Genomic DNA, 109,504 nt, shown 5'->3' on the forward strand with positions numbered 1-109,504 from the left:
CTTCACCGGGACGATTGGGCATTGGCTCAATTTACTGGTCGCGCGCCAGATCGCTGCGCAGGCTGCAAAACTGCCTCATTGAGGCGAGAGAGACGACCGGTGAGGGGCGCTTCGGAAGCTGTCCCATCGCCGGATAACTGGACCCTTGATGGGAACATGGTGCTGGCATGAACGAAGCCGTTGTCTTGACGCCGGAGCGGATCCTCGAAGTCACCGAGGACGTCTTGCGGCGCTACGGACTTGCCAAGGCCACAGTGGTCGACGTTGCCCGTGCGCTCGATGTGAGCCACGGTAGCGTCTATCGCCATTTTCCGAGCAAGGCTTCGCTGCGCGAGGCCGTTGCCAAACGCTGGCTGGACCGCATCGACGCGCCGCTCCTGGCGATTGCCGAGGAGAAGGGCCCTGCGCCCGACAGGCTCGACCGCTGGCTGCGCACGCTGTTCGCGGCCAAGCGTTCGCGCGTGCTTGACGACCCCGAGATGTTCGAGACCTATCTGACGCTGGCGCGTGAGGCGTGCGCGGCGGTCAAGTGTCACAAGGATACCATGATCGACCAGATCGCGGCGATCCTGGCCGACGGCGTCAAGCAGGGCGTGTTCGCCGTGGACAACGTGAAGGTCACCGCGCGGGCGATCTTCGACGGCACCTGCCGCTTTCACCACCCGGCCCATGCCGACGAGTGGAAGGACGCGGAGCTGCCGACGCGGGTCGATGCGACGCTCGCGCTGCTGCTGCGCGGGTTGAAGGCCTGTTAAAGGCGCGGCGCTGTTCGATCCCGGCTGCGCAATCAACCTCTCGCCTTGTGAAGAACAGCGCCATCGTGAGCCGATGGCGAAGACGTACGTGTACGGAACGCGCCGTCTGACGATGGCACCACCGGCGGACTCTCCGGATACACATTTATCGCGATTTCGACGTCGTCCTTTGACCGCTTTCGAAGCCGCTCGAACGCCAGCTCCTGATCGAGCATGGGGCAACGGAAGTGGACGACGGCGGTATCGGGCAGGCGGCAGAGCTCGTCGATGAGCTCTCCTACCGTGATGATCTGCGGATGGGCGACTGTCTTGTGGTGACCCTTGCTCATGACCTTCTACTCCTCACTCTGTCGTCAACCGGAATGGAATAGGCTCCGTTCCAATCGCCTCGGCAGATTGAAGAATTTCATCTCATTCCAGGCCATGCGGCAGTTTTGCTGCTAGATCCTGGTCAGCCCGCAAGCTGCCGCGAGCCGCACCAGCTGCGCATCCGTGCGCGCGCCGGTCTTGGTCTTGATCAGATAATGGTAGTTCTGGACCGTCTTGACGCTGAGATTGAGATGCGTCGCGATCTGCTCGCTGGTGGCCCCACCGGCGAACTGCCGCAAGATCTCGATTTCGCGCTCGCCCAATTGATCCAGCGCTGATCCCGCCGACAGGCTGTCCTCGGCCAGCACGTGCGCGATGTCGTCGCTCATGGCGCGTTCGCCGCGCGCGACGCTGCGGATGGCATTGACGACTGCGGAGGGTGCGCTGCTCTTGGTGACGAAGCCGGAGGCGCCGGCATTGAAGGCGGCTTTCACCAGCACGGCCTCATTGTGCATGGTGAAGACGAGAACGCGCGCCCTTGGATTGCGTGCACGGATGTTGCGGATCGCCTCCAGCCCGCTGGCGCCCGGCATCGAGATGTCCATCACGACCACGTCGGGATCATGCAACTTGAAGGCGGAGTAGGCGTCCGCGGCGTTGTCGGCTTCCGCGACGACGTGGAGATCGCCCTGGCTTTCCAGCACGCGCCGGTAACCCTGGCGGACGATCGGATGATCGTCGACCAGCAGCACCGCAATGCCTGTTGCTGCGACCTCGCTCATGACGGCCTCACGCAGCGAGCGGGATTGTCGCGGCAACGCTGAGGCCGCCCCTTGCGGGCAGGATCGACAGCGAGCCGCCGGCAGCCGTCACCCTCTCGCGGATTCCGGTGAGGCCGAAACCGGCCGACCGTTCCACGCGCGCCGCATCGCCGCCGCCGTCGTCCTCGACGCGGATCAGGAGCGCATCGTCTTCGCCGGCGCGCCGCTCGACACGCAACGAGATTTCGCGCGCTGCCCCATGGCGGACCGCGTTGGTCAGGCATTCCTGGGCGACCCGATAGGCGGTCGTCGCGGCCGGGCCGCTGATATCGGCGAGGTCGCCCTTGAGGTCGAGCTGGATCGTCGGCTGCGTCGCGCTCTGCGAGCGCCAGCTGTCGACGAGATTGACGAGGCTTGCTTCCAGCCCGAGCTCCTCGGGCAGGGGATTGCGCAGGCGCTTCAGCGCATCGCGCAGCGAGGCCATCAGATGGTGCGTGGCCTGCGAGATCATGTGCGCGTCCTGCGCGATGCCGTTATCTTTGGCCTGCTGCGCGCTCGCGGTCTCGATCGTGTTGGCGAAGGCCAGGATGGCGGAAAGATTTTGCCCGAACTCGTCATGCAGCTCGCGGGCGAGCGCGCGCCGCTCGTCGTCGCGGATCTCGATCAGGCGCCGCGTCAACGCCGCGCGCTGTTCGGTCGCTTCTTCGAGCCGGCTGCCGAGCGCATCGACCGCGCCGCCGATCATCGAAAGCTCCATGGAGCGGAAGCGCGGCAGCCTGGTGCGATACTGGCCGCGCGCCATGCGCTGCAGAGCCAGCACGATGGCGCGCGCGGGCGCCAGCGTATGCGCGATCGCGAGCGAAGCCAGCAGCGCGATCGCCGCCGCCATCAGCAGCGCGACGTCGATTACGTTGAGAATGTACTCCCAGGCCAGCGAGATCGAGGCTGCTTCATCCGGTGTCGCCACCACCGTCCCGGCGGCTGCGGCGCGGGGGCTGACGGGCCGCACCACCTCGGCGTGACTGCCGAGAAAGGTCGGCACGACGGACGCGAACCAGCGCGGCGGCGTCCGGCCGATGCCCTGGCTCTGGCCGCACAGCGGCTTTTCAAAGGCTGTTGCCGGTTGGAACTCAACGCAGACGCCGGGCGAAATCAGCTTCATCGTCTCCAGCGTCCGCCATTCCGGAACGGGCACGAGGTGCTCGCGCATTCTGCTGCTGCGCAGCAAGAGTTCGTGCCAGTACAGGCCCTGAAGCGCCTGCGCGACGCGTTGCGCGGATGCCGCCGTCGCCCGGTCGACGCTGCGATAGGCATCGAAGGTGGCCCACATGGTCGCGGCGGCCAGGCACAGCGCCACGATGAGAAGCAGGCGGCCGACAAGCTGAAGCACGAGGCGCATGCGATCACCCCAAAGTTTGGTAAGCTCAGCCTAACAACGCCGCCGCGTCTTGCCAATTGCGGGAGCGGGCCGGATCGCAGCTCGGGCAATTTTCCCAAGCCGGATTGGGCATGGGTCTTTGGACCCCGGACGGCGGCTTTGATCTAATCGGGATGGAATTGTTCGAGGTCAGGAGCGGGGCAGCATGAGTTCGATGACGATTGGACCGATTGCAAACGGCGCGACCGACCCATCCGAGCGCAGCGCACTGCTGTTCTGGATGATCTTCACCGGGCTGTCGATCTTTGCCGTCGTGCTGCTGTGGCGGTTCGGCCTGATCCATCTGATGGTGACCTCGGACCGGACCTACATTTCGAGCGTGATCGCGGTGCTTTATCTCGCCACCTGCGGCCATTGCTTCCTGCGGACGCGGGCGATCGCGCGGGAGGGGGCGGCGGCGCGGCGCTGTCGCGCGGTGCTGGCGGCGCCTGACGGCGGCAAGGTGCTCGAGGCGCGCGCGTCCGCCTTGCCGCGCGGATTGGTGCGGGATCATATCGAGAGCCTCGTGACCAAGGCCGCCGCGCAGGATTATCGCCCGGTCGATCAGACACTGTTGCTGCGGACGCTGGCCGATCGCCTGCGCGGCTCCAACGGGTTTGGTGCCTTCGTCTCGGACACGCTGATGAAGCTCGGTCTGCTCGGCACCATCATCGGATTCATCATCATGCTGGCGCCGATCGCCGGGCTGGATGCCGCCGACAAGGTCGCGATGCGCTCTTCGATGGGGCTGATGAGTGACGGCATGGCGGTCGCGATGTACACGACGTTGGCGGGCCTCGTCGGGTCCATCCTGGTCCGCATCCAGTATTACATGCTCGATGCCGCGACCCAGCGGGTGTTCTCCGATGCCGTGGTCCTGACCGAGACTTATGTGACGCCGGTTCTTGAGCGCCAAGGCGCTGGTATCAAAGGCACCGGAATGCCGTCATGATGGATGATTTCGGTCTCTATCCGCGCGAGGAGCCGTTCGATCCGCTCGGCGTGATGCTGTTCAAGGCGCTCCAGGTGGTCGCCTTCCTGTTCTTTCTTGCGCTGCTCGCGGTCTCGCCAGACGCCAAGGACGGCAAGATCGACTCCAAAGCCGAGTTCATGATCACGCTGGACTGGCCGGACAATCACCCTGACGATCTCGACCTCTTCGTGCAGGATCCCGCCGGCAACATCGCCTGGTACCGCCACCGCGAGGCCGGCTTTCTCACGCTCGACCGCGACGATCGCGGCGGGGCCAACGACTTCATCATGGTTGCCGGCAAGAAGATCGCTTCTCCGATCCGCGAGGAGATCGTGACGCTGCGCGGCATCGTCCCCGGCGAATACACCGTCAACGTCTCGCATTTCGTGGCGACGACCGGCGAGCCTGTGACCGCCAATGTGAAGGTGCAGAAGCTCAACCCGACCGCGCAGGTGGTCTTCGACAACAAATTCACGCTCGATCATACCGGCGACGAGAAGACTGCGGTGCGGTTCCGGCTCGATGCCGAGGGCAAGGTCATCGACGTCAACCAAAGGCCGAAATCGCTGATGGAGACGTTTCGCAGCACCTGGCGGAATGGGGCTGATCTCGACCCGAGCACCGGCGTGAGCAAGAACGCTACGAGGGTCCGCCGTGATTGATTTGCAGACGGTCATCCTCACGCTTTCGGTCGCCTATGCCGTGATCGGCGCGCTGCTGCTGGTCGTGCTGGTCTATGCACGGCTGCACTGGTCGCTGAAGGCGGTCGCGGTGGTCGTCACCAGCGCTTTCTACATCGTCAGCTTCACGGAAATGCGCGGGTTGCTCGGCTGGGCCAGCACCGACCGGCTGCCTAACGCCTTCAAGCTGCTCAAGGCGCGGATCGTCGAGCCGCATTCGCTCGAGGGCGATCCCGGCTCGATTTATCTCTGGGTCGAGGAACTCGACGAGGACCACCGTCCGAGCGGAATCCCGCGCGCCTTCCGCGTCCCCTACAACGACACACTTGCCGAAAAAACCCATGCCGCAGAGAACGAGATCGCGGCCGGCCATCCCCAGGGCGGGCGCGCCGCCGACTTTGGCGGCGGCGAGGGCAGCCTGATCGACATGGTCCGGGAATATGTGACGCCCAAGGCGATCCTCGAGACCAGCGGCGGCGATTCCTCGACCGGGGAGTTCAATGCCCCGCCTGCCGGCGCGCAAGGCGCCGTCTTCACGCCGCTGCCACCGCCCCGGATGCCGCCGAAAGACGAGCAATAGGCTCCATCGCCGTCAGACCGGCGCTGGTCAACTGCCCCGCGCTGGCGCATCTTGTTGACCTCCCTCAAATTGGCTTTATCGGCTTCCAATAAGAATTTGAGGGTGGAGGGTGCGTGCTTCTCGCTGTCTTCTCGGATATTCACGGCAACCGGCAGGCGTTCGAGGCGTGCCTGAAAGTGGCCCGCGCCAGCGCCGCGGAGCGGTTCATTCTGCTCGGTGATTTCGTCGGGTACGGCGCGGACCCGGAATGGGTCGTGGACACCGCCATGGATCTGGTCGCCCATGGCGCCGTCGCCGTGCGCGGCAACCATGACGAAGCGGTCAATACGACCTCCGAGAACATGAATCACGATGCGCAGATCGCGATCGAGTGGACGCGCGGGCGGCTCGATGCGGCTCAGCGGCGGTTCCTGGCCGAGCTGCCGATGCTGGCGGAGGACGGCGATCGTCTGTTCGTGCATGCCGAGGCCTCGAGCCCCAAGCGCTGGAACTACGTTCGTTCGACCACGGATGCCGCCAAGAGCCTGATCGCGACGCCGTCCCATGTCACCTTCTGCGGCCATATCCACCGACCCGCGCTCTATTCGATGTCGGTGACGGCGAAGATGACGAGCTTCGTGCCCAAGACCGACGTGCCGGTGCAGCTCCTGCGCGGGCGGCAATGGCTCGCCGTGCTCGGCTCGGTCGGCCAGCCGCGCGACGGCGATCCCTCCGCATCCTTCGTGCTGTTCGACACGGTCTCGTGCCAGATCACCTATTGCCGCGTGCCCTATGACATCGCAAGCGCTGCGAACAAGATCCGCGAGAACGGCCTGCCGCCCTGGCTCGCCGACCGACTGTCGCAGGGACGCTAGATGCCCAAATCCCTGATCAAATCGGGCGCTGTCATCGACGGCTACACGATCGGCGAATGCGTCCATGCCGGCGGCATGGCGACGCTGTGGACCGTCACCCATCCCGGCATCGACGTGCCGCTGCTGATGAAGGTCCCGCGTGCCTCGGAAGGCGAGGACCCCGCCGCGATCGTCTCGTTCGAGATGGAGATGATGATCCTGCCAAGGCTCGCGGGTCCCCATGTGCCGCGCTGCTACGGCACGGGCGATTTCGCGCGCCAGGCCTATGCCGTGATCGAACGCATTCCCGGCACCACGCTCTACAAGCGGCTGCCCGATCTGCCGCTGCCCTACGAGGAGGCGCGGCTGCTGGTTGCGAAGATCGCGGCCGCACTCGCCGATCTGCACCGGCAGAACGTGATCCATCACGACATCAAGCCGAGCAGCGTCATGTTCCGTGAGAGCGGGGATGCCGTGCTGATCGACTACGGCCTGTCGCATCACGACCATCTGCCCGATTTGTTGCAGGAGGAGTTCCGTCTGCCTTACGGCACCGCGCCTTACATGGCGCCGGAGCGGCTGCTCGGCGTGCGCGACGATCCGCGCAGCGATCTGTTTTCGCTCGGTGTGCTGCTCTATTTCTTCACGACCGGCGAACGTCCCTTCGGCGAGGGCGAGACGCTGCGCGCGATGCGGCGGAGGCTGTGGCGGGATCCGCATCCGCCGCGAAGCTTGCGCGCCGACTATCCGCCCTGGCTCCAGGAAGTGGTGCTGCGCTGCCTGGAGATCGAGCCGGTCTGGCGCTATCCGACCGCGGCCCAGCTCGCCTTCGATCTCGCCCACCCGAACCAGGTCAAGCTGACCGCGCGTTCGGAGCGGCTGAAGCGCGATCCCCTCTCCGTCGCGTGGCGCCGCCGTTTCAATCCGGATGTCAAGCAGCCGCGGACGAAGCCCGACGTGGCGGAGCAGATCGCTTCGAGCCCGATCCTTGCGGTCGCGCTCGACACGGTGGAGGGTACGCCGGAGCTGAACGAGGCGCTGCGCGTCACGACCGAGCGCATCCTGGCGACGCTGCCGTCGGCGCGGCTCGCCTGCGTCAATGTGCTCAAGCTCAACCGCATTGCCATCGACAAGACGTTGGACGAGCAGGGCTCCAACAAGCATATCGACCGGCTGGTCGCGCTTCGGCACTGGGCGACGCCCCTGAAGCTGGACGAGAGCCGGCTGTCGGTTCATGTGCTGGAGGCGGTCGATCCCGCCGCGGCGCTGCTGGAATTCGCCGAGGTCAACCAGGTCGACCATCTCATCGTCGGCGCGCGGCAGAGTTCGTTCAGGCGCACGCTGCTCGGCAGCGTCTCGGCCAAGGTCGCCGCGGAGGCGACCTCCACCGTCACCGTGGTGCGACCGCCGCGAATGGCTGCGGCGAAACCGGGCGCCGGCGTGGTCTGGGGCTAGGAAAGATCAGGCCGCGTGAGCGGTGTGGATCGCGCGCTTGCGGCGGATCGGCCAGGCGAATTGCGGGCCGGTCTCGCCGTGGTCGGCATGGCCGCCGAAATACTGGATGATCTCGCGGCAGGGTTCGCAGGCAAAGAGATTACGCGACGCGGCTGCCTTGGCCATTTCCTTGAGACAATTGGGGCAGTGCGGTTTCATGGTTCAATCCGGAAAAGAGAGTCTCAATGTCCGCGCTGCGAGGCGAACGAATGATCGAGGTTTGAATTGTCGGAGCCGGCATCCTTGTCGAATGCACGATCGGTGCGCTCGAGGCGACCGAAGAAATAATCGAGGTTCGGATGCGGGCGACGCGGGATGCGGCAGCGGCGCTTCGGCAGGCGCTTGACCAGAGCGATTTGCATGGCGTCAGCCCCGGTCGCGGCGGATGAGACGGGCGGAGCGCGCCGGGACTCTTTCCGGTCCGGCCGATGGGCCAAACACGACAAACGCACTGAAACCGATCCACAACGCTACGCCAGTCCAAACCAGGGTCGTCGTCATGATGTGCTCCCGTCAAAAGCAGGCAGGAGCTAGTAGCGGTGATTTGCGCGAATCAGTGAAGTCCGGATGAGTACGGATCGTGAGTGCAATTTTAAGTAATGCGTGCTGCGGCTTCCGTAAAAGTCGCAGGTTTTTCGGGCTCGCGCAGCCCGAAGCAGTTCAAATCGCTTCGCCGCGTGCGCCGAGGGCCGCGTTGCGTATCGCTGCAATATTGTTCTTGTAGGCTTCGAGCGTACCGCCCTTGAAAACGGAGGTGCCGGCCACGAAGGCGTTGGCGCCGGCGGCTGCGAGCGCGCCCGCGACGTCGGGGCCGACGCCGCCGTCAACCTCGATATCGATGGGACGGCCAGCCGTCATCGCGCGGATGTCACGGATCTTGCCGATCGCGGAGGGAATGAAGGCTTGGCCGCCGAAGCCCGGATTGACCGACATCACCAGCACGAGGTCGACCAGATCCAGCACGTATTCGAGCGCGCTGATCGGCGTGCCTGGATTGAGCGAGACGCCGGCCTTCTTGCCGAGCGCGCGGATCGCCTGCAACGAGCGATGCAGATGAGGACCTGCCTCGGCATGCACGGTGATGTGGTCGCACCCGGCTTTGGCGAAGGCTTCGAGATAGGGATCGCAGGGCGAGATCATCAGGTGCGCGTCGAACACCTTCTTGGTGTGCGGGCGCATCGCCTTGATGACCTCGGGGCCGTAGGAGATGTTGGGGACGAAGTGCCCGTCCATCACGTCGAGATGGATCCAGTCGGCACCGGCCGCATCCACCGCACGAACCTCCTCGCCGAGCTTAGAGAAGTCCGATGCCAGGATCGAGGGCGCGATGGCCAGGGGGCGAGGGGTGAAGGCTTGGGTCATGGCGCTGTTTCCGGGGCGGCCGAGGGACTGATGGCTTCGCCTAACATGGGCTTCTCAGCCGGGCAATGCAGGGAGGGCGAGCTTCCTGTGGGCGGAAAATTCTGCCGTCGGCGGCATGAATTGCCGATGTTCCCGCAGCCCGCAAAGAATGGCGGATACGGATTTCATTGAGCTTTTCGCGCTGGCACGACGCTTGCTGATCTTGTGCTTGGAACATTGGCCGCGGCATGCCGCAAGGGTTGGAGTTGTGCAATGTTGTTTGCGCTTGGTGCCGTCTCGACTGCGCTTGATGCCATTCAATCGCTGACGAGCTCGAAATCGTCCTCGAGCCAACAGGCCAATTCGTCGCAGCGGGCATCGACCAATCCCTTCGCGATCGACAGCGACGACGGCACCACAAGCAATGCGACCTCGTCGGTCAATGCGGGAAAATATCCGCAGATCTCGCCGGAGACGATGAACGCGTTGTTCGCGGCGCAGAGCCAGTCGACGGGTTCGACCAGCGCCACCTCATCGAGCGCGACGACATCGACGCCGACCGGCCGCGACGCTGCTTTGAAGGACCTGTTCTCGCAGATCGATGCGGACGGCGACCGCAAGATCACCAAATCCGAGTTCGAGAAAGCGCTGGGCGCCGGCGGCACAAACCTCACGCAGGCCGATGACGTGTTCTCCAAGCTCGATAGCAATTCCGACGGCAGCGTCAGCCTGGACGAGATGTCGAAGGCGCTGAAGTCCGGTCATCACGGCCACCATCACGCGCAAGGGACGAGCGGTTCGGGCGACGTCACCGGCGGTTCGGATTCTTCCACGTCGCAGTCCAGCGGCGGGTCGACCTCGACCACGACGACCGGCGCCGACGGCTCGACCACCACCACCGTCACCTATGCCGACGGCTTCAAGATGTCGACGACCGTGCCCGGCGCCTCCAGCTCGTCCAATGCGAACGGTGGCGGCAATTCCCCCTATGACTGGTTCGGCCAGATGATGCAGCGCCAGGCTCAGACCGCGGGCTCGGCTGCTTCGTCCATGTCGATGAGCGTGTAAGCTGCGGTCGAAGCTAGCCGGCAAGCTCGTGCGTGATGTCACGATAGGCATACCGGTCGCGGATTTCGTGGTTGAAGAACGTGCCTTTTGAGCGGGCATCCCTGAACGCGGCAGCGACCTCGGGCGGAACGTTCTCGTAAACATACAGGCGGCCGCTGACGAAAGTGACCTGCAACTCGCGGGTGTCGGGAACATAGCGAAAGAAGCGGATCACGGAAGACGGCATGACGGTGCACCTGGCCTCGTCGGCTAACGCCGTGTCCGCCGTTTCGCTGCTAGCCGAACCGGTCCTTCCACGCCGGCTGGGCGCCGGGAACCGGCAGCGCGGTCGCGCTGTAGACGCCGCGCGCGATGGCGCGGGCGACCACGTTCGCGGCGACCATGCCGAGCTCGGTCATGCCGACGATCGGATCGATCGGCTTTGCACCCGTCGCGGCGGCGAACAGCACGTCACCGTCGGTCGGAGCATGGACGGGGTAGATTGCGCGGGCGAAGCCGGTGTGCGCGATCATCGCCAGCCGCTTGGCCTGAGGCTTGGTCAGCACCGCATCGGTGACGAGGACGCCGATCGTGGTGTTCTCACGCTCGCTTGCGGCTGGGCCGCCCTTGATGCGCATCCTGAGCATGTCGTCGGTGAATTTGTCAGGCAGTCCGCGCCCGCCGAACTCGCCGTCCACCTCGAACGGCGCCGCCCAGAACCACGGTCCGTCGCCGACGGTGGCGCTTCCGACGGCATTGACCGCGATGATCGCCGCCACCTTGACGCCGTTGGCCGTGACAGCGGATGCCGAGCCGAGTCCGCCCTTGAATGTCGCGGTGGTGGCGCCAAAGCCCGCACCCACGCTGCCGAGCGCAAATTCCGTCCCGGCGGCGACCGCCGCGGCGTAGCCGAGATCGCGATAGGGCGCGAAGCGGCCCCAGGCCTTGTCGCCGCCATTGAGCAGATCGAACAGGATCGCGCCGGGGACGATGGGGATCAGCGCCTCGCGGACGCGGAAGCCGCGCCCCTGTTCGGCGAGCCAGGCCTGGATGCCGCCGCCCGCCTCGATTCCGAAGGCTGAGCCGCCGGACAGCGCGATTGCGTCGACGCGTTCGACCGTGCTGGCGGGATCGAGCAAGGCGTCCTCACGCGTTCCGGGGCCGCCGCCGCGGACGTCGATCGCCGCCACCGCCGGCTGGTCGAACACGATCGCCGTCGCGCCCGAGGCGAGCTTCGCGTCATGGGCATGGCCGACGCGGACGCCGGCGATATCGGTGAGGAGGTTTTTCAAGGGCGACACTCCATGCGCTTCGGGCCTCAGCGATAGCGCACGCCAACGTCCCGCTCAACTCGCCAGCGCCGTCCTGAGCATCTTGGCGAGCTCCGACTTGCGGTAGGGCTTGGCCAGCAGCAGCACGCCGGAATCGAGCCGGCCGTGATGGACGATGGCGTTCTCGGTGTAGCCCGAGGTGAACAGCGTCTTCAGATCCGGGCGCCGCCGCGCCGCCTCGTCGGCGAGCTGGCGGCCGTTCATGCTGCCGGGCATGATGACATCGGTGAAGAGCAGGTCGATGTTCTTGTCGGCATCGATGATGTCGAGGGCTTCGGCGGCGTTGGCCGCCTCGAGCGCGGTGTAGCCGAGGCTCCTGACCTGGGTCACGACATATTGCCGCACCAGGGCGTCATCCTCCACGATCAGGATCTTCTCGTCGCCGCCGGTGATGGGCACGTTCTGCAGCGCCTCGTACTCGGTCTCCTGCACGCCGGTGGACCGCGGCAGGTAGATCTTCACGCTCGTGCCGTGGCCTTCCTCGCTGTAGATCTTGATGTGGCCGCCGGACTGCTTGACGAAACCGAAAACCATGCTGAGGCCGAGGCCCGTGCCTTTGCCGACCTCCTTGGTGGTGAAGAAGGGATCGAACACCCGTTCGAGCAGCTCGGCCGGAATCCCTGAGCCGGTGTCGCTGACCGCAATCATCACGTAATTGCCCGCCACGACATCGGGATTCATGCTGGCATAGCCGTCGTCGAGAAAGATGTTGCGGGTCTCCAGCACCAGGGTGCCGCCATCGGGCATGGCATCGCGCGCGTTCAATGCGAGATTGAGGATCGCGGTCGAGAGCTGGCCCGGATCGATCAGTGCGGGCCAGGCATCCTCGGTGAGCTGCGGCATGATGGTGATCTGCTCGCCGAGCGTCGGGTGCAGCAGCTTGGCGGCTTCGAGCACCAGCGCATTGACGTCGATCTCGCGCGGCTGGAGCGGCTGCTTGCGGGCGAAGGCAAGCAGGTGCTTGGTCAGCTGTGCGCCGCGTTCGGCGGCATCGTCGATCAGCTTGGTGATGGCGGCAAGCTGGGGCCGGTCGGCGACCGCGTCCGATAGGATTCCGATCGTGCCGGTGATGACGGTGAGCACGTTGTTGAAATCGTGGGCGACGCCTCCAGTCAGTTGTCCGATCGAATCCATCTTCTGGACCTGCCGGAGCTGGGCCTCTGCGGCCTGCTTGTCGGTGAGGTCGCGGCCGATGAAATAATGGCGCTTGACGGGCTCCGACCATGTGCCCATCCAGTTCAGCGTCACCTCGTGGCCGTCATAGTGATAATAGCGCGCCTCGAAGCTGCGCTTGACCGCGCCACGTCGCGCTGCGCGCATCTCGCCCCGCGTCTTCTCGAGATCATCAGGATGGATGAACTCGGTCGCGCTATGCCCGATCATGTCCTCCGGGTCGTAGCCGAGGATATCCTTCACGCTCGGGCTGACCTGGATGAACTTGCCGTAACCGTCGGTCACCAGGATCAGGTCTTGCGAGGTCTCGAAGATGCGCTGGCGCTCCTCGATTTCCCGGTGCAGCTTTTCCCGCGACTGCTTCTCCTCGGTGATGTCGTGGGCGATCTTGGAGACGCCGATGATTTCGCCGGTGGCTGATTTCAGCGGAGATATGTTCAGCACGAGATCGATCGGACGTCCGTCCTTCCGCACACGGACGGTCTCGTGCTGGGCGATCGATTCGTTGGTGGTGACGCGGTTGAGGATACTTCTGACTTCGGCCCTGCGATCCTCCGGCACGATCATCTCGATCGATTTGCCGATGGCCTCCGCGGCCGAATAGCCGAACAGGCGCTCGGCGGCCCTGTTCCAGCCCGTGATGATGCCGTCGAGGGATTTCGTGATGATGGCATCGTTGGAGGACTCGACGACGGCGCCGTAGAGCGCCAGGCGTTTGCTGTAGTAGTCGCGTTCCGATGCCGATTGCTCGCGTAGCCGGCCAACAAGTCCCATCGTGCTCGCCTGGAGGCGAACGTTTTCGATCAAGAGCACGGCGAGCACGAAGCTCGCGGCGCAAAGCCCGTAGAGACGGCCGGCGTAGAAGCCGAGGTCGTACCGGGCGACGTTAACGATCGCCGACAGCGCGATATCGAACAGCCAGGCGCAGATCGTGACCATGAGCCAGATGTCGATCACCGTGTGCGGCTTGCGGAGCCACAGCGTGACCAGTGCCGCGAAACTCAACGACCAGACGAACGACACGACGCCGATCATCACGGTGGTGTAGCGACCGTCCCTGAGCAGCACCGGCAGTAGATCATGTTGCGCGGTGACGATCCAGGCGATGACGGCCATCGCCGCCACCACGCCGAGGATGGTCAGGACGATCGCGCGTCCAGTCGGTCCTTCGATCTTGCCGCCGCCGTTGTCATCCTTGAGCCATCCATAGGCCAGCACGAACAGCGGGAACCCGCCGTGCCAGATCATGTAAAGCCAGACTGTGGTCTGTGAGCCGGCGCCCAGCAGCCCGGCCGGTGCGAACAGGCCGGGGAAGGTGAGGCAGTGGGTCACCGCCGCGGCTGCGGTGAACAGATAGCCGGTCGACAGCAGCAGCAGCGCGCGGCTGCGCAGGACGGAGAATTGCGACAGCAGCAGAACTGCGGTGATGATGTCGCTGACGGCGAGCGCGGATTGGTAGCTGGCGACGAAGGCTGGCACCGGGGTCAGCGGGGTCCCTGCGAACGGGACTGCCAGCGCGAACAGGATCGCGGAGATCGCGACGATCGCCAATGCTGCGGTGCGATCACTCTGCGCGGCAGGTAACATCGAAAGGAATGTGCTTCGGTCGTTCTTTGCGTGCACGTTGACCTCGCGCTGGGTCGTCATGAGTAGTCCGCGTGACTTCGTATGGCCGGCTGCCTTGGTCTCCATGGTAGCCGGCTCCGGGCGCGTGTCCCGAGGAGATCCGCCGACGACTCAACCGAGGGTTACAGCTTACTTAACCTGGACAGAGAATCGGAATAGGGAATCGGTAAGATTGGCTTTACTGGAAGTGCCCCATACTGCTGCGGCGCATATGGCTGCCCAATTGAACCAATTAATGATGTGAATCCGGGAGTTGTTCCCATGCCCCGTGTCCTTGTTGTCGATGACCAGAAGGACGTGCGCGCAATGGTTTCGATCGTTCTCCGGGTCAACCGTTATGACGTGGTCGAAGCGGAGAGCGGCGCGGCCGGCCTGAAGGCCTTCAGCGAAGATGTATTCGACGCGGCGATTGTCGACATTTTCCTGACCGATACCAGCGGTATGGACGTCATTGCCGCTATCCGGGAGCGGGCTCCCGAATTTCCGATCGTGGCGGTATCAGGCATGACGGCGCTGGATTTCATTGGCGAGGCGCCCGGTCTTGACGGCGTGATCTGCCTGCAAAAGCCGTTTCGGCCGAACGATTTGCTGCAAGCGCTCCGAAAGGCGCAGGGAGCGGGCGGCGAACTGTCCGCCGCCGTCTGAGGGACCGCAAAGAAAACGCCCCGGCGGACCGGGGCGTTGGCGACGATTTGACGAAAAGGTCAGGAAACCTGTCTCAGGTCCCGTTGCCGCTGACCTCGGCGTAGCCGCCCTTGGCATCCCATTTGTAAACGACGTAGTCGATCTGCTTGATGTCGCCCTTGGCGTCATATTCGATCGGGCCGATCACGGTGTCCCACTTGCCGGCCTTCATCGCCGCCATGACCTTCTTGGCGTCGGTGGTGCCGGCCTTCTTGGCGGCCTGCGACCAGACCTGCATCGCGGCATAGGTGTAGAGCGTGTAGCCCTCGGGATCGATGTTCTTGGCCTTGAAGGCCTCGACGATCTTCTTGGCGGTGGGCTTGTTGCGCGGATCGGGGCCGAAGGTGAACAGCGTGCCTTCGCCGGCGGGGCCGGTGATGGATGCGTATTCCTTGTCGGCGAGCGCGTCGCCGGCCATCAGGATCGTCTTGAGGCCCTGGTCACGCATCTGGCGCAGGATCAGGCCGCTCTCCTGATGGTAGCCGCCGACATAGACGAGATCGATGTTGTCGCGCTTCAGGCGCGAGACGATCGCGTTGAAGTCCTTGTCGCCCTTGTTATAGGACTCGTACATCTTCTCGGTGATGCCGGCCTTGTTGAGCGCTTTCTTGGTCTCGTCGGCAAGACCCTTGCCGTAGGTGGTCTTGTCGTTGAGGATCGCGATGTTCTTGCCTTTGAAGTTCTTGGCGATGTACTGCGCCGCGATCAGGCCCTGCTGATCGTCACGGCCGCAGACGCGCGCCACGTTCCAGAGCTTGCGCTCGGTGAAGAGCGGATTGGTCGAAGCAGGCGTGATCTGGAGCACGTTGCCGTCGGCATAGGCCTCCGACGCCGGGATCGACGATGACGAACAATAGTGCCCCGCCACGAACGGGATCTTCGAACTCGCGATCTTCTCGGCGACCGAGCGCGCCTGCTTCGGATCGCAGGCATCGTCCTCGACGTCGAGGGCGAGCTTCTTGCCGTTGACACCGCCGGCGGCGTTGATGTCAGCGACCGCCATCTCGGCGCCGTTCTTCATCTGGCGGCCGAAGGCGGATTCGCCGCCGGTCATCGGGCCTGCGACTGCGATGGTGACATCCTGCGCGAATGCCGCGCTCGACAACGCGATCGACGCGCCGAATGCCAGACCGATGAGCTTCAGTGATTTCATGAGATACCTCGCGGGTGATCGCCTGTGGAAGTTGCCGGGCTCGCCCGGTTCAAACCGGCGCCATTCTTGAATGAATCTGGCGAGAAGTCACCGGCAAAATACGGGCATTCGCCTAGATATCTCGCCGCATTCCACCGCACCGAACCCGGATCCGGGGCGCCTCAGCCGTGTCGGCCGCCTTCCAGATAGGCGGCGCGAATCTCGGGGCGCTGCAGCAACTCCGCACCTGTTCCGGCCAGCGTGATCAGGCCATTGACCATGACGTAACCGCGATGGGCGAGCTTGAGCGCGTGGTTGGCGTTCTGCTCGACGATCAGGACGGTCAGGCCGTCCTGCCGGTTCAACGTGCGGATCGCATCGAAGATCTGGCGGGCGATCAGCGGCGCGAGCCCGAGCGAGGGTTCGTCGAGCAGGAGCAGGCGCGGGCGGCTCATCAGGGCGCGGCCGATCGCCAGCATCTGCTGCTCGCCGCCGGACAGCGTGCCGCCGCGCTGGACATAGCGCTCCTTCAGGCGCGGAAACAGCGTGAAGACACGCTCCAGCGTTGCCTCGCGTTCCGCATCGGTGCATTCGGTGGCGTCCGCACCCATCTGGAGGTTTTCCGCCACGCTCATGCGGGGGAAGATGCGGCGTCCCTCAGGCGATTGCGCGATGCGCAAATGCGCGATCTCGTGGGTCGGCACGTCGGTGATGTCGTGGCCTTCATACAGGATCTGGCCGGCGCGGGCGCGCGGCTTGCCGAAGATCGTCATCATCAGCGTCGATTTGCCGGCGCCGTTGGCGCCGATCAGGGCGACGATCTCGCCGGCATTGATCTCGATATCGACGCCCTTCAGCGCCTCGATCTTGCCGTAGGCGGCGCGCAGGGACCGAATCGCGAGCAGCGGAGTGGCAGACGTCACGATCCGCTCTCCATCACGGCCGCAGCCTCTTCCTCGTCGGTGCCGAGATAGGCGGCGATCACTTTCGGATCGTCGCGCACCTCCCGTGGCGTGCCTTGCGCGATCTTCACGCCATGGTCCATCACCACGATGTGGTCCGAGATCTCCATCACCACCGACATGTCGTGCTCGATCAGCAGGATCGAGGTGCCAAGCTCGTCGCGGATCGACAGCAACAGCTCGCTGAGCGCAGCGCTTTCCCGCGCATTGAGGCCGGCGGCGGGCTCGTCCAGACACAGAAGCGCGGGCCCGGTGCACATCGCGCGCGCGATCTCGAGCCGGCGCTGATCGCCATAGGCGAGATTGCCGGCGGCGTCGTCGGCGCGGTCGAGCAGGTTGATCCGCTTGAGCCAGTCGGTGGCGAGCGCAATCGCCTGCTTTTCGGCGTCGCGATAGGTGGGGACGCCGATCAGGCCGAGAAACGTGAAGCCCGAAGCGCGCATCAGCGCGTTGTGCTGCGCCACCATCAGGTTCTCGAGCGCGGTCATGCCGGGAAACAGGCGGATGTTCTGGAACGTGCGAGCCACCTTGGCCTGCTTGGCGATGCGGAAATCGTTGAGCCGCTCCAGTGCGATCTGCCGGCCATCGTCATGGGTGAGGCGGATGGCGCCGCCGCTCGGCTTGTAGAAGCCGGTGATGCAGTTGAAGACGGTGGTCTTGCCGGCACCGTTCGGGCCGATCAGCGCGGTGATCTTCTTCCGTTCGGCCGCAAACGACAGGTCCTGAACGGCGACGATGCCGCCGAAACGCATGGTGAGCCGGTCGACGCTGAGCATTGTCTCGCCGCTCATCCGTGCCCCTCCTTGACGAGGTCGGAGGAGATGGCCTGCGCCTTGGTCAGATATACGGTCGGCGCGCGATGGCCGATCAGGCCGCGCGGCCGCCAGATCATGATCAGCACCATGGCGATGCCGAACACCAGCATGCGATAGGTCTCCAGGCTGCGGAACAGCTCGAAGCCGCCGATCATGGCCAGCGCCGCGAGTGCAACGCCGAGCTGCGAGCCCATGCCGCCGAGCACGACGATGGCGAGCACCAGTGCCGATTCCTGGAAGGTGAAGGATTCCGGGCTGATGAAACCCTGGCGCGTCGCGAAGAACGCACCGGCAAAGCCGCCGAACATCGCGCCGGTCGCGAACGCCGTGAGCTTGGTGGTCGTGGTGTTGATGCCGAGCGCACGGCAGGCGACTTCATCCTCACGCAGCGCCTCCCAGGCGCGGCCGATCGGCAGGCGGCGCAGGCGGATCGTGACCCAGTTGGTCAGCAGCGCCAGCGCCAGGATCAGATAGAACAGGAAGACGATGCGCTGCGTCGGGGAATATTCGATGCCGAGTTTTGCCGCGAGCCCGTCGTCGCTGTTGTCGAGCGGGATACCGAAGAAGGAGGGGCGCGGAATGCCCGAGACGCCGTTGGGTCCGCCGGTCAGATCCTGCCAGTTGATGATGACGAGGCGGATGATCTCGCCGAAGGCGAGCGTCACGATGGCGAGATAATCGCCGCGCAGGCGCAGCACGGGGAAGCCCAGCAGCACGCCCCAGAACGCGGCAAGGATGCCGGCCAGCGGCAGGCAGATCCAGAACGACCAGCCGAAATTGGTGGCGAGCAGCCCGTACGAATAGGCGCCGACCGCGTAGAAGGCAACGTAGCCGAGATCGAGCAGGCCGGCCAGGCCGACCACCACGTTGAGGCCCCAGCCCAGCATCACATAGGTGAGCACGAGGATCGCAAGGTCGAGGATGTAGCGTTGGTTATAGAAGATGACGGGCACCAGCAGCGTGAAGATCAGGAGCGCCGGTGCTAGGTAGCGGCCGATGAACGACGTGCCGCTCTGCACCGAAGCCGGCACCAGCTTTTCGGCGCCGGTCGAGCCGATCCATTGCCTGATCAGCTCGATCACGATCGAGCCGCCGAATACTGCGGCGACGAGCGAAGCGAGATCGCCGAAGCGCGTCCAGTAGGTGAGCTGGCCGTCGGACCCCGCCTCGGTCCGGATGCCGACCATCAGCGAGAACAGCACCAGCGCAATCAGTGCGTTGACGAAAGCGGTCTTGAGGAGGAAGGGAATGCCTGTCGCAGGCTTTGTTGTCATTGTCGAGGGAGCTGTCACGCGGCCGGTCCCTCAGACTTTTTCGACTTCGGGACGGCCGAGCAGGCCGGTCGGCATGAAGATCAATACGACGATCAGAATGGAGAAGGCCGCGACGTCTTTGTATTCCACCGAAAAATAGGCCGACCAGAACGTCTCGATCAGGCCGATCGCGAGACCTCCGAGCATGGCGCCCGGAAGCGAGCCGATGCCGCCGAGAACGGCGGCGGTGAACGCCTTGATGCCGGCGACGAAGCCCATGAAGAAATCGACCAGGCCGTAATAGAGCAGGTACATCAGGCCGGCGACGGCAGCGAGCGCAGCACCGATGACGAAGGTCATGGAGATGGTGCGGTCGACGTTGACGCCGAGCAGCGCCGCCATAGTCTGGTCCTGCTCGCAGGCGCGCATGTCGCGTCCGAGCCTTGTGCGCGAGACCAGCCAGGTGAAGATGGCCAGCAGCACGATCGTGGTGACGACCACCATGATCTGGATGTTGGAGAGCTGGATGACGAATCCGTCCGGGCTCTCGTGCAGCGTGTAGCCGCCGGTGATGAAGGGCGGGATCGGCTTGACGCGAGCGCCTTGCGCGACTTGCGAGTAATTGGTCAGCACGAAGGACATGCCGATGGCCGATAGCATCGGGGCGAGGCGGAAGGAATGGCGCAGCGGCCGGTAGGCGATGCGCTCGATGGTCCAGCCATAGAGCGCGGTGATCGCCATCGAGACCAGCAGCACCACGAGCAGAATTACCGGGATTGCCGTCAGGCCGAGCGAGATCAGGATCAGGAAGGTGATGAGGGCGATGAAGCCGCCGATCATGAAGATGTCGCCATGGGCGAAATTGATCATGCCGACGATGCCGTAGACCATCGTATAGCCGATCGCGATCAGACCGTAGATGGAACCGAGCACGAGGCCGTTGATGAGCTGCTGGGCGAAATAATCCATAGGCTGCCGTTACCCAAACCTGACGCGATTTGATGGGAGGTCTTCGAGAGAGAGTGAGTGCTTGCGTTTCTTCTCGGGCCCCGGCAGCCCCTCAGCGTTCTTCGTTTTGTAACAGGAGGGAACTGGCGGCTGCAACTGGGCTGGCCTCGGCATAAAGGATTGTACAGAGGTCATTTTGGTGACGGGTGTCATCTTCCGGTTCCGCGCCTGCGAGGAACAGGGTTCCGCAGGGCAACTAAATCCCCGGCCGTTTGTTCTTCTTCGACTGACGTCCAACAAGGGAGTTCCCCCCGATGACGAAGCAGCAGAACCAGAATCCGGGCCAGCAGAGTCAGAGCCCCGGTCAGCAGCGCCCAAGCCAGCAGCCGGGGCAGCAGCAGCAGGGCGGCGGCCAGAAACCCGGACAGCAGCAGCAGCATGATCCGATGCGCCAGGGCGACAAGCCCGGCCAGCAGCGGGGCGGTCAGCAGGACAACAGATTGGACTGAACGTCCAGGAAGTAGCGTGAAGGGCCCCGCTGGAAGGCGGGGCCCTTTTTCCGTTGTGGAGAACGGTCGGCGGGCAGTTAAGGTAAACAAAGGGTTTAAATTGCCGCCACAGTCTGATGCGAGTTAGCTCCCGCGGAGCCTTCCATCGAAGGCGATGAGACGAAGCGGGAAGCGGCATGTTCAGGAATTGGCGGATCGGCTCGGTCAACGGCGCGCTGCTGGCGGCCTATTTCATTCCGGCCTGGACGCTGGTTGCCTTCAACATCTTCGTGGCGCCGGTGCACGGTCTTTATGAGCGGCCGAGCGTCGCCGTGGCACTCTTTCTCAGCGACCAGCTTCAGATGTCCGGAATGAGCACGGTGCGCGCGGCCTGGCTGCTCGCGCTCGGACGTCTGACCGTGGTGGCGTTCTTTGCAATATATCTGGCGATGCTGGCCATTCCGCGCACCCGCAAGAGCGGAGCGAGCGACGAGGCGCTCGGAATTGCGCTCGCCATCGGCAGCGTGATCTCGTTCGCGAGCATGGTGATGGCCTCGAAGGTCGGCGAGATGGCCGCGCTTCGGCTGCACGCCACCGAGCTGCTGCTGCTGCTCGGTGCTGCAATCGTGCTGGTGATCGAGCGGCCGGCGGCTGCGCCGAAGATCGTCGACGTCGAAGATACCGCGCCGCTAGCCTTTGATGAGGCCGAGCTCCTGCACAATCGCTGAGGCTTCCTTGACGGCGTGGTTCGCGGCCGGAACGCCGCAATAGATCGCCTGCTGCAGCAAGATCTCCTTGATGTCGTCGGGAGTGAAGCCGCCCTCGGCCAGCGCCGCGCGCACGTGCAGGCGGAATTCGTCCCATTGTCCGAGCGCGACCATCGTGCCGATCACCAGCACGCGCCGCGTGCGTTCGTCGAAATGCGGCCGCGTCCAGATCTCGCCCCAGGCGTAGCGGGTGATCATGTCCTGGAAGTCGGTGTTGAACGCGTTGCGATTCGCGATCGATTTGTCGACCCAGGCATTGCCCAGCACTTTTCGGCGCACGGTCATGCCGGCATCGCGGCGCTTCTGGTCGTCCATGCCTGTTTCCTTCCGGTGTTTACGAGATCAGCGTTGCGTCAAGAATCCCACCACCGCATCGGTGAATGCGTGCGGCTGCTCGACATTGGAAATATGGGCGGCGTCGATGATGGTCATGCTGGCGCCGGGAATGTTCGAGCGGATCAACTCGCCGGCCGCGATCGGCGTCGCCACGTCGTGGCGGCCGGCAATCACCAGGGTCGGGCTCTTGATCTTGGGCAGCAGCGCCCGCTGATCGAGCGTCGACAGCGCCTCGCAGCAGGCGAGATAGCCCTCGACCGGGGTCGCGAGCAGCATCGATTTCATCTTCGCCGTGATCTCGGGTGCGCGCTCGCGGAAATCCTGGGTCAGCCAGCCGGCGATCACGCTGTCGGCAACCGCTGCGATGCCGCCCTTCTTCACCGCGTCGATGCGCTCCAGCCATTTGGTCGGCTCGGCGTAGTAGCAGGAGGTGTTGGCGAGGATGAGCTTGCCGAACCGCTCAGGCGCATTGGCGCCTAGCCATTGACCGACCATGCCGCCCATCGACAGGCCGCACCAATGCACCTTCTCGATGTTCAGATCGTCGAGGATCGCCAGCACGTCGCGGCCGAAACGCTCCATCGTGTAGGGGCCGGGCGGGACATTGGACTTGCCGTGGCCGCGGCGGTCGTAGCGGATGACGCGGAACACCTGCGTCAGCGCCTTCATCTGCGGCTCCCACATTTGCAAGGTGCAGCCGAGCGAATTGGAGAGCATCAAGGTCGGCCCGCCGTCGCGGCCCTCGACGGAGACGTTGAGCAGGCAACCGTCGGCATCGATCATGGGCATGCGGCGTCTCCGTTATTCTCGCTCAAGGCTGCTCTATTCGCGATCGAGGCTGTCGAGCAGCCGGTCGATCAAGGCTTGGGAAGCGCCTTGATAGGCCATCGGCTCGAACAATGCCGCAATTTTCTCGGGCGTCAGATGCGCGGTCACTAGCGAATCGACCGACAGCACCTCGCGCAGATGCTTCTTCTCCGCGACCGCGCGCTTGCTCGCGGCCTCGATGAGATGATGCGCATCGCTCTTGCCGATCTTGTCGGCGAGCGCAAAGGTGACCGCTTCCGCCATGATCAGCCCATGCGTCGCATCGAGATTGCTGCGCATGCGCGCGGCATCGACGTCCAGCCCTTCGGCGATGTCGACGATGGCGGCAAGCGCGCCTGACGTGACCAGCATCAGTTGCGGCAATGTCGGCCATTCCGCGTGCCACGGCCCGGCGCTGCGCTCATGGTCCTGCACCTGGGCCGCAAAAATCGTCGCAGCGAGCTGCGGGGCCATCGTCGCGCAGCCGAGCGCGCTTGCGGCGGCGACCGGGTTGCGCTTGTGCGGCATGGTCGAGGAGCCGCCGCGGCCTTCGCCGGCGGGTTCGAACGCTTCGCCGACATCGGTCTGCATCATCAGCGAGACGTCGCGCGCGATCTTGCCGCAGCTTCCGGCGAGAATCGCGAGGGCTGACGCAGCTTCCGCGATGCGGTCGCGATGGGTGTGCCAGGGTGCTTCCGGCAACGGCAAATTCAACTCCTGCGCCAGCCGTTCGGCTACGACGAGACCTTTGTCGCCGAGGGCTGCAAGTGTGCCGGCGGCACCGCCGAATTGCAGCGCGAGCCCTTCGCGGCGGAGCCGCCGCAGGCGGCAGCGCGCGCGGGCGAGGCTCGAGGCGTATTCCGCGGCCTTCAGGCCGAACGGCATCGGCAGCGCGTGCTGAAGCCACGTCCGCGCGACCATTGCGGTGTTGCGATGGGCGCGGGCCAGCGCGGCAAAGCCCTTGATGGCCCGGTTGAGATCGACCTCGAGCGCGTCGTTGGCGGCGCGCAAGCCCAGCATGGTCGCGGTGTCGAGGACGTCCTGGCTGGTCGCGCCCCAATGCACGTAGCGCGCGGCCTCGGGATCGGCCTTGGCCACATTGGCGGTCAGAGCTTTGACCAGGGGAATCGCGAGATTGCCCGATCGGGTCGCGGCCTCCGCCAGAGCAGCCATGTCGAAGACTTCGGCCTTGCAGGCCGCTTCGATCGGGCCCACCGCGGAGGTGGGAATCACGCCCGTCGCGGCTTCGGCCCTTGCCAGGGCTGCCTCGAAATCGAGCATGTTCTGGAGCGTGGACCGGTCGTCGCAGACACTGCGCATGGCTGCGCTCGACAGCATCGGCGCAAGCAGGGGGGAGAGGGCTGTGCTCATGTTGCGCGGGACCTAATCACCATGATCAGGCTCTGCCAATCCCCGACGGGGTCGCGCAAGATTTTTTGCAAGTGCGAATATGCATTGCACGTGACCCGAAGGTACCCTTTCCTTTGCGGCCTTCGTGCGTTACTTGAGCAATATTGTTCTGATGTGATCCCGGGAGGCGCCCCATGGCCATGACGATGAACGGCGAGGTCCAGCTCGCAGCGCCGCGCGAGGCCGTGTGGGAAAAGCTCAATGATCCCGCAGTGCTGAAGGCCTGTATCCCCGGCTGCGAGGAGCTGGAGAAGACCGACGACGGCGGCTTTCGCGCCACGGCCAAGATGAAGGTCGGCCCGGTCTCTGCGCGCTTCAAGGGCAAGGTGACACTGAGCGATCTCGACCCACCGAACGGCTACAAGATCTCGGGCGAGGGCGAGGGCGGCGTCGCCGGTTTTGCCAAGGGTGGCGCGGCCGTGAAGCTCGCCGAGAAGGACGGCGGCACGCTGCTCTCTTACGATGTGGAGGCCCAGATCGGCGGCAAGTTGGCGCAGCTGGGCCAGCGCCTCATCAACGGTGCCGCCAAGAAGCTGGCCGACGAGTTTTTCGCGAACTTTGCCAAGGCGGTACAGGGCTGAAACCTATCGTCTTTCGGCATAGCGGCTTGCGTCCGGGGTGATGTTGCCCCAGGGGACAATGGCCCATATGATGGGTTGGAATAATTATAAAAAAGAACCGCTTCGACGGGACCCGTCGGGGCGCTGACAGAGAGTGCTTATGGCAAAAATCTCCCTCATCGTGAACGGCAATCCTGTTACGGCCAATGTCGATCCGCGTACGCTTCTGGTGCAATTCCTGCGCGAGAATCTGCGCCTGACCGGCACCCATGTCGGCTGCGACACCTCGCAGTGCGGCGCTTGCGTCGTGCACCTCGACGGCAAGGCCGTGAAGTCCTGCACCACACTGGCGGTGATGGCCGACGGCCACGAGGTCAAGACCATCGAGGGCCTGGCGGCCGACGGCGCGCCGCTGCATCCGATGCAGGAAGCCTTTCGTGAGCACCATGGCCTGCAGTGCGGCTTCTGCACGCCCGGCATGATCATGACGGCGATCGACATCGTCCATCGCAAGGGCCACGAGCTCGACGACCATACGATCCGGGAAGAACTGGAAGGCAATCTCTGCCGCTGCACCGGCTACCAGAACATCGTTGCCTCGATCGCCGCCGGCGCCAAGGCGATGGCGAAATCGGATCTCGCGTAACCGCCGCCCTCCCGCGATCAGGACACCCTCATGTACGAATTCAAATACCACCGCCCCGGGACCGTCCGGCAGGCCGCCAATCTCCTGGTGAAGAACGAAGACGCCAAGCTGATCGCCGGCGGTCACACGCTGATTCCGGTCATGAAGCAGCGGCTGGCCAGCCCGCCGCATCTGGTCGACCTCTCCCATATCGAGGGGCTGAACACGATCGAGATGAAGGGCCGCTCGCTGGTGATCGGCGCCACCGCCAAACATGCCGAGGTCGCGACCTCGGCCATCGTCGGCGAGGCGATTCCCGCGCTGGCCGATCTTGCCGGCCAGATCGGCGATCCCGCCGTGCGCCACAAGGGCACGATCGGCGGTTCGCTCGCCAACAACGATCCCACCGCGGACTATCCTGCCGCCGTGCTGGCGCTGGGCGCGACCATCGTCACCAACAAGCGTCGCCTCAAGGCGGAAGAGTATTTCCAGGGCCTGTTCTCGACCGCGCTGGAGGCCGACGAGATCATCACCAAGGTGATGTTCCCGCTGCCCAAGAAGGCCGCCTACATCAAGTTCCGCAACCAGGCCTCGCGCTACGCGCTGGTCGGCGTCTTCGTGGCGCGGCGTCCCTCGGACGTGCGCGTCGCCGTCACCGGAGCCGGTTCGAACGGCGTGTTCCGCGTCGAGGCCTTCGAGGAGGCGCTGAAGAAGCGGTTCTCATCCAAGGTGCTCGACGGCATCGAGGTGCCTGCGGAAGGGCTGAACAGCGACATCCATGGCAGCGCCGAGTACCGTGCCCATCTGATTGGCGTGCTGACGCGCCGCGCCCTCGATGCCGCCAACGCCAAGGAGTGAGTGAACCTCACGCCTCGGCCAAACTTGTCCCGTGAGGGCGTAAGCGAGACTGGCTTTCATGACTTCAGCGACCCTGCCGGCATCGGTCGATGCGATGCTCGAACTCTTGACCTCGCGCGGCTATCTCGCCGAGCGGTCGCTGGCGACGGTGACGTATCTCTCGCTGCGCATGGGCCGCCCGCTGTTCCTGGAAGGCGAGGCCGGCGTCGGCAAGACCGAGATTGCAAAGGTGCTCTCGGCAGCGCTCGGGCGGAAGCTGATCCGCCTGCAATGCTACGAAGGTCTCGACGTCTCCTCCGCCGTCTATGAGTGGAACAGCGCCGCGCAGATGATCGCCATCCGGATGGCCGAAGCCGCCGGCGACACCGATCGCGAGCAGCTGTCGAGCGACATCTTCGCGGACCGATACATGATCAAGCGGCCGCTGCTCCAGGCACTGGAGCCGGACGTTGCCGGCCCTCCGGTGCTGCTGATCGACGAACTCGACCGTGCCGACGAGGCCTTCGAAGCTTATCTTCTGGAGATCCTCAGCGACTTCCAGGTGACGATCCCGGAATTCGGCACCGTGAAGGCGCCGCATCCGCCGATCGTCATCATCACCTCCAACCGCACCCGCGAGATTCACGACGCGCTGAAGCGGCGCTGTCTCTATCACTGGGTCGATTATCCCGCCGCCGAGCGCGAGCTTGCGATCGTCAAGTCGCGCGTGCCCGGCATCTCCGCCAAGCTGTCGCAGCAGGTCGTCCGTTTCGTGCAGGCGCTACGCGATCAGGATTTTTACAAATCGCCAGGGGTCGCCGAGACCATCGACTGGGCCACCGCGCTCTCGGAGCTCGATGCCCGCTCGCTGACCCCGCAAGTGGTCGGCGACACGCTGGGCGCGCTGCTCAAGTACCAGGACGACATCACCCGCATGCAGGGCGACACCTTGCAGAAGGTGCTGAAGGAAGCGACGAGCGAGAATTGACGCGCGGGCGTCATAACGAACTCGTCATTCCGGGGCGCGCGTAGCGCGAGCCCGGAATCCATCGGGCCGCAGGGACAGTGGATGAATGGATTCTCAGATGCGCAATTGCGCATCATAGCTCGCGCCAAAGCGGGCGCGCCCCGGAATGACGGCTGAGAGTGTGGACGCATGGCCATCAACCATCTCGCGCCTGAAAAGACCGAGCAATTCGCCGACAACATTGTCGGCTTCGCCCGTGCGTTGCGCTCTGCGGGCATGCCGGTCGGGCCCGGTGCGGTGATCGATGCCATGAGCGCGCTGCAAGTGATCGACATCGGCAACCGCGCCGACGTATTCACCACGCTGGAGGCGATCTTCGTCAAGCGCCACGAGCACGCACTGATCTTCAAGCAAGCCTTCAATCTGTTCTTCCGCGCCTCGGAGGAATGGAAGCACATGCTGGATTCGGTGCCACTGCCGGAGGAAGCCAGGAAGAAGCCGCAGGCCGGCGCCCGCCGCGTGCAGGAGGCGATGTCGCAGCCGCGGATGACGGAGACGCCGCAGCATCAGGAGCAGGATCTGCGCCTGTCGGTCTCCGACAAGGAAATCCTTCAGAAGAAGGATTTTGCACAGATGAGCGCGGCCGAAATCACCGAAGCGCTGCGGGCCATCGAGAGGATGCACCTGCCGCAGGCGGAGCTTCTGACCCGCCGCTACCTGCCCGATCCGCGCGGGCTGCGGCTCGACCTGCGCCGCACCTTGCGCGCCTCCTTGCGCACCGGCGGCGACATCATCGACATTCATCGTCGCGGGCCGATCCAGAAGCCGGCCCCGATCGTGGCGCTGCTCGACATCTCCGGCTCGATGAGCGAGTACACCCGCCTGTTCCTGCATTTCCTGCATGCCATCGGCGACGCACGCAAGCGCGTCTCGGTATTCCTGTTCGGCACGCGCCTCACCAATGTGACACGCGCGCTGCGCCAGCGCGATCCGGACGAGGCGCTGGCGAGTTGCTCGGCCTCGGTCGAGGACTGGGCCGGGGGCACGCGGATCTCGGCCTCGCTGCACAACTTCAACAAATTGTGGGCGCGGCGCGTGCTGAGCCAGGGCGCCATCGTGCTCTTGATTTCGGACGGGCTGGAACGCGAGGCCGATTCCAAGCTGGCCTTCGAGATGGACCGGCTGCACCGCTCCTGCCGGCGGCTGATCTGGCTGAACCCGCTGCTCAGGTTTGGCGGCTTCGAGGCCAAGGCCCAGGGCATCAAAATGATGCTCCCGCACGTTGACGAATTCCGGCCCGTGCATAATTTGAGTTCGATCCAGGAGCTGATCGCCACGCTCTCCCGGCCGCTGCCGCCGCATCACCGCAGTCTGATCCGCTCCGCAGCTTGAGAGGTCCACCATGCTCGATCGCGACGAGGATATTCTGAAGGCGGCGGAAGACTGGCAGAAGGCCGGCCGGGGCGTCGCGCTGGCGACGGTCGTGGAGACCTGGGGCTCGGCGCCGCGCCCGGCGGGCTCGAGCCTCGTCATCAACGACGAGGGCACGTTTCTGGGCTCGGTCTCGGGCGGCTGCGTCGAGGGCGCCGTCGTTACCGAGGCCATGGATGTGATCGCGAGCGGCAAGCCCAGGATGCTGGAGTTCGGCGTCGCCGACGAGACGGCCTGGAATGTCGGCTTGTCCTGTGGCGGCACCATCCGCGTCTTCGTCGAGAAGGTCGGGTAGCCGTGAAGCTCGCAATCCTGCACGAACTGAATGCCGAGCGCGCCGCGCGCCGGCCGGTAATCTTGGTGACCGACACCGAGAGCGGCGAGCAGCGCCTGGTGAAGGCGGCCGATTTCGCCAAGGATCCGCTGCGCGCCGAGCTGGACAAGCAGCTTCGCATGGGCAAGAGCGCCAATGTCGAGGTCGGCGGCAAGAAGCTCTTCCTCAACGTCTACGCGCCGACCGCAAAGCTCGTCATCGTCGGCGCGGTTCATATCAGCCAGGCGCTGGCGCCGCTGGCGCGCTCGCTCGGCTACGACGTCACGGTGGTCGATCCGCGTACGGCCTTTGCGAGCCCCGAACGGTTCCCCGACATTCCGCTGGTCGCCGAATGGCCCGACACCGCGCTGCCGCCGCTGAACGTCGATGCCTACACCGCCTTCGTCGCGGTGACCCATGATCCGAAGATCGATGATCCCGCGCTGCTCCACGCCTTCGAGCGCAACTGCTTCTATATCGGCGCGCTCGGCTCGCGGAAAACGCATGCCAAACGCGGCGACCGGCTGCGGGCGCAGGGCGCGAAGGAAAGCGACATCGCGCGCATTCACGCGCCGATCGGCCTTGCGATCGGTGCGGTTTCGCCGGCCGAGATCGCGGTGGCGATCATGGCGGAGATCACGGCGGTGCTCCGGCTGCCTCCCAAGGAAAAAGAAGAAGCGGCATGAAGTTCGGACCGGCGAGCCCCAGGGATGCGATCGGCGGGGTGACCGTCCACACCCTGCGCCAGGGTTCGCTGGTGCTGAAGAAGGGCACGACGATCGGTCCCGCCGAGATCGAGCAGCTCGAGCGTGCCGGCATCAAGGACATCGTCGTGGTGCGGATGGAGGCGGGAGACGTCTCCGAGGACGTCGCGGCCGCCAGCATCGCGCTTGCGATCGGCGGCGAGGGCATTCATGTCGAGCGCGCCTTCACCGGCCGCGCCAATCTGTTCGCCGCGCGTCCGGGCGTGTTGGTGATCGACCGCGCCGCGGTCGACCGCATCAACAATATCGACGAGGCCATCACCTTTGCCACGCTCCCGGCGTTCAAGCCGGTGGTCGAAGGCGAGATGGTCGGTACCGTAAAGATCATCCCGTTCGGCGTCGGGGGAGATTTGCGCGACGCGGCGGTGAAAGCTGCCGGCAAGGACGTGCTGACGGTCGCGCCCTACGTCATCAAGCGCGTCGGCGTGGTCTCGACGCTGCTGCCGGGCCTCTCGTCCAAGGTGATCGACAAGACGCTGCGCGTCACCGCCGAGCGGCTGGCGCCGGCTGGCGCCGGCATCATCGCGGAGCGGCGAGTCCAGCATGACGAGCATGCGCTGTCGGCTGCGATCAAGGAATTGCTCGGCCTTGGCGCCGAGCTGGTGATCGTGTTCGGCGCGTCGGCGATCGCCGACCGCCGCGACGTGATCCCCGCGGCCGTCACCGGTATCGGCGGCGAGATCGAGCATTTCGGCATGCCGGTCGATCCCGGCAATCTGCTGCTGATCGCGCGCGCCGGTGGCGTGCCGGTGCTGGGCGCGCCGGGCTGCGCGCGCTCGCCGGTCGAGAACGGCTTCGACTGGGTCCTGATGCGGCTGCTCGCCGGCATCAAGGTGACACGGTCCGAGCTGATGGGTATGGGTGTCGGCGGCCTGTTGATGGAAATCGTGACGCGCCCGCAGCCGCGCGCAAAACCCGAGCCCGAGGGCAACAGCCAGGTCGCCGCCATCGTGCTTGCAGCAGGCCGTTCGACCCGCATGGGCGGGCCGAACAAGCTGCTCGCCGAGTTCGACGGCAAGAAGCTGGTGCGGATCGCGACCGAGCAGGCGCTGGCTTCCAGGGCCTCGGAGGTAATCGTCGTCACCGGCCACCAGAGCGAGCTGGTCGAGCAGGCGCTGCAGGGCCTGAAGGTGCGCTTCGTCAGGAATCCGGATTTTGCCGGCGGCATCGCGAGCTCGGTCAAATCGGGCATCGCGGCCGTGCCCGAGGCTTGCGACGGCGCGGTGGTCTGCCTTGGCGATATGCCGCTGATCGATGCCGGCCTGATCGACCGCCTCATCGACAGTTTCGCGCCGGACCGAGGCAATCTGATCGTCGTGCCAGTCAGCGAAGGCCGCCGCGGCAATCCCGTGCTGTGGTCGCGCCGTTTCTTCAAGGAGCTCATGACGCTCGATGGCGACGTCGGCGCGCGACACCTGATCGCCAAGCACACCGAAGCGGTCGCCGAAGTGCCCGTGGATGGCGAAGGTGCCTTCCTCGACATCGACACGCCGCAGGCGCTGGAAGCGGCGCGACGCGGATGATGCTGCCGTAACTTCGTAGGGTGGGTTAAATCGCGGCTGCGCGAAGCGCAGTCCGCCGGCGTAACCACCACGTCTGTTTCCGCGGTGACACAGTTGGTGGATTACGCTTCGCTAATCCACCCTACGAATCCTCGTTTTCAACCACCCGTTCACCATCTGGAAACGACCGCCGCTTAGAATCCCGGCCACCTGCCTTGGGGGGAGGGGTTTTCCATGACTTCGAACGTCGTCGCGCGCCGTTGCGCGATATTTTTCTTTGCGCTGTCGGTTTGTGTTTCCGGGGCTCGTTACATCACCGAAGCCCATGCGGCCGGTGCATTCGCCGTCGGCAAGTGCGGCGCTTACGGCCAGGCCTATGATTACAACGCCGAGCACGAGGCGCGTGCCGCCGCGCAGAAGCAGTGCAAGGGCGAATGCACGACCGTGACGATGAAGCGCGCTTGCGCCGCGATGTCGGTCGACATGACCAATCCCTGCGGCGCCTATGGCTACGCCGTGAAGCCGAAGATCTCGGCCACGCTCAATGCGGCGACGCGCGAATGCTACAAATATGGTGGCAAGGAATGCGTCATCCGCGCCTGGGCCTGCGACGCCAAAGGTTGATCACCGGCTGATGCGCTCGATCAGGCTTCGGCTCCGACCGACCAGGGTACTTTCGTCTTGACGAATTCCGACCACGCCTTGTTCAGGCGCGGTTCGACGCCGATCATGGCGTGGGCCTGCCAGCCGGCAATTGCGGCCGCGGCGGTGCCGCTACCTGCCTCCGTCCCGATGTCCGCGAGCAGCGAAGCGGTCGTCGCCATGTCGTTGTAGATGCCGAGCTGCTGTTGCAATTCGGCGAGCTTGCCGGAAAAGCGTTTGGCCGATTTTCGTTCGCCGTACAGCGGCAGCAGGAAATCGGCGACGTAGCGCAGTTTCTTCGCGGCAAGCCGGACCCGGTGCCGCTCTTCCGTGCCGCGTGACTTGAAGCGGCGGCCGCGCTTGAGCACCTTGGCATGCTGCGCCGACAGGATGCGCTGCGCGAAATTGGTGGCGGGCTCGGCGAGTTGCGCCAGATGCTCCGGCGCGACGTCGCTGCGCCAGCCGCGTGCCTCGATCCAGCCGCCAAGACCGATCAGGAAAAGCGACGTGCGGCGATCCGCCAGCACCTGGCGCACCGTCTCATAGCTGGCGGTCCGACGCTGCTCGACGGCGACTTGAAGGGCGTCGAAGCCGGCGATCGAAGGGCAGCCATTCGCGACGACGCGCAAGGTGTCTTGCTGAAACACGTCCCAATCGCGCGCAGGCGAGAGATTCTGTGCCAGCCATTTCGCCTCCGACCGCAGCAGGTCGAGCTTGCTGAGCGACACCACCGATCGCATCAGGTCCAGCGCGGATCGCAGGCGACGCAGCGCGACGCGAAGCTGGTGAATGCCCTCGGGATCGCGTCCGTCCTCGGCGGCCGGGATCGACTGGAGCAGATGCAGCAGACAGGCGCGCAGGATCGCGGCGAATGTCTCGTCGAGCGATGAGGATGGGTCGAGCCGAAGCTTGCGCGGCTTCTTGACGACTGGCGAGGTGCCGGCCGCGAGCTCGAACCCGCGCGTCGACTTGCCGCGAATGGAGGGCCTGACCGGCCCATGCTCGGCGAGCCGCAGCGCAAGCTCCCAGATGGCGGACGGGCTGCCTGCCTTGAGCTCGAGCTCGATCTCGCTGACCTGAAGCGACCGATCGCCGGCGGTCAGATGGCCCTGGTCGAAGGCGACCTCGATCGTGCCCGACGGCAGGTCGATGACGCGTTGATGCCTGTGAATGTCGGTGCTGAAGATCGCTTCGAGCGGACGGCGCGCGAGATCCGCACGCAGCTTCTCCGGAAGGAAGGGCAGCGCCAGCGCGAGATCGGGCTCAAAAGAAGGCACGCTCGCCTCCCATTCGCCGCGCCGCAGCGGATCGTTGCCGGATTCGGTCTTCACCGTTTGGGTGAAACGCGAACCGCTCTGACGGACCCGAAAGCTCAGTCCATTCCGTTGAATCACACGCTTGGACGTATCGTAGTAGACGGCCCGGAGGTGCTTGCGTGAGCCCTTGTTGCGCGCGTTGGCGACGATGACAGGCGCGTTGCCGAAATCGGCGAGGCGACCGGCGTCGACCAGCAGCTTGAGCTCGATTTCGGTGGCGTGCGGCGTGGCATCCCGGGAAGGCGTGGTTTCCGGCGCAATCGTCTCCGCGCGAGCTTCGTCGGCGATCCGAGAAGATTCGTTGCGAGAAGATTCGTTGTCAGCGCGTGCGGAACCGGACGTCTCGGCGGGAACTGGAACGCCGAAGCCAGTGAATTTCTTCGTGTCGTCCGGGATCGAATGGCCGTTGGCCTTCGCAAGCCGCTGCAACGGATCGAGGGCTCGTTTGATCGCGCCAGTTTCGGACATCGAAGGTTTATGACAGTTCAGTGACAGAGTGCCGACATATACCCGACTTGGTCAGCGAGGAGAAGCGCGGCCGGTCAAATCACCATTGAAATTTCCGAGCTGTGATCGATAGGGCAACCCGGGTTACATTCGCATCCGCCGTCGGCATGAGAGAAATCTTCGTGTCTTTCCCGGCGGTTGGAAGTGTTGGGAGAATTCATGCAGTTCGACACCAAGATTGCCGTTGTCATTCGCAACGATCTCGAAGCCTGGCAGAAGCTCAATGTCGCATCGTTCCTGACGAGCGGAATTGCCGCTGGCTTTCCGGAGTGCATCGGCGAGGCCTATGAGGATGCCTCGGCGACGAAATACCTTGCTCTGATCGGTCAACCGATCCTGATCTACGGCGCGGATGGTCCGGCCTTGTCGCGCGCGCTCGATCGTGCGCTCACGCGCAACGTCACGCCGGCGATCTATACGGAGGACATGTTCAAGACCACGCATGATGCCGCCAATCGCGAAGCGGTGAGGGCAGTTGCGCGCGCTGATCTCAATCTGGTCGGCATCGCCATGCGCGCCGAACGCAAGGTGACCGACAAGATCGTCGATGGCTTGAGGTTCCATAGTTGACGCCGCACACATCGCGGCGTCGGGATCGCGGTCGCTTGCGCAAACTTTGTGCGGTTTGACCCCAATCAAATGGGGGCTGTGTGGCTTCGCTAGTCTGCTCGCGCAATGCAAAGGAGCAGACAGATGCCGACCATGAAAGCCGCCGTCGTCAGACAATTCGGCAAGCCGCTCGTGATCGAGGACGTGCCGGTGCCGCAGCCCGGTCCGGGCGAGGTGCTGGTCAAGGTGAAGGCCTGCGGCGTCTGTCACACCGATCTGCACGCCGCCTCCGGCGACTGGCCGGTGAAGCCGGTTCCACCCTTCATTCCCGGACATGAAGTCGCCGGCATCGTCGCCGCGCTCGGGCCCGGGGTGAAGAATCTGAAAGTCGGCGATGCCGTGGGCGTGGCCTGGCTGCACGATGCCTGCATGTCCTGCGAATATTGCGAGACCGGCTGGGAGACGTTGTGCGAGCACCAGCACAACACCGGCTACAGCGTGAACGGTGGCTTTGCGGAGTATGTCATCGCCTCCGCTGCGTTCGCGGCAAAGCTGCCGGCGACAGTCGATTTCGCCGCCATTGCGCCGATCCTGTGCGCTGGTGTCACCACCTACAAGGGATTGAAGGAGACGGAGGCAAGGCCCGGCGAGTGGGTCGTGATCTCGGGCGTCGGCGGGCTCGGCCACGTCGCGATCCAGTACGCCAAGGCGATGGGACTCAAGGTCGCAGCCGTCGACATCGCCGAGGACAAGCTCGTGCTTGCGCGTGAGACCGGTGCCGATCTCGCGGTCAATGCGCTGGCAGACGGGGCCGTAGACAAGGTGCTGGCCGCGACCGGCGGCGGGGCGCACGGCGTGCTGGTGACGGCGGTCTCGACCGCTGCCTTTGCCCAGGCGCTGAAGATGGTGCGCCGGAAGGGCACCGTCAGCCTCGTCGGCCTGCCGCCGGGCGAATTCCCGACGCCGATCTTCGACGTCGTACTGAAGCGCATCACCGTGCGCGGCTCCATTGTCGGCACCCGCCGGGATCTCGACGAAGCCATCGCGTTCGCCGCCGACGGCAAGGTCAAGGCGGAGGTGGCGAAGGTGCCGCTCGCTGGGATCAACGAGGTGTTCGACCGGATGAAGGCCGGCAAGATCGACGGCCGCATGGTGCTCGACTTTGGCTAAAGCGTTATCGAGCGAAGTGGATACCGGTTCGCGTCAAGAAAACGCGTCAAAACAAGATTCCTTCGCCTCAGCCCGGCGGCATCGTCTCGAATTTCGTCAAGCCGGAATCGAGATGGTCCCAGTCATGCCCGCGCACGGCGTAGGTGACCACCTGCGGCTTGTAGCGGGCGGGCTCGTCGAGGCTCGCGGCGCGGATGGTGAAGATGTCGGGCATGGCGGCGAAGGTCATGTAGACGGCCAGGCCGCACTCGGGGCAGAAGGCGCGCGTCTTCACATTACCGCTGTCGCCAATCATGTCCCATGTTTTGGCGTCGCCCGTCACGGTGACTCCGGCGCGGGCGAAGGTGGCATAGGAGCCGTGGCCGGTGCCGCTTTCGCGCTGGCAGTCCCGGCACTGGCAGTGATTGCTGAACAGCGGTTCGCCGGCGATCGAATAGCGGATCGCGCCGCAGGCGCAGCCGCCGGTATAGGGCTTGTCCATCGTGCTCGCTCCTTAACCGTTTTCGCCGCTGATCTCGTCGAGCTGCCGGATGACCTTCTTCCAGCCGCCGCTCATGCCGGTGTAGGCGGTCTCGTTCCTCGGCAGCACGAAGCCGGCATGAACCAGCTGGACGCGCGTGCCGGCTTCGACGGGGGCGAGGGACCAGGTCACGACGGTGTCGAGCGGCGCGCCATATCCGGTATTGCGCGCATCGCCGCCTTTCCAGGCGTAAGCGAGTCGCCGGTTCGTAACGACCTCAAGAACGCGGCAATGAATGACGCCATCCCAGTTGCCACCCGGCGTGGTCTGGAACGTGAAGGCCTTGCCTTCGACGGCTTCGAAACCGGTCGGCTTCATCAGCCATCGTGCGATCAGCTGCGCGCTGGTCAGCACTTTCCAGACCGTCTCCGGCGCATGAGGGAGCACCTCGTCGATGACGATGTCCTTGGTCTCGGCTTTCAACGCAGCAGCGCTCACGGATCGATCTCCTTCAAGAGGTCACGCAGATTCTGGAAGCGCTCCCGCCAGAACACGCCGTAATGGTCCATCCAGGTGACCAGCGGTTCGAGTCCTTGCGGGGCGGCGCGGTAATAGACGTTGCGGCCCTCGGCGCGCTCGGCAACCAGGCCTGCCTGCTTCAACGATTTCAAATGTTGCGAGATGGCGCCCTGCGTCACGCCGCTGCCGCGCGTCAGCTCGGCGACACTGATTTCCTTGCTGTCGAACACGCGCTCGAACACGGCGCGGCGGGTCGGGTCGGCGAGGGCGCGCATCACGGAAGTGACGGGATGTGGAGCAGTTTCGATCATGTCGATCAATTAGCAATGGCTAATGCATTAGTCAAGACTAATGGGTGCGATTCCGAAGATTCATTTTGACTATGACTGACTAGTCAGTCATAAAAGAAAAATGACGAAGAAGCCCACCATGGCGACTGCCGCCAGGGCGGCAGGTCAGAAGCCAGCGCTTGGCGGGAAGGCCGCTCCGGTATCAAACCGCGCGATGCGCGCCGCGCAGCGGCGCGCCGCAATCGTGGAGGCGGCGATGGAGGAATTCATCGCACGCGGCTTTGCGGCGACGCGGCTCGACGACATCGCCAAGCGCGCAGGCGTTGCGAAGGGCACGATCTACCTGCACTTCAAGGACAAGGAATCCATGTTCGAGGAGCTGGTGCGCATCGTGATCGTGCCGGTGGTGGCGCGGCTCGACGCGTTGCCGCCGTCGACGGGCTCCGTGCGCGATCTCATCGAAATGTTTGCGGGCAACTTCATCAACGAGGTGATCGGCACACGGCGCGGCGATCTTGTCCGCTTGATCGTGGCTGAGGGGCCGCGCTTTCCGGCGGTGGCCGACTTTTACTACCGCGAGGTTGTCTCACGCGGGATGGCCGGCATGCGCGCGCTGATCGAACTCGGCATTGCCCGCGGCGAGATCCAGCAGAAGAATCTCGCACGCTATCCGCAGATCCTGGTCGCGCCGGCGATCATCGCGGTGATCTGGCAGAGCCTGTTTGCGCGGCATGCGCCGCTCGACGCTAAAGACATGCTGCGCGTCCATCTTGATTTGATTTTTGGCGAACGGAGGACGACATGACGTCGTCGCAAAGGATAGTTGGAATCATCTTGGCCGCCGCGCTTGCTACCGGCCTTGCCGGTTGCAAGGAGAAGCGCGACCCCGGTTTTCAGGGCTGGGTCGAGGCCGACATGATCTTCGTCAGTCCGGACGAAGCCGGCCGGGTCACCAAGCTCAACGTCCGCGAGGGCGACGAAGTCAAGGTCGGCGAAGCGCTCTATTCCGTCGATGACGATCTCCAGCTCGCCGATCTCAACCAGAACAAGGCGACGCTGGCGAATGCACAACAGACCTATGATCGTGCGGCTTCGCTGAGCAAGACGGGCGCCGGCACCCAGGCCAATCTCGATTCCGCTGTCTCGGCCTTGCGTGTTGCCGAAGCGCGGGTGGCGACCTCGGAGACTCGGCTGGCGCGGCGCAAGGGCTTTGCGCCGGTCGCCGGCACCATCCAGCAGATCTATTTCCGCGAAGGCGAGATGGTCGCGGCGCAGCGGCCGGTGCTCTCGATCATGCCGCCCGGCAACATGAAGCTGCGCTTCTTCGTGCCGGAAACGGAGCTCCCGAAACTCTCGATCGGCGACGAGGTGCGGGTCGCCTGCGACAATTGCGCGGCCGATCTCACCGCAAAGATCTATTTCATCGCAACCTCGGCCGAATACACCCCGCCGGTCATCTACAGCCTCGAAGAGCGCAACAAGCTCGTCTATCTCATTCAGGCGCGGCCGTCGCGGCCCGATGCCTTGCGGGTGGGGCAGCCGATCGATGTCTACCTCAATCCAAAGACACCGGTGGCGGACAAGCGATGAACGCCGGCAACGACATCGCCATCGACGTCAAGGGCCTGAGCAAATCGTTCGGCGGCCGCGAGGTCGTGCACGATCTGTCGATGCAGGTGAAGCGCGGCTCGATCTACGGCTTCCTCGGGCCGAACGGCTCGGGCAAGACCACGACCATCCGCATCCTCTGCGGCCTGCTGACGCCCGATAGCGGCGAGGGCACCTGCCTCGGCTACGACATCCTGCGCGACGCCGAAAACATCAAGCGCCAGGTCGGCTACATGACCCAGCGCTTCAGCCTCTATCAGGACCTGTCCGTGCGTGAGAATCTCGAATTCGTCGCGCGGCTCTATGGCCTCGCTGACGCACGCGGTGCCGCACGCGAGATGATCAAGCGGCTCGGGCTGTCGGGCCGTGAGGAGCAGCTCGCCGGCGAGCTCTCCGGCGGGTGGAAGCAGCGGCTGGCACTCGGGGCCTGCACGCTGCCCAATCCGAAACTGTTGCTGCTGGACGAGCCGACCGCCGGCGTCGACCCGAAGGCACGGCGCGATTTCTGGAACGAGATCCATGCGCTCGCCGCCGATGGGCTCACCGTGCTGGTCTCCACCCATTACATGGACGAAGCCGAGCGCTGCCACGAGATCGCTTACATCGCCTATGGCCATCTGCTGGCCCGCGGCACCGTCGACGAGGTGATCGCGAAGTCGGCGCTGACGACCTACACCGTCACTGGCGAACTGGGCGGTCTCGCGGCCGAGCTCGACCATAAGCCAGGCGTCGACATGGTCGCCCCGTTCGGCACCTCGCTGCACGTCTCCGGCCGCGACGCTGCGGCGCTCGAAGCCAGCATCGCGCCGTGGCGCGAGAAGAACGGCTTGCACTGGCAGAAGTCGCATCCGTCGCTGGAAGACGTCTTCATCGAATTGATGAACCGCTCGAAGGATAATTTCCAATGAGCACCATCCGCGCAACCGGTCCCGTATCGGAGATCCGCGACCGCTTTGGCTTCTTGCGCCGCTCCTATGCCATGATGGCGAAGGAATTCATTCAGCTCCGGCGGGACCGGGTCTCGTTCGCGATGATCATTGCGATCCCGGTGATGCAGCTGCTCTTGTTCGGGTATGCCATCAACACCACACCGCACCATCTGCCGAGCGCGGTGCTGCTGCAGGAGGACTCCGATCTCGCCCGCTCGGTCCTGAAGGCCTTGGAGAATACCGCCTATTTCCGCTTCGTCTATGAAGTGCACGACGTCGAGGAATTCGACAATCTGCTGAAGTCCGGCAAGGTGCTGTTCGGCGTCGAGATCCCGCGTGGCTTCGAACGGGCGGTGCGCCGCGGCGACAGACCGGCGCTGCTGGTCGCCGCGGATGCGTCCGATCCGGTCGCCGCCAACTCGGCGCTCGGCTCGCTCGGAATGATCGTGCAGACCGCGCTGCAGCACGATCTCTATATCGGCGAAGCGCCGGCCCCGCCGTTCGAGATCCGGGCGCATGCGCGCTATAATCCGGCGGCGGAATCGCGGCTCAACATCGTGCCGGGCCTGGTCGGCACCATCCTCACCATGACGATGCTGATCTTCACGGCGCTGTCGGTGACGCGTGAGATCGAGCGCGGCACCATGGAGAGCCTGTTGTCGATGCCGATCAAGCCGGTCGAGGTGATGCTCGGCAAGATCGTTCCCTACATCCTGGTCGGCTTCATCCAGGCTTTCCTGATCGTCAATATCGGCGTGTTCCTGTTCGGCGTGCCGGTGCTCGGCAATCTGCTGCTGCTGGCCGCTCTTTCGACCCTTTTCATCGCCGCAAACCTCGCGATCGGCTACACGTTCTCCACCATCGCCCAGAACCAACTGCAGGCGATACAGATGTCGTTCATGTTCTTCCTGCCGAGCCTGCTGTTGTCCGGCTTCATGTTCCCGTTCGCGGGCATGCCGGCCTGGGCGCAATATCTCGGCGAATGCCTGCCGTTGACGCACTATCTGCGCATCGTGCGTGCCATCATGCTGAAGGGCGCGTCCATGCCGAACCTGCGCTTCGATGCCGCTGCCCTTGCCATCCTGATGCTGGTCGCCATGACCGTCGCCGTGACACGCTTCCGCCGCACGCTGGATTGAGGCAGACTGCCCCTGAAACGAGGGGGAGAAATGGTCAGCTTTGCGGACGGGAAAGCCCGGCAGAAGGCCGTCTTGTCGGAGGAGTTCGAGCGCGAGCTGACGCGCGAAGTGCTGCGTACCGAGCTGCTGCGCGTGAAGGCGCTGATCGCCACCGGCCTGGTCATGATCGTCCTGCTCACCGCAACCTTCGTGGTCGATCCTGCCATCGTGAACCGGATCTGGCACGGGACGGAGGGCATGACCCGGGAATACGCCCTCGTGGCAGGTTTCCTGCTGTTCGAGGCGTGGGTTCACGGGCAGATCAAGCGAAACCTCGAGCTCGACCGCGACCTGCCGGTCGTCAGGCGCTATATCGGCGCAACCATTGAAACCTCGCTGCCGACGCTCATCCTGATCCTGCAGATCCGCAGCATGGGCGCTGGGCCCGCGCTCGGCTTCGTGTTGCCGCTGGTCTATTTCATCTTCGTCATTCTTTCGACGCTGCGGCTCGACTTCTGGCTGTCCACCTTCACGGGGTTCGTCGCCGGCGCCGAACTTCTGGCGGTTGCGCTGTACTACAATTCGGCCAGCGACACCGGCGAACCCTTGATCTACTTCCACGCCGTGCGCAGCACCGTCATCCTGGTCTGCGGCGTGCTGGCGGGCTCGGTCGGCGCGCAATTGCGTCGGCAATTTGCCGCGAGCATCGCGGCGGCCACCGCACGCGATCGGGTGACAAATCTGTTCGGCCAGCACGTCTCGCCGCAGGTGGTCGAGCGGCTGATGGCCGAGGGCACCAGCGTTGCCGGCGATCTCCGCCGTGTCGCCGTGATGTTCGTCGATTTCCGCGGCTTCACGGCAGGCGCCCAGACGCGCACGCCGCAGGAGGTAGTGGATAGGCTCGACGGCGCCTTCGCGGTGCTGGTCGACATCCTCGACCGTCATGGCGGCATCGTGAACAAGTTTCTCGGGGACGGCTTCCTGGCGCTGTTCGGCGCGCCGCTCGAAGCCTCCGATGCCGCCCATCGCGCGGTCGCTGCCGGCCGCGACATGCTGACGGCGATGGATCACATCAACGCGCAGACGAGCTGGCCGCTGCGGATCGGCATCGGCGTCCATTTCGGCGAGGTCGTCGCCGGCAATATCGGCTCGCCGCGACGCAAGGAGTACACGGTCATCGGCGACACCGTGAACTTCGCCTCGCGCCTGGAAGCGTTGAACAAGGAGTTCGGCTCCCAGCTCCTCATCTCCGCGTCCGTGCGCGAGGCGCTCGGCGATGACGTTGGGGATGCGGTCGCGCTCGGCGAGGTCACCGTGCGCGGTTACGAGCAGCCGGTTGCCGTGTTTCAACTGGGATGAGGGGACTGCTCGCGTTTCTTTGAAGGCGGGCGCTGAAATATCTCCGCGCGCTCTCCGCTCCTGCATTCAGGACGCCGAACTCCTCGGCTTCCTGATGTCACGCGGAGAAAACCCATGACCCGATTGACCCTTGTTTCGGCCTTGATCGCCGCTTCCGTCTATCAAAGCCAGTCGGCTGCCGCGCGCGACGTTGCGCCTGCGCGCCGCGCTGCAGTTCATACGACCGCGGATTGCGTCAGGGCACCGGCAGAGGGCGCCTATGCCTCGGCGCCCTACAAGGAGCCGCCCTGCATGCCGAAGACCACGAACTGACTCTTGCGATGAGGCGAGGCCGGGCTGGCGGAGACGGTCAGTCCGGCCTCGCTTTCCGTTCGATGGAGGTATTATAGTAGCGCTTGACTCCGGATTCATCCAGTCATCTATATGACTATATGAATTCAGCCTCTCGCGACGACCGCCTGCCACGCTACCAGCGCCTGCGCGACGACCTCGCCGCGCGGATCAATCGCAATGAATGGCGCCCGGGCGAGCCGATCCCCTCGGAAGCCGAGCTCGGCGCCCATTACGGCGTCGCGATCGGCACCGTGCGCAAGGCGATCGACCAGCTCGTTGCCGACGCCGTGCTGGAGCGTCAGCAGGGCCGCGGCACTTTCGTGCGCCGGGCGCGCTTCAATTCGTCACTGTTCCGGTTCTTCCGCTTCCAGTCCGAGAGCGGCGAGCGGCGCGTGCCAAAGAGCCGTATCCTCAGGCGCAAGAGCGTCAGCGCGACGTCGGCCGTGGCCTCGGCGCTGCGCATTCCGGTCGGCGAGCCCGTCATCAGCCTGTCGCGCCTGCGCTTGATCGACGATGTGCCGTTGCTGGCCGAAGAGATCTGGCTGCAGCAATCGCGCTTCGCAAAGATTCTCGAGATCGACACCGCCGAGTTCGGCGACTTGCTGTATCCGCTCTACGAGGAGCGCTGCGGCGAGGTGGTCGTCTCCGCGGAAGAAATCCTGACGGTGGAGACTGCGAACGAGATGCAGGCGCGGCTATTGCGGCTCGAGGCTCATGCACCGCTGATCGTGATCGAGCGCCTTGCGTTCGATCTGGAGCGGCAGCCGATCGAATGGCGCCGCTCGCGCGGGCCGGCGGATCGCTTCCGCTATCACGCCGAGATCAGGTGAGCGCGACTTTCAACGACGTCAAACAATAACGCGTACAGGGGTAGGAAACATGTCGAACTGGTACAGTGAGAGCTCGCCGCTGGAGCGGCGGACGTTCTGGGCAAGCTTTGGCGGCTGGGCGCTGGATGCGCTCGACGTCCAGATGTTCGGTCTTGCCATCCCTGCGCTGATCGCGGCCTTCGGCATCAGCAAGGCCGATGCGGGCCTGCTCGGCTCGGTTACGCTGTTCTTCGGCGCGTTCGGCGGCTGGCTCGGTGGTGCGCTCGGCGACCGCTTTGGCCGCGTCAAGGCGCTCCAGATCACGGTGGCCACATTCGCACTCGCGACTTTCGCCTGCGCATTCGCGATGAGCTACACCCAGCTTCTGGTGCTCAAGGCCATCCAAGGCATCGGCTTCGGCGCCGAATGGGCCTGCGGCGCGGTGCTGATGGCCGAGATCATCCGCCCCCAACATCGCGGCAAGGCGCTCGGCTCGGTGCAGAGCGCCTGGGCGGTCGGCTGGGGCGCCGCGGTGCTGCTGTCGGCGCTGGTGTTCACCTATGCGCCGGCGGATCTCGGCTGGCGGATCCTGTTTGCGATCGGGCTGCTGCCGGCGCTGCTCATCATTTTCATCCGCCGTGGCTTGAAGGAGCCGCCGCGCGCGATTGCTAGGGAAGCCGAGGCGCCGTTCCTCGCCACGCTGTCCGGCATTTTCCATCGCGACGTGCTGCGCTCGACCTTGGTCGGCGGACTCTTCGGCATCGGCGCGCATGGCGGTTATGCCGCGCTGACGACGTTCCTGCCGACCTTCTTGCGGGAGGTGCGGCACCTCTCGGTGCTCGGCTCCAGCTTCTACCTTGCCGTCATCATCGTCGCCTTCTTCTGCGGCTGCGTCGCGAGCGGTTTCATCAGCGACCGGGTCGGGCGCAGGGCCAATGTCGCGTTCTTTGCCGCCGCATGCATCGCCACCGTGCTGGTCTATATCTTCGTACCCCTGACCAATGGCCAGATGCTGGTACTCGGATTTCCGCTCGGCTTCTTCTCGGCCGGAATCCCCGCGAGCATGGCGGCGCTGTTCAGCGAGCTCTATCCGGCCGGCGTGCGCGGCACCGGTGTGGGCTTCTGCTACAATTTCGGCCGCGTCGTCTCCGCCGCATTTCCCTTCCTGGTCGGCTTTCTCAGCGACCGCATCGGCCTCGGGCCCGCGATCGGCATCGATGCGGCGTTTGCCTATTCGCTGGTGCTGATCGCGGTGCTGCTGCTGCCGGAAACCCGCGGCAAGGTGTTCGAGCAGACGGCGGCAACCCACGCCTGACTGTAAATGAGGAACAACGACCATGACACTGCCCCAGCGCGGCCTGACGCGCCGACAATTTGGTGCGGGTCTCGCATCGCTGGTAACTCTGGTCGCGACCACAGCCAGGAGTGAGGCGGCCTTGCCCGAGATCGACACCCATGCCCACGTCTTTCATCGCGGATTGAAACTCGCGCCGGGCCGGCGCTATGCGCCCGATTACGACGCGCCGCTGTCGCTCTATCTCGAGCAGCTCGACCGCAACGGCATGACCAATGGCGTGCTGGTGCAGCCGAGCTTTCTCGGTACCGAGAATTCCTATCTCGTCGACTGCCTGAAACAGACGGGCGGGCGCCTGCGCGGCATTGCGGTCGTCGATCCCGCCGTCTCCGCAGACGAACTGCGTGCGCTCGATCGCGCCGGCGTGGCCGGCATTCGTCTTAATCTCGTCGGCCAGCCGTTGCCGGACCTTGCGGCGAGCGAATGGAAGAGGCTGCTCGCCAATGTGAAGGCGATGGGCTGGCAAGTCGAGATCCAGCGCAACGCCGCTGATCTCGCTGTGCTCGTGCCGCAATTGCTTGATCGCGGCGTCCCGGTCGTGCTCGATCACTACGCGTTGCCGGATCCAAAGCTCGGCGTCACCGATCCCGGATTTCAGTCGGTGCTGAAATTCGGTGCGACGCGGAACGTATGGGTCAAGATCTCGGCGCCTTATCGCAACGGTCCGTCCGCCCAGAGCTTTGCCAGGCAAGCCTATCCGCTCCTGCGCTGTGCCTACGGCCTCGATCGGCTGCTCTGGGGCAGCGACTGGCCGCACACGCAGTTCGAGGCGACGCAGACCTACGCGAAGAACCGGCAATTTCTCGACACGCTCATCGCCGATGCGCGCGAGCGCGCGCAACTGCTGGCCTCGCCGCGGCCACTCTTCCGCTTCTGACGCGCTTTGATGATTGCTCCGATTGCACCGAATTTTGGGGCATGACGGGCGATGTTGCGCACCTGTAGAGTGCTGCGCGAAGCGGCCGGTCGCGGCCGCCATTTGCGTGAGGAAATGCCATGCAGCGCCGCTATGTCACCGTCGACGTGTTCACCGACCGAGCCTTCGGCGGCAACCAGCTCGCCGTGGTGCTCGACGCTGCAGGCCTGTCCACCCAGCAGATGCAGGCGATCGCGACCGAGTTCAACTATTCCGAGACGACCTTCGTGCTGCCGCCGCGCGACAAGGCGAACGACGCCGAGGTGCGCATCTTCACGCCGGTGCTGGAGATCGCCTTTGCCGGCCATCCCAATGTCGGCACCGCCTTCGTGCTGGCCTCGATGATGAAGGAGCCGAAGCCGCGCCTCTCGTTCGAGGAGAAGGCGGGCCTCGTGCCTGTTGATATCGTGCGAGAGCAGGGAAGGGTGATCAGAACCGAGCTCACCGCACCGCAGCCGCTTGCGCGGTATGCTCCGCTGTCACCGGCTGAAGCCGCGAGCTGCATCTCGCTCGATGCAGACGACATCAAGACCGACAACCACGCGCCTCACGTCGTCACCGTCGGAAATGCGTTCCTGGTGATGGAGCTGCATTCGCGCGAGGCGCTGAAGCGCGCGCGGCCCGACGCTGCGGCCTACGGCAAGCTCTTGCCGCGCGACGGTGCCCGCTCCGTGTGGTTCTATACCCGCGACGTGCCCGCGGCGGAAGCGCCGTGCGATCGGCAGGCGCGCATGTTCATGCGCGGTGCTAGCGGCATCAACGAGGATCCCGCAACCGGCAGCGCCACGGTCGCAGCCGCCGCGCTGTTCGCCGATCTGGATCCGATCAGCGACGGCGAATTGAAACTCACAGTCGGCCAGGGCTTCGACATGGGCCGGCCCAGCATCCTCCAGACCCGCGTCGTCAAGCAGGATGGCAAGATCGTCTCCGCGCATGTCGGCGGTGCCAGCGTGCAGATGATGGAGGGGACGTTCAGGCTGGCGGGGCAGGGGTAGATGCTCTTTCCCCGTCATCCTGAGGTGCGAGCCCTTGCGAGCCTCGAAGGATGCACGGCCGAAATGTCGCGGCGTCAGTGTGACGCCGTCGTCCTTCGAGGGCCGCTGAAGAAGCGGCCACTCAGGATGACGGCTACGGATAAAGTCGTCGTCTCGTCTTCTCCCGCGACAACGGCAGCTAGACCTGCCGTCCCGCCAAATTCGTCACCGCCACGCCGTCGCGCTCCTCGATGATCTCCGCGATCATCTGCCGGTGGCAATGGGTGTGGTCGCGCTCGTAGCAGAGCAGGCAGACGGGGCCGGCTTTCTTCACCAGTGCCGAGAGCTCGTCCATCTGTTCGCGCGCTTCAGGCGTCTTCAAATGCTTTGAGAAGACCTTCTCCAGCACATCGTATTGGCCGCTGCGGGCCGCGAGCCGACCTTCCTTGGGAGTGCCGAGGCCAGCGAGATGAACATAGGCGATGCCGCGCTCATCGAGCCCTGCAGCGAGTTGCTTCTTGGAAAAGCCCGGCCGCCGCGAGGACGTCACCGCCCGCACGTCGACCACGAGCTTGACGCCGGCCTGCTCCAGTTCGTCCAGCACGGCCTTGGGCGGCGTCTGCTCATAGCCGATGGTGAAAAGCTTCTTCGCCTTGGCCATCGACTTCCTCAGCTCACCCGCGCGATCAGTTCCATGGCGCCGTGCGGCGCGCGCACCTTGCCCTCGTGAATGACATAGGCGAACACGTCGCGCGGTTCTTTCTTCGGCTTGCTCTTGTCAACTTTCGGCAGGTCGTCGGGTTCGCCGCCCGCGGCCCAGGCCTTGAAACGCTCGGCCCAGGCATCCAGCTGCTTCGGTGGATAGCAGGTCTTGATCTCGTCATTGCCCTTCTGCAAGCGCGCATAGACAAAATCGCCGGCGACATCGGCGATGGCAGGATATTTGCCGTGCTCGGCGAACACCACGGGCGTTTCGAACTCGCGGATCAACGCGACGAAATCAGGCGTGCAGAAGCTGTCGTGCCGCACTTCCACGACATGGCGCAACGCGCGGCCCTCGAGTTTGCGCGGCAGCAGCTCGAGGAACTTGCGGAAATCGGCGCCGTCGAATTTCTTGGTCGGCGCGAACTGCCACAACACGGGCCCGAGATGATCGCCGAGTTCCAGCACGCCGGAATCATAGAACCGCTTGATGGAATCGCCGGCCTCGGCGAGCACGCGGCGGTTGGTGGCAAAGCGCGGTCCCTTCACCGAGAACACAAAACCATCAGGCACTTCGCTTGCCCATTTGCGAAAGCTCTCCGGCTTCTGCGAGCCGTAATAGGTGCCGTTGATCTCGATCGAGGTCAGCTTCGAGGCCGCGTAGGACAGTTCTTTCGCCTGCGTCAGCTTCTCCGGGTAGAACACGCCGCGCCAGGGCTCGAAGGTCCAGCCGCCGATGCCGATGAAGATGTTGCCGGATTTTTTGGACACGGTTTTTGTTTTGGCCACGGGAGGATCTCGCATCGACGGGAAGGGGAAGGCGGCATCCTAGTCAAACCGGATGTGATTGGCCAGTTGCGACGACCCTGAACCATCAATAGCACGCCGACATCAAGCCGAGCTTCGGATAGAGACGGTCAATCGCGGCGATCTCGATTTTCATCTGCGCGATGATCCAGTCGCGGATCTCGGCGGCGACGGGGCGCATCGGCCGGTTGCGCGGCGGCAGGAACTCGCAGATGCGGCGCGTCGTGGCGAGCGTGTCGGAGGCGGGCACCAGCGCCCCGGTCAGGAGCCAATGAGAGGCCACGGTCAGCCAGCCGAGCGCAATGCCTTGGCCGAGCAGCGCGGCCTGCACCACGACGGCATAGTCGGTGAAGCTCAGCGCCTTGGCCGCGCCGCGGCGCCCGGTAAGGAGCGAGGCGTAATCCGCGGCCCAGTCGCCCGGCGTCTCGGCGAGACGAATGATGGTGTTGCCCTCCATGGCCTCGGTCTCGCCGAGATAAGTAGGACTGCACATCGGCAGCATCACTTCCTTCATGACCAGGGTGCCGCCCGAGGACGGCTCGTCGCGGTCGCGGAAGCGCATGCCGAGATCGACGTTCTCCACCGCTCCGCGTAGTGCGCCGGAGATGAGCTGGAAGCGCAAATCGACCTGCGGAAATTGCTTCTGCAGCTTGTCGATGCGCGGCATCAGCCAATGCGTGGTGAAGGCCGAGGAGACCGACAGCGTCACGGTCTCCGTGCCCCTGCGACGGCGCTCGATCTCGGTAAGGCCGGTCTCGATGCTGCGAAAGCCCTCGAGCACGCGTCGATAGAGCAGTTCGCCTTCTTCGGTGAGCACCGCGCGTCCCGCCTTGCGGTCGAACAGGCGCACGCCGAGATGCTCCTCGAACTGCCCGAGCATGCGGCTCACTGCCGGCTGCGTGACATTCAGTTCGGCGGCGGCGGCCGTGAAGCTGCCATTGCGCGCCGCTGCGTCGAAGACGAACAGGGCGTTACTTGAGGGCAGCATCCGGCGCAGCTCGGGCATAACGCCATGTTATGAGCGCAGTGAGAATTTGGCAATTGCCGGATTTTGCCAAGTCTGGTGTCATTGCCATTGCAGCCTGAAGACAGGGCTCGCGAGAGAGAAGATGGTGCGGTGCACGCTTCGACCGCGAGTGTGTCAGCTCCTCTGTCTATAAAGCAGGCTTATGGCGCGCAGTGAGGCACGCCGTCGAGCGACATGGCGAGGGCGATCGTTGGACAAACGAGCGGAAAGCGTCGAGATCAGGTCCGCGAGCAAGGCCTATGGCGCCGTCCGCGCTCTCGACCACGTGTCCCTCAACGTTGCCGCCGGTGAGTTCGTTTCGCTGCTCGGTCCGTCCGGTTCCGGCAAGACCACCCTGCTCGGCATTCTGGGCGGCTTCATCCTGCCGACGTCAGGCACGATCCTGTTCGGTGGCCGCGATGTCACGTACATGCCGCCGCACAAGCGCGACATCGGCGTCGTCTTCCAGAACTACGCGCTGTTTCCGCACATGAGCGTCGGCGAGAATGTCGCCTTTCCCTTGCGCGCACGGCGTTTGCCGAAAGCGAGATGGCCCGACAAGGTGCGCGCGGCGCTGTCGATGGTCGGCCTTGCCGGCTACGAAGAGCGCGGCATCGCCCAGCTCTCCGGCGGCCAGCGCCAGCGCGTGGCGCTGGCGCGCGCCATGATCTTCGAGCCGCGGCTGATCCTGATGGACGAGCCGCTTTCCGCGCTCGACAAACAGCTGCGCGAATCCATGCAGATCGAGCTGCGCGCACTGCACAAGCGCATCCAGGCCACCATCATATACGTCACCCATGATCAGCGCGAGGCGCTGACCATGAGCGACCGCGTCGCGGTGATGAAGGACGGCCGGCTGATCCAGATCGACGAGCCCGAACGACTGCACGATCACCCCGCCGATTCCTTCGTCGCCAGCTTCATCGGGGAAGCGACAATGCTGCCGGTCCGCCGCGTCGATGCGTCCAGCGTGGCGCTCGGCAATGCCTTGCTGCGCAGCGCGCGCGCCATTCCTGACGGTGACGCCCTGATGCTCGCCGTGCACAGCGAGAAGCTGCTTATCGATGATGGCGCGCAGGATGCCGCCTGCAACCGCCTGACCGGCACGGTCACCGACATCGTCTACCAGGGCGAGAGCCTGCGCATCTTCCTGGCGCTGGCCGACGGCATCGCGCTCAGCCTGCGCCAGCCCAGCTATCACCAAGCCTATAGCCGGATTCCGCCTCTCGGCGGCAGTCTCACCGTCACCCTTCACCCCGAGGACACCATCGTCGTGCCCCGGGTGGACTGAAGCCTTGTTGCAACCTGAGAGAAGAAGCCCATGTCGACCCAAGCCGCGTTCAGCAATTTCAAGGTTCTCACCTTCGACGTCGTCGGCACCTTGATCGATTTCGAAACCGGCGTGCTCGAAGCCGTGCGCAAGATCGGGGGCAAGAAGGCGGCCGAGCTCAGCGACGAGCAGATCTTCGAGCCCTACAAGCGCGGCCGCGACAGGCATTACGAGCGCTCCAGCGAAGCGATGTTCCACGTCTATCGCCATCTCGCCAGCGAGCTCGGACTGCCGGCTGACGATGCGTCCTGCGACGTGTTCCAGCTCTCGGTGCTGCGCTGGGGACCGTTCTCCGACTCGGTCGAGGCGCTGAAGCGTCTGCGGACGAAATTCCGTCTCGTGGCGATGACCAACGCGGACCGCGTCGCCTTGTCCTGCTACGCGCATGCGCTCGGCAATCCGTTCGACGACACCGTTTGCGCCGACGAGACTGGCGTGGCGAAGCCCAATCCGGAATTCTTCGCCTACAACAAGGGCCGGCAATCCGCGTTCGGCTACAAGCAGTCCGAGATCCTGCACGTGGCGCAGAGCCAGTATCATGACATCGGGATCGCGCGAAAACTTGGCTACAAGGTGTGCTGGATCGAGCGCCGCCAGGGCATTGCCGGCTTCGGCGGCACTCCCGCCGTGGAGACCCTGACCAAGCCGGACTTCCATTATCCGACGCTGAAGGCGCTTGCCGACGCCGCCATTGGCCCTGCGTCATAAGTTCCGTGAGCGCGGGCATGATACGGGACTGGAACGCGCTGCCATCGGCCAATTCGTTGTGGGAAGCCACGGCGGAGCCGGCCCGCGGATTCCCTGTTCTGTCGGGTGAGTTGCAGGCGGACGTGGTGATCATCGGAGCCGGCTACACGGCGCTCTCCGCGGCACACCACATCGCCAGGAGCGGCCTGTTGCCTATCGTGCTGGAGGCCAATCGCCCGGGCTGGGGCGCGAGCGGGCGCAATGGCGGCGTGATCACCGCAAAATTCCGCCTGTCGTTTCGCGAGATCGACGCCATGCACGGCCGCGCCATGGCAAAGCGCATGTACGAGATCGCGCATGAATCGACCGACATGGTCGAGGAGCTCGTCTCCGAATTCGGCATTGCCAGCGCAAACCTCACCCGCACCGGCCAGGTCAAGGCTGCCCACAACGAGACGACGCTGAAGGCCGCGATCGACGAGGCCAACTGGATGACGCGCGAGATGGGCTCTGCCGAGGTCCGCATCCTCGACAAGCACGGAGTGCGCGAAGAAACCGGCTCCGACGTCTTTGTCGGCGGCGTGCTCAATCCCGGCTCGGGCGGCATCCATCCGCTGAACTATCTGCGGGGACTTGCCGATGGCGTGGCGCGCCGCGGCGTGCCGATCTTCCAGGAGTCGCCGGTCGTCAAGCTCCGGCGCGAGAAGGAGGGTATCGTCGCCGATACGCCACGAGGAGCGGTGCGCGCCAAGCAGGCGATTATCGCTACCAACAGCTATTCGGATCTGACCGGCGCCACCGCACATCTGCAACGCACCCTGATCCCGTTCCGCAGCGCCATGGTCGCCACGGAGAAGCTGCCGCGCAATCTCGCCGGAAAGCTGATGCCGACGGGGCGAACCTATACCGAGACCAAGCGCATGATGCGCTGGTTCCGCATGGTCGACAACCGCGTGATCTTCGGCGGCCGCGGCGCCTTCGGCAAGCAGGACTCGCAATCCGCTTTCGATGCCTTGCGCAGGGCGATGGTCGGCATCTTCCCTGACCTCGCCGACATCCCGCTCGAATACAAATGGTCGGGCCTCGTTGCCATGACGCTGGACTCGGTGCCGCATATCGGCCGGCTCGACGAGCGCACGCTGTTCTCGGTGGGCTACAACGGCGCCGGCGTCGCGATGTCGAGCCTGATGGGCCGCTATCTCGCCGCTTTCGTGCGCGGCGAGACGCCCAATGTCGGCCTGCTGGACGCGCGGCGCATGAAGGCAATTCCGTTCTATCCGCTGCGTGAGCCCGCCGTGCGCATGGTCGCCGGCTGGTATCAGTTTCTCGATGCGATCGGTCGGTAAAGATATCTTTGGAGGAGGCGAGGATGAATATGAGGCGGACTGTTGGACTGGGTTGTGGGCTGGTCGGCGCAATCGGATGGATCGGCGCGGCTGATGCCGCCGAGCAGATCACTTTCGTCTCTCAAGGCGGCGCCTATCAGCAGGCGCAGACGGTGGCGATTCTCGATCCCTCCGCCAAGAAGCTCGGCATCACCATCAACCAGGATTCCATTCCGGACGCCTGGCCGGCGATCAAGACCCAGGTCGGCAGCGGCAAGCCGATCTGGGACGTGGTCGACACGCCCACCGGCTATTGCCTGCGCGGCGGAGAGCAGGGGCTGATCGAGAAGCTCGACTTCTCCAAGATCCCGAACGCCGCGGCCATGCCGGAGGCCTATCGCAGTCCCTATTCGGTCTCCTACGAATTCTATTCCAGCGTTCTGGCCTACAGCCAGAAGACCTTCCCGAAGGACGGGCCGAACAGTTGGGCCGATTTCTGGGACGTCAAGAAATTCCCGGGCCGCCGCGCGCTGCGCAATCATCCGATCGCGACCCTCGAGGCGGCGTTGATGGCCGACGGCGTCGCGCCTGACAAGCTCTACCCGCTCGATGTCGATCGCGCCTTCAAGAAGCTCGAGGAGATCAAGCCGAACATTACGGTGTGGTGGACCTCGGGCGCGCAGTCGGCGCAGCTCCTCAACGACGGCGAGGTCGACATGGAGATGGCCTGGAACGGTCGCGTCAGCGCCGTCGCGAAGGAGGGCGCGAAGGTCACATTCACCTACAACCAGGGCATCTTGCAGAGCACTTCGCTCTGCATCCTCAAGGGCGCGCCGAACCTGGAGACGGCCGTGAAGTTCATCAACGAAGCCGTCGATCCCGTGCACCAGGCCAATCTGCCGCTCAACATCGATTACGGCCCGGGCAACCCCAAGGCGTTCGAGACCAGCGTCATCAAGCCCGAACGGGCCGCGCAATTGCCAAGCGAGCCGGCGAATGCGGCCAAGCAGGCGCTGATGTCCTACGCCTGGTGGTCCTCGCCATCAGGTGAGGCCGCCGAGAAGCGTTGGGCAGCCTTCATGCAGAAATGAGGGAGGTCGCGATGGGCGCAAGTCGAACCAAGGCCGACGCTGCACCTCCGCCGCGAGCGGTGGAGGTGCAGCAACTGACACCGGGGCAGCGTTGACGATGTCCGTGCCGGATCCATCGCAAAAGCATCAGCGCCGCGAGCACGGCCTGATGCTGGCCCTGGTGTCGCCGGCGCTGCTGGTGATCCTGGCGCTGATCGTGCTGCCGGTCGGCTGGCTCGCCTGGCAGTCGATCTACCATGACGGTTTCACGCTGGAGAATTATCGCCGCGTCTTCACCGAAGACATCTACTGGCGCAGCTTTGCGCTGACGTTCGAGATCAGCCTCGCGGTCACCGTCATCGCACTGCTGCTCGGCTATCCCGTCGCCTACCTGGCCAATTCAGTGCCGAAGGGATGGAGCATTCTCATCCTGTCGCTGGTCGTCCTGCCGTTCTGGACATCCGTGCTGGTGCGCGCCTATGCATGGCTGGCGCTGCTCCAGCGCACCGGCGTTATCAACCAGTTCCTGCGCTATCTCGATGTGATCTCCGAACCGCTCGCGCTAGTCCACAACACTCTCGGCACGGTGGTCGCGACCGTGCACATCCTGCTGCCATTCATGGTGCTGCCGCTCTATGCCACCATGCAGAAGATCCCTGGCGATCTGATGCAGGCCGGCGCCAGCCTGGGCGCGAGCCCATCGCTGACTTTCTTTCGCGTATTCCTGCCGCTGTCGCTGCCGGGCGTGCTCGCCGGCTGCACCATGGTCTTCGTGCTCTGTCTTGGTTTCTACATCACGCCGGAGCTGCTCGGCGGCGGGCGCACCGTGATGGTGTCGATGCTGGTGAGCCGCAATGTCGAGCTCTACAACCAGTTCGGCGCCGCCAGCGCGGTCGCCGTGGTGCTGCTCGCCAGCGTACTGGTGATCTTCTTCATCGTCAGCCGTTTCATTTCGCTCGATCGTGTGCTGGGGCAGAAATGATGCGCGTCTCGTCCGCCCGGATTGCTCTCTGCGTGATCAGCGCGCTGGTGCTGGTCTATTTGATCCTGCCCGTGCTGATCATCGCGCCGATCTCGTTTTCCAGCGCGCGCTTCCTGACCTTCCCGCCGCCCTCGCTGTCGCTGCGCTGGTATCAGTCCTATTTCTCCAATCCGGCCTGGATGCAGGCAACGCGGGTGACGCTGACGGTTGCGTTCCTGACCGTGGTGATCGCGACCCCATGCGGCGTGGCTGCGGCTTATGCCATCAGTCAATCGAAACTGCGGATCATGCGGATCATCCACATGGCGCTGCTGTTGCCGCTGGTGGTGCCGATCATCATCACCGCGATCGGCATCTTCTTCGTATATGCCAGGGTCGGCCTGGTCGCGACCATGCCGGGCCTCGTGCTGGCGAACGTGATGCTGGGGCTGCCCTATGTCGTGATCTCGGTGCTGGCGGGCTTGCAAAGCTTCGACGCCGCGCAGGAGATGGTCGCGCGCAGCCTCGGCATGAACCGCCTGCGCAGCTTTTTCGCGGTGACCCTGCCGCAGATCAAATCCAGTGTGGTTGCGGGCGGCATCTTCGCGTTCATCTCGGCGATGGACGAGACCATCGTCGCGCTGTTCATCTCCGGCGGTCAGTATCAGCCCCTGACCAAGCGCATGTTCACGGCGCTCCGCGATGAGATCGACCCCACGATCGCCGCGATCTCAACGCTGATGACGGCGGCTTCCTTCATGCTGGTCCTGCTGGCGAGCGCCCGGCAGCGGAGGAACTCGTGACGCGCCTGACTTGGGTCATACCAGGATCGCGCAGATCGTGCCCTGACGTTTTTCTGTACCTCGTAAGCAGTGCTATTGTCGTTCGAGGAGACTGTCGGCAGCAAAAGAAAAGAAGGAGAACAAGATGCGGATGCTGATGCTCGGAGCGGCGCTTGTCGTGATGACATCTGCTGCCATGACGCATTCTGCCCTGGCGGAAGATGACGACACCAAGGGTGCGCAGAAGCTCGCCATGCAGGGCCGCGACGACTATTGGCATTGCCTGGCGCGGGAATATGCGCGCGACAGCAATCAGGGCCTGTCGGAACAGGATTTCAGCCGCTCGGTTGCCGGAGCCTGCCTCTCGGAGCGGCAATATTACCGGGTGGCGCTGCTCGATTATCTCACCTCACAATATCCGAACATCGATTCCGGGGCCCATCTTGCCACCGCGAACAGGGCGGTGGAGTCGGCGCAGAAGGACATCGTGACGGCCTACGTCAAGCACAGGCCGCCACAGCAATAGGGCTCCACACCGCTGGAGGCCGGCAGCCCTTCCGGCCGTGCAGTCTTCCGTGGTATGATTGGTCTTATCAGGAACGGGGACGGGCTGGCATGGCGTCTGAGTCGGTGGGGGGCATTTTTGGCGCGATCGTCGCGGCGATCGTGCTTGCGGTCGCCGTCGTCTTTGGGCCGATCGGCCAGTACGGCAAGCCCCCCAAGCCGGTCAAGGCCGAGCCGGCGCCCGCCGCCGCGGTGCCTGCAGCCCCTGTGGCACCTGCGCCGAGAGGCCCGGTGATCCGGGAAGTCCCGAACCAGTAACGGCCGGAAAAGGCGGTTTTGGCCCCTTGCAAACCGGCTTCCTCGTTCCCATCTGGTTTCTAACGGCGGCGTTGAGCCAAAAGCTCCGGCGCCGGGACGACCTTGGAATAGTTTGGGCCTGCGCCGGATGTACGCGCGGTCCGCCGTTCCGGGGTCGTTGGCATTTTAGGCCCGCTTCTGGGCCGTTCCCCTGGAAAACCCGGCTCGGCAGCGCAAGAACTTGGCAGCGCAGGACGCGGCGGATATACGCTGCCGTCATGAATGAAGCCATCAGACCGGGCGTCGACAACCAGGCTCAAGAGGGGCCGGAGTTGTCGGTCATCGTCCCGACCTTCAACGAGCGCGACAACGTCACCGTGCTGTACCGGCGGCTGGAGGCGACGCTTGTCAACGTCGCCTGGGAGGTCGTGTTCGTCGACGACAATTCGCCCGATGGCACCTGGGACGTGGTGCGCGCGCTGGCGCTGAAGGACAGCCGCGTGCGCTGCATCCGCCGCATCGGCCGTCGCGGCCTGTCCGGCGCCTGCATCGAGGGCATCCTGGCCTCGAGCGCGCCTTACGCCGCCGTGATCGATGCCGACCTCCAGCATGACGAAACCCAGCTGCCGAAGATGCTGCTCCTGCTCGCAAGCGATCAGGCCGACCTCGTCGTCGGCAGCCGCTACATCGAGGGCTACAAGAGCGAAGGCTTCAACAAGCAGCGCGCCGGGGCCAGTGCGCTGGCGACCGAGGTCGCCAGGAAGATGCTGCGGGTCGAGATCGCCGACCCCATGAGCGGCTTCTTCATGGTCCGCCGCGACCGCTTCGAGCAGTTGGCGCCGAAGCTGTCGGTGCACGGCTTCAAGATCCTGCTCGATCTCGTTGCGACCGCGCATGGCAGTTTGCGCGCCGTCGAAATTCCCTACACGTTCGGCGCCCGCCAGCACGGCGAAAGCAAGCTCGATTCCATGGTGGCGCTGGACTTCCTCGGCCTCGTGCTGGCCAAGCTCACCAACGACGTCGTCTCGCTGCGCTTCATCCTGTTCGCGATGGTGGGCGGCATCGGCCTCGTGGTGCATCTCACCACGTTGTTCGTCGCGCTCGAACTGATCAAGGTGCCGTTCGCCGAGGCACAGGCTGCCGGCGCCATCGTCGCCATGACCAGCAACTTCATCATGAACAACTTCCTCACCTATCGCGATCAGCGGCTGAAGGGCTTTGCGATCCTGCGCGGCCTGATCATGTTCTACATCGTGTGCAGCGTCGGGCTGCTCGCCAATGTCGGCGTCGCCTTCTCGGTCTACGACCAGGAGCCGATCTGGTGGCTGGCCGGCATGGCCGGCGCGCTGATGGGCGTGGTGTGGAATTACGCGATGTCCGGGCTGTTCGTCTGGCGCAAGAAATAGCGCGCCGAGGATTCGGATATGGGCGGGGCTGACGCGCGGATCATCCGCAATACGGCGCTGGTGATCCTAGCGCTGGTCGCCTTGCGGCTGGTCGCGGCCGCCTTCACGCCGATCACCTTCGACGAAGCCTATTACTGGATGTGGTCGAAGAACCTCGCGGGCGGGTATTACGACCACCCGCCGATGGTGGCCTACGTCATTCGCGCCGGCACCATGATCGCCGGCGACACCGAGCTCGGCGTCCGCCTGGTCTCGATCCTGCTCGCGCTGCCGATGAGCTATGCGATCTATCGCACGGCCGCGATCCTGTTCGGCGGCGCCCGCGTGGCCGCGACCAGCGCCATCCTGCTCAATGTCACCATGATGGCCTCGGTCGGCACATTGATCGTCACGCCGGATGCGCCGCTGCTGGTGGCCTCCAGCTTCGTGCTGTTCTTCCTCGCCAAGGTGCTGGAGACCGGCCGCGGCGTCTGGTGGCTCGCGGTCGGCGCCGCCGTCGGCGCGGCGCTGCTGTCGAAATACACCGCGATGTTCTTTGGCGCCGCGATCCTGATCTGGCTCGCTTCCGTGCCGAAGCTGCGGCGCTGGTTCCTCTCGCCCTGGCCCTATCGCGGCGGCCTCGTGGCGCTGGCGCTGTTCTCGCCGGTGATCCTCTGGAATGCCGATCATCACTGGGTGTCGTTCGTCAAGCAGCTCGGCCGCGCGAAGATCGAAGACTTCCGCCCGGTCTACATCGCCGAGCTGATCCCGACGCAGATCGCATTCGCAACGCCGCTGGTGTTCATCCTCGGCGCGATGGGGCTGCATGCGCTGACCTGGCGCAGGGCCGGCGCGCTCGCCTCCCGCGTGCTGATCGAGACGATGTTCTGGACCATCGTCGCCTATTTCGTCTGGCATTCGCTGCACGCCCGCGTCGAGGCCAACTGGTTCGCGCCGGTCTATCCGCCCTTCATCGTCGCCGCTGCGGCCGCGGCCAACCTTGCGCAGTGGAAGCCGCGCGCGCGACGCCTGGTGGACTTTTGCCTGCGCTGGGCGGCCCCGACAGGCATCGTGATGTTTGCCGCGCTGATCCTGCAGGCCAATACGGGTTGGCTGTCCGGCTATCGCCGCGACGCGACCGTGCGCAGCGTCGGGGTAGGTTGGCGCGAGCTTGCCGCCGGCATCGAAGCGGAACGCGCGCGCTATGGCGCGAGCTGCGTGCTCACGCCTGATTACGGCACCACCGGCTGGCTCGCCTTCTATCTGCCCCGCGGCAGCTGCGTGGTGCAGCAGAACCAGCGGATCCGCTGGGTCAACATGCCCGAGCCCGATCCGAACCTGCTTACGGGCAAGCTGCTCTATCTCGACGAGATCAGGCCCGACGGCCATCCGTTCCTGAACGAGCTGTTCGCGAAAGTGACGCGCGTCGGCGAGTTGCAGCGTAAGCGCGGACCACTCGTGGTCGAGACCTACGGCATCGACCTGCTCGAAGGCGCCAAGGGCGACGTGCTGGACCGCTCGCCGCCGCCCGAGCTGGCGCCATAAGCCGCGCCGCTGCGGAGGGCCGGACGCACCAGCCTCGCGCAACGTTCCACCGGTATCATCCGGGGTATTGAAGACCACGAAAATGACTTGGTTGGTGCGTTTAGAGATGCGGTCGGAGAGGTGCGCCAGGCGTGCTGAACCGGCCGGGAATGATGGTTAACAACGTCGCCTAAGTCCGTAGTTCTGCGGACGTTTTTCTCGAAATGGCACAGCGTTAACGACTTGCCCTACAAGTGCCCGAACTTAATCCGCATTTAACTAAAAGTCGCCTTAATGACGCTCCGACCCTCTGCGAGATGCTGTTCCCGGATCGTGACGAGCGGCACTTCGAGGGGGGACTTAGTGACACCGTTCTGGACGCAAGGCGAATGAGTACGAGTATCGCTGCGCAGAGTTACGCGGCCCGGCAGCCCAAGAATCCTTCGAAGAATCCTTCGAAGCATTCCTATCGGAAGTCTTCCCGGAAAATGACCACCCAAAACGTGCTCGGCGCTGCCGTGATCGGCTGCGTCGCGCTGGCCGGCTGGACCGTCTACACCAACATCTTCGCCGCCAGCGTCTATCCGACCGTCGGCAGCTCCGGTTACGACGAGCCCGTGGTCAAGCGCGCGCCCAAGGTCGCGCTGCGCGAGGCCGGCGAGGCCATCCGGGAAACCTTTGCGCTGCTGCCCGACCGGCTGCAGGTGGCCGCACCGATCTCCCGCGAGATGTTCAACGAGCGCTTTGCCGCGGCAGCGACGCAGGGCGTGGAGTCCAATGCGGCCAGCGCGGCGCCTGCGACCAAGGTTGCCGAAGCCCCTGCGAAGCAGACCGTCGTCGCGAAGGTCGCCGAAGTGCTGAAGCCGCTCAATCCGGCCAAGGTGGCCGAGAGGGTCGCCGACAAGGTCGCCGATGTCGCGAAGGGCAAGCACGGCGCCGACGCGCGCGTCCAGCTCGCATCGGCCGATCCGGCCCAGATCGTGCCGGCGCCGGACGCGAAGCCGAAATCCTTTGCCGACCGCGCCAAGGCCGCGGTGATGTCGATCACCGGTCCGCGCCAGTCGATGGTGGAGAAGCTCTGGGGCAAGCGCGAGGCATCGGGCGGTTTGCTGGCCTATGCTTCGGCCGATGCCAGCGTGACCTCGGCGATCGCGCCGAAGGAGCAGAACCCGATGTTCGGCGGCGCGCCGCCCTATGAGCGCGACACCGCGGTCTACGATATCACCGCCAAGACGGTTTACCTGCCTGATGGCACCAAGCTCGAGGCGCATTCCGGCCTCGGCTCCAATCTCGACGATCCGCGCTCCTCGAAAGTCCGCATGCGCGGCGTGACCCCGCCGCACATCTACAATCTGAAGCCGCGCGAGGCGCTGTTCCACGGCGTGCCGGCGCTACGCCTCACTCCGATCGGCGGCGAGAGCGCGATCTACGGCCGCGACGGCCTGCTGGCGCACACCTTCATGCTCGGTCCGAACGGCGATTCCAACGGCTGCGTGTCGTTCAAGGACTATTACGCCTTCCTCGACGCCTATCGCAACAAGGGCATCCGCAAGCTCGCCGTGCTGGCGCGCGTCGAGTAAGCCGCGCGTCAAGCCGCCATCGTCTTGCGGAGCGCCATTTCGGTCGCGATCGCGTCCCGCACGGCGGGACGCGCCTGCATGCGTTCGAGATAGGCCACCAGCGGCGGCCATAGCGCGATGTCGACGCCGGCCGGTCGCAGCAGCAGCAAAGCCCAGGCGAGATGCGCGTCCGCGACGGTGAAGCGTTCACCCACGAGGAATTCGCGCGTCGCCAGATGTGCTGACGGCACCGACAAGGTCTGCGCGATCCGTCCGCGCGGCTTGGCGAGCGAGGCGTCGTCCTGGTACCAGAAGGTCGGAAACAGGAAGGCCTTGTGGATCTCGGCGCCGACGAAGCTCAGCCATTCCTGCAAGCGATAGCGATCGACGTCGCCCGGCTGCGGCGCCAGGCCGCGCTCGGGCTTCAGGTCGGCAATGTATTGCAGCACCGCCGCGCTTTCCGTCAGCCGCTCGCCGTTCTCCAGCACCAGTACGGGCACCGCGCCCTTCGGTGAAACGCCGCGAAAATCCGCTTCGTCCTCCGCGACCTTCTTGGTCCGGAGATGCACCAGATGATAGCGCGCCTCGAGGCCAGCTTCCATCAACGCGATCCGGCTCGAAAGCGAGCAGGCCATCGGCGAGAAATAGAGTTGCAGCATCGCATTGCTCCGTCAGGTCAGCACATCGCCGCGCGCGATGATCGCGAAGCGGTCGGAGAGTTCGGCGAGTGCAACCTCGTGGATGGTGCGGGCGTCCAGCTTGCCGCCGCGCCCGTCGGGAAGATCGCGCGTCGCGCAGGATTCTGCATCGATGGTCGTGCGAAAGCCGAGGTCGAGCGCTGCGCGCGCGGTGGAGCTGACGCACATGTGCGTCATGAAGCCGGCCAGCACGATGTTCTTGCGGTCGGTCGCGGCAAGGCGGGCCTTGAGATCGGTGCCGGCAAAGGAATTGGGCAACTCCTTTTCGATCACCGGTTCGCCGGCATGCGGCATCAGTTCGGCGACGATCGCGCCGCGCTCGGCGCTGCGATCGAACAGGCTGCCCGCCTTGCCGCGATGGGCGATATGGATGATCGGCGCGTTTGCCGCTCGCGCCTTTGCCAGCAGCCTAGCTGCTCGCGCGATTGCGGGCCTGGCGTCGGGCAGAGCCAGGGGGCCCGCGAGGTATTCGTTCTGGATGTCGATCAGCACCAGCGCGGCGTCGGCAAGTCGCGGCGGGGTGAGGTCGGCGCCGGCGAGCTGCAGCAGGGTCTTGGCAGTCGTCATGGATTGGGAATCTCCGTCGAGGTCCAGCAAACATAGCGCCGCCGTAACCTGCCGATATGCAGGGATAATGCAGCGGACGGCTGCGATATTGCAGGCGCCTCGCGGCCCATGTAGCCTCATCCCATGAACTGGGACGATCTGCGCATCATCGCCGCCGTCAGGGACGAGGGCAGCTATGCCGGCGCCAGCGCACGGCTGCGCATCGACGAGACCACGGTCGGACGCAGGTTGTCGCGCATCGAGCGCGCGCTCGGCCTGCGTCTGTTCGAGGCCGCCGACGGCGCCCGCAGGCCGACGCGGCAATGCGAGGCGGTGCTGGCGCATGTCGAGGCGATGGCGGCGCATGCCGCCGAGATCGGTCGCCTCAGCGAGAGCGTGGAGGGTCCGGTGGGACGCCTGCGCATCGCCTCCACCAACACGGTCGCGGAAGAAGTGCTGTCGCCGCGCGCGAGCGATTTCCTGCGCGCCCATCCCGGCTTGACGCTGCAATTCCTCACCGCGAGCGGGAACGTCAGGTTCTCGCGCTGGGAAGCCGATCTCGCCATTCGCCTGCGCAAGCCCGAGAAGGGCGACTTCGCGATCTCGAGGCTGGGCGACATCAAGCTCTACTATTTCGAGCCTGTTGCGACCCAGGGCGAGCCGATGCTCTGTGCCTACCCGGACGAGCTTGGTGCCATCCCCGAGATGCAGTTTCTGCGGACCAAAACGGCCCGTGCGCGCTGCGTTACCGACAACGTTCGTGTCATCCGCAATCTGATCCGCGCGCATCACGCTGCCGGGGTGTTGCCGGAATATGTTTGCGCGGATCTTCTCGCAGATCGCCGCCTGCGCGCCACGCTGCTGCCGAAGCGGCGCGATGCCTGGCTGCTCGTGCAAAACCACCTCAAGCGCGACGCCGCAGCGCGCGTGACGATCGACTGGGTGAGGGCGTGTTTCCAGGAGATGGCGCGGGCGTGATGCTTCTTTGCCGGCAGCCATCAACTCTCGTCAAAATCGCATCCTGCACTGAACGCGTGCCCGCCTCGGCGCGACCAAGTCATCGTATCGGGATTGTGTGAACCGTCGCTTGCGCTAATCTCCGCATACAACCTTGTTGGGCAGGGCAGGCGCATGACAGTTGTTCAGGACACCATCAGGCCGAAGGCCCGATCGCGGGACTGGAAGGCGATCGTCGTCCTGATCCTGCTCGTCCCGGTGCTGTGGTCGCCGGTGATCCTGTTTCGCTTCGTGCTGTTTCAGCCGTTCAACATTCCGTCCAACTCGATGGCCCCGACGCTGATGGTCGGCGACTACGTTTTCGCCGCCAAATATGCCTACGGCTACGGCCGCTACTCGTTTCCGTTCGCGCCGTCGTTTATCTCGGGGCGCTTCCGCGCCGCCGACCCCAATTATGGCGACGTCGTCGTATTCCGGGCGCCGAAGGACAGTTCGACCGATTATGTGAAGCGCGTCGTCGGGCTGCCCGGCGATCGCATCCAGATGCGGCAGGGGCAGCTCTTTCTCAACGAGATCCCGGTAACGCGCATCGCCCTGAAGGAGGTTCCCGCCGGCTCGACTTGCGGCAGCGAGTTCGGTGGAAGGGTCAGGCGCTGGCGCGAGACGATGCCGAACGGGGCGAGCTACGTCACCTACGACTGCACCGACAACGGCTTTCTCGACAACACCAGCGTCTACACCGTGCCGCCGGGCCACTTCTTCGCGCTCGGCGACAACAGAGACAACTCGACCGACAGCCGTATGGCAACGATGGGCTTCATTCCCATGGACAACCTCGTCGGCAAGGTGACGCGGATCTTCTGGTCGCTGGATTCCGGAGGCGGACTGCGTCCGGGCCGGATGGGGAAGGTGGGGTGAGCGGCCGGTCTCTCCCGTCTCGTCATTCCGGGGCGCGCGAAGCGCGAGCCCGGAATCCATAGGTCTGCAAACTCAGCTCGCAATCTGCGGATACAGGTCGGCCCACTGAGCTCTTCAATGAGTCTGATCTTCCATTCCCTCCGCCACTTCTTCAATTCCTTCTCGCGTTCGATTGCAGTTACGGGATGGTCGTAGATCTCAAACCAGACCAGCTTGTTAACGGAGTATCGCTTGCTGAATCCAGCGACGACCTTGCTCTTATGCTCGTACGTGCGCCTGACAATATTGTTCTTCACGCCGAGATAGAGCGTGCCGTATTTCTTGCTGGCGAGCAGGTAGACGTAATAGGCCATGAGCAAGCCGTGGAATGGATTCCGGGCTCGGCGCTTTGCGCCGCCCCGGAATGACGGAACACACGATCGTGCCACCTTTGCGTGTATCCATGAACAAACAAAAAACCCCGGCATCGCTGCCGGGGTTTCGTATTTGTTGAGCGTGATCCCGGATCTGCGGTGCACCGCTTTGCGCTGCACCGCGTCCGGGACGACTTCGTCGCCTTAGAAGTCCATGCCGCCCATGCCGCCGCCCGGGGGCATCGCGGGACCGGCGCCGCCCTTCTTGGGCAGCTCGGCGACCATGGCTTCCGTGGTGATCAGGAGCGCGGCAACCGAAGCTGCGTTCTGGATCGCGGTACGGACCACCTTGGTCGGGTCGATGATGCCCTTCTTGACGAGGTCGGCATATTCGCCGGTCTGGGAGTCGAAGCCGTAATTGTAGGTCTTGTTCTCCAGGATCTTGCCGACGATCACCGAGCCGTCTTCACCGGCGTTGATCGCGATCTGGCGAGCGGGAGCCGACAGCGCCTTGCGCACGATCTCGACGCCGGTCTTCTGGTCGTCGTTCTTGGTGCGCAGGCCCTTGAGCTGCTCGGAGGCACGAAGCAGGGCGACGCCGCCGCCCGGGACGATGCCTTCCTCGACAGCCGCGCGGGTCGCATGCATCGCGTCATCAACGCGATCCTTGCGCTCCTTCACCTCGACCTCGGTCGCGCCGCCGACGCGGATCACCGCGACGCCGCCTGCGAGCTTGGCGAGACGCTCCTGGAGCTTCTCACGGTCGTAGTCCGAGGTGGTTTCCTCGATCTGCGCCTTGATCTGGGCCACGCGCGCCTCGATGTCGGCCTTCTTGCCGGCGCCGTTGACGATCGTGGTGTTCTCCTTGTCGATCATCACCTTCTTGGCGCGACCGAGCATGTTGAGCGTGACGTTCTCGAGCTTGATGCCGAGGTCTTCCGAGATCGCCTGGCCGCCGGTCAGGATCGCGATGTCCTGCAGCATGGCCTTGCGGCGATCGCCGAAGCCCGGAGCCTTGACGGCGGCGACCTTCAGGCCGCCGCGCAGACGGTTCACGACCAGGGTCGCGAGCGCTTCGCCTTCGACGTCTTCAGCAACGATCACGAGGGGCTTGCCGGTCTGCACCACGGCTTCGAGCAGCGGCAGCAGCTCGTTCAGCGAGGAGAGCTTCTTCTCGTTGATGAGGATGTAGGCGTCGTCCATCTCAACGCGCATCTTGTCGGCGTTGGTGACGAAGTAGGGCGAGATGTAGCCGCGGTCGAACTGCATGCCTTCGACGACGTCGAGCTCGGTCTCGAGCGACTTGGCTTCCTCGACGGTGATGACGCCCTCGTTGCCGACCTTCTTCATGGCGTCGGAGAGGAACTTGCCGATCTCCTGGTCGCCGTTCGCCGAGATGGTGCCGACCTGGGCGATCTCGTCGTTCGAGGTGACCTTCTTGGAGTTCTTCTGCAGATCCGCGACCACGGCCTCGACCGCAAGGTCGATACCGCGCTTGAGGTCCATCGGGTTCATGCCGGCGGCAACCGACTTGGCGCCTTCCTTCACGATCGCCTGGGCGAGCACGGTGGCGGTGGTGGTGCCGTCGCCGGCCGCGTCAGCGGACTTGGAGGCGACTTCGCGCACCATCTGGGCGCCCATGTTCTCGAACTTGTCGTCGAGCTCGATCTCCTTGGCGACGGTGACGCCGTCCTTGGTGATGCGGGGAGCGCCGAACGACTTGTCGAGCACGACGTTGCGGCCCTTCGGACCGAGCGTGACCTTCACCGCATTGGCGAGAACGTCGACGCCGCGCAGCATCTTGTCGCGCGCTTCAACCGAGAATTTGACTTCTTTGGCTGCCATCTGAGATTTTCCTTGGATGTTTGACTGGAGGGAGGAGAGGGGCTCTTAAGCCGCCTTCTTCTTGGACTCGCTGACTTCGAGAACGCCCATCACGTCGCTCTCCTTCATGATCAGCAGATCCTGGCCGTCGATCTTGACCTCGGTGCCGGACCACTTGCCGAACAGCACGCGGTCACCAACCTTCAGGTCGATCGGGACCAGCTTGCCGGCCTCGTCGCGGCCACCCGGGCCGACGGCGACGACTTCGCCCTGGGAGGGCTTTTCCTTGGCAGTGTCGGGAATGATGATGCCGCCAGCGGTCTTCTCTTCTGCGTCGATGCGCTTGACCACGACGCGGTCGTGAAGCGGACGGAATTTCATGCAGTCCTCCTAAGCATTTGCACGGATTGAGGATTTCAACATTGTTAGCAATCTACGCTTGCGAGTGCCAGCGCAGGCGAAGGTGAAATAGGACAGGATTTTTGCGGGAGCAAGGGTTTGTAGCAAAAAAATCAGCACTCGGAAGTGCTGTCTGCCAAATTCGCTCTGGGATCGTTAACCGGGCCGGGAGGCCTCCCCGGGGCCCCTTGGGGCCGTATTAGCACGGAGTGTTGTCTGCTGCTAAGGCATTGAATTTCAACAGCTTGTTAAACTTTTGGGCTTGAGATGAATTGTCAGTTTGCGTCACATTTCTTGTCTTATGTGAGCGCATCGTTTCCGGGTGGCTCCCGGGGCACGGACCAAGCCACCCCCCGTATGCGCTCCTGCAAAGGAGGTTTGGCATGGGACTGCGCGTTGGGGGCGTTTCCGAGGATTTCCGGAAACAGATGCTGGGTTACGGACTGACGACGGCCCAAATTCTCTACCGGATGCCGGATCACCCGTCGCTGCTCCAGACCTACGTCTGGCAGAACTACGACATGTTTCCGAAATTCCCGGCGCTGACCGATTTCCTCGCCTTCTGGCAGCAGAAGCTCGACGGTCCGCTGCATTCGGTGACGGTGGCGCACTCCAAGCTGATCAAGCCCGCCGAACTCCGCGCCGTGGACGGCGTGTTCCGGCTGCATTGACGGCACCGCTCGCGTAGGGTGGATTTGCACTGGTAAGGTGGGCAAAGGCGCGCAAGCGCCGTGCCCACGATCTCTCTCCACGATTGCATCCGGCAACGGTGGGCACGCTTCGCTTTGCCTACCCTACGATATCTGTTTCCGTGCTAGCCTCTTCCCATAACAACAACGGGAGGCGGCCCATGGCCAAGACAACAAGCAAGAAAACCAAGTCGCGCAGCGCAGCCCAGACGGCCGTGAAGAAGCGGAGCGGCGCCAAGCCCGCCGCGCGATCCTCGGCCCGCAAGGCGGTGAAGGCGAAGGCGCGCACCACGCCGGCAAAGTCATCAGCGAAGACACCCGCGCGCCCCAGGCAGCGCATCGCCATCAGCCATCACCGCGAGGAAGACTTCAAGGCCGACGGCCTGCGCGCCTACGCAAAGTACCGCGATCTCGGCATTGCCGATGCGACCCACGGCCTCGCGCAAGCGCACGTAATCCGCCTGCAGGGGCCCTGCAATCCGGCCGAGGTCTCGAAGCTGCACTATCACGACGTCGAATTCCAGATGGTCTACGTGCTGAAGGGCTGGGTGAAGACCTACATGGACGGGCAAGGCGAGACGATGATGAGAGAAGGCAGCGCCTGGACCCAGCCGCCGAAGATCAAGCACATGATCCTGGATTATTCTGACGACGTGGAATTGCTGGAGGTGATCCTGCCGGCGGAGTTCAAGACGGTGGAGTTGAAGGCGTAGGTCTCGCAATGACGGGTGGAGAGACCTACGTCAGCACCCCCACCACCGCTCCCATCAAGCACGTCGTCAGCGTCCCCGATACGATCGACTTCAGCCCCAGCGCGTTGATCTCCTCGCGCCGCTCCGGCGCCATCACGCCGAGGCCGCCGATCATGATGCCCAGACTGGCGAAATTGGCAAAGCCGCACATCGCATAAAGCATGATCAGCCGCGAGCGCGCATCGAGCGTATCGGGTGGTAGCTTCGAGAAATCGACATAGGCGACGAGCTCGTTGAGCACGGTTTTCGTGCCCATCAGGCTCCCGGCGGTCACCGCCTGGTCCCAAGGCAGTCCCATCAGCCAGCACACCGGCGCCATCACGAGGCCCAGCAGCCGCTGCAGCGAGATCGCCGCGCCGCCGATGTTCGGCATCAGGCCGAGGATGGCGTTGACGAGATAGACCAGCGCCACCAGCACCAGGAGCATCGCGACGATGTTGAGCAGCAGCTCAAGCCCCGCGCTCGTGCCTTTCACGATCGCATCCATGGTGCCGGCGACGTGCATCTCCGGATCTTCCAGCGCGCCGCCGGTGCGCTTGTCCGAGGTTTCGGGCACCATGATCAGGCTGACGAGGATCGCGGCCGGTGCGCCCAGCACCGAGGCGATGACGAAATGCGCGGCCGCGTCGGGAATCAGCGGCGCAAGCAGCGTCGCATAGAGCACCAGCACGGTACCGGCGATACCGGCCATGCCGCCGGTCATCACCAGAAACAATTCGCTGCGCGACATCTGTGAGAGATAAGGTCGCACGAACAGCGGCGCCTCCACCATGCCGAGGAAAATGTTCGCTGCGGTCGAGAGCCCGACCGCGCCGCCGACGCCAAGCGTTCGCTCGAGCAGCCAGGCCATGCCGCGCACGACCGGCGGCAGCACGCGCCAATAGAACAAGAGTGTCGTCAGCACGCTCATGACCAGCACGATCGGCAGCGCCTGGAAAGCCAGGATGAAATCGGCGCCCGGCACTTTCAGCTCGAAGGGCAGGGCGCCGCCGCCGACATAGCCGAACACGAAGGACGAGCCGGCGCGCGAGGCCGCCGAGATGGCGCCGACCGCGTCGTTGATGGCGCCGAAGCCATGCGCGACCAGGGGCACCTTCAGCAGCACGATCGCGGTGACGAAGGTGACGACAAGGCCGATCAGCGCCTGTCGAAGCGAGACCGCGCGGCGATTCTCCGCGAGTGCGAAGGCGATCAGCAGCAATGCGAAAACGCCGAGTGTCGATTGCAGCCGCAGCATGATGTTCCCAAACCCCCAATGATTATGGCCGCGCTTGCGTTGCAAACGCAATGCCGCAGGCGCCTCGGCGCCGCACGCTGTTGACATCCAGGCCCGGCTCGGCCACGCGGGGCGCGTCGATATCAGGGCCGACCAAAAGAGCGTGACCGAAGCGGCGATGCCAGAACAGCCAATGTCCGTCAGTCCGCCGGTCAGCGCCGGTGAGCTCCTCCGCCATCGCGCCTTCCTGTTCTTCCTGCTCTCGCGCAGCCTGTCGCGCTTCTCCAGCCAGATCGCGGCGGTGGCGATCGGCTGGCAGATCTACGACCTCACCGGCTCGGCTTTCGATCTCGGCATGGTCGGCCTCGTGCAATTCGCGCCGACCGCACTGCTCGTCTTCGTCGCCGGCCACGCCGCCGACCGTTTCGAGCGCAAGCGCGTGGTGCAGCTCTGCCAGCTGGTGGAAGCAGCGACGGCGCTTTACCTCGCCGCGATCACCTGGTTCGGTGCGGTTGGCGAGGTGCATATCTTCGTCGCAACCTTCGTGCTCGGCATTGCCGGCGCCTTTGAGAGCCCGACCACCGCGGCCCTGCTGCCGCTGATCGCGCCGCAGGGTTCGCTCCAGCGTGCCACCGCCGTGTCAAGCGGCGCGGCGCAGGTCGCGACCATCACGGGTCCGGCCCTCGGCGGCTTTGCCTATGCGATCGCGCCGCATCTTGCCTACGCCGTGATGCTGCTGTTCTGGATTCTCGGGATGGTCCTGACCGGCTTCATCCAGCCGCGCCCGCAGGCGGTCGCCAAGGAGGGGACCGACGAGGACAACATCTTCGCCGGCGTCCGCTTCATCCGCCAAAATCCGGCGATCCTCGGCACCATCTCGCTCGACCTGTTCGCCGTGCTGTTCGGCGGCGTTACCGCGCTACTGCCGATCTACGCGCGCGACATCCTCCAGGCCGGCCCGGTCGGGCTCGGCGTGCTCCGCGCCGCGCCCGCGGTCGGCGCGCTCTTGATGACCATGGTGCTGGCGCGCCACGCCATCTCCAGGCATGTGGGCCTGCGCATGTTCCAGGCGGTGATCGTGTTCGGGATCGCCACGATCGTGTTTGCGCTGTCGCATTGGATGTGGCTGTCGGTGCTGTCGCTGGCCGCGCTCGGCGCGGCCGACACGATCAGCGTCGTGATCCGCTTCTCGCTGGTGCAGCTCGCGACGCCCGACGAGATGCGCGGCCGCGTCGGCGCGGTCAACTTCCTCTTCATCAACGCCTCGAACCAGCTCGGCCAGTTCGAGAGCGGCCTGACGGCGGCCCTGTTCGGCGCCATGCCCGCGGCCGTGCTCGGCGGCGTCTGCACGGTCGCGGTGGCGCTGTTGTGGATGAAGCTGTTTCCCAGCCTGCGGCGGGTGGAGAGCCTGGAGTAGGCGTCGCTTGACGCCTACTGTGCATGGGGTTGTTTTCGCCTTTTTGCTTCAGCCCCGCCCGACAAACGGCATCTTCGTCGCCATGACCGTCATCGTCAGCACGTTGGCATCGAGCGGCAGGCCGGCCATGTAGGCGACGGCATCGCCGACCGCCTTCGCATCCATGCGCGGCTCGTGCTTGGTGGTGCCGTCGGGCTGCAGCACGCCGGGGCCGTTGACCATGCGATCGGTCATCGGGGTCGCGGCGTTGCCGATATCGACCTGGCCGACCGCGATGTCGTACATGCGGCCGTCGAGGTTGCTCGCCTTGGTGAGGCCGGTGATGGCGTGCTTGGTCGAGGTATAGGCCGCCGAGAACGGCCGCGGCGCATGCGCCGAGATCGAGCCGTTGTTGATGATGCGGCCGCCGCGCGGGCTCTGGTCCTTCATGATGCGGAAGGCGTGCTGGGTGCACAGGAACGGGCCGGTGAGGTTGGTATTCACCACCGCCTGCCACTGCTCGAGGCTAAGGTCCTCGAAGTTGACGGCGGGCGCGCCCATGCCGGCGTTGTTGAAGAGCACGTCGAGGCGGCCGTAGGTGTCTTTCACTTTCGCGAACAGCGCCGCGATGGAATCGGGCTTGGTCATGTCGGCGGTGACACAGAGGCTCTTGCCGGCGGGGCCGAGCTTGGCCGTCTCCTCCAGCATCTCCATGCGGCGCCCTGCGAGCACCACGGTGAAACCGGTGTTCATCAGCGCCAGCGCGGCGGCGCGTCCGACGCCGGTGCCGGCGCCCGTCACCAGCGCGATCTTTTTCGCTTCACTCATCGTTTCCTGCCTTTTCTTCAGTTGTCAGGTTTTGGGTTCTTTTTCGTTCTTGTAGGGCGGCCGCGGAATGTTCTGATGCGCTGCGCGCAACGCCGCCGACCAGCGCGAGCGCAGGTCGTGGAAATAAGGCTCGCCCGCCTCGATGCGGTGGTTGAGGTCGGCTTCGCAGGCGTCCGCGCGCACCACCAGCACGTCGATCGGCAGGCCGACGCCGAGATTGGAGCGCATGGTCGAATCCATCGAGATCAACCCGGTCTTCAGCGCCTCGTAGAGCTCGACGTCGTAATGCATGGCGCGATCGAGCACCGGCTTGCCGTATTTGTGCTCGCCGATCTGCAGGTAAGGCGTGTCGGTGGTGCACTCGATGAAATTGCCGGCGGTGTAGATCATGAACAGGCGCATGCGCGCGCCCTTGATCTGCCCGCCGAACAGGAACGAGACGTCGAAGGACACGTCCTCGGATTTCAGCGCCGGCCCCTCGGTGGCGTGCACCGCCCGGATCGCCCGACCGATGCGCTGCGCGGCCTGGAACATGGTCGGCGCGTTCATCAGCGTCTCGACCTCGCCCGTGTTGGGATCTTCCAGACCCTCGGTCAAGGTGGAGAGCACCGACTGGCTGATGGCGAGGTTGCCGGCGCTGGCGATCGCCATGATGCGCTCGCCGGGATTCGAGAAGATATGGAGCTTGCGAAATGTCGAGACGTTGTCGAGACCGGCATTGGTGCGGGTGTCGGCGATCATCACCAGACCGTCCCGAACCAGGATTCCGCAGCAATAGGTCATTTCCAGTCCCCGAACGCGTTTGCGCGGAAGTACTAGCCAATTTCGGGGGGCGGTCCAACCCCCGATTGTCGGGGGGAGGCGCTAGCTCTGCCGCTGCGACTGCGATTGCGACTGGCCGCCGCGGCCGGCCTGCTCGACCTTGACCGTAACCGTCAGCGTCTCCGCGCCGCCGCCATAGCGGGTGCCGCGCACCGGCGCCGCGCCGAGATAGTCGAGCCCGATCGCGACGCGCACATGGGCGTCGGTGGTGCAGATGCTGTTGGCGGGATCGAAACCGACCCAGCCTAGATCGGGAACGTATGCCTCGGCCCAGGCGTGCCCCGCGTCCTGATGCACGGTGCCGTCGGAGCGCAGGAAGTGGCCGGAGACGAAGCGCGCCGGCACGCCGCCGGAGCGGGCGCAGGCGATGAAGATGTGCGCGTAGTCCTGGCAGACGCCGCGCTTGAGCGTGAATGCTTCGGCCGCCGAGGTGCCGCTGTTGGTCGGATCCTCGTCGAAGGTCATGTGATCGCTGATCCCGCTCATCAGCGTGTGCAGGAAGCCGAGCGTGTCGCTCTCCGCCTCGCTGCGCAGTTGGCGCGCGACCGCCATCATCGCCGGATTGACAGTCGTGAGGTCGGTCGGACGCAGGAACATGCCGGCCGGGAAACGCTCGTCCGTGCCGCGCAGCACACCGCCGGTATCGTGAGTCTCGATCAGCCCTTCGGCGGTGATCTCGATGTCGCTGACGGGCCCGCAGGACAGCACATGGGTGACGTTGCCGAACGCGTCTTCGTGCATGTCGAGCTTGGTGTCGGTCGAGACGTCGATCTGCCACTCCGCCACATATTGCCCGTCATGGCTGCCCGGCGTCATCCGCAGGATCTGGATTACGCTCGTTGCCGCCGGCTGGTAGCGATAGGTCGTGGTGTGCAGGATTCGCAGGCGCATCGTGTTTTGCTTCCGTCAGTCCGGGCCGGTCCGTCGGGCGTCCCGGAATGACCGCGTTTATCAAATCAAATACTGCTTCGTGATGATTTCGCCCAGCCTGGAATTGTCGGCGATGAATTCCTGAATGAATTCATGCACGCCATGCTGGAAAATGTCGTTCATGTTGCTGTGTTCCAGCCGGTTGCGGATGCCGCGGGCGTGGCGCTGGGCAGGGCCCTGGCGGCCATAGGCGACGCCGATCTGGTCGAGGTTGCGCACGAGATTGTCGTAGCAGCTCGCCAGCGAGCGCGGCAGCGTGCCGTTGAGGATCAAGAGATCCGCGACCAGCCACGGCTTCAGCGTCTCGCGATAGACCCAGTGATAGGCCGTCAGCGCCGAGACCGAGCGCAGGATCGAACTCCACTGATAGAAGTCGAGCGGGCCGCCGACGTGCTCTTCTTCGGGCAGCAGCACGTGATATTTGACGTCGAGAATGCGCGCAGTGTTGTCGGCGCGCTCCAGATGCAGGCCGAGCCGTGAGAACCAGTAGGCGTCGTTGCGCAGCATGGTCCGGTAGGCGGAGCCATCGAAGCGCAGCGAGGTCTCCTGCACGAAGCGCAGGAATTTCGCCAGCTCCTCGCGCGTCGAGGTACCCTTGCTCCAGACCTCCTGCAACTCGATCCAGGCCGAGTTGATGGTGTCCCACATCTCGCTGGTCAGCGCGGTGCGCACCGAGCGCGAGTTCAGCCGCGCCGCCTCGATGCAGTTCCGGATCGAGGACGGGTTGTCGGCCGAGAACGAGAGGTAGTCGACGACGTTGTGCTCGTTGGCTTCCTCGTGGCTCCGATAGAAGCTCTCCGCGACGCCGGCGGTCAGCAGCGCGGAATCCCATTCGTTGGTCTTGCCGATATAGGCGGCGGGAAGCGCGGTGACGCGCAAGGTCGCATCGATGGTGCGCGCGAGATATTCGGCCCGTTCGACGTAGCGGGCGAGCCAATAGAGGTTTTCGGCGGTACGCGACAGCATGTCTCTACTCGTCCAGGATCCAGGTGTCTTTGGTGCCGCCGCCCTGGCTCGAATTGACCACCAGGGAGCCTTCCTTCAGCGCCACACGCGTCAGCCCGCCGGGCACGATCGTCGTGCTCTTGCTGCCGGTGAGCACGAAGGGCCTGAGATCGACATGGCGCGGCGCGAGGCCGGTCGCGGTGCAGGTCGGGCACGTCGAAAGCGCCAGCGTCGGCTGGGCGATGAAACCTTCCGGCTCGCGCTTGAGCTTCTCACGGAAGGCCTCGATCGTGGCCTTTGTCGCGGCAGGGCCGATCAGCATGCCGTAGCCGCCGGAGCCGTGGACTTCCTTGACGACGAGATCGCTTAAATTGTCCAGCACGTAAGCCAGGTCCTTCGGCTCGCGGCAGCGCCAGGTCGGCACGTTCTTCAGGATCGGCTCCTCGCCGAGATAGAACTTCACGATGTCGGGCATGTAGGAATAGATCGCCTTGTCGTCGGCGATGCCGGTGCCGACCGCGTTGGCGAGCGTGATGTTGCCGGCCGCGTAGGCCGACATCAGCCCGGGAACGCCGAGCACGGAATCGGGGCGGAAGGTGAGGGGGTCGATGAAGTCGTCATCGACGCGGCGATAGATCACGTCGACCCGTTTCAGCCCTTCCGTCGTGCGCATGAACACTTCGTTGTTCTTGACGATCAGGTCGCGGCCCTCGACCAGCTCGACGCCGAGCTTGTCGGCGAGGAAGGAGTGCTCGTAATAGGCTGAGTTGTAGACGCCCGGCGTGAGCAGCGCGACAGTCGGCTCGCCCGAAGCGCTGTGCGGCGCGACCGAGCGGAGCGCGGCGAGCAGCTCGTCCGGATAGCGCTCGACCGGCGCCACCCTGTGGCGGGCGAACAGATCCGGAAACAGCCGCATCATGATCTCGCGGTTTTCCAGCATGTAGGACACGCCCGAGGGGGTGCGCGCATTGTCCTCCAGCACGATGAAATCCTCGGCGTCGACCCGGACGATGTCGATGCCGGCGATGTGCACGTACACGTCGTGCGGCACCTGCTGGCCGTTCATCTCGGGCCGGAATACCGGGTTCTGGAAGATCAGATCGTCGGGCACGACCTCGGCGCGCAGAATCTCGCGGCCGTGATAGATGTCGCGCAGGAACATGTTCAGCGCCTTTACGCGCTGCTTTAGCCCCTTCTCCAGCACCGTCCATTCCTTGCCGGACATGATCCGCGGGATCACGTCAAACGGAATCAAGCGCTCGGTGGATTCGGACTCGCCATAGACCGCGAAGGTGATGCCGATGCGGCGGAACAGGAGTTCGGCCTCCTGGCGCCGATATTCGAGCGCCTCGGGAGGCGTCTCCTTGAGCCAGCGTGCCAGCTCCTGATAGGCGGGGCGAAGGTCCCCGCCCGGAATATTCATCTCATCAAACGCGACTGCCATAGATCCCGACTGTTCTCCGCAAGGCGTTGCGCCATAGACAGGTCGCCAAGCCCCGGTGGAGGCCGCAACGTCCTGGCCATGCGGCAAGAGTGCATGACTCCAGGGAGGTAGCAAGGGCCGGGCCAGCGCTATAAGCATGGAGAGAGGGCATTTGCCTGCTATGGCCGGGACGGTGCCTGAAAAAATGGCTGAGGACTGCTTATTTCCGCAGCAAAACCGCGTGACTTCAACGTGTTACCTCGGCAAAGTCGGGACTTGAGGTGAGGGACTTAAGCTATGAGCGAGATCGTCACGGCGGGCATTCTGGTCATCGGGGATGAAATCCTGTCCGGCCGGACCAAGGACAAGAATATCGGCTTCATCGCCGAGTATTTGACCAATATCGGCATCGACCTGAAGGAAGTCCGGGTCGTCTCCGACGACGAGGACGACATCATCGCTGCGTTGAATGCACTGCGGCAACGCTACACCTATGTCTTCACCACAGGTGGCATCGGACCGACCCACGACGACATCACCGCGGACAGCGTCGCCAAGGCGTTCGGCGTCGGCATCGACCACCATCCCGAAGTGGTTGCCCGATTCCGCGAGCGCTGGAGCGGGCAGGATCTCAACGAGGCCCGGCTGCGCATGGCCCGCATCCCTGATGGTGCCGAGTTGATCCAGAGCGCGACTATCCTCGCGCCGGGCTTCAAGATCGGCAACGTCATCGTCATGGCCGGTGTCCCCTCGATCATGCAGGCGATGATGGACATCGTCGCGCCCAAGCTGAAATCCGGTGTCCGCATGCTGTCCGAATCGGTCCGCGCCAATGCGCGGGAAGGCGACATCGGCAGCCCGTTGCGGGCGATCGCCGCGGCGCATCCCGACACCATCATCGGCAGCTATCCCTTCATGGACGAGGAGCAGAAGCCGAACACGAACCTCGTGGTGCGCTCGCGCGATCCGGATAAGCTCGCCGCCGCGATGGCGGCGGTGAAGGAAATGCTGGCGGGATTGAACATCACCCGGTAGCAGAAGGCTGCCGGACGATGATTGGCAGGAGACGACGATGGCTGGTGAAACACCGCAATTGAGCGCAGAGGAACGGGCCGGTCGGCCCTTTCCGGTGTCGTGGGACCAGTTCCACCGGGATTGCCGGGCGCTGACCTGGCGGCTCAACGAGGTCGGTCCGTTCCACGCGGTGATCGCGATCACCCGCGGCGGCCTGGTGCCGGCAGCGATCGTGGCGCGCGAGCTCGGGGTGCGCGTGATCGATACGGTCTGTATCGCCAGCTACGACCACGACAAGCAGGGCGAGCTCCAGGTTCTCAAGGGTATCTCTGACGCCGCGATGAAGCTCGGCGGCGGCACCGGCAAGGGGCTCCTGATCGTCGACGACCTCGTCGACACCGGCAAGACCGGCAAGCTGGTGCGCGAGATGCTGCCGGATGCGCATTTCGCCACCGTCTACGCCAAGCCGAAGGGCCGCCCGCTGGTCGATACGTTCATCACGGAAGTCTCCCAGGACACCTGGATCTTCTTCCCCTGGGACACCGCGCTGTCCTATCACCCGCCGCTGCGCGACGGCGCGGCGTGAGGCGCGGAGGCAGCCATGCCTCTGCAAAACCGCGTCACTCCGCTGGGCGACATCATCGCCACCCCGCACCGGGGGATGTTCACCGGCAATCGCGGCATCATCCATGATCCCGCGACGAAGACGCTGCTCAACAAGCGCTGGTCGACGCCGGCCTGGATCACCTGCCTGTGTGAATTCCGCGGCTGGCGCCGGCCGGTGATGGCGCGGCGAAGCTGGACCGAGCTGTTCTTCCTGGATGAGGCGACCGCCTTTGCCGCAGGACACCGCCCCTGCTTCTTCTGCCGCCGCGACGATGCCAAGCGGTTTCGGGCTGCATGGGAGAGGGGGAACGAGGTGACCGGGATCAGCGCCAAGGCGATGGATGCCGCACTTCACCGCGAGCGGCTGGATCGGGGCACGAAGCGCCTGCACGCCTTGCCGGTGCCACTTGCCGAACTGCCCGATGGCGCCATGGTGCAGCAGGGCGAACGGAGTTTTTTGGTGGTGCAGGGGCGGGCGTTCCTGTGGTCGGCGGCCGGCTATGTGGCCGATACACACGAGCTCACGGAGCCAATGCTGCTGACACCGCCATCGACACTGCGCGCGCTGAGCGCCGGCTACCGGCCGGTGCTGCATCGCTCTGCGTCAGGCTAGATCACCCCAGCTTCTCGCGCGCCAGCGCGGCGCCGGCGCCGAGCGCCATCAGCTTGGCTTCGGCGATCTCGCGCCGCATCGGCGCCATGCCGCAATTGGTGGTGGCGATGATGTTGCTCTTGGGCACGAATTTCGACACCGCGTCGATCACCTTGACGACGTCCTCCGCGGTCTCGACCGTGTCGCTGGCGACGTCGATGACGCCGGCCTGAACGATCTTGTTCTTCAGTAGCGCGAGCAGGTCGAGCGGCACCTTCGAATTGCGGCACTCGATCGCGACCTGCTGAATCGGGCTGGCGTCGATCGCCGGGAAGATCTGCTCGTACTGCCGCCACTGGCTGCCTAACGTTTCCTTCCAGTCGGTGTTGGCCTTGATGCCGTAGCCGTAGCAAATGTGCACGGCGGTGGTACAGGTCAGCCCTTGCGCCGCGCGTTCCAGCGCCTTGATGCCCCAATCATTGACCTCGTCCATGTAGACGTTGAAGGCGGGCTCATCGAACTGCACGAGATCGACGCCATCGGCCTGTAACGCCCTGGCTTCCTCGTTCAAGAGCTCGGCGAAGGCGAAAGCCATCTTGATGCGGTCGCCATAATAGCGGTCGGCGATGGTGTCGATAATGGTCATCGGGCCGGGCAGGGTGAATTTCAGTTTCTTCCTTGTGTGCGTGCGGGCGACGCGCGCCTCGAAGGCGTGGACGCGCTCCTTGAGCCGGAGCGGCGCGACCACCTGCGGCACCATCGCCTTGTAGCGGTCCTTGCGAATGCCCATCTCGACCTTGTGGGCGAAATCGATCCCCTCGATCTTCTCGAGAAACCCATGCACGAAGTGCTGGCGGGCCTGCTCGCCCTCGGTCACGATATCGATGCCGGCATCTTCCTGGATCTTGAGCCAGATCAGCGTCGCATCGCGCTTGGCGCGGACGAGCTCGTCGCCTTCAGACTTCCAGGGCGCCCAGAGCATGTTCGGCTCCGCGAGCCATTCCGGCTTGGGCAAGGATCCGGCGATCGTCGTTGGAAACAGCATGGGTCCCTCCCGGCGGGTTGTGATTGCGCCTCTGTCTGCCATGTCTTAACGTCGAGGTACAGAACAACAAAAGTCGCCCTCTATTCAGCGGCGACGGCAGGGAAGGCCCAAGGGGAAGGCCAGAGGAAAGCTCGTGATCGATCTCCATTACGCGCCGACGCCGAACGGCTGGAAAATCTCGATCATGCTGGAGGAGCTCGGGCTTCCCTACACCGTGAAGCCCGTCAACATCCGCGCCGGCGAGCAGTTCGCGCCTGAGTTTCTGGCGATCTCTCCCAACAACCGCATTCCCGCAATCGTCGATCACGAGCCGGCCGACGGCGGCGCACCGTTTTCGGTGTTCGAGACGGGCGCGATCCTGATCTATCTGGCGGAGAAGACCGGCCGGTTCCTGCCGAGCGATCTGCGCGGGCGCTCCACCACGATCCAATGGGTGATGTGGCAGATGGCGGGGCTGGGGCCGATGCTCGGCCAGCACGGCCATTTCGCGCTCTATGCGGCCGAGAAGATTCCCTACGCGATCGAGCGCTACCGCGACGAGGCGGCGCGGCTCTATGGCGTGCTCGATCGCCAGCTCGCCAAGACCGGCGCCTATGTCGCCGGCGACTATTCCATCGCCGACATCGCCTGCTTCCCCTGGACCATGACCCACAAGGCGCAAGGCTTTACGCTCGACGACTATCCGAACGTCAAGCGCTGGTACGCCGAGGTGCGCGCGCGGCCGCAGGTGCAGGCGGGGCTTGCGATCGGAAAATTCGTCAAAGAGCCGTTCGACGAGGAATCACGCAAGATCATGTTTGGCCAGCGGGCTAAGGAAGTTTTGGGAAAGAAGTAGGCTGCTCGTCCCGTCGTCATTGCGAGGAGCCCTTGCGACGAAGCAATCCAGAATCTTTCGGCGGCGGCAGTCTGGATTGCTTCGCTGTGCTCGCAATGACGGAGGATAGAGCGTGCCGAATACAAGCAAAGGAAATCGCCATGATCGAATTCTTCTTCGACTGCTCCAGCCCCTGGACCTATCTCGCTTTCCACAACATCCAGCCGCTGGCGAAAGAACTCGGTGCGGAGATCATCTGGCGGCCGATCCTGGTCGGCGGCATCTTCAATACGGTCAATCCCAGCGTCTATGCGCAACGTGAGAAACCGGTGCCGCTGAAGGCGCGCTACATGAAGAAGGATCTTCAGGATTGGGCGCGCTCGGCGGGTCTTGCGATCAAGATGCCGCCGACGGTGTTCCCGGTGAACAGCGTCAAGGCGATGCGCGGCTGCATTTGGCTGGCTAAGGACATGGTGCCGTTCGCGACTTCAGTGTTCGAGTCCTATTGGGGCGACGACAAGGACATTTCGCAGGACGCGGTGCTGGCGGAGATCTGCAAGAAGGTCGGCATCGACGAGCAGAAGTTCTTTGCCGGCATTTCCGAGCAGGGCATCAAGGATCAGCTCAAGGCCAACACGGAAGAGGTCGTCGCACGCGGCGGCTTCGGCTCGCCGACCATTTTTGTCGACAAGACCGACATGTATTTCGGCAATGACCGCCTGCCGCTGATCCGCGAGGCGCTGCTGCGCAACAAGGCAAGCGCGGCCTGATGGTACGAGCTGTCGTCTGCCGCGCGCTCGGCGCGCCCGAAATGTTGCGGCTGGAAGAAATTCCGTCGCGTTCCTTGAAGCCGGGCGAGGTCCGCGTCGCGATCCGCGCCGCCGGGCTGAATTTCCCTGATGTGCTGATGGCGGCCGGCGACTATCAGCTCAAGCCGGAGCTGCCGTTCACGCCCGGCATGGAAGCCGCCGGCGACGTCATCGAGGTCGGCGCGGAGGCGAGGGGCGCTGCCGTCGGCGACAAGGTGATCGTGAAAATGCGCCACGGCGCTTTCAGCGATGAGGTGGTGGTGACGCCGTCGCAGCTCACCCCGAAGCCGTCGACCTTCGACTATGCGGAAGCTGCGACCTATCTCGCCGGTCACGGCACCGCCTATCATGCGCTGATCGAGCGCGGCCGGGTCGAGCCTGGCGAGGTGCTGCTGGTCCACGGTGCCGGTGGCGGCGTTGGTCTTGCAGCGGTCGAGCTCGGCAAGATGCTGGGTGCCACCGTGATCGCGACCGCGTCCAGCGACGAGAAGCTGGCGATCGCAAAGTCGCGCGGCGCCGATCATCTCGTTCGCTACGACCGCGAGCCGTTTCGCGAGGCGGTCAAGCGCATCACCCACGGCCGCGGCGCCGACGTCGTGTTCGATCCGGTCGGCGGCCAGGTTTTCGAAGACTCGATGCGTTGCATCGCCTGGGGCGCACGGCTGCTGGTGATCGGCTTCACCGGCGGCATCGGTTCGGCCAAGACCAACTTGCTTCTGATCAAGGGCGCCAGCGTGCTCGGCGTCCGCGCTGGCGAAGCCGTACGCCGGAATCCGGCGCTCGGTGAGGTCAGGCTGAAAGCGCTGCTGCAATGGGCAGAGGAGGGCAAGCTGCGCCCGAACGTCTCCCATCGCCTGCCGCTGCAGGACTGTGCGAAGGCGATGCGGCTGCTGATCGAGCGAAAGGCGATCGGGCGCGTAGCGCTGGTGACGGACTGATCGGATCTGCCGAATTTCTGAGCAGATGCAGCCCAAGCTTTGGTCACTCGCGTAACGCGTTTTCTTTACCAGTCTTATCCTATCACGAGTGCACAACGTGAACTCGGTTGATGTTCAAGAACACAAGAATACTCCACCGCATCGCTCTGGCGGCGCTGCTGCCCCTCGCGACGCTCGCCATGATGGCGTTCTACGAGATTTCCGCCAAATGGGCTGTGCGCTCGGAAATGGCGGAGATGCAGCCGGTCGTGGATGGGGTCGGCAAGTTGAGCGGCCTGGTTCACGAGCTTCAACGCGAGCGCGGCCTGTCGTTGACCTTTCTGAGCAGCAAGGGCGGACAGTTGGGGCCCGAACTGCTGCAGCAGCGTGGTCGCACGGATGCCGGCCGGGCAAGGGCGCTTGAAGCGCTGGCTGATCTGGCCCGGGAGAGAAGCGGCCGGCTGACGTCTAGCAGTCAGGCAGCGACGGAGAGTCTCGGGCGGCTGGATACGCTGCGCGAGCAGGTCGATCGCCAGGCCATCGCTCCGGCCGCGGCAACGGGCGCTCTCACCGAGATCGTGGGGCGTCTGATCATCGTGATGTCGGGCATTTCCAAGCTTGCAACGGATGACGAGATTTCGCGGTCGATCGCGGCGCATGCCAATCTGGTGGAAGCCAAGGAGCGGGCCGGTCTGGAACGGGCCACCGTCGCCGGCGCGATTGCCGCCGGCCGTTTCGAGCCACAGGCCTACGTCCGGGCGATCGGCCTTGCCGCGGCACAGGACAGTTTCTTCGCGTCTTTCCGTGCGGTTGCATCCGCTCCCGCCAGGGAGCTGCTCAATTCGCAACTGTCAGGGCCGGCGGTCGACAGGTTCGGGAGCATGCGCAGAGTGGTCGAGCGAGGGGGGCTTGCCGGGGAGTTCGGTTCGCTCGACAGCAAGACCTGGTTCGATGCTGCGACGGTTCGGATCGACCTGATGAAGAAGGTGGAGGATGGGTTGGTCACCGATCTGGCCGACCTGATGGCCAAGAAAAAGAACGGTGCCACCTTCAGCCTTGGCCTGGTGACCGGGCTTGCCCTGCTGGCGCTGCTGACCAGCATGGCGGCGGTTTCGATGATGGCGCGGAGCATCACGGCGCCGATCGGTCAGCTGGCCAACGCCATGACCCAGCTTGCCGGCGGCAAGCTCGATCAGCAGGTCGATGCGACCGATCGGGGCGACGAGATCGGCGCGATGGCGCGCGCCGTCCAGTTCTTCAAGGACAATCTAGTCCGCACCGTCGAGCTCAACGCGCGGGAACGCGAGGCCACCGCGCAGCGCGCCGCGCGCACAACGCGCATCGGCGAGCTCACGGATCGCTTCAATACCGACGTCGCCGAGGTGATCGAAACCGTCGTTTCCGCCTCATCGCAGCTCGAGGCGACGGCGGCAAGGATGAACAAGTCCGCAGGTCGGACCAGCGACGAAGCGGCCGGCGTGGCCGATGTGACGGAGGTCGCCTCCACCAACATGCAGACCGTGGCGGCAGCCACCGAGGAACTGTCCAATTCGATCGCCGAGATCGGCCGGCGTGTGACGCAGTCGGCCGAGATCGCGCAGAAGGCAGCCGTCGACGGCCGCCGTACGAACGAAACGGTCAAGAGCCTGTCATCGGCCGCTGCATCGGTCGGCGACGTGCTGACGCTGATCAACGAGATCGCGAGGCAGACGAATCTGCTGGCGTTGAATGCGGCGATCGAGGCGGCCCGGGCCGGTCACGCGGGCAGGGGATTTGCAGTCGTCGCAGGGGAGGTGAAAAGCCTCGCCGAACAGACATCCAAAGCGACAGACGACATCCGCAGCCAGATCACCGCGATCCAGACGACGTCCGAACAGGCGGTGGGCGCAATTCACGGCATCACCGTCACGATCGAAGAGATCAACGAGATCACGGCTTCGATCGCCGCGGCGGTCGTCGAGCAGGACGCCGCCACACGGGAAATCGCCCGCAACGTTCAGGAGGCCGCGCGGGGGACCGGAGAGATTTCCCAGAGCATCCAGAGCGTCAAGCTTGGATCGAGCGAGTCCAGTGCCGCCGCGGGCGAAGTTTTCGATGCTTCTGAGGAACTGACGCGACAGTCGGAAAGCATGCGTCAGTTCGTCGAGACCTTCATCGGCGCGATCAAGGCGGCATAGGTTCGAAAGCGCGCTATTTGTACTCCCGCTCGGTCCACCACGGGAAATAATCCGGCATGTCGCTGGAAACCTTGTTCTTGAACTGCGCCGGCCGCTTCTCCAGGAACGACACCACGCCTTCCCTCACGTCGTCCGAGCGGCCGCGGGCGTAGATGCCGCGGCTGTCGACCTTGTGGGCTTCCATGGGATCGTCGGCGCCCATCATGCGCCACATCATCTGCCGGATCAGCGCGATCGACACCGGCGCGGTTTTGGCTGCGAATTCCTTCGCCAGCGCGCGGGCGGTCGGCAAGAGATCGTCGGGGGCGACGACCTTGCTGACGAGGCGGCCGGCGAGCGCTTCCTGCGCCGGGAAGACGCGGCCGGAATAGCACCATTCCAGCGCCTGCGAGATGCCGACGATGCGGGGCAGGAACCAGCTCGAGGCCGCCTCCGGCACGATGCCGCGCTGGGAGAACACGAAGCCGAAGCGCGCCGCTTCGGATGCGATGCGAATATCCATCGCGAGCTGCATGGTGACGCCGATGCCGACGGCGGGGCCGTTCACCGCGGCGATCACCGGCTTGAGGCACTTGAAGATGCGCAAGGTGACCTGGCCGCCGCCATCGCGCACCTGCGGATCGCTGTAATCGACCTTGCCGTCGGCAAAGCGTTTCACCGGCCCGCGCCGCGCGTCGCGATCGAACGTATCGGCTCCGGAGGAGAGATCCGCGCCTGCGCAAAAGCCGCGTCCGGCGCCGGTGACGATGATGGCGCGGACATTGTCGTCCTTGTCGGCGGCGTCGAAGGCGTCGATCAATTCTCCTTGCATCTGCGCGTTGAAGGCGTTGAGCTTGTCGGGCCGGTGCAGCGTGATGGTGAGGATCTGCTCGGCGACCTCGTATTTGATCGTCTCATACGCCATGAGTGGTTTCCTTCCCTTGATCTTCATCGTTCTCTCTAGCACGTCATTCCGGGGCGCGCGAAGCGCGAGCCCGGAATCCATTTGTCCACACCACTTGTGCCGATGAATGGATTCCGGGCTTGCGCCAAGAGGGCGCCCCGGAATGACGAGCGGAGTTAGTTGCGCGGCGGCTTCGGCCAGGGCCGCTGCGCTCCGCGCAGTCCTTCGAACGCCTTGGCAATGCCGAGCACGCCGATATCGTCGAAGCGGCGGCCGACGATCTGCACGCCGATGGGAAAACCCTTGGCGTCGAACCCGCCATTGATCGAGACCGCAGGGTTCTCCGACATATTCCACGGAACGGTATAGGCGATGTGCTCGAACGGCTTCATGGGATCGTTGGTCGGCGAGGCCCAATCCGCCGGATAGTTCACGTTCGGCGCGGTCGGCGAGATCACGTAATCGAGCTCGCAGAACAGCTTGGACGCGGCCGCGCGGATCGCCATGGTCTGGTTGAAGCCGCGGATCACGTCGACGCCGGAGAGCTTTGCGCCGGACTCTCCCCACTTGAAGATGTAGGGCAGCACCTTGGCCTGTTCGGCCGGCGTCAGCTTGGACAGATCGTCCCACATCCGCGCGCGCCAGAAATTGTCGAGGCCGTCAAGCATCTCGCGCGTGAGGATGCCGTCAACTTCGGTCACGACGGCGCCTGCGGACTCGAAAGCCTTCGCGGCCTTTACCGCCACTTCGCGCACCGGCTTCTCCAGCGCCAGGCCGCAGCCGGGATCGAGCATCAGGCCGAAGCGGAGTTTGCGCGGGGACTTCTCGAGACCCCTCCAGTTCAGCGGCTCGGCGGGCAGGCTCATGCCGTCGCGCCTGTCGGGCTTTGCGATCACGCTCATCATCAGCGCGCAGTCGTCGACGGTGCGGGTCATCGGGCCGGCGACGCGGCCGACATAGGTGGGGTCGATCGGCACGCGTCCGAAGCTCGGCTTCAGGCCGACGAGGCCGCACCAACCGGCCGGCAGGCGCACCGAGCCGCCGATATCGGTGCCGAGATGCAGCGGGCCGTAGCCGGCTGCGGCCGCGGCGCCCGCACCGGCGCTGGAGCCGCCGGGATTTTTGGTGAGGTCCCAGGGATTTCGCGCGAGCGCGTGGAACGAAGAGAGCCCCGACGACAGCATGCCGTAATCGGGCATGGTGGTCTTGGCGAAGATGATCGCGCCTGACTCGCGCAGCCGCGCGGCGGGCGGGGCATCCTTCTCCGCCGGCACCAGCTTGACGCTGGCAGCTCCCAGCGGCACCGGCACACCTTTGGTCGCGATGTTGTCCTTGACCGTGACAGGCACGCCGTCGAGCGCGCCGCAAGGTTCGCCGCCGGACCAGCGCGCCGTCGAAGCCTCGGCGGCCTCGCGCGCGCCGTCGGGATCGAACGCATAGAGCGCCTTCAGATGCGGCTCCCACGCAGCGACATGCGCGAGCAGATCCTCCAGCACCTCGCTCGGCGAGAACTGCTTTGCGCGATAGCCCGCGATCAGATCGACCGCGGACAGATCGTGCAGCGAGGTGACCGCCTCCTCGACGCTCTTCTTCATCGCTAGCCTACCGGCATGCGCGTTTCGATGATCCGGGCGAACATGCTGGCGCCGATCGGCAGGATCTTGTCGTCGAGCACGAAGCCGGGATTGTGCACCGGAACCGAGCCGTCATGACCGACCCAGAAATAGGCGCCGGGAATTGTCTCCAGCATGTCGGCAAAGTCCTCGCTGCCCATCTTCGGCTGGGTGCGGGTGATCACCTTGGCGGGGTCGACGATCGTGCGCGCGACCTCCTCGACCACCTTGGACTGCTCGACCTGGTTGACCAGCACGTTGAAGGTGTCGCGGATGTCGACATCGATCGCGCACTCATAGGCGCTGGCGATGCCGGCGCAGATGGTGCGGATGCGTTCGCTGACCAGGGTGCGGACTTCCTTCGAGAAGGTGCGGATGGTGCCGCAAAGATGCGCGTCGCCGGGAATGACGTTGTAGGCGGAGCCCGCATGGATCTGGGTGATCGACACCACCGCAGCCTGCAGCGGCTCGACGTTGCGGCTGACGACGGTCTGGATCGCCTGCGCCAGCGTGGTCGCGATCACGACCGCGTCCTTGGAGCGCTCGGGCATCGCGCCATGTGCGCCGTAGCCGGTGATGCGGAGGTCGAAGAAGTCGGCGCTGGCCATCGCGGGGCCGGGCAGGATCGCGATCTCGCCATGGTTGAGGTCGGGCGCGTTGTGCAGGCCGTAGAGCTCGTCGCACGGAAATTTCTCGAACAGGCCGTCCTTGATCATGGCGCGAGCGCCGCCCAGGCCTTCCTCGGCCGGCTGGAAGATCAGGTGCACGGTGCCGTCGAAATTCCTGGTCTCGGCGAGGTAGCGCGCGGTGCCGAGCAGCATGGTGGTGTGGCCGTCATGACCGCAGCCGTGGAAGCGGCCGGGGATCTTCGAAGACCATTTCAGATTGGTGTTCTCTTCCATCGGCAGCGCGTCCATGTCGGCGCGGAGCCCGATGCGCTTGCTGCCCGAACCCTTGCCCTTGATGACGCCGATCACGCCGGTGCCGCCGAGACCGCGGTGCACCTCGATGCCCCAACTCGTCAGCTTGTCGGCGACGATGCCGGAGGTGCGCACTTCCTCGAAGCCGATCTCGGGATGGGCGTGGAGGTCGCGCCTGATGGCAGTGAGTTCGTCGGCGTAGCCGTCGATGCGGTCAATGGTGGGCATGTGTCCTGTCCGGTTAGCGTGAAGAAGGATCGAAGGCGGGGCCGTTCGGCTTGATGCGGATACCCGGACGCAGGCGCGTCCAGGGGAGGGACGCCGTATCGGCCGGCATCGCGCCGGGCGCGGCGCAGATCATCAGCTTTTCCGCGATCGGTTCGAAATCGGCGCGGAAATGCACCGAGCTCTTGTTGACCAGGATCTTCTCCCTGGTCGGCTCGATGCCGACATAGCGGTACATCGCCTGGTCGGCGAGTTGTGCCTTGTGCGAGGAGACGACGACTCGGACGTCGCCGATGCGCAAGGCCGCGGAGGGGCCCATCTCCATCTCTCGGCCGCCATAGTAGGGACCGGGCGCGATGAAACGGCCGTCGGAGAGGTTTTCGACCACGAAGGTCTCACGATAGGGCGCGTCGCCGGGAATGCCTGATTTGCCGCCGAGCGAGAGCGTGACGGTGGCGCCGACGCCGGCTGCATGCGCGGCCCTGGCGGATTCCGGATCATAGATCGCCCCAGTGGCGGCGCTCGCCTTGTTGCGCACCAGCGCGCGCAGCATGCCGGTCGTGTCGGAATCGCCGCCGGCGCCGGGATTGTCCTGGGTGTCGGCGATGATGATCGGCTTGCTCGCGCTCTTCGCAAGTTCCATGGCGTGGCGCACGCCGTCGTCGGGCGTCCAGATCTTACCGTCGAAATCGTCCTCGTGACTTTCGATCAGCTTGACGATCGCCTCTGCGGCGCGGTCCGCATCGTCTTGCGTCCGGCCGTAGGCGAACACGCTCGGCCCGCAGTCGCGGAAGTCGGCGGCCGGGAAGCCGGGCGCGAAGGACAGCGTTGGAACCGCATCGCTCTCCAGCGCGGCGAGCTTTTCGTAGATGCCCTTGGTGGGGAAGTCGTTGGTGCATTGCCAGCTGATCGCGATCAGGAACGGCAGTTGCCGGAACGACTTTGCGAGGCGCTGCTTCGTCTTCAGGAGCAAGGCAAGATGCTTCGCAGCGGCGCGGCCGGTCTCGGCCATGTCGACATGCGGATAGGTGCGGTAAGCAATCAGCGCGTCCGCGTGTTCCATCATTGCGGGAGTCACGTTGGCGTGGAGGTCGAGGCTTGCGACCAGCGGAACATCCTTGCCGATGATGCGGCGCACGCGCGCCAAGATCTCGCCTTCGCCGTCGTCGAGATGCTCGGTCACCATGGCGCCGTGCAGATCGAGATAGACGGCGTCGATCGGCCCGGCAGCCGCGATGCCGTCGATCATCACCCTCACGATGCGCTCGAACGCATCCTCGGTGACATGCGCCGACGGGCTCGCACCGCAGGCGATAGTCGGAACGAGTTCCCAGCCGTTGGCTTCCGCGCTGTCGACGAAACCGGCCAGCCCGACATTGATGCCGCGCATCACCTTGAGAACGTCGGTCCCCACCGTCATCGCCGGCCAGCCGCCGCCATGCTGGAAGTCGGCGAAGGTCGCCTTGGTCGGAGCGAAAGTGTTGGTCTCGTGCAGGAAGCCGCCGACGGCGATGCGTGTCATCAATGCAAGTCCGATCAATCAAGGGTGCGCGAAATTAGCCATGGCCTTGCAGTGAGAGCAAGGCGGGAAGCAATCGCGCAATGCATGGGGTCAAGACGTTTTGGGAATGTGTGCCGCGCACACCGTCATTGCGAGCACAGCGAAGCAATCCAGAGTCTTTTCCGCGGAGGAAGTCTGGACTGCTTCGCTGCTCTCGCAATGACGAGAGGGAAGACCTACGCGCTCGCCCCCACGCCCTCCGACACCGGCCGGAAATTCGCAAAATCCCAGTTGCGGCCGGGGGCCGCATCGAGCAACGCCCTGGTGTAGGCCTCCTGCGGGTGCGTCAACACCTCCGCCGCCGGCCCCTGTTCGACGACGCGCCCGTGCTGCATCACCACGACCTCGTCGCAGATTTGCGCTGCGACACGCAGATCGTGGGTGATGAACAGGATGGCGATGCCGAGCCGCTTCTGGATCTCGTCCAGCAGGTCCAGCACCTGCGCCTGCACGGAGACGTCGAGCGCGGACACCGCTTCGTCCGCCACCAGCACGTCGGGATCGAGCGCGAGCGCACGCGCAATGGCGATGCGCTGGCGCTGGCCGCCGGAGAACTGGTGCGGATAGCGCGCCACTGCGTCGGCCGGCAGGCCGACCAGCTCGAGCAATTCGCGGGCCCGCTTCATCGCGTCGGCATGCGATATGCCGTAATTGATCGGGCCCTCCGCGATGCTCTCGCCGACGCTGACCCGCGGGTTGAGCGAGCGGTACGGATCCTGAAACACGATCTGGATTTTCTGCCGGTGCGGCTGCAGCAGGCGGCGCGAGATGTCCGAGATCTCGCGGCCGGACAGGCGCACACCGCCGGAGGTCGGATCGATCAGGCGAACGATGCAGCGCGCCACCGTCGACTTGCCCGAGCCGCTTTCGCCGACGATGCCGAGCGTGCGGCCCTTGCGCAGTGTCAGCGTCACCTTGTCGGCGGCGACGACCTCGCGGCCTTTGCCGAAGAAGGCGCGTTCCTTGTAGATCTTGCTGAGCTCGTTGGCCTCGAGCACGATCGGCTCGCGGCTCTCCTCGCGCGGCGGCCGCGGCACCAGGCTCGGGACGGAGGCGAGCAGGTTGCGGGTGTAATCCATGCTGGGATTGCGCAGCACGGTTTCGAGTTGGCCGGTTTCGACCAGGCGGCCCTGCCGCATCACCGCGACGCGGTCGGCGATCTCGGCGACCACGCCCATGTCGTGGGTGATGAACAGCACGGCGGTGCCATGATCGCGCTGCAGCTCGCGGATCAGGGACAGAATCTGCTTCTGCGTGGTGACGTCGAGCGCGGTGGTCGGCTCGTCGGCGATGAGGAGCTTGGGCTCGAGCACCAGCGCCATCGCGATCATGATGCGCTGGCGCTGGCCGCCGGAGAGGCGGTGCGGGTAGGAGGCGAAGATGCGCTCGACCTGGGGCAGGTGGACCTGCTCCATCATGTCGAGAATGCGCTTCTTGCGCGCTCTGGCATCGAGGTCGGTATGGGCGCGCAAGACTTCGTCGATCTGGCGGCCGACCGGCACGACCGGATTGAGCGCGGTCATCGGCTCCTGGAAGATCATGGCCATCTTCGTCGCGCGCAACTGGCGCAGGCGGCGGTCGGTCGCGGTGAGGATCTCCTCGCCGACGAGCTTCACGCTTCCGCTCGTCGGAACCAGCGTGCCCTTTGGCAAGAGGCCCATCGTGGTGAGCGAGGTCACCGACTTGCCTGAGCCGCTTTCGCCGACGAGGCACAGCGTCTCGCCCTCGCGCACCTGGATCGAAATGCCGTCGATGATCTTTGGCCCGCCCGGCTTCTTGCCGACGGAGACGACGAGATTGCTGATGTCGAGAATGGTGTCTTTGGTCATGCGAGGTCTTTCGTCATGCCGGGGCGCGCGTCAGCGCGAGCTACGGTGCGCAATTGCGCACCGGAGAATCCATCGGGCCGCAACACAAGAGGTGAAATGGATTCCGGGCTCGCGCCAAGGGGCGCGCCCCGGAATGTCAGGGCTACTCGCATCACTTCCCCTCCCGCTGCTTCATGCGGGGGTCGAGTGCGTCGCGGGCGGCGTCGCCGATCAGGTTGATGCTGAGGATGGCGATCGAGAGCAACAGGCCCGGCCAGAAGATCAGCGTCGGCTTGAGCTGAAAATACTGGCGGCCTTCGGCCATGATGTTGCCCCAGGTCGGCGTCTCAGGCGAGATGCCCGCGCCGAGGAAAGAGAGAATGGCCTCGGTGAGGATGGCGGAGGCGCAGACATAGGTGCCCTGGACAATCAGCGGCGCGATCGTATTCGGCATCAGGTGCCGCCACATGATCTTGGGCAGCGACGATCCGACCGAGATGGCGGCCTCCACATAAGGCTCCTCGCGGGCGGACAGCACGACCGAGCGTACCAGGCGCGCCACGCGCGGGACTTCGGGAATGGTGATCGCGATCAGCACGGTCCAGATGCTGGCGCCGGACAACGACACCACGGCGATCGCGAGCAGGATGCTCGGCATCGCCATCAGGCCGTCCATGATGCGCATCATCACCGAATCGACCAGCTTGAAGAAGCCGGAGACCAGCCCGATCGCAAGCCCGATGGCGATCGAGAAGATCGCCGAACCGATGCCGATCAGCAGCGAGATGCGGCCGCCATAGATGACGCGCGACAACAGGTCACGGCCATAGGGGTCGGTGCCGAGCAGGAACTGCGCGGACGATGGTTTGAGCCGCTGCGAGGGCGCAAGCTGGATCGGATCATGCGGCGCGATCAGCGGCGCTAGGATCGAGATCACCACGATCAGCGTGAGCAGGATCGTGGCCGCCGCGATGATCGGCGTCGAGGTGAGGAATCCGAGACGCGGCCGCAGCGGCGACGTGATCGGAATGGAGGACTGGGGAAGGCTATCGACCGTCATGGTTGTTCTTCCTTACCTCAGTACCTGATACGGGGATCGAGCAGCGTATAGGCGACGTCGATCAGAAGGTTGACGACGACGTAGATCAGCGAGGTCAGCAGGATCATCGCCTGGATCACCGGATAGTCGCGCGCCAGCACCGCATCCACGGTGAGGCGGCCGATGCCGGGGATGTTGAACACGCTCTCTGTGACGACGACGCCGGAGATCAGCAGCGCAAAACCGGTGCCGATCACGGTGATCACGGGCACCGCGGCGTTGCGCAGCGCATGCCGCATCATCACGGCGACCTCGTTGATGCCCTTGGCGCGCGCCGTTCGCACGTAGTCTTCACCGAGCACGTCGAGCATCGCTGCGCGCGTCATGCGCGCGATCAGCGCGATATAGATGAAGGAGAGCGCGCAGGTCGGCAGAATGATGCGCTCGAGGAACGGACCGAAGCCGGCCGATATGCTCTTGAAGCCCTGCACCGGCAACCAGCGCAGGTCGATCGCAAACACCTCGATCAGGACATAGCCGACCACGAACACCGGCACCGAGAAGCCGAGCACGGACAGGCCCATCACGAAGCGATCGATCCAGGTGCCGTGCTTCCAGGCCGCGATCACGCCGAGCGGCACGGCGACGACGACGGCGAGAATGATGGTCGACAGCGCGATCGAGATCGACGGCTCGACGCGCTGGCCGATCATCTTCATGACCGGCAGGTTGGAGATCAGCGAGGTGCCGAGATCGCCGTGCAGCAGCTTGTTCACCCAGGTGATGAACTGGACGATCAAGGGCTCGTTGAGACCGAGTGAGGTGCGGATACGCTCCAGCCGTTCCGGCGTCGCATTGTCGCCGGCGAGGATCGCGGCGGGATCGCCCGGCGTCAGCCGTAGCAGCAGGAATACGAACAGGGCGACGACGCCCATCACGGGCACGGCGGCGAAGATTCGGCGAAGGAGATATCCGAGCAAGTTGGATCCGTCAGATTAGAGTCAAATCGGCGGCAGCGGTGATCGCCCGTTCTGCCACCAGCCTAACATTTCAGCAATTCCCGTGCCATCAGGGTCACAGTTTTTGCAGTGCGGCCAGTCTTCGTAGGTGGGCGATGCGGCTTGTCCGCCCGTAGCTCGAAGAGCGAAGGCGGATGCGTGCCCACCCTTTGGTGCGATCGGAGAGAGGTGGTGGGCACGGCGCAAGTGCCCTTTGCCCGCCCTACAGAATGACTTGGCGATCACTCCAGGGTGGCCAACAGTCCCGCCATCAGGCGGCCGCGTTCGACCAGACTCTCGACCTCGATATACTCTTCGAGCGTGTGGACATTGCCGCCGCGCACGCCCAGGCCGTCGAGAGTCGGGATGCCCATCGTGCCGGTGAAGTTGCCGTCGGAGCCGCCGCCGGAACTCGCATGCGGTAATTCCGCGCCGAGCGATTTGGCGATGCCGCGCGCCTTTTCGTACAGTGCCATGGTGCCGGCGTCCGGCTCCCATACCGGCCGCGTCACTCCGCGCGTGACCTTGAAGGCCACATCATTGCTCGTGCCCGACAGCGCCAGCATCCGCTCGACGCCGCGGTCGAGATCGGCCTGACGCTTGGCCATGGAGAGCGCTTCGCCCGTGGCGGTCGTGGCAACGCAATTGACCCATTGGCCGCCATGCACGATTCCGACGGAGAAGGTGCAGTCTTCCGTCGTCATCGCCTCGATCGCGAGAATCTGCCGCGCCATCTCGCGGATGGCCGACCGTCCCGCCGACAGCGTTGCGCCTGCGTGGCTCGGTCGTCCCGTCGCTTCCAGATTGAATCGCGCGATGGCGTAACGTCCGGTGGTGACGCCGTTGTCGGCGCGACCGGGCTCGGGCACCAGCACGTATTTGTTGCGCGCGGCTTCCGCCTCGATGATGTCGCGCGTCGAGGGCGTTCCGACTTCCTCGTCCGGCGTGAACAGCACGGTAATCGGCAGGGGCGTGGTAAAGGACGCGCGTGCCAGCTGGCGGATCGCCTCCAGGGAGAGATAGTTGCCGCCCTTCATATCGCAGATGCCGGGACCGTAGCATCTGTTGCCCTCGCGCCGCCATTTCAGCTTCTCGATGGTGCCGACCGGGTGGACGGTATCCATGTGTCCGGCGATCAGAATGCCCGGTTCGCCCTGCTTGGGGTGCGGGAAACGCGCGCGGACGACGCCGCCGAAGCCCTGACGGCCGGCAATGCGCTCGATGGTCGCACCCATGACGGCCATATCCCGCGCTGCGATATCGAGCATGCGATTGACGGCGCCGGCGTCCCAGGTCGGGCTCTCGCATTCGACCCAGGTGCGCAGGCCCTCGAGCATGGTTTCGGAATCGAAGGGAAGATTGGCTGGATTCATCTCGATGTCTCCCAGGATTCGAAAGATGGAACGCGCATTGCATCAGCGCCGGCAGGACAAGCGGAGAGCGTTGTAGAGCCAAACCGAACTTTGTGGAGCCCGTGCGTACGACGCCGTGGGCTGCACCGAAACCGGATTGACGCGCTCAACACTGTCTGCAAGTCTCGAAAGATAAAGGCGTTGCATGAGGTTAGTTCGCCCAAAGAACGAACCTGATGCTCAACCAATAACCTGCCTTTGAACAGTTTCACGTCAGGAGAAACTTTCTATGTTGAGCTTGATGCGCCGGGGGCGTCGCGCGTTCGCCTCCATACTTGCGCTGTCGGTCGTCGCGCTTTCGACGGCGATGGCCTCGCCGGTGTTTGCGGCCGGCAAGACCATCACCGCGGTGATGCATTCGGATCTGCGCATCATCGATCCGATCTTCACCACCGCCTACATCACGCGTGACCATGGCTACATGGTCTACGACACGCTGATCGCGACGGATGCGAATTTCAAGATCCAGCCGCAGATGGCGGACTGGAAGATCTCCGACGACAAGCTCACCTATACCTTCACGCTGCGCGACGGCCTGAAATGGCATGACGGCACGCCGGTGACCGCGGAGGACTGCGTTGCCTCGCTGAAGCGCTGGGCCGCCGTCGACGGCATGGGCCAGCAGATGATGCAGTTCACTGCGAGCATCGAGGCGACCGATCCGAAAACCATCACGCTGAAGCTGAAAGAGCCCTATGGCCTGGTGCTCGAGTCGATCGGCAAGCCGTCTTCGCGCGTCGCCTTCATGATGCCGAAGCGTCTCGCCGAGACGCCGCCGGACAAGCAGATCCCCGAACAGATCGGATCCGGTCCGTTCAAGTTCGTCCAGGGCGAATTCCAGCCCGGCGTGAAGGCGGTCTATGTCAAGAACACCGATTACGTGCCGCGCAAGGAGCCGGTGAGCTGGACTGCGGGCGGCAAGGTGGTGAAGGTCGATCGCGTCGAGTGGATCACCATGCCGGATTCGCAGACCGCGGTGAATGCGCTGCAATCGGGCGACATCGACTTCATGGAAAATCCGCCCTGGGATCTGTTGCCGGTCCTCGAGGGCAATCCCGACCTGAAGGTCGAGACGCTGAACAAGTTCGGCTTCCAGACCTTGGGCCGCATGAACTTCCTGCATCCGCCCTTCGACAATCCGAAGATCCGCCGCGCCGCGCTTCTGGCCACCAGCCAGAAGGACGTGCTCGACGCACTCGTCGGCAATCCCAAATACTACAAGGTCTGCGGCGCCTTCTTCATCTGCGATACCCCGTTTGCAACCGACGTCGGATCGGAGACGCTGGTGAAGGGCAACGGCATGGCAGAAGCCAAGAAGGCCCTTGCCGAGTCCGGCTATGACGGCACCCCGGTCGTGATCATGGCCCCCGGTGACGTCACCACACTCAAGGCCCAGCCGATCGTGGCTGCCCAGCAACTGCGCGAGGCCGGCTTCAAGGTCGATCTCCAGGCGACCGACTGGCAGACGGTGGTGAGCCGGCGCGCCAGCCAGAAATCTCCCAAGGAGGGCGGCTGGAACATGTTTTTCACCAACTGGGTCAGTGCCGACGTGTCCAACCCGATCGCGAATCTCTCGATCGGGGGCCAGGGCAAGAAGGGCGGCTGGTTCGGCTGGGCGGAGGATGCCAAGATCGAGAAGCTCAAGGACGACTTCGTCCGCGCCGCCTCGCTCGACGATCAGAAGAAGATCGCGACCGAGATCCAGAAGGAAGCCTACGACCAGGTGATCTACATCCCGCTCGGCCAGTACCTGGCGCCGAGCGCCTGGCGGAAGTCGCTGACCGGCGTGCTCGACGGTCCGGCGACCCCGGTGTTCTGGAACGTCGACAAGTCGGAGTAGGACATTCGGCAGAAGGCAAGGGTGCTCGCGCATCTTTGCCCTGACAAAAACGCGGCGCCGCTGTCATCAGCGGCGCCGCTGTCGTTTGCCGTCCTGTCTCGGCGAGAAATGCCGAAAACCTTTTTAACTCTTCCAGTTTCCAATCATTGCTATTTGTTTCCGATCTGAAATAGATGTTTCGCCTTCAGGCATTACTTTCCCCCCTTTGGTTTGATTCTTGTGCCGCTCGATCTTGCTTTCCAGGCGATGGCCGAACGGTCCGATCGCGCGCCGGCGCGTTGGCGCCGTCCCTTCCTGCGCTGGCTCGACGGCGTCGAGGCGGGCTGGGCCGTTCCGCTCCTCATTGCGTGCTTCGTTGCGATCTGGACGCTGTATCTCGCCATCGCCTATGCCGGCGGCGGCCTGCATCCTGATACGCTGGAGGCCTGGACGCTGGGGCGGAATTTCGCCTTTGGCTACCCCAAGCATCCGCCGCTGATGGGCTGGATCGCCGCAAGCTGGACCTCCGTCTTCCCGCTCAGCGACTGGTCGCTGCAATTGATGGCGATGGTCAACGCGGGGCTTGCGCTGGTCTTCGTCGATTGCGTCGCCCGTCAGTTCGTGACCGGGCACAAGCGCATCCTCGTGCTGCTGCTCCTGATGCTGACGCCGGCCTATCAATTCCACGCCCAGCGCTTTAACGCCAACTCCGTGCTGCTCGCGATCTGGCCGCTCGCCACATGGTGTTTCCTGCGCGCGTTCGAGACGCGATCCGTGTTCTGGGCGGTCGCGGTCGGATGCACCACGGCGCTGGCGATGGTCGGGAAGTATTATTCGATTTTCCTGGTCTCGAGCTTTGCCTTTGCCGCGCTCGCGCATCCGGCGCGGCGCGCCTATTTTGCCTCCGCATCGCCGTGGATCTCCGTCGTCACCGGGCTCGCGACGCTGTCGCCGCACATCTACTGGCTGGCGACCACGGGCGCCTCGACCTTCACTTACGCACTGAACCACGCCAACGGCAATGCGGTGAGCTCGCTCGGTGAAGTGAAGAATTTCCTGCTGGGATTGGTGGCGGCCAGCAGCGTCGCGGGCGTGATCTGGGTGTTCGTTGCAGGCCGGCGGCTCAAGCAGTTTCCGGCCGATTTCGCCGCGATGAGCCCGGGCCTTCGACTTCTCTTCTACGTCGCCATCGGTACGATCGCACTGCCGGTGCTGACGTCGCTCGCGATGGGCACGGATCTGCCGTCGCTATGGGCGTTGCAGGGGCTGTTTCTGTTCGTCGTGCTCGTCGTCTGCGGCGCGCGCTATCCGATCGAACGCTTTTACACCGTCAATGCCACGATCATCGTCATGGGCGTTGCGCTCGTCTCCGTCCTGGTCGCGGCCCCCATCCACGCCGTCTATCGCAACATCGACGGCTACGAAGAGGGGCGGAATTTCTACGCGCAGGCCGCAAGCGAGCTGACCCGACAATGGCATGAGGAGACCGGCGAGCCGCTCGGCGCCGTCAGTGGCGACGATTCACTCGCTTTCGCCACCGCGTTCTACAGCCCCGATCATCCGCACTATGCGCGGCCGTTCGAGCATCAATATCATTGGGGATTGCCGCGCAAGGCGACGCTCGACCGCGGCTGGGCCGCGTTGTGTTTCGAGGGCCAGGATTATTGCGGCCGCTGGATGGAATGGGTGTCGGCCCGCGCCGGACATTTTGTCAGGCGGGAATTCACCGTGCGGGCATCGCTCTGGGGCCGGCCCGGCGTGAGCCGAAAAGTGATCATGCTGCTGGTGCCGCCGCAGGCGAACGGCGCACCGCCCAGAAGTGCGGCGCAGGATTTCAGCGCCAGCAAGCGCAGTCCGGAGTAGGGACCTCTCCTCAGCAATGGCTGTCGCGGACCTGCTCGAGCCCTTCGCTCGCAAAGGGCAGGTTGAAATCCGCGTGCGCGGCGGGCGATGCCGGCCGCTCGGTGTGGTGCGGATCCTGCTCGCGAGCTTCGTCCTGGTGCTGTGGTTCCATTGGGCCGCCTCTCGAATTGCTGCACGACAACATCGAGGGGCCAGCGAAGTTCCTCACGCGATCGGGCGATGGTGCGGCTTGAACAGCCGGCCCTTCTCCACGACGAGCACGATCGCGAGCGCGGCAAGCGTCGACAGGAAGAAGCCGACCGAGAAGGGCAGCAGCGTGCCGTCGAAACTCTGGCCGATCGCCGTGCCGACCGCGATGCCGATCAGCGTCGTGATCGAGCCGTAGAGCGAGGAGGCGGTGCCGGCGATGTGGCCTTGCGGCTCCATCGCGAGCGCGGTGAAATTGGCGACCATCATGCCGAACGAGAACATCATCAGCGCCGACAGCACCATGAACAGCGGGAGCGGCAACACGCCGAGAATCTCGCTCAGCAACATCACGCCGGCCACCAGCGCATAGAGCGTCAGCGCACCGTGCGAGATCACGCGCATGCCGAGCCGCCCGACCAGCTTCGCGTTGAGGAAGCCGGCCACCGCGGTGCCGGCCGCGATCGCGGCAAAGGCCAGCGGGAAGTAATGGCCGAGATGATAGATGCCGGTGAACACCTGCTGGGCCGAGAATACGAAAGCAAACAGCGCGCCGATCACGCTGCCGGCCGCCGTCGCATAGCCGAGGGTCTGGCGGTTGGTGATGGTCTGCCGGAAGGCCGACAGCACGTCGGCGGGCGCAAGCGACCTGCGTTCGGACTCGGGAAGCGTTTCGGGCAGCCGCAGCACGCTCCAGGCCAGCGCCAGAACGCCGTAGAGCATCAGCACGACGAAGATGCCGCGCCATTGCGTGACCAGCAGCACGGCCTGTCCGAACGAGGGCGCGATCACGGGCACGGCGATGAAGATCATCATGGCCAGCGACATCACGCTCGCCATGCGGCGGCCGGCATAACAGTCGCGCACGATCGAGGTCGCGATCACGCGCGTCGCCGAAGTGCCGAGGCCCTGGAGCGCGCGGGCGAGCAGCAGCGTCTCGAACGAGGGCGCCGCGACGGCCAGCACGCCCGCCACCGCGTAGACGGCCATGCCGCCTAAGAGCACCGGCCGGCGTCCGAACCGGTCCGACAACGGGCCCATGACGAACTGGCCCGCGCCGAAGCCGATCAGGAAGGTCGACAGCACGAGCTGGAGATGATTGGCGTTGGCGATGCTGAAGGCCCGCCCGATGTCGGGCAGTGCCGGCAGCATCATGTCCATGGCGAGCGGGTTCAGCGCCATGATGGATGCGATCACGACAACGAATTCGGGAAAACCCATGGGGCGGTGTCCCGCGGACACCCAGTCGTCGGCATTGACGTCGGACAAGCAGCTTACCTCTGATTTCAGAGGCCCTATCTCATGCTCATATTGCATTGCACAACCCATGTTTCGGGATGGCTGTCAGGCGGAGCACAAGCCTTGCGGCGCCGGCTTCGTGGGATCGTCTTCTTTCGGCGCGGTCAGAAACCGGGGATTCACCATACGATCGGGGGCGCCAGACCGGGGAGATGAATCCGCAACCCATCTTGTCCAGTGTGGGCGCTGACTGGATGCCGCGGAGGCGTCGAGGAACTCGGGACGGGCAGGGGATCAGACGTGTCGGACATGTCAGGGACAGCACAATGGCCACGGCCCGCGGCCGATATGGCCGGGGGACGCAACGTCTGGCTTGCCGGCCTGATCGTGCTGGTGGCGTTCCTGGTGTTCATCAATCTCGCCAACGATACTGCAATCGACATCAATTACGGCTGGGACGTCCGCGTCAATTGCGCGGCCGTGGATGCGCACGCCGACGGCCTCGATCCCTATTTCGTGAAGAATTTGAAGGGCACCAAGCTCTCTTATCCATATCTCCCGGCGACGCTGGACGCTTTCCGTCCATTGTGTGCGGGCGGCTTTCTGGTCGGTCACTATCGCGGCGTCTATCTCGTCCTTGCCGTGTTGTGCAGCCTGCTACTGCCCGGGATCGGCCGGCCGCACAATTTGCGCGACGTGGCGCTCAGGGGACTTTTCACCTTCGGCGCGTTCGTCGGCTTCGAATGGGTGTTGGCCTCGGGCAATTTCGCGATCCTCGGCGGCGGCCTCGCGGCCGCGGCACTTGCGCTTCTGCTTCGCTCCGCAAAGCGCGACGATCGACACGATGTCCCTCGACTCGCAGGGGCGGCGCTGCTCGGCCTCGTGATGTCGTTCAAGCTGGTGTTCTGTCCGGTGCTGGCCGCGCTCTATCTGCTGCCAGTGCCGCGGCGGCAGAAGCTCGCTCTGTTGGCGGTGGCGGGCCTGGGCTTTGCGCTGCCGCTTCTGGCCTCGGTCGTCTTCTATCCAGATCTGTTCTCGAGCTGGTTGCTGGCGATCACGGGCGGCATCCCCGGCCAGCATTCGGTCCAGATCGAGGAAACCAATCCGTCGCTGCTGCTGCTGGCGCAGAGTATCGTGGACCATGCCGGTCTTCCCGACAGCAAGCCGCTGGTGTTCGCAATCTATGCGCTGAGCGCAATCGCCCTTGTGCTCGCGCCGCTCGGCGGGTCGCTGCTGCGCGCGATCGGCCCTATCGGAAGATCGCTGCCGGCACGGCTCGATCGCTGGCTGATTGATCATCCACAGGCCGCGATGCGCGTCACCGTGCTTACGATGTACGGCCTCTATCTCTGCTCGCCGCGTCTGAAGGAATATGCCTTCTTCGAGCTCGCGGTTTACGGCGCGGTCCTGATCGTCGACCTCCCGGCCGCAGCCCTCGCTGCTGTCCTCACTATCGGCGTCGCCGTGCCCACGCTGGTCTCGTTCACGGGAATGTCGATCGAAGGCAATTTCATCCTGATCACGGTCGCGCTGATGTGCTTCTGGATCATGCTGCGGGCGCAGGCATCGGAGAACGTGGTGCGGGCAGCCGGGGTCGAACCGGCACAGCGCTTGCGCACCGAGGGATTTTAAGTCCCTTGCGTCTACCAATTCCGCCATGCCCGCTTGATCCAACGGGATCAAACACTTAAGTCGCGTCCAGCCCTCTGGAATTGGCGTTCGAGCCGGACCGGGGTTCTTCCTTAAGCGAGCCGGAGGCACAAGGCAAAGCCTCAATCCGGACATCTGGCTCTGCTTTAGCCATTCTCAATTCAGGGGACTATTCTTCTGCCCATGCCCGCTTCGCTTTCCTTTTCCCTGCGCGCCTGTTGCGCGGTAGCCGCGCTGGGCGCGGCCGGCTTTGCGCTGTCCGGCTGTGCCAGCATGACCGAGACGGTCGCGCCGGCCTTTGCCGATCCCGCCAAATACGAATTGTACGATTGCAAGCAGCTGGAGGCCGAGCGCAAGGCGCTGGCCGCGCGCACCGCGGATCTGCAGCGGCTGATGGACAAGGCCGAGACCGGTGCCGGGGGGGCCGTGGTCTCCGAGCTCGCCTATCGCAACGATTATGTCGCGGTCCGCGGCTCGGCCCAGCTGGCGGAAGATGCCTGGCGCCGCAACAGGTGCCGGGAAACGCCGCCCAATGCACCGCCGGCAGCGACTGCGCCGCAGCGGCCGGACATCAAGCCCGCGCCGAAGCGCTGAATTTCTACGGCTCTTGCGTCAGGGACGCCAGCCGTAGATCCAGTCCTGCCGCGCCAGCATGCGGTCCGGGCCGAGCGCGCGGATGGACAGATCGCGCGCGATCGCGAGCGGCCCACCCAGATGATAGATGCGGCCCTGCTGCCGCGCGGTCCGCTGCACTTTCCTGACGCGGGCCTGACGCATCAGGCCATATTGCTTCAGCGCGGCCGCGACGCTGCCTGCGTCCTCGGCGGTCTCGAGGCTCAGATGCCGGGCCAGCACGGCGGCATCCTCGATCGCCATGCCGGCGCCTTGCGCGGCGAACGGCAGCATCGCATGCACGGCATCGCCAAGCAGCGCGATCGGACCCTTGCTCCAGGGGCAGCCGTCGGGCACGCCGAACAGCGCCCATTTGCGCCAGCTGTCGACGCTTGCCAGCATCATCCGCGCGGCCTGCGGCCAGCGCGGCGGAGCGAAGGCCGCCATCACCTCGGCAGGATCGCCTGCCGTGCTCCAGCCCGGCCTGTTCCAGCTGCCCGGCAACACCGCCACGACGTTGATCTGGCGGCCGCCCGCAATCGGGTAGGCAACGAGATGGGCGTTGGGGCCCATCCAGAGCTGCACCCGCCGCGCGGTGTGCTCCTTTGGCAGCTGGGTGGCCTCGAGCGTGCCGCGCCAGGCGATCAGGCCGGAGAAGCGCGGCTGCACCGCGGAGAACAAATGCTGGCGGACTGTCGACCAGATGCCATCGGCGCCGATCAGCGCGCTGGCGAGATCGCTGCGCCGGATCGTGCCGCTGCGATGGACCACCGTCAGTCCCCTGGCGTGGGGGGCGACATCCTCGAAGGTCGCACCCAGCTTCAGATCGATATCGGGATGGTCTGCCACCGCGCCTGACAGCGCCGATTGCAGATCGGCGCGATGCACCACCCAATAGGGGGCACCGGCGCGCGCGGACGCCGCTTCGCCGAGCGGCATGCGCAAGAGTTCGCCGCCGGCGCGCGCGCTCATGATCGAGACCGCTTCCGGAACGACGGCACGGAGCTTGAGCCGCTCGGTGAGGCCGAGCTCGACCAGCACGCGGCTCGCATTGGGGGAGAGTTGCAGGCCGGCTCCGACTTCCTCGAGCCGCTCGGCCTTTTCCAGCACGACGATGCGGAAACCGCGCTGCGCCAGCGCAAGCGCAGCCGTCAGTCCTCCGATGCCGGCGCCGGCAATGACGATCGTGCGCGGGAGGGCCATTCCTGACCGAATTAAACGGTCAGGCCACCTTGTCCTTCAAGACACATTCCGGCGGACGGGCCTCGCCCGCCTTCAGATCGGCGGCGAAGCGGTACAGCGTCGAGCAGTACGGGCAGATGATCTCGTTGTCGTTGCCGAGATCCAGGAACACGTGCGGATGATCGAACGGAGGATTGGCGCCGACGCACATGAACTCTTGCGAGCCGATCTCGATGACGGGAACACCGGCATCGTTATGGAAGTGCGGGACGACATGGTCGGACATCGTAGTTCATCCTGGAGTGGCAATGGCAGCAGACACAATCAGCAGTGACGCGGCATAATTTCGACGCCGCGGACCATACTGATGGGTGCTTGTGATTGCTAGCCCGCCGGAACCGAAAGGTTCGCAATTGCCCCATGCTCATTTGCTCATGCAAATTCGACACAATCTTGTCGCCTCAGAGAAGCCCTTCTTTCGTCGGGGACGTTGTGTCGCAATTTTGGCATACTATGTCTGTGGACACGCGCAAATTGCGACGAAAGACGAACCATCGGGCACACATGATGCAGCGAATGTCCAGGCTTCCAGCATGAAGTGGCTGCGAATCAGTTCGGCGTTGACCGGGATTGCTGCATGCAGCCTTGTGCTCGCGCAGGTAGCGCCGCATGCCCGCGAGGCCGGCGCTGTCCTCGCCGCGCAGGACGATCCGGCGGCGCTGTCCGAACTCAAGCTCGATGCGGCTCTCGCCAAAGACGAGCACCTGGTTCAGGACAACATCGAAGCCGCGCTCAAGGCCGGCGATGCCGATCTCGCCGACAGCTTCGTCGCGCTCGCGCGTGACCGCAACATCGCGCTGCCCGACGATCTGCTGAGCCGGGTCGGCGATGCGGTCAAGGCGGAGAATTCCACCTCGCAATTCGCCAAGCGCTTTGCCACCGGGCTCGTCACCGGCAATGCCGACGATGTCGCGAGTCTCTCCGGAACCGTCGCCGGCGATCTTTTCGTGATCGGCGATATCAGGGACGTCGTGCGCGAGAGCAAGCACCTCGCCATGGGCGAGGACACCGATCGCCTCGTGCTCGGCCTCGCAACTGCCGGCCTCGCGGTCACGGCGGTGACCTATCTGTCCGCCGGAGGCGCGGCGCCGGTCCGTGCCGGGCTGACGCTGGTGAAGGACGCCCGCAAGGTCGGGCGGCTCGGCGAAGGACTCGCCGCGTGGGCCGGCCGGTCGGCGCGCGAAGTGGTCGACACGCCGATGCTTCAGAACGCCGTCGCCTCGGGCTCGGTGCTGCGGCCGGGCGAGACCGTGAGCGCGATCAAGGCCGCGTTCCGCGTCGAGAAGGCCGGCGCCCTGGTCCGGCTCGGCAAGGACGTCACGCGCGTCGCCGAAAAATCAGGCACGCGCGGCGCGATGGATAGCTTGCGCATCGCCGAGGGCCCGAAGGATGTCGCGCGCGCGGCGCGGCTTGCGGAAGCGCAAGGCGGCAAGACGCGCGCGCTTCTGAAGCTGCTCGGCCGCGGCGCGCTGCTGCTGGTCGGCGGCGCATTCGATCTCACGCTGTGGCTGTTCGGCGCGGCACTGACGCTGTTCGGCCTGCTGTCGTCGATCAAGGCGACCACCGAACGCCTGACCCAGGCGTGGTGCGATCGCAGACGGGCCCGGCGGCTCCGCCGGGCGCAGCTGGTTGCCGAAGCCGCGCTGGCAAACACGGCCGCCACGGCCTAAAGCGCACCGCGCTTCAGGTTATTGTTTGAGCATGATCTTGCCGGAAAACCGCTGCACACTTTTCCGGATCATGCTCTAAGATCAACCTTTCCCTCAAATCTGCGGAACTGCTGATGCCGAGCTTTCACAACGGCCCCGTTGAAATGGCCTATCTCGACGAAGGCGCGGGTGATCCGATCATCCTGGTGCACGGCTTTGCCTCGAGCAAGAACGTCAACTGGGTCTATCCGACCTGGGTCTCGGAGCTGCGCAAGAACGGCCGCCGCGTCATCGCGCTCGACAATCGCGGCCATGGCGAAAGCGCAAAGCTCTACGAGCCCGCGCAATACTCGATCCCGACCATGGCCGGCGATGTGCTCGCGCTGATGGATCATCTCGCCATCCCGCAAGCCGACATCATGGGCTATTCGATGGGGGGGCGGATGGCGGCCTGGCTCGGACTGAACGAGCCGCAGCGCCTGCGCTCGGCGATCCTCGGCGGCATCGGCGTCGGCGGCCTGATCGAGGGCACCGGACCCGGCGAGGTCGTGGCGAAGGCGCTGGAAGCGTCCTCGCTCGATGACGTCACCGATCCCGTCGGCCGCACGTTTCGTGCGTTTGCGGACCAGACCCGCTCGGATCGGCGTGCGCTCGCCGCCTGCCTGCGCGGCACGCGCGATCTCATGACCAGGGAGGAGGCCGCCCGCATCGAGGTGCCGGTGCTGATCGCGGTCGGCTCGACCGACGACGTCGCAGGCTCGGCCAGCGCGTTAGGCGCGATCATCCCGGGCTCGGAAGTGCTCGACATTCCCGGCCGCGATCACATGCGCGCGGTCGGCGACAAGGTCTACAAATCGGGCGTTCTCGATTTCCTGTCACGCCGGGGCCGAGGTGATGTTGCTTGAGGCCACGAGGTCGTTGCCATCGTAAGGGGTCTGCACTCCCTTCGGGGTGACCGTCCAAATCTGGAGTCCGCCGAGGGTGTTGATGAGAAGTCAGCTCGAAGGGGATAGGAACGTCGGCTAACGCCCGATCGCGCTGGCATCGACGAGATGGATCTCCGTTACTGCTTCACACCGCCTTGTCGCTGAACGCGGCGGCAAGCGTGGTGAGGAACGACATGACGCGTTGTGTGCGCAGGGGCGGGCGGCGGTCCGAGGTGCGCAACATCCATAGAGGTTCTCCAAACGTGCGCCAGGGCGCAAGCACTTCGACCAGCCGGCCCGCGCGAAGGTCTTCGTCGACGAGCCAGGCGGGCCCCCAGCCGATCCCAAACCCATTCGCGATCAACGCGAGCGACGCGTGCGCGTCGTCGCAAATGTGCTTGGGCTTGGGCGTGACTCGAATGGGTCTTTTGCCGTGCGGGTCGGCAAAGCGCCAGGTCAGGATCTGACCGCTCGCGGGATTCCGGAAGCCGACGTGGTCGTGCGCGGAAAGCTCGTATGGAGTCGCCGGCGCGCCGCGCGCCTTCAGATAGGCAGGCGAGGCGCAAGCGATCCAGGAGAACGTGCAAAGCCGCCGTGCCTGATGACCGGGCACGCGGTCGAGGCGTCCTGAGCGGATCGCGACGTCGACCCCTTCCGCCGCGAGATCGAGAATCTCGTTGCGGAATTTGACCTCGATCTCGATTTCCGGCCGCTCCCGCAGGAATGCAGGTAGTCGCGGCAGGATGCAGGCGCGCGCGAACGAGGCGGGGGCGGTCACGCACACCCGTCCGCCATCATCGCGCCCGACTTCGCCGAGCGCGGATTGGACACGGGCGAGACTCTCGACCAACGCGCGTCCCGCCGCCATCAGCCTGTCGCCCTCTTCGGTCAGCGCCAACGAATGCGTGGAGCGATGCAAAAGCCGCAAGCCCCGAGCCTTTTCGAAGCGGGCGACCGCCTTGGACATCGCGGAGGTGGTCGTCCCCGCTCGCCGCGCGGCTTCGGCAAAGGAGCCTGCCTCCACGACCCGGACGAAGGCGAGGAGACGCGAGAGATCGGGAGGTAAAGTCGTTGTGGACATGGAGTCCACATCATCATGGCTATGCGGTCACTACAAGAGCCATTCGCGAACGGCTAAACACAGAGCGTTAGCGCATCATGTGGCGCTCAAAATGCGGGAAGTCCCATGCACCTCATCGAAATCACCCTGCAAGCCCTTGATGCAGCCGAGCGCGCGATTCCTCCCGGCCAGCCGGTCTATATGCTCAATCTGCTGTGCTACCGCGCGCAGGCGCGTTACGAGGACGGATTCGACGCCGCGCCCTGCTCGGGCCGCGAAGCCTTTAATGAGCGCTATAGGCCGGCATTCCGGCGTCTCGCGGCCGGTAAGCCGCTGGTGCGGATGTTTTCCGTGCCGGTCCTGGCCAGCCTCGTCGGCTCGCCAGGCGAACGCTGGGACGAAGCGGCGATAAATGAATATGGCGATTTCGCTACCTTCCGCTCGATCGTCGATACCGAGACCTACCGGCGCGAAGTCGCCCCCCATCGGCACGCGGCGCTCGAGGATTTCCGGCTGTTCGCGCTCCCCAAGGCCATGTGAGCGCATTGAGGATCAGGAGGCGCGATGACTCTTCATCCCAATCTCACCGCGCTTTGCTGTCGTCCCCAAACCGACGCGCCAGCGCCATCAGCACCACGAAGGTCGCCAGCCACACCATGCGTGCGCCATAGCGGTCGTGCGGTCCCGAGATCACGCCGCAGATGAAGGCGTTGCCGAGCAATGCCAGCGTCACGGTCGCCGCCAGCAGCGTCAGGTCGTCCAGCTTGCGATGGGCGAGCGCATGTCCGAGCAGCGCGACCAGCGCCAGCATGGAGATCAGCGCGACCGGGACGTGCAGCCAGTTGACGTAATCGAAATTCAGGCCCCAATGCTGCTGGCGCGCCGCGCGCATCGGCGCCACTTGTGCAGGGATGTAGCGCTCGATGATACCGTAGGTGTGCGGAATCCAGACGCTGGTGCCTTCGCCGGTCGCGACGTGGATCAATTGCTGGCCCATCGCCCGCAGCGCCGCGCCGGCCTGCCACGCAGGATAATCGGCGAGCGAGTGCTCGACGATGTAGCCCATCTCCTCATCGAGGCCCTCGAAGCGGCCGAGCGTGTTGAACATGCTCTTGCCCCACAAAAATTCGTCGGCGGTCGCGGGCAGCTCGTTGCGATAGGGGCAGAGCTTGAAGTTCTCGCGGGGGCAGTGGTCGTTCAGAAAACGTGCGACGATGCCGTCCTGCATCATGCGGCCGAAAGCGACGCCGGTGCCGCCGGGTGTCCAGGCCCATTTGCCCGACAGCGCATGGTCGGCCGAGATCAGCATCAGGGCGCCCACGACGATCGTGAGGCTCCCCTGGGCGAGCCCGGCGATCGGAAGGCGGCGCCGAAGCAACGGGCGCATGGTCCAGCCAACGACGCAGAGCCCGAGCAGCACGCCGAGCGTGGCGCTGTGGGTTGCAGCGGAGAAGGCGGTGAAGACGAACAGCGAGGTCCTCTCCAGTCCCGAGATACGATTGCCCGCGATCACGAGGAGAAACAGCGACAGCACCGACAATCCTGCAAAGATGTCGGTGAGCAGCATGCTCGCGAGCCAGGGCAGGGCGGTCGACACGATCAGGACCAGGCTGATCGCGACGAAGCGGAAGGTCTGCATCATGGAGAGCAAGCGCAGCGTCAGCTGCAGCAGCCACAGCGTTGCCAGCGACTGGACCGCGAGGTTGATCCAGAAGCCGAAGCCTTCGCCATAGTGCAGGTAGATGCCGAAGACGGTGGAGCGGCTGGGGACGAGATAGCCCTCGTACCAGCGCGCCAGATAGCCGCCGGTATCCCATTGCAACAGCGGATAGCCGTTCCAGAACGCCGGCGCGATCATGAGGAGAGGCAGCGCCACTGCCGCCAGCCGCAGCCAGAACGTCGGCGCGGCGCGCGCGCGCAATTGATCGGTGGTGATGCTCAAAACCGCTCCGTCCTCGTGCGGACCATGCCCGCAATAACGGTTGCGATGAAATTCACCAATAGTTTGACCCCGCCCGGCTTGAATTTGGCGAGACTCTGACCATTTTGAGCCGACCTTGCCGTCGGGGGCGCCAGAAGAACCTGTTATGTTTCAAGGCGTTGGGGTACTTCCTGGGGCAACGCGCTGTTCACTCTCAGGCAAGCCCGTCAGGACTTTGTCGCCTACACTGTGCTATAAAGCCAATAAAACCAGCCCAATCGAAAGAGCAGATTTCATGGCAGTGCATCAGGTCAATCCGGGAGGAAAGCTCGCGACGCTCGATCCGATCTGGGACCGGATCCGCGGCGAAGCCGAAGACATCGTCCGCCGCGAGCCGGAGCTTGCGACCTTCATTTATTCGGCGGTGCTGCATCACGGCCGACTGGAAGACTCGGTGGTCCACCGAGTCGCCGAGCGGCTCGACCATTCCGCCTTGTCAGGCGATCTCGTGCGCCAAGCCTACATGGACGCGCTGCGCGACGAACCCGATCTCGGGAACGCCTTCCGTGCGGATCTCGTCGCCGTCTATGACCGCGATCCCGCGACCTCGCGATTCATCGATCCCTTGCTCTACTTCAAGGGCTTTCACGCCATCCAGACCCATCGGCTGGCGCATTGGCTCTATCTCAAGGGCCGCAAGGATTTTGCTTTTTACCTGCAGAGCCGCGCCTCCGCGGTGTTCCAGACCGACATCAATCCCGCCGCGCGCATCGGCCGCGGCATCTTCCTCGACCACGCCACCGGCTTCGTCTGCGGTGAGACCGCTGTCATCGAGGACGACGTCTCGATCCTGCACGGCGTCACGCTCGGCGGCACCGGCAAGGAGAACGAGGACCGCCATCCGAAGATTCGTCATGGCGTGCTGATCGGCGCCGGCGCCAAGATCCTCGGCAACATCGAGATCGGTCATTGCGCGCGCATCGCGGCCGGCTCGGTCGTGGTGAAGCCGGTGCCGCACAACGTCACCGTCGCGGGCGTGCCGGCCAAGATCGTCGGCGAGGCTGGCTGCGCCGAGCCGTCGCGCACCATGGACCAGATGATCAACGCGATGGGGCTTTGAGTTCGCAGGAAAGGGCCGGATTTTCCGGCCTTGTCGTCCCCAAATTCTTTGGCAATTGATGCTGGCGGTTCGTCGCGTCTCGTCCTAAAACCCGCCGACCAAATTTCGATCGGAGACTTGCCGTGGACGTCAAAGAAGTCAGAAAACTGGATGCGTATCTGAAGCGCGTGTTCGGCAATCCCAAGATCCGCGTCGTGCCGCGGCCGAAGAAGGACGATTCTGCCGAGGTCTATATCGGCGAGGAGTTCATCGGCGTTCTGTTCGTCGACGACGAGGACGATGATCGCTCGTTCCAATTCCAGATGGCGATACTCGAGGACGATCTGGTCGACCAGGAATAGGTCGGCCGACCGGCCCGGTGACGCGGAACTTCCGACGTCACCATTTTGTGGTTGAGCGGCGGTGCAATCGATCGCCGCAGCTCCCATATTCTCCTCATGAAGACTGTGCTGATCTCCGGGGCGGGGATCGCAGGGCCGACCTTGGCCTATTGGCTCGAGCGCGCCGGCTACGTGCCGACGCTGGTCGAGCGCGCGCCCGCGCTCCGTCGCGGCGGCTATGTCATCGATTTCTGGGGACTGGGTTACGACATCGCCGAACGCATGGGGCTGCTGCCGGCGATTGACCGTGCCGGTTACCATGTGCGCGACCTGCGCATCGTCGGCGATGACGGACGGCGCGTTGCCGGTTTCGGCACCCGCGTGTTCGACGAGCTCACGGGCGGGCGTTTCATCACCTTGGCGCGAAGCGATCTGTCGCGCCTGCTCTACGACAAGATCAGCGCTTCGACGGAGGTCATCTTCGATGACGAGATCGTCGCGCTCGAGGAGCGAGCCGATCACGTCGGGGTTCGCTTGCTGCGTGGTGGAGAGCGCCGCTTCGATCTCGTGGTCGGGGCCGACGGACTGCATTCGTCGGTGCGGCGTCTTGCTTTCGGCCCGCAATCGGCTTTCGAGCGTCATCTCGGCTACGGCGTCGCCGCGATCGAGATTCATGATTACGACCGGCGCGACGAGAATACTTATCTCATGTACACCGAGCGGGGCCGCATGATCGGGCGCTTTGCCCTGCATGGCGGCCGAACGCTGTTCCTTTTCATCTTCGCCGACGACACCGGCTTGTGGCCCGCGACGCTTGCCGATCAGAAGGCAAGGCTGCGCGAAGTCTATCGCGGCGCGCGATGGGAGTGGCCACAAATCGCTTCCGCGCTCGATCGCTGTGATGATCTCTATTTCGACCGCGTCAGCCAGATCAAAATGGACATTTGGTCAAAGGGCCGCATCGCTCTGATTGGCGATGCAGCCTTCTGCGTGTCGCTGGTGGCCGGGCAGGGCTCGGCGTTGGCCATGATCTCGGCCTATGTGCTTGCGGGTGA

General features: G+C 64.6%; 115 protein-coding genes, 1 tRNA gene and 1 pseudogene (1 of these 117 only partly in view). 63 read left to right on the top strand and 54 right to left on the bottom strand.

Annotated features, from left to right (window positions below):
- Positions 1-167: 167 nt before the first annotated feature.
- Entirely contained in the window at positions 168-755 is a 588-nt protein-coding gene (locus X265_RS15100; protein WP_128965530.1) for a TetR/AcrR family transcriptional regulator, read from the top strand.
- A gap of 32 nt (positions 756-787) precedes the next feature.
- Here the strand turns inward: X265_RS15100 and X265_RS15105 are convergent, their stop codons facing one another.
- The 3 genes from X265_RS15105 to X265_RS15115 form a co-directional block, all read right to left on the bottom strand.
- Complete coding sequence (locus X265_RS15105; RefSeq protein ID WP_128965531.1) at positions 788-1,084, bottom strand: hypothetical protein; 297 nt, start codon at positions 1,082-1,084, stop codon at positions 788-790.
- Positions 1,085-1,195: 111 nt separating this feature from the next.
- On the bottom strand, positions 1,196-1,846 hold the full coding sequence (locus tag X265_RS15110) for a response regulator (RefSeq protein ID WP_128965532.1): 651 nt from the start codon (positions 1,844-1,846) through the stop codon (positions 1,196-1,198).
- A 7-nt stretch (positions 1,847-1,853) separates the two neighbouring features.
- Entirely contained in the window at positions 1,854-3,224 is a 1,371-nt protein-coding gene (locus X265_RS15115; protein WP_128965533.1) for a sensor histidine kinase, read from the bottom strand.
- Positions 3,225-3,408: 184 nt separating this feature from the next.
- Here X265_RS15115 and X265_RS15120 point away from each other — a divergent pair, with 184 nt between their 5' ends.
- From X265_RS15120 to X265_RS15140, 5 genes are all read left to right on the top strand, one after another.
- The gene (locus X265_RS15120) at positions 3,409-4,194 is read left to right on the top strand and encodes a MotA/TolQ/ExbB proton channel family protein (RefSeq protein WP_128965534.1); all 786 of its coding nucleotides are present in this window, start codon (positions 3,409-3,411) and stop codon (positions 4,192-4,194) included.
- Positions 4,191-4,877 carry a DUF2135 domain-containing protein gene (locus X265_RS15125; protein ID WP_128965535.1) on the top strand — a complete coding sequence of 229 codons (687 nt, stop codon included), beginning with the start codon at positions 4,191-4,193 and terminating at the stop codon, positions 4,875-4,877. The genes X265_RS15120 and X265_RS15125 overlap by 4 nt, the downstream gene beginning before the upstream one ends.
- A complete protein-coding gene (locus X265_RS15130) occupies positions 4,870-5,475 on the top strand; it encodes a hypothetical protein (RefSeq protein WP_128965536.1) in 606 nt (201 codons plus the stop codon). The genes X265_RS15125 and X265_RS15130 overlap by 8 nt, the downstream gene beginning before the upstream one ends.
- A 113-nt stretch (positions 5,476-5,588) precedes the next feature.
- On the top strand, positions 5,589-6,329 hold the full coding sequence (locus X265_RS15135; RefSeq protein ID WP_128965537.1) for a metallophosphoesterase family protein: 741 nt from the start codon (positions 5,589-5,591) through the stop codon (positions 6,327-6,329).
- Entirely contained in the window at positions 6,330-7,763 is a 1,434-nt protein-coding gene (locus tag X265_RS15140) for a serine/threonine protein kinase (protein ID WP_128965538.1), read from the top strand.
- A 6-nt stretch (positions 7,764-7,769) separates the two neighbouring features.
- On the opposite strand, the gene X265_RS15145 is transcribed toward X265_RS15140, so the two are convergent.
- From X265_RS15145 to rpe, 3 genes are all read right to left on the bottom strand, one after another.
- Positions 7,770-7,961, bottom strand: coding sequence for a hypothetical protein (locus X265_RS15145; protein WP_092293791.1), 192 nt, complete (start codon positions 7,959-7,961; stop codon positions 7,770-7,772).
- A 23-nt stretch (positions 7,962-7,984) separates the two neighbouring features.
- Positions 7,985-8,164 carry a hypothetical protein gene (locus X265_RS15150; RefSeq protein WP_128965539.1) on the bottom strand — a complete coding sequence of 60 codons (180 nt, stop codon included), beginning with the start codon at positions 8,162-8,164 and terminating at the stop codon, positions 7,985-7,987.
- 298 nt (positions 8,165-8,462) lie between these two features.
- A complete protein-coding gene (gene rpe, locus X265_RS15155; RefSeq protein WP_128965540.1) occupies positions 8,463-9,164 on the bottom strand; it encodes a ribulose-phosphate 3-epimerase in 702 nt (233 codons plus the stop codon).
- A 252-nt stretch (positions 9,165-9,416) separates the two neighbouring features.
- On the opposite strand from rpe, the gene X265_RS15160 reads away from it, so the two are divergent.
- Positions 9,417-10,211: an EF-hand domain-containing protein gene (locus X265_RS15160; protein WP_128965541.1), complete on the top strand. Its 795-nt coding sequence runs from the start codon at positions 9,417-9,419 to the stop codon at positions 10,209-10,211.
- A gap of 13 nt (positions 10,212-10,224) precedes the next feature.
- On the opposite strand, the gene X265_RS15165 is transcribed toward X265_RS15160, so the two are convergent.
- The 3 genes from X265_RS15165 to X265_RS15175 are packed head-to-tail and all read right to left on the bottom strand — an operon-like array spanning position 10,225 to position 14,341.
- The gene (locus X265_RS15165; protein ID WP_128965542.1) at positions 10,225-10,437 is read right to left on the bottom strand and encodes a KTSC domain-containing protein; all 213 of its coding nucleotides are present in this window, start codon (positions 10,435-10,437) and stop codon (positions 10,225-10,227) included.
- A gap of 49 nt (positions 10,438-10,486) precedes the next feature.
- Positions 10,487-11,482, bottom strand: coding sequence for a P1 family peptidase (locus tag X265_RS15170; protein WP_128965543.1), 996 nt, complete (start codon positions 11,480-11,482; stop codon positions 10,487-10,489).
- Between the two features lie 54 nt (positions 11,483-11,536).
- The gene (locus X265_RS15175; RefSeq protein ID WP_128969277.1) at positions 11,537-14,341 is read right to left on the bottom strand and encodes a PAS domain S-box protein; all 2,805 of its coding nucleotides are present in this window, start codon (positions 14,339-14,341) and stop codon (positions 11,537-11,539) included.
- A gap of 240 nt (positions 14,342-14,581) precedes the next feature.
- Between X265_RS15175 and X265_RS15180 the strand changes: the two genes are divergently transcribed.
- Positions 14,582-14,965: a response regulator gene (locus X265_RS15180; RefSeq protein WP_128965544.1), complete on the top strand. Its 384-nt coding sequence runs from the start codon at positions 14,582-14,584 to the stop codon at positions 14,963-14,965.
- A gap of 73 nt (positions 14,966-15,038) precedes the next feature.
- On the opposite strand, the gene X265_RS15185 is transcribed toward X265_RS15180, so the two are convergent.
- From X265_RS15185 to X265_RS15205, 5 genes are all read right to left on the bottom strand, one after another.
- Positions 15,039-16,157 carry a branched-chain amino acid ABC transporter substrate-binding protein gene (locus X265_RS15185; protein WP_128965545.1) on the bottom strand — a complete coding sequence of 373 codons (1,119 nt, stop codon included), beginning with the start codon at positions 16,155-16,157 and terminating at the stop codon, positions 15,039-15,041.
- A 161-nt stretch (positions 16,158-16,318) separates the two neighbouring features.
- Positions 16,319-17,059, bottom strand: a complete 741-nt coding sequence (locus tag X265_RS15190; RefSeq protein ID WP_128965546.1) for an ABC transporter ATP-binding protein — start codon at positions 17,057-17,059, stop codon at positions 16,319-16,321.
- A complete protein-coding gene (locus X265_RS15195; protein ID WP_128965547.1) occupies positions 17,056-17,889 on the bottom strand; it encodes an ABC transporter ATP-binding protein in 834 nt (277 codons plus the stop codon). Before X265_RS15195 ends, X265_RS15190 begins: the two co-directional genes overlap by 4 nt.
- Positions 17,886-19,187, bottom strand: a complete 1,302-nt coding sequence (gene livM / locus X265_RS15200; RefSeq protein ID WP_128965548.1) for a high-affinity branched-chain amino acid ABC transporter permease LivM — start codon at positions 19,185-19,187, stop codon at positions 17,886-17,888. Before livM ends, X265_RS15195 begins: the two co-directional genes overlap by 4 nt.
- A gap of 30 nt (positions 19,188-19,217) precedes the next feature.
- Positions 19,218-20,135, bottom strand: a complete 918-nt coding sequence (locus tag X265_RS15205) for an ABC transporter permease subunit (RefSeq protein WP_063679322.1) — start codon at positions 20,133-20,135, stop codon at positions 19,218-19,220.
- Between the two features lie 293 nt (positions 20,136-20,428).
- Here X265_RS15205 and X265_RS40470 point away from each other — a divergent pair, with 293 nt between their 5' ends.
- Positions 20,429-20,623 (top strand): hypothetical protein, encoded by a 195-nt coding sequence (locus tag X265_RS40470; RefSeq protein ID WP_164938600.1) that lies wholly within the window; start codon positions 20,429-20,431, stop codon positions 20,621-20,623.
- Positions 20,624-20,799: 176 nt separating this feature from the next.
- Complete coding sequence (locus tag X265_RS15215; protein ID WP_128965549.1) at positions 20,800-21,330, top strand: hypothetical protein; 531 nt, start codon at positions 20,800-20,802, stop codon at positions 21,328-21,330.
- Here the strand turns inward: X265_RS15215 and X265_RS15220 are convergent.
- Genes X265_RS15220 through X265_RS15230 form a run of 3 tightly spaced genes read right to left on the bottom strand, consistent with a single transcriptional unit; the run spans position 21,292 to position 23,883 of the window.
- Positions 21,292-21,684 (bottom strand): carboxymuconolactone decarboxylase family protein, encoded by a 393-nt coding sequence (locus X265_RS15220; protein ID WP_057748880.1) that lies wholly within the window; start codon positions 21,682-21,684, stop codon positions 21,292-21,294. The two genes, X265_RS15215 and X265_RS15220, sit on opposite strands and share 39 nt — an antisense overlap.
- Before the next feature lie 27 nt (positions 21,685-21,711).
- A complete protein-coding gene (pcaD, locus tag X265_RS15225) occupies positions 21,712-22,494 on the bottom strand; it encodes a 3-oxoadipate enol-lactonase (RefSeq protein WP_128965550.1) in 783 nt (260 codons plus the stop codon).
- A 33-nt stretch (positions 22,495-22,527) separates the two neighbouring features.
- On the bottom strand, positions 22,528-23,883 hold the full coding sequence (locus X265_RS15230; RefSeq protein WP_128965551.1) for a 3-carboxy-cis,cis-muconate cycloisomerase: 1,356 nt from the start codon (positions 23,881-23,883) through the stop codon (positions 22,528-22,530).
- A 173-nt stretch (positions 23,884-24,056) separates the two neighbouring features.
- On the opposite strand from X265_RS15230, the gene X265_RS15235 reads away from it, so the two are divergent.
- The 9 genes from X265_RS15235 (at position 24,057) to X265_RS15275 (ending at position 31,545) form a co-directional block, all read left to right on the top strand.
- A complete protein-coding gene (locus X265_RS15235) occupies positions 24,057-24,503 on the top strand; it encodes an SRPBCC family protein (protein ID WP_128965552.1) in 447 nt (148 codons plus the stop codon).
- Positions 24,504-24,642: 139 nt separating this feature from the next.
- The gene (locus X265_RS15240) at positions 24,643-25,128 is read left to right on the top strand and encodes a (2Fe-2S)-binding protein (RefSeq protein ID WP_063703155.1); all 486 of its coding nucleotides are present in this window, start codon (positions 24,643-24,645) and stop codon (positions 25,126-25,128) included.
- A gap of 30 nt (positions 25,129-25,158) precedes the next feature.
- Positions 25,159-25,965 carry an FAD binding domain-containing protein gene (locus X265_RS15245; RefSeq protein WP_128965553.1) on the top strand — a complete coding sequence of 269 codons (807 nt, stop codon included), beginning with the start codon at positions 25,159-25,161 and terminating at the stop codon, positions 25,963-25,965.
- A gap of 58 nt (positions 25,966-26,023) precedes the next feature.
- Positions 26,024-26,932 carry an AAA family ATPase gene (locus X265_RS15250; protein WP_128965554.1) on the top strand — a complete coding sequence of 303 codons (909 nt, stop codon included), beginning with the start codon at positions 26,024-26,026 and terminating at the stop codon, positions 26,930-26,932.
- A gap of 168 nt (positions 26,933-27,100) precedes the next feature.
- Entirely contained in the window at positions 27,101-28,303 is a 1,203-nt protein-coding gene (locus X265_RS15255) for a vWA domain-containing protein (RefSeq protein WP_128965555.1), read from the top strand.
- Positions 28,304-28,313: 10 nt separating this feature from the next.
- A complete protein-coding gene (locus X265_RS15260) occupies positions 28,314-28,637 on the top strand; it encodes an XdhC family protein (protein ID WP_128965556.1) in 324 nt (107 codons plus the stop codon).
- A gap of 2 nt (positions 28,638-28,639) precedes the next feature.
- Entirely contained in the window at positions 28,640-29,341 is a 702-nt protein-coding gene (locus X265_RS15265) for an XdhC family protein (RefSeq protein WP_128965557.1), read from the top strand.
- Positions 29,338-30,942: an NTP transferase domain-containing protein gene (locus X265_RS15270; RefSeq protein ID WP_128965558.1), complete on the top strand. Its 1,605-nt coding sequence runs from the start codon at positions 29,338-29,340 to the stop codon at positions 30,940-30,942. The genes X265_RS15265 and X265_RS15270 overlap by 4 nt, the downstream gene beginning before the upstream one ends.
- 213 nt (positions 30,943-31,155) lie before the next feature.
- Positions 31,156-31,545: a DUF4189 domain-containing protein gene (locus tag X265_RS15275; protein ID WP_128965559.1), complete on the top strand. Its 390-nt coding sequence runs from the start codon at positions 31,156-31,158 to the stop codon at positions 31,543-31,545.
- A gap of 20 nt (positions 31,546-31,565) precedes the next feature.
- On the opposite strand, the gene X265_RS15280 is transcribed toward X265_RS15275, so the two are convergent.
- Positions 31,566-33,347 (bottom strand): CYTH and CHAD domain-containing protein, encoded by a 1,782-nt coding sequence (locus tag X265_RS15280; RefSeq protein WP_128965560.1) that lies wholly within the window; start codon positions 33,345-33,347, stop codon positions 31,566-31,568.
- 198 nt (positions 33,348-33,545) lie between these two features.
- On the opposite strand from X265_RS15280, the gene X265_RS15285 reads away from it, so the two are divergent.
- Both X265_RS15285 and adhP read left to right on the top strand, forming a co-directional pair.
- Entirely contained in the window at positions 33,546-33,956 is a 411-nt protein-coding gene (locus tag X265_RS15285) for a DUF2000 family protein (RefSeq protein ID WP_164938601.1), read from the top strand.
- A 123-nt stretch (positions 33,957-34,079) separates the two neighbouring features.
- The gene (adhP, locus tag X265_RS15290) at positions 34,080-35,105 is read left to right on the top strand and encodes an alcohol dehydrogenase AdhP (protein WP_128965561.1); all 1,026 of its coding nucleotides are present in this window, start codon (positions 34,080-34,082) and stop codon (positions 35,103-35,105) included.
- 67 nt (positions 35,106-35,172) lie between these two features.
- On the opposite strand, the gene X265_RS15295 is transcribed toward adhP, so the two are convergent.
- Genes X265_RS15295 through X265_RS15305 form a run of 3 tightly spaced genes read right to left on the bottom strand, consistent with a single transcriptional unit; the run spans position 35,173 to position 36,395 of the window.
- A complete protein-coding gene (locus X265_RS15295) occupies positions 35,173-35,586 on the bottom strand; it encodes a GFA family protein (RefSeq protein WP_128965562.1) in 414 nt (137 codons plus the stop codon).
- 12 nt (positions 35,587-35,598) lie between these two features.
- On the bottom strand, positions 35,599-36,063 hold the full coding sequence (locus X265_RS15300) for an SRPBCC family protein (protein WP_128965563.1): 465 nt from the start codon (positions 36,061-36,063) through the stop codon (positions 35,599-35,601).
- Positions 36,060-36,395: an ArsR/SmtB family transcription factor gene (locus X265_RS15305; RefSeq protein WP_128965564.1), complete on the bottom strand. Its 336-nt coding sequence runs from the start codon at positions 36,393-36,395 to the stop codon at positions 36,060-36,062. The genes X265_RS15300 and X265_RS15305 overlap by 4 nt, the downstream gene beginning before the upstream one ends.
- Positions 36,396-36,495: 100 nt before the next feature.
- On the opposite strand from X265_RS15305, the gene X265_RS15310 reads away from it, so the two are divergent.
- The 10 genes from X265_RS15310 (at position 36,496) to X265_RS15355 (ending at position 45,795) form a co-directional block, all read left to right on the top strand.
- Entirely contained in the window at positions 36,496-37,179 is a 684-nt protein-coding gene (locus tag X265_RS15310; RefSeq protein ID WP_128965565.1) for a TetR/AcrR family transcriptional regulator, read from the top strand.
- On the top strand, positions 37,176-37,964 hold the full coding sequence (locus tag X265_RS15315; protein ID WP_128965566.1) for an HlyD family secretion protein: 789 nt from the start codon (positions 37,176-37,178) through the stop codon (positions 37,962-37,964). Before X265_RS15310 ends, X265_RS15315 begins: the two co-directional genes overlap by 4 nt.
- On the top strand, positions 37,961-38,890 hold the full coding sequence (locus tag X265_RS15320; RefSeq protein WP_128965567.1) for an ABC transporter ATP-binding protein: 930 nt from the start codon (positions 37,961-37,963) through the stop codon (positions 38,888-38,890). The genes X265_RS15315 and X265_RS15320 overlap by 4 nt, the downstream gene beginning before the upstream one ends.
- A complete protein-coding gene (locus X265_RS15325; protein ID WP_128965568.1) occupies positions 38,887-40,050 on the top strand; it encodes an ABC transporter permease in 1,164 nt (387 codons plus the stop codon). The genes X265_RS15320 and X265_RS15325 overlap by 4 nt, the downstream gene beginning before the upstream one ends.
- Before the next feature lie 30 nt (positions 40,051-40,080).
- Positions 40,081-41,388: an adenylate/guanylate cyclase domain-containing protein gene (locus X265_RS15330; protein WP_128965569.1), complete on the top strand. Its 1,308-nt coding sequence runs from the start codon at positions 40,081-40,083 to the stop codon at positions 41,386-41,388.
- Between the two features lie 114 nt (positions 41,389-41,502).
- A complete protein-coding gene (locus X265_RS15335; protein WP_128965570.1) occupies positions 41,503-41,700 on the top strand; it encodes a hypothetical protein in 198 nt (65 codons plus the stop codon).
- Between the two features lie 119 nt (positions 41,701-41,819).
- Positions 41,820-42,551, top strand: coding sequence for a GntR family transcriptional regulator (locus X265_RS15340; RefSeq protein WP_128965571.1), 732 nt, complete (start codon positions 41,820-41,822; stop codon positions 42,549-42,551).
- 49 nt (positions 42,552-42,600) lie between these two features.
- A complete protein-coding gene (locus X265_RS15345; RefSeq protein WP_128965572.1) occupies positions 42,601-43,845 on the top strand; it encodes an MFS transporter in 1,245 nt (414 codons plus the stop codon).
- 22 nt (positions 43,846-43,867) lie between these two features.
- Positions 43,868-44,761 (top strand): amidohydrolase family protein, encoded by an 894-nt coding sequence (locus tag X265_RS15350; protein ID WP_128965573.1) that lies wholly within the window; start codon positions 43,868-43,870, stop codon positions 44,759-44,761.
- 119 nt (positions 44,762-44,880) lie between these two features.
- Positions 44,881-45,795, top strand: a complete 915-nt coding sequence (locus tag X265_RS15355) for a PhzF family phenazine biosynthesis protein (protein ID WP_128965574.1) — start codon at positions 44,881-44,883, stop codon at positions 45,793-45,795.
- A 178-nt stretch (positions 45,796-45,973) separates the two neighbouring features.
- Here the strand turns inward: X265_RS15355 and X265_RS15360 are convergent, their stop codons facing one another.
- The 3 genes from X265_RS15360 to X265_RS15370 all read right to left on the bottom strand — a co-directional run bounded on the left by X265_RS15360 (position 45,974) and on the right by X265_RS15370 (position 48,289).
- Positions 45,974-46,435 (bottom strand): DUF488 domain-containing protein, encoded by a 462-nt coding sequence (locus X265_RS15360; RefSeq protein WP_128965575.1) that lies wholly within the window; start codon positions 46,433-46,435, stop codon positions 45,974-45,976.
- An 8-nt stretch (positions 46,436-46,443) separates the two neighbouring features.
- Positions 46,444-47,280 carry a DUF72 domain-containing protein gene (locus X265_RS15365; protein WP_128965576.1) on the bottom strand — a complete coding sequence of 279 codons (837 nt, stop codon included), beginning with the start codon at positions 47,278-47,280 and terminating at the stop codon, positions 46,444-46,446.
- Between the two features lie 70 nt (positions 47,281-47,350).
- Positions 47,351-48,289, bottom strand: a complete 939-nt coding sequence (locus tag X265_RS15370) for a LysR family transcriptional regulator (protein WP_128965577.1) — start codon at positions 48,287-48,289, stop codon at positions 47,351-47,353.
- A gap of 211 nt (positions 48,290-48,500) precedes the next feature.
- On the opposite strand from X265_RS15370, the gene X265_RS15375 reads away from it, so the two are divergent.
- The 11 genes from X265_RS15375 (at position 48,501) to X265_RS15425 (ending at position 59,734) form a co-directional block, all read left to right on the top strand.
- Positions 48,501-49,580, top strand: coding sequence for an ABC transporter ATP-binding protein (locus X265_RS15375; protein ID WP_164938603.1), 1,080 nt, complete (start codon positions 48,501-48,503; stop codon positions 49,578-49,580).
- Positions 49,581-49,610: 30 nt separating this feature from the next.
- Complete coding sequence (locus tag X265_RS15380) at positions 49,611-50,327, top strand: HAD family hydrolase (RefSeq protein ID WP_128965579.1); 717 nt, start codon at positions 49,611-49,613, stop codon at positions 50,325-50,327.
- A gap of 17 nt (positions 50,328-50,344) precedes the next feature.
- A complete protein-coding gene (locus X265_RS15385) occupies positions 50,345-51,652 on the top strand; it encodes an NAD(P)/FAD-dependent oxidoreductase (RefSeq protein ID WP_164938604.1) in 1,308 nt (435 codons plus the stop codon).
- Positions 51,653-51,675: 23 nt separating this feature from the next.
- A complete protein-coding gene (locus X265_RS15390) occupies positions 51,676-52,722 on the top strand; it encodes an ABC transporter substrate-binding protein (RefSeq protein WP_128965581.1) in 1,047 nt (348 codons plus the stop codon).
- 148 nt (positions 52,723-52,870) lie between these two features.
- Entirely contained in the window at positions 52,871-53,683 is an 813-nt protein-coding gene (locus tag X265_RS15395; protein ID WP_128969279.1) for an ABC transporter permease, read from the top strand.
- Positions 53,680-54,465, top strand: a complete 786-nt coding sequence (locus X265_RS15400) for an ABC transporter permease (RefSeq protein ID WP_128965582.1) — start codon at positions 53,680-53,682, stop codon at positions 54,463-54,465. The genes X265_RS15395 and X265_RS15400 overlap by 4 nt, the downstream gene beginning before the upstream one ends.
- A gap of 124 nt (positions 54,466-54,589) precedes the next feature.
- Complete coding sequence (locus tag X265_RS15405; RefSeq protein ID WP_128965583.1) at positions 54,590-54,970, top strand: hypothetical protein; 381 nt, start codon at positions 54,590-54,592, stop codon at positions 54,968-54,970.
- A gap of 89 nt (positions 54,971-55,059) precedes the next feature.
- Positions 55,060-55,266 (top strand): hypothetical protein, encoded by a 207-nt coding sequence (locus tag X265_RS15410; RefSeq protein WP_128965584.1) that lies wholly within the window; start codon positions 55,060-55,062, stop codon positions 55,264-55,266.
- A 257-nt stretch (positions 55,267-55,523) separates the two neighbouring features.
- Positions 55,524-56,651, top strand: coding sequence for a glycosyltransferase (locus X265_RS15415; RefSeq protein WP_128965585.1), 1,128 nt, complete (start codon positions 55,524-55,526; stop codon positions 56,649-56,651).
- 18 nt (positions 56,652-56,669) lie between these two features.
- Positions 56,670-58,175: a glycosyltransferase family 39 protein gene (locus X265_RS15420; RefSeq protein ID WP_128965586.1), complete on the top strand. Its 1,506-nt coding sequence runs from the start codon at positions 56,670-56,672 to the stop codon at positions 58,173-58,175.
- A 467-nt stretch (positions 58,176-58,642) separates the two neighbouring features.
- Positions 58,643-59,734: a tlde1 domain-containing protein gene (locus X265_RS15425; RefSeq protein WP_164938606.1), complete on the top strand. Its 1,092-nt coding sequence runs from the start codon at positions 58,643-58,645 to the stop codon at positions 59,732-59,734.
- A gap of 8 nt (positions 59,735-59,742) precedes the next feature.
- On the opposite strand, the gene X265_RS15430 is transcribed toward X265_RS15425, so the two are convergent.
- Both X265_RS15430 and X265_RS15435 read right to left on the bottom strand, forming a co-directional pair.
- Positions 59,743-60,372, bottom strand: a complete 630-nt coding sequence (locus tag X265_RS15430; protein ID WP_128965588.1) for a glutathione binding-like protein — start codon at positions 60,370-60,372, stop codon at positions 59,743-59,745.
- 12 nt (positions 60,373-60,384) lie between these two features.
- On the bottom strand, positions 60,385-60,978 hold the full coding sequence (locus X265_RS15435) for a cysteine hydrolase family protein (RefSeq protein ID WP_128965589.1): 594 nt from the start codon (positions 60,976-60,978) through the stop codon (positions 60,385-60,387).
- A 123-nt stretch (positions 60,979-61,101) separates the two neighbouring features.
- Here X265_RS15435 and X265_RS15440 point away from each other — a divergent pair, with 123 nt between their 5' ends.
- Both X265_RS15440 and lepB read left to right on the top strand, forming a co-directional pair.
- Entirely contained in the window at positions 61,102-61,935 is an 834-nt protein-coding gene (locus X265_RS15440) for a LysR family transcriptional regulator (protein WP_128965590.1), read from the top strand.
- A gap of 153 nt (positions 61,936-62,088) precedes the next feature.
- Positions 62,089-62,832, top strand: a complete 744-nt coding sequence (gene lepB / locus X265_RS15445; protein ID WP_128965591.1) for a signal peptidase I — start codon at positions 62,089-62,091, stop codon at positions 62,830-62,832.
- 188 nt (positions 62,833-63,020) lie between these two features.
- Here lepB and X265_RS42080 read toward each other — a convergent pair.
- From X265_RS42080 to X265_RS15460, 3 genes and pseudogenes are all read right to left on the bottom strand, one after another.
- Positions 63,021-63,299 (bottom strand): annotated as a pseudogene (locus tag X265_RS42080) (GIY-YIG nuclease family protein); the annotation flags it as partial.
- A gap of 90 nt (positions 63,300-63,389) precedes the next feature.
- On the bottom strand, positions 63,390-65,030 hold the full coding sequence (groL, locus tag X265_RS15455) for a chaperonin GroEL (RefSeq protein ID WP_128965592.1): 1,641 nt from the start codon (positions 65,028-65,030) through the stop codon (positions 63,390-63,392).
- 45 nt (positions 65,031-65,075) lie between these two features.
- A complete protein-coding gene (locus X265_RS15460) occupies positions 65,076-65,390 on the bottom strand; it encodes a co-chaperone GroES (protein WP_092293891.1) in 315 nt (104 codons plus the stop codon).
- A gap of 401 nt (positions 65,391-65,791) precedes the next feature.
- Here X265_RS15460 and X265_RS15465 point away from each other — a divergent pair, with 401 nt between their 5' ends.
- On the top strand, positions 65,792-66,079 hold the full coding sequence (locus X265_RS15465) for an usg protein (RefSeq protein ID WP_128965593.1): 288 nt from the start codon (positions 65,792-65,794) through the stop codon (positions 66,077-66,079).
- Positions 66,080-66,258: 179 nt separating this feature from the next.
- The gene (locus X265_RS15470) at positions 66,259-66,810 is read left to right on the top strand and encodes a cupin domain-containing protein (RefSeq protein ID WP_128965594.1); all 552 of its coding nucleotides are present in this window, start codon (positions 66,259-66,261) and stop codon (positions 66,808-66,810) included.
- 25 nt (positions 66,811-66,835) lie between these two features.
- Here X265_RS15470 and X265_RS15475 read toward each other — a convergent pair whose 3' ends face one another.
- A complete protein-coding gene (locus tag X265_RS15475; protein ID WP_128965595.1) occupies positions 66,836-68,086 on the bottom strand; it encodes a NupC/NupG family nucleoside CNT transporter in 1,251 nt (416 codons plus the stop codon).
- Between the two features lie 172 nt (positions 68,087-68,258).
- Between X265_RS15475 and X265_RS15480 the strand changes: the two genes are divergently transcribed.
- Positions 68,259-69,482 (top strand): MFS transporter, encoded by a 1,224-nt coding sequence (locus X265_RS15480; protein ID WP_164938607.1) that lies wholly within the window; start codon positions 68,259-68,261, stop codon positions 69,480-69,482.
- Between the two features lie 48 nt (positions 69,483-69,530).
- On the opposite strand, the gene X265_RS15485 is transcribed toward X265_RS15480, so the two are convergent.
- The 5 genes from X265_RS15485 to X265_RS15505 all read right to left on the bottom strand — a co-directional run bounded on the left by X265_RS15485 (position 69,531) and on the right by X265_RS15505 (position 74,430).
- The gene (locus X265_RS15485) at positions 69,531-70,289 is read right to left on the bottom strand and encodes an SDR family oxidoreductase (protein ID WP_128965597.1); all 759 of its coding nucleotides are present in this window, start codon (positions 70,287-70,289) and stop codon (positions 69,531-69,533) included.
- A gap of 24 nt (positions 70,290-70,313) precedes the next feature.
- Complete coding sequence (locus X265_RS15490; protein WP_128965598.1) at positions 70,314-71,072, bottom strand: proteasome-type protease; 759 nt, start codon at positions 71,070-71,072, stop codon at positions 70,314-70,316.
- An 81-nt stretch (positions 71,073-71,153) separates the two neighbouring features.
- Positions 71,154-72,002 carry a transglutaminase family protein gene (locus tag X265_RS15495; RefSeq protein ID WP_128965599.1) on the bottom strand — a complete coding sequence of 283 codons (849 nt, stop codon included), beginning with the start codon at positions 72,000-72,002 and terminating at the stop codon, positions 71,154-71,156.
- 60 nt (positions 72,003-72,062) lie between these two features.
- Positions 72,063-73,007, bottom strand: coding sequence for an alpha-E domain-containing protein (locus X265_RS15500; RefSeq protein ID WP_128965600.1), 945 nt, complete (start codon positions 73,005-73,007; stop codon positions 72,063-72,065).
- A 4-nt stretch (positions 73,008-73,011) separates the two neighbouring features.
- On the bottom strand, positions 73,012-74,430 hold the full coding sequence (locus X265_RS15505; RefSeq protein WP_128965601.1) for a circularly permuted type 2 ATP-grasp protein: 1,419 nt from the start codon (positions 74,428-74,430) through the stop codon (positions 73,012-73,014).
- A 276-nt stretch (positions 74,431-74,706) separates the two neighbouring features.
- Between X265_RS15505 and X265_RS15510 the strand changes: the two genes are divergently transcribed.
- From X265_RS15510 to X265_RS15520, 3 genes are read left to right on the top strand one after another with little or no spacing between them, the layout of a single operon-like run.
- Complete coding sequence (locus X265_RS15510; protein WP_128965602.1) at positions 74,707-75,444, top strand: competence/damage-inducible protein A; 738 nt, start codon at positions 74,707-74,709, stop codon at positions 75,442-75,444.
- A 37-nt stretch (positions 75,445-75,481) separates the two neighbouring features.
- Positions 75,482-76,009, top strand: coding sequence for a xanthine phosphoribosyltransferase (gene gpt / locus X265_RS15515; RefSeq protein WP_128965603.1), 528 nt, complete (start codon positions 75,482-75,484; stop codon positions 76,007-76,009).
- A gap of 15 nt (positions 76,010-76,024) precedes the next feature.
- Positions 76,025-76,642: a hypothetical protein gene (locus X265_RS15520; RefSeq protein WP_128965604.1), complete on the top strand. Its 618-nt coding sequence runs from the start codon at positions 76,025-76,027 to the stop codon at positions 76,640-76,642.
- Between the two features lies 1 nt (position 76,643).
- Here X265_RS15520 and X265_RS15525 read toward each other — a convergent pair whose 3' ends face one another.
- Positions 76,644-77,666: a methionine synthase gene (locus X265_RS15525; RefSeq protein ID WP_128965605.1), complete on the bottom strand. Its 1,023-nt coding sequence runs from the start codon at positions 77,664-77,666 to the stop codon at positions 76,644-76,646.
- A gap of 133 nt (positions 77,667-77,799) precedes the next feature.
- On the opposite strand from X265_RS15525, the gene X265_RS15530 reads away from it, so the two are divergent.
- The 4 genes from X265_RS15530 (at position 77,800) to X265_RS15550 (ending at position 82,383) form a co-directional block, all read left to right on the top strand.
- A complete protein-coding gene (locus tag X265_RS15530; protein ID WP_128965606.1) occupies positions 77,800-78,501 on the top strand; it encodes a glutathione S-transferase N-terminal domain-containing protein in 702 nt (233 codons plus the stop codon).
- A 140-nt stretch (positions 78,502-78,641) separates the two neighbouring features.
- Positions 78,642-79,250 (top strand): 2-hydroxychromene-2-carboxylate isomerase, encoded by a 609-nt coding sequence (locus tag X265_RS15540; protein WP_128965608.1) that lies wholly within the window; start codon positions 78,642-78,644, stop codon positions 79,248-79,250.
- The gene (locus X265_RS15545) at positions 79,250-80,227 is read left to right on the top strand and encodes an NADPH:quinone oxidoreductase family protein (protein WP_128965609.1); all 978 of its coding nucleotides are present in this window, start codon (positions 79,250-79,252) and stop codon (positions 80,225-80,227) included. The genes X265_RS15540 and X265_RS15545 overlap by 1 nt, the downstream gene beginning before the upstream one ends.
- 110 nt (positions 80,228-80,337) lie before the next feature.
- Positions 80,338-82,383 (top strand): methyl-accepting chemotaxis protein, encoded by a 2,046-nt coding sequence (locus X265_RS15550; RefSeq protein ID WP_128965610.1) that lies wholly within the window; start codon positions 80,338-80,340, stop codon positions 82,381-82,383.
- A gap of 13 nt (positions 82,384-82,396) precedes the next feature.
- Here X265_RS15550 and X265_RS15555 read toward each other — a convergent pair whose 3' ends face one another.
- The 8 genes from X265_RS15555 to X265_RS15590 form a co-directional block, all read right to left on the bottom strand.
- Entirely contained in the window at positions 82,397-83,287 is an 891-nt protein-coding gene (locus X265_RS15555) for a crotonase/enoyl-CoA hydratase family protein (protein WP_128965611.1), read from the bottom strand.
- Between the two features lie 155 nt (positions 83,288-83,442).
- The gene (locus X265_RS15560; RefSeq protein WP_128965612.1) at positions 83,443-84,861 is read right to left on the bottom strand and encodes an amidase; all 1,419 of its coding nucleotides are present in this window, start codon (positions 84,859-84,861) and stop codon (positions 83,443-83,445) included.
- 2 nt (positions 84,862-84,863) lie between these two features.
- On the bottom strand, positions 84,864-86,027 hold the full coding sequence (locus tag X265_RS15565; protein ID WP_128965613.1) for a M20 aminoacylase family protein: 1,164 nt from the start codon (positions 86,025-86,027) through the stop codon (positions 84,864-84,866).
- Positions 86,028-86,040: 13 nt separating this feature from the next.
- Positions 86,041-87,546, bottom strand: coding sequence for a M81 family metallopeptidase (locus tag X265_RS15570; protein ID WP_128965614.1), 1,506 nt, complete (start codon positions 87,544-87,546; stop codon positions 86,041-86,043).
- Positions 87,547-87,761: 215 nt separating this feature from the next.
- Positions 87,762-89,414 carry an ABC transporter ATP-binding protein gene (locus tag X265_RS15575; protein WP_128965615.1) on the bottom strand — a complete coding sequence of 551 codons (1,653 nt, stop codon included), beginning with the start codon at positions 89,412-89,414 and terminating at the stop codon, positions 87,762-87,764.
- A gap of 151 nt (positions 89,415-89,565) precedes the next feature.
- Positions 89,566-90,453 (bottom strand): ABC transporter permease, encoded by an 888-nt coding sequence (locus tag X265_RS15580; protein ID WP_128965616.1) that lies wholly within the window; start codon positions 90,451-90,453, stop codon positions 89,566-89,568.
- A 17-nt stretch (positions 90,454-90,470) separates the two neighbouring features.
- The gene (locus X265_RS15585) at positions 90,471-91,412 is read right to left on the bottom strand and encodes an ABC transporter permease (protein ID WP_164938608.1); all 942 of its coding nucleotides are present in this window, start codon (positions 91,410-91,412) and stop codon (positions 90,471-90,473) included.
- 260 nt (positions 91,413-91,672) lie between these two features.
- Complete coding sequence (locus tag X265_RS15590) at positions 91,673-92,803, bottom strand: M20/M25/M40 family metallo-hydrolase (protein ID WP_128965617.1); 1,131 nt, start codon at positions 92,801-92,803, stop codon at positions 91,673-91,675.
- A 268-nt stretch (positions 92,804-93,071) separates the two neighbouring features.
- Between X265_RS15590 and X265_RS15595 the strand changes: the two genes are divergently transcribed.
- Both X265_RS15595 and X265_RS15600 read left to right on the top strand, forming a co-directional pair.
- On the top strand, positions 93,072-94,682 hold the full coding sequence (locus X265_RS15595; RefSeq protein ID WP_128965618.1) for an ABC transporter substrate-binding protein: 1,611 nt from the start codon (positions 93,072-93,074) through the stop codon (positions 94,680-94,682).
- A 246-nt stretch (positions 94,683-94,928) separates the two neighbouring features.
- Positions 94,929-96,524 carry a glycosyltransferase family 39 protein gene (locus tag X265_RS15600; RefSeq protein ID WP_128969281.1) on the top strand — a complete coding sequence of 532 codons (1,596 nt, stop codon included), beginning with the start codon at positions 94,929-94,931 and terminating at the stop codon, positions 96,522-96,524.
- Positions 96,525-96,534: 10 nt separating this feature from the next.
- On the opposite strand, the gene X265_RS40475 is transcribed toward X265_RS15600, so the two are convergent.
- From X265_RS40475 to X265_RS15615, 6 genes are all read right to left on the bottom strand, one after another.
- Positions 96,535-96,675 carry a hypothetical protein gene (locus X265_RS40475; RefSeq protein WP_164938609.1) on the bottom strand — a complete coding sequence of 47 codons (141 nt, stop codon included), beginning with the start codon at positions 96,673-96,675 and terminating at the stop codon, positions 96,535-96,537.
- A 53-nt stretch (positions 96,676-96,728) separates the two neighbouring features.
- Positions 96,729-97,979, bottom strand: a complete 1,251-nt coding sequence (locus X265_RS15605) for a multidrug effflux MFS transporter (protein ID WP_128965619.1) — start codon at positions 97,977-97,979, stop codon at positions 96,729-96,731.
- Positions 97,980-98,261: 282 nt separating this feature from the next.
- Complete coding sequence (locus X265_RS40480) at positions 98,262-98,564, bottom strand: hypothetical protein (protein ID WP_164938610.1); 303 nt, start codon at positions 98,562-98,564, stop codon at positions 98,262-98,264.
- Positions 98,565-98,606: 42 nt separating this feature from the next.
- Entirely contained in the window at positions 98,607-99,248 is a 642-nt protein-coding gene (locus X265_RS42085) for a hypothetical protein (RefSeq protein ID WP_194417921.1), read from the bottom strand.
- 95 nt (positions 99,249-99,343) lie between these two features.
- A complete protein-coding gene (locus tag X265_RS40490; protein WP_164938612.1) occupies positions 99,344-99,568 on the bottom strand; it encodes a hypothetical protein in 225 nt (74 codons plus the stop codon).
- A tRNA-Leu gene (locus X265_RS15615) sits at positions 99,526-99,614 on the bottom strand. The genes X265_RS40490 and X265_RS15615 overlap by 43 nt, the downstream gene beginning before the upstream one ends.
- Positions 99,615-99,782: 168 nt before the next feature.
- On the opposite strand from X265_RS15615, the gene X265_RS15620 reads away from it, so the two are divergent.
- Positions 99,783-100,193, top strand: a complete 411-nt coding sequence (locus X265_RS15620; RefSeq protein ID WP_128965620.1) for a twin-arginine translocation pathway signal — start codon at positions 99,783-99,785, stop codon at positions 100,191-100,193.
- An 18-nt stretch (positions 100,194-100,211) separates the two neighbouring features.
- Here X265_RS15620 and X265_RS15625 read toward each other — a convergent pair whose 3' ends face one another.
- Together X265_RS15625 and X265_RS15630 are read right to left on the bottom strand one after the other, a co-directional pair.
- Positions 100,212-101,414, bottom strand: coding sequence for an FAD-dependent monooxygenase (locus X265_RS15625; protein ID WP_128965621.1), 1,203 nt, complete (start codon positions 101,412-101,414; stop codon positions 100,212-100,214).
- 19 nt (positions 101,415-101,433) lie between these two features.
- A complete protein-coding gene (locus tag X265_RS15630) occupies positions 101,434-101,679 on the bottom strand; it encodes a zinc-finger domain-containing protein (protein WP_007602543.1) in 246 nt (81 codons plus the stop codon).
- Positions 101,680-101,986: 307 nt separating this feature from the next.
- Between X265_RS15630 and X265_RS15635 the strand changes: the two genes are divergently transcribed.
- Together X265_RS15635 and X265_RS15640 are read left to right on the top strand one after the other, a co-directional pair.
- Complete coding sequence (locus tag X265_RS15635) at positions 101,987-103,123, top strand: hypothetical protein (protein ID WP_128965622.1); 1,137 nt, start codon at positions 101,987-101,989, stop codon at positions 103,121-103,123.
- 113 nt (positions 103,124-103,236) lie between these two features.
- Positions 103,237-104,007: an alpha/beta fold hydrolase gene (locus tag X265_RS15640; protein WP_128965623.1), complete on the top strand. Its 771-nt coding sequence runs from the start codon at positions 103,237-103,239 to the stop codon at positions 104,005-104,007.
- 166 nt (positions 104,008-104,173) lie between these two features.
- Here X265_RS15640 and X265_RS15645 read toward each other — a convergent pair whose 3' ends face one another.
- Entirely contained in the window at positions 104,174-105,109 is a 936-nt protein-coding gene (locus X265_RS15645) for a LysR family transcriptional regulator (RefSeq protein WP_128965624.1), read from the bottom strand.
- A 105-nt stretch (positions 105,110-105,214) separates the two neighbouring features.
- Between X265_RS15645 and X265_RS15650 the strand changes: the two genes are divergently transcribed.
- Positions 105,215-105,628, top strand: coding sequence for a hypothetical protein (locus X265_RS15650; RefSeq protein ID WP_128965625.1), 414 nt, complete (start codon positions 105,215-105,217; stop codon positions 105,626-105,628).
- Positions 105,629-105,671: 43 nt separating this feature from the next.
- Here the strand turns inward: X265_RS15650 and X265_RS15655 are convergent, their stop codons facing one another.
- Positions 105,672-107,030, bottom strand: a complete 1,359-nt coding sequence (locus X265_RS15655) for a hypothetical protein (protein WP_164938613.1) — start codon at positions 107,028-107,030, stop codon at positions 105,672-105,674.
- A gap of 274 nt (positions 107,031-107,304) precedes the next feature.
- Here X265_RS15655 and cysE point away from each other — a divergent pair, with 274 nt between their 5' ends.
- From cysE to X265_RS15670, 3 genes are all read left to right on the top strand, one after another.
- Positions 107,305-108,129 carry a serine O-acetyltransferase gene (gene cysE, locus X265_RS15660; RefSeq protein WP_164938614.1) on the top strand — a complete coding sequence of 275 codons (825 nt, stop codon included), beginning with the start codon at positions 107,305-107,307 and terminating at the stop codon, positions 108,127-108,129.
- Between the two features lie 122 nt (positions 108,130-108,251).
- Positions 108,252-108,470, top strand: coding sequence for a DUF3126 family protein (locus tag X265_RS15665; RefSeq protein WP_007602550.1), 219 nt, complete (start codon positions 108,252-108,254; stop codon positions 108,468-108,470).
- Positions 108,471-108,566: 96 nt separating this feature from the next.
- Positions 108,567-109,504 carry the 5' portion of an FAD-binding domain gene (locus X265_RS15670; RefSeq protein WP_128965627.1) on the top strand. The gene runs 268 nt beyond the window's last position, so only the first 938 of its 1,206 coding nucleotides appear in the window; its start codon is at positions 108,567-108,569; the stop codon falls past the right edge of the window.

Source organism: Bradyrhizobium guangdongense (assembly GCF_004114975.1).
GTDB classification, from domain to species: domain Bacteria; phylum Pseudomonadota; class Alphaproteobacteria; order Rhizobiales; family Xanthobacteraceae; genus Bradyrhizobium; species Bradyrhizobium guangdongense.

What these genes read in the sequence shown, in the direction of transcription:
- X265_RS15315 (WP_128965566.1), top strand. Translation starts at nt 37,176, where the DNA reads ATGACGTCGTCGCAAAGGATAGTTGGAATCATCTTGGCCGCCGCGCTT.
- X265_RS15480 (WP_164938607.1), top strand. Translation starts at nt 68,259, where the DNA reads ATGTCCGTCAGTCCGCCGGTCAGCGCCGGTGAGCTCCTCCGCCATCGC.
- X265_RS15105 (WP_128965531.1), bottom strand. Translation starts at nt 1,084, where the DNA reads ATGAGCAAGGGTCACCACAAGACAGTCGCCCATCCGCAGATCATCACG.
- X265_RS15100 (WP_128965530.1), top strand. Translation starts at nt 168, where the DNA reads ATGAACGAAGCCGTTGTCTTGACGCCGGAGCGGATCCTCGAAGTCACC.
- X265_RS15510 (WP_128965602.1), top strand. Translation starts at nt 74,707, where the DNA reads ATGAGCGAGATCGTCACGGCGGGCATTCTGGTCATCGGGGATGAAATC.
- X265_RS15270 (WP_128965558.1), top strand. Translation starts at nt 29,338, where the DNA reads ATGAAGTTCGGACCGGCGAGCCCCAGGGATGCGATCGGCGGGGTGACC.
- X265_RS15505 (WP_128965601.1), bottom strand. Translation starts at nt 74,430, where the DNA reads ATGGCAGTCGCGTTTGATGAGATGAATATTCCGGGCGGGGACCTTCGC.
- livM (WP_128965548.1), bottom strand. Translation starts at nt 19,187, where the DNA reads ATGACAACAAAGCCTGCGACAGGCATTCCCTTCCTCCTCAAGACCGCT.
- X265_RS15460 (WP_092293891.1), bottom strand. Translation starts at nt 65,390, where the DNA reads ATGAAATTCCGTCCGCTTCACGACCGCGTCGTGGTCAAGCGCATCGAC.
- X265_RS15140 (WP_128965538.1), top strand. Translation starts at nt 6,330, where the DNA reads ATGCCCAAATCCCTGATCAAATCGGGCGCTGTCATCGACGGCTACACG.
- X265_RS15440 (WP_128965590.1), top strand. Translation starts at nt 61,102, where the DNA reads ATGAACTGGGACGATCTGCGCATCATCGCCGCCGTCAGGGACGAGGGC.
- X265_RS15310 (WP_128965565.1), top strand. Translation starts at nt 36,496, where the DNA reads ATGACGAAGAAGCCCACCATGGCGACTGCCGCCAGGGCGGCAGGTCAG.
- X265_RS15235 (WP_128965552.1), top strand. Translation starts at nt 24,057, where the DNA reads ATGGCCATGACGATGAACGGCGAGGTCCAGCTCGCAGCGCCGCGCGAG.
- X265_RS15165 (WP_128965542.1), bottom strand. Translation starts at nt 10,437, where the DNA reads ATGCCGTCTTCCGTGATCCGCTTCTTTCGCTATGTTCCCGACACCCGC.
- X265_RS15395 (WP_128969279.1), top strand. Translation starts at nt 52,871, where the DNA reads ATGCTGGCCCTGGTGTCGCCGGCGCTGCTGGTGATCCTGGCGCTGATC.
- X265_RS15590 (WP_128965617.1), bottom strand. Translation starts at nt 92,803, where the DNA reads ATGAATCCAGCCAATCTTCCCTTCGATTCCGAAACCATGCTCGAGGGC.
- X265_RS15245 (WP_128965553.1), top strand. Translation starts at nt 25,159, where the DNA reads ATGTACGAATTCAAATACCACCGCCCCGGGACCGTCCGGCAGGCCGCC.
- X265_RS15545 (WP_128965609.1), top strand. Translation starts at nt 79,250, where the DNA reads ATGGTACGAGCTGTCGTCTGCCGCGCGCTCGGCGCGCCCGAAATGTTG.
- X265_RS15595 (WP_128965618.1), top strand. Translation starts at nt 93,072, where the DNA reads ATGTTGAGCTTGATGCGCCGGGGGCGTCGCGCGTTCGCCTCCATACTT.
- X265_RS15630 (WP_007602543.1), bottom strand. Translation starts at nt 101,679, where the DNA reads ATGTCCGACCATGTCGTCCCGCACTTCCATAACGATGCCGGTGTTCCC.
- X265_RS15350 (WP_128965573.1), top strand. Translation starts at nt 43,868, where the DNA reads ATGACACTGCCCCAGCGCGGCCTGACGCGCCGACAATTTGGTGCGGGT.
- groL (WP_128965592.1), bottom strand. Translation starts at nt 65,030, where the DNA reads ATGGCAGCCAAAGAAGTCAAATTCTCGGTTGAAGCGCGCGACAAGATG.
- gpt (WP_128965603.1), top strand. Translation starts at nt 75,482, where the DNA reads ATGGCTGGTGAAACACCGCAATTGAGCGCAGAGGAACGGGCCGGTCGG.
- X265_RS15120 (WP_128965534.1), top strand. Translation starts at nt 3,409, where the DNA reads ATGAGTTCGATGACGATTGGACCGATTGCAAACGGCGCGACCGACCCA.
- X265_RS15560 (WP_128965612.1), bottom strand. Translation starts at nt 84,861, where the DNA reads ATGAAGAAGAGCGTCGAGGAGGCGGTCACCTCGCTGCACGATCTGTCC.
- X265_RS15370 (WP_128965577.1), bottom strand. Translation starts at nt 48,289, where the DNA reads ATGCCCGAGCTGCGCCGGATGCTGCCCTCAAGTAACGCCCTGTTCGTC.
- X265_RS15380 (WP_128965579.1), top strand. Translation starts at nt 49,611, where the DNA reads ATGTCGACCCAAGCCGCGTTCAGCAATTTCAAGGTTCTCACCTTCGAC.
- X265_RS15465 (WP_128965593.1), top strand. Translation starts at nt 65,792, where the DNA reads ATGGGACTGCGCGTTGGGGGCGTTTCCGAGGATTTCCGGAAACAGATG.
- X265_RS15485 (WP_128965597.1), bottom strand. Translation starts at nt 70,289, where the DNA reads ATGAGTGAAGCGAAAAAGATCGCGCTGGTGACGGGCGCCGGCACCGGC.
- X265_RS15570 (WP_128965614.1), bottom strand. Translation starts at nt 87,546, where the DNA reads ATGACACGCATCGCCGTCGGCGGCTTCCTGCACGAGACCAACACTTTC.
- adhP (WP_128965561.1), top strand. Translation starts at nt 34,080, where the DNA reads ATGCCGACCATGAAAGCCGCCGTCGTCAGACAATTCGGCAAGCCGCTC.
- X265_RS15220 (WP_057748880.1), bottom strand. Translation starts at nt 21,684, where the DNA reads ATGGACGACCAGAAGCGCCGCGATGCCGGCATGACCGTGCGCCGAAAA.
- X265_RS15340 (WP_128965571.1), top strand. Translation starts at nt 41,820, where the DNA reads ATGAATTCAGCCTCTCGCGACGACCGCCTGCCACGCTACCAGCGCCTG.
- X265_RS15305 (WP_128965564.1), bottom strand. Translation starts at nt 36,395, where the DNA reads ATGATCGAAACTGCTCCACATCCCGTCACTTCCGTGATGCGCGCCCTC.
- X265_RS15415 (WP_128965585.1), top strand. Translation starts at nt 55,524, where the DNA reads ATGAATGAAGCCATCAGACCGGGCGTCGACAACCAGGCTCAAGAGGGG.
- X265_RS15360 (WP_128965575.1), bottom strand. Translation starts at nt 46,435, where the DNA reads ATGGCCAAGGCGAAGAAGCTTTTCACCATCGGCTATGAGCAGACGCCG.
- X265_RS15580 (WP_128965616.1), bottom strand. Translation starts at nt 90,453, where the DNA reads ATGACGGTCGATAGCCTTCCCCAGTCCTCCATTCCGATCACGTCGCCG.
- X265_RS15325 (WP_128965568.1), top strand. Translation starts at nt 38,887, where the DNA reads ATGAGCACCATCCGCGCAACCGGTCCCGTATCGGAGATCCGCGACCGC.
- X265_RS15145 (WP_092293791.1), bottom strand. Translation starts at nt 7,961, where the DNA reads ATGAAACCGCACTGCCCCAATTGTCTCAAGGAAATGGCCAAGGCAGCC.
- X265_RS15365 (WP_128965576.1), bottom strand. Translation starts at nt 47,280, where the DNA reads ATGCGAGATCCTCCCGTGGCCAAAACAAAAACCGTGTCCAAAAAATCC.
- X265_RS15255 (WP_128965555.1), top strand. Translation starts at nt 27,101, where the DNA reads ATGGCCATCAACCATCTCGCGCCTGAAAAGACCGAGCAATTCGCCGAC.
- X265_RS15335 (WP_128965570.1), top strand. Translation starts at nt 41,503, where the DNA reads ATGACCCGATTGACCCTTGTTTCGGCCTTGATCGCCGCTTCCGTCTAT.
- X265_RS15205 (WP_063679322.1), bottom strand. Translation starts at nt 20,135, where the DNA reads ATGGATTATTTCGCCCAGCAGCTCATCAACGGCCTCGTGCTCGGTTCC.
- X265_RS15555 (WP_128965611.1), bottom strand. Translation starts at nt 83,287, where the DNA reads ATGGCGTATGAGACGATCAAATACGAGGTCGCCGAGCAGATCCTCACC.
- X265_RS40470 (WP_164938600.1), top strand. Translation starts at nt 20,429, where the DNA reads ATGACGAAGCAGCAGAACCAGAATCCGGGCCAGCAGAGTCAGAGCCCC.
- X265_RS15285 (WP_164938601.1), top strand. Translation starts at nt 33,546, where the DNA reads ATGCAGTTCGACACCAAGATTGCCGTTGTCATTCGCAACGATCTCGAA.
- X265_RS15435 (WP_128965589.1), bottom strand. Translation starts at nt 60,978, where the DNA reads ATGACGACTGCCAAGACCCTGCTGCAGCTCGCCGGCGCCGACCTCACC.
- X265_RS15280 (WP_128965560.1), bottom strand. Translation starts at nt 33,347, where the DNA reads ATGTCCGAAACTGGCGCGATCAAACGAGCCCTCGATCCGTTGCAGCGG.
- X265_RS15620 (WP_128965620.1), top strand. Translation starts at nt 99,783, where the DNA reads ATGCCCGCTTCGCTTTCCTTTTCCCTGCGCGCCTGTTGCGCGGTAGCC.
- X265_RS15195 (WP_128965547.1), bottom strand. Translation starts at nt 17,889, where the DNA reads ATGAGCGGCGAGACAATGCTCAGCGTCGACCGGCTCACCATGCGTTTC.
- X265_RS15645 (WP_128965624.1), bottom strand. Translation starts at nt 105,109, where the DNA reads ATGTCCACAACGACTTTACCTCCCGATCTCTCGCGTCTCCTCGCCTTC.
- X265_RS15650 (WP_128965625.1), top strand. Translation starts at nt 105,215, where the DNA reads ATGCACCTCATCGAAATCACCCTGCAAGCCCTTGATGCAGCCGAGCGC.
- X265_RS40475 (WP_164938609.1), bottom strand. Translation starts at nt 96,675, where the DNA reads ATGGAACCACAGCACCAGGACGAAGCTCGCGAGCAGGATCCGCACCAC.
- X265_RS15405 (WP_128965583.1), top strand. Translation starts at nt 54,590, where the DNA reads ATGCGGATGCTGATGCTCGGAGCGGCGCTTGTCGTGATGACATCTGCT.
- X265_RS15540 (WP_128965608.1), top strand. Translation starts at nt 78,642, where the DNA reads ATGATCGAATTCTTCTTCGACTGCTCCAGCCCCTGGACCTATCTCGCT.
- X265_RS15160 (WP_128965541.1), top strand. Translation starts at nt 9,417, where the DNA reads ATGTTGTTTGCGCTTGGTGCCGTCTCGACTGCGCTTGATGCCATTCAA.
- X265_RS15175 (WP_128969277.1), bottom strand. Translation starts at nt 14,341, where the DNA reads ATGACGACCCAGCGCGAGGTCAACGTGCACGCAAAGAACGACCGAAGC.
- X265_RS15185 (WP_128965545.1), bottom strand. Translation starts at nt 16,157, where the DNA reads ATGAAATCACTGAAGCTCATCGGTCTGGCATTCGGCGCGTCGATCGCG.
- X265_RS15600 (WP_128969281.1), top strand. Translation starts at nt 94,929, where the DNA reads ATGGCCGAACGGTCCGATCGCGCGCCGGCGCGTTGGCGCCGTCCCTTC.
- X265_RS15150 (WP_128965539.1), bottom strand. Translation starts at nt 8,164, where the DNA reads ATGCAAATCGCTCTGGTCAAGCGCCTGCCGAAGCGCCGCTGCCGCATC.
- X265_RS15230 (WP_128965551.1), bottom strand. Translation starts at nt 23,883, where the DNA reads ATGAGCACAGCCCTCTCCCCCCTGCTTGCGCCGATGCTGTCGAGCGCA.
- cysE (WP_164938614.1), top strand. Translation starts at nt 107,305, where the DNA reads ATGGCAGTGCATCAGGTCAATCCGGGAGGAAAGCTCGCGACGCTCGAT.
- X265_RS15180 (WP_128965544.1), top strand. Translation starts at nt 14,582, where the DNA reads ATGCCCCGTGTCCTTGTTGTCGATGACCAGAAGGACGTGCGCGCAATG.
- pcaD (WP_128965550.1), bottom strand. Translation starts at nt 22,494, where the DNA reads ATGCCCATGATCGATGCCGACGGTTGCCTGCTCAACGTCTCCGTCGAG.
- X265_RS15500 (WP_128965600.1), bottom strand. Translation starts at nt 73,007, where the DNA reads ATGCTGTCGCGTACCGCCGAAAACCTCTATTGGCTCGCCCGCTACGTC.
- X265_RS15400 (WP_128965582.1), top strand. Translation starts at nt 53,680, where the DNA reads ATGATGCGCGTCTCGTCCGCCCGGATTGCTCTCTGCGTGATCAGCGCG.
- X265_RS15345 (WP_128965572.1), top strand. Translation starts at nt 42,601, where the DNA reads ATGTCGAACTGGTACAGTGAGAGCTCGCCGCTGGAGCGGCGGACGTTC.
- X265_RS15520 (WP_128965604.1), top strand. Translation starts at nt 76,025, where the DNA reads ATGCCTCTGCAAAACCGCGTCACTCCGCTGGGCGACATCATCGCCACC.
- X265_RS15110 (WP_128965532.1), bottom strand. Translation starts at nt 1,846, where the DNA reads ATGAGCGAGGTCGCAGCAACAGGCATTGCGGTGCTGCTGGTCGACGAT.
- X265_RS15495 (WP_128965599.1), bottom strand. Translation starts at nt 72,002, where the DNA reads ATGCGCCTGCGAATCCTGCACACCACGACCTATCGCTACCAGCCGGCG.
- X265_RS15115 (WP_128965533.1), bottom strand. Translation starts at nt 3,224, where the DNA reads ATGCGCCTCGTGCTTCAGCTTGTCGGCCGCCTGCTTCTCATCGTGGCG.
- X265_RS15320 (WP_128965567.1), top strand. Translation starts at nt 37,961, where the DNA reads ATGAACGCCGGCAACGACATCGCCATCGACGTCAAGGGCCTGAGCAAA.
- X265_RS15475 (WP_128965595.1), bottom strand. Translation starts at nt 68,086, where the DNA reads ATGCTGCGGCTGCAATCGACACTCGGCGTTTTCGCATTGCTGCTGATC.
- X265_RS15420 (WP_128965586.1), top strand. Translation starts at nt 56,670, where the DNA reads ATGGGCGGGGCTGACGCGCGGATCATCCGCAATACGGCGCTGGTGATC.
- X265_RS15390 (WP_128965581.1), top strand. Translation starts at nt 51,676, where the DNA reads ATGAATATGAGGCGGACTGTTGGACTGGGTTGTGGGCTGGTCGGCGCA.
- rpe (WP_128965540.1), bottom strand. Translation starts at nt 9,164, where the DNA reads ATGACCCAAGCCTTCACCCCTCGCCCCCTGGCCATCGCGCCCTCGATC.
- X265_RS15330 (WP_128965569.1), top strand. Translation starts at nt 40,081, where the DNA reads ATGGTCAGCTTTGCGGACGGGAAAGCCCGGCAGAAGGCCGTCTTGTCG.
- X265_RS42085 (WP_194417921.1), bottom strand. Translation starts at nt 99,248, where the DNA reads ATGATCAATCAGCCAGCGATCGAGCCGTGCCGGCAGCGATCTTCCGAT.
- X265_RS15550 (WP_128965610.1), top strand. Translation starts at nt 80,338, where the DNA reads ATGTTCAAGAACACAAGAATACTCCACCGCATCGCTCTGGCGGCGCTG.
- X265_RS15430 (WP_128965588.1), bottom strand. Translation starts at nt 60,372, where the DNA reads ATGCTGCAACTCTATTTCTCGCCGATGGCCTGCTCGCTTTCGAGCCGG.
- X265_RS15125 (WP_128965535.1), top strand. Translation starts at nt 4,191, where the DNA reads ATGATGGATGATTTCGGTCTCTATCCGCGCGAGGAGCCGTTCGATCCG.
- X265_RS15355 (WP_128965574.1), top strand. Translation starts at nt 44,881, where the DNA reads ATGCAGCGCCGCTATGTCACCGTCGACGTGTTCACCGACCGAGCCTTC.
- X265_RS15470 (WP_128965594.1), top strand. Translation starts at nt 66,259, where the DNA reads ATGGCCAAGACAACAAGCAAGAAAACCAAGTCGCGCAGCGCAGCCCAG.
- X265_RS15490 (WP_128965598.1), bottom strand. Translation starts at nt 71,072, where the DNA reads ATGACCTATTGCTGCGGAATCCTGGTTCGGGACGGTCTGGTGATGATC.
- X265_RS15575 (WP_128965615.1), bottom strand. Translation starts at nt 89,414, where the DNA reads ATGACCAAAGACACCATTCTCGACATCAGCAATCTCGTCGTCTCCGTC.
- X265_RS15385 (WP_164938604.1), top strand. Translation starts at nt 50,345, where the DNA reads ATGATACGGGACTGGAACGCGCTGCCATCGGCCAATTCGTTGTGGGAA.
- X265_RS15565 (WP_128965613.1), bottom strand. Translation starts at nt 86,027, where the DNA reads ATGCCCACCATTGACCGCATCGACGGCTACGCCGACGAACTCACTGCC.
- X265_RS15410 (WP_128965584.1), top strand. Translation starts at nt 55,060, where the DNA reads ATGGCGTCTGAGTCGGTGGGGGGCATTTTTGGCGCGATCGTCGCGGCG.
- X265_RS15295 (WP_128965562.1), bottom strand. Translation starts at nt 35,586, where the DNA reads ATGGACAAGCCCTATACCGGCGGCTGCGCCTGCGGCGCGATCCGCTAT.
- X265_RS15625 (WP_128965621.1), bottom strand. Translation starts at nt 101,414, where the DNA reads ATGGCCCTCCCGCGCACGATCGTCATTGCCGGCGCCGGCATCGGAGGA.
- X265_RS15425 (WP_164938606.1), top strand. Translation starts at nt 58,643, where the DNA reads ATGACCACCCAAAACGTGCTCGGCGCTGCCGTGATCGGCTGCGTCGCG.
- X265_RS15525 (WP_128965605.1), bottom strand. Translation starts at nt 77,666, where the DNA reads ATGCTGTTTCCAACGACGATCGCCGGATCCTTGCCCAAGCCGGAATGG.
- X265_RS15250 (WP_128965554.1), top strand. Translation starts at nt 26,024, where the DNA reads ATGACTTCAGCGACCCTGCCGGCATCGGTCGATGCGATGCTCGAACTC.
- X265_RS15275 (WP_128965559.1), top strand. Translation starts at nt 31,156, where the DNA reads ATGACTTCGAACGTCGTCGCGCGCCGTTGCGCGATATTTTTCTTTGCG.
- lepB (WP_128965591.1), top strand. Translation starts at nt 62,089, where the DNA reads ATGACAGTTGTTCAGGACACCATCAGGCCGAAGGCCCGATCGCGGGAC.
- X265_RS15260 (WP_128965556.1), top strand. Translation starts at nt 28,314, where the DNA reads ATGCTCGATCGCGACGAGGATATTCTGAAGGCGGCGGAAGACTGGCAG.
- X265_RS15215 (WP_128965549.1), top strand. Translation starts at nt 20,800, where the DNA reads ATGTTCAGGAATTGGCGGATCGGCTCGGTCAACGGCGCGCTGCTGGCG.
- X265_RS15635 (WP_128965622.1), top strand. Translation starts at nt 101,987, where the DNA reads ATGAAGTGGCTGCGAATCAGTTCGGCGTTGACCGGGATTGCTGCATGC.
- X265_RS15240 (WP_063703155.1), top strand. Translation starts at nt 24,643, where the DNA reads ATGGCAAAAATCTCCCTCATCGTGAACGGCAATCCTGTTACGGCCAAT.
- X265_RS15640 (WP_128965623.1), top strand. Translation starts at nt 103,237, where the DNA reads ATGCCGAGCTTTCACAACGGCCCCGTTGAAATGGCCTATCTCGACGAA.